We start from the raw sequence: 113,442 nt of genomic DNA, 5'->3' as shown, positions 1-113,442 counted from the left end.
TTCCATCCGCGCGCGATTGACCAGCAGCGATAGGTAGTTGGCCGGGCCTTTGACCGCTTCCTTGTTGTTGTACTGGCTGATGGCGCCGCAGATCACCACGCGAGCCTTCATGTTCAGACGGCTGAGCACGGCGTCGAGAATATCCCCGCCGACGTTATCAAAATACACGTCTACCCCATTCGGGCATTCGCGCTTGAGGCCGGCAACCACGTCTTCGTGCTTGTAGTCGATAGCACCGTCGAAGCCCAGTTCGTCAATCAGGAACCTGCATTTGTCCGCGCCACCGGCGATGCCCACCACGCGGCAGCCTTTGATCTTGGCAATCTGCCCGGCAATGCTGCCCACTGCGCCGGCAGCGCCCGACAGCACCACGGTATCCCCGGCTTTTGGAGCGCCAACGTCGAGCAGCGCGAAGTAAGCGGTCATGCCGGTCATGCCCAGTGCTGACAAATAGACTGGCAATGGTGCCAATTTCGGATCGACCTTGTAGAAACCTCGTGGCTCACCGAGGAAATAATCCTGCACACCCAGCGCACCGTTGACGTAGTCACCCACGGCAAAGCCCGGGTTGTTCGAGGCAATCACCTTGCCTACGCCGAGTGCGCGCATGACTTCGCCAATGCCTACGGGCGGGATGTAGGACTTGCCCTCGTTCATCCAGCCACGCATGGCCGGGTCCAGCGACAGGTACTCGTTCTTGACCAGGATCTGGCCCGCCGCCGGCTCGCCGACAGGGACTTGCTGATAGGTGAAGGTCTCGCGGGTCGCAGCTCCCACCGGGCGTTTGGCGAGCAGGAATTGACGGTTGGTCTGGGCAGTCATGGCGGGCACTCAAGGTTGAATGAAGTCTGATTGATAGACCCTCATGGCCGTTGTCGCAAGGTTTGCTGACGCAGCGAATACGGCTCGATCCAGTGGAGTGATAGTTGGACAGGGATATCCATCACTGCAACTCATAAGCAATCAACCGGCCCTCTGATAGTGCTGCCGCGCGACGGGGCTGGGTGGCTAGACTGCGAAAACGCGATCACCCACATTTTTCGAGGACAAAACAATGAGCATGACGTTTTCCGGCCAGGTAGCGTTGGTGACAGGGGCAGCCGCCGGTATTGGCCGCGCGACCGCCCAGGCGTTTGCTGCCGAAGGGTTGAAAGTGGTGGTCGCGGACCTTGATGTGGCAGGCGGCGAAGGTACCGTCGAACTGATTCGGGCGGCCGGTGGCGAAGCGGTTTTCGTGTCGTGCAACGTGACTCTGGAGAGCGATGTACAGAATCTGATGGCGAAGGCGGTGAGCACTTATGGCCGCGTCGACTACGCCTTCAATAATGCCGGGATCGAAATCGAAAAGGGCAAGCTCGCCGAAGGCACACTCGATGAGTTCGACGCGATCATGGGCGTCAACGTCAAAGGCGTCTGGTTGTGCATGAAATACCAACTGCCGCTGATGCTGGCGCAAGGTGGCGGCGCCATCGTCAATACCGCTTCGGTGGCCGGGCTTGGCGCGGCGCCGAAGATGAGCATCTACGCGGCGTCCAAGCACGCGGTCATCGGCCTGACGAAATCGGCAGCCATCGAATATGCGAAGAAGAAAATCCGCGTGAATGCAGTCTGTCCGGCGGTTATCGACACCGACATGTTCCGCCGTGCCTATGAAGCCGATCCGAAGAAAGCCGATTTTGCCGCCGCCATGCACCCGGTTGGACGAATCGGCAAGGTCGAGGAAATTGCCAGTGCGGTGCTGTACCTGTGCAGCGATGGTGCTGCGTTCACGACCGGTCACTCGCTGGCAGTGGATGGCGGGGTGACGGCGTTCTGATGGTTGGCCTGCGGCGTATCGCCGGACATTGTGTTTCAAAGGGTTAGAGGAGGGTGTTTTAGCGGCGTTGTCGCACAGCTTCATGAGAGCGCCTGTGCTTAACTGGCTCCAGAAAAACAGTTGGAGTTGGTCTCTCATGGAATTGAGAATCGATCGACAGGCACTGGTGCCCGTCGTGCAGCAAATTGTTGACGCCCTCGCTGGCTGGATTCGCCAAAGTGCCGTTGAGCCTGGAACGCGTTTGCCGTCCATTCGCCGGCTGGCGCGGGATAACCTGCTCAGTCAGGCCAATGTCATTGAAGCGTATGAGCGCATGGTCGCCCAAGGTGTGCTGGCGTCGCGTCATGGCTCGGGGTTTTTCGTTGCCGGGCCTTTGGGCGCGACACATCGTTGCGCTGACCCGTCAGGCTCCACGGCGGCCGACGCAAAGAGTGTCGGGTTGGTCGATGACCCGCTGGGCATGTTGCCGCTGGGGCGTGGTGGCATGCCCGAAAGCTGGCGCGAAAGCGACGACCTCAGTTATGCCATTCGCCAGGTTTCGCGTACAGACATGGCCGGATTGTTCAACTACAGCCCCACATACGGGTTGCCGGTCTTACGCCAACAGATCCTCAAGCGCCTGCAACAGATGAATATTACCGTCGATGAAAGTCAGGTTCTCACCACGGCGGGGGCCACCCAAGGGCTTGATCTGATCGTACGGGCACTGCTCAAGCCGGGTGATTGCGTGGTGGTCGAAAGTCCGGGGTATTCGAATCTGTTCAAGCTGCTCAGGTTGCACGGCGTCAGATTGCTGGAAGTACCACGAACCTCTCGCGGCCCGGACATTGAAGTACTTGAGGCCTTGTTGATCGCGAACAAGCCCCGTGCGTTGTTCATCAATAGCCTGTTCCACAATCCGACCGGCAGTAGCCTGGCACCCGCTGTTGCGCAACGGATTCTTCAATTGGCCAAGCGTCATGAGTTAATCATCGTCGAAGATGACGTCTACGCTGACTTTTAGGGCAGTGCCGGTGCTCGTCTGGTGGCCATGGACGCGGGTCAGAACGTGGTCTATGTCGGCAGCTTTTCGAAAACCCTCAGCAGTTCGCTGCGGGTCGGTTATGTCGTGGCCAGTGCCGCAATCATTGCGCACCTGGCAGACATGAAGATGATTACGAGCCTTGGGGCTTCGCGGTTTTGCGAGTCGGTGCTGAGCAGTCTGTTGGCCAATGGCGCCTATCGCAAACTGGTCCAGCGCCAGCGTCAGCGTTTGAAGCGAGATATGGCGGCGACGTTGCTGGTGCTTGAAGACGCCGATTGGGAGGTGTTCGGCAAGCCCGCGGGCGGGTTGTACATTTGGGCCCGACCACGAGAGCACGAACCGGCGCGGGTGCGCGCGCTGGCTCACACATTCGGTATCGTGCTGTCCTCCAGGACGGCCTTCAGCCCCAGTGGCGAGATCAGCGACTGGCTGCGCATCAATGTGGCTTATGCCAGCGATCCTCGGGCGCAGGCGTTTTTTCAGGCCTGCGCATTACCGGATCGACTTCGACCGTTCTGAAAACGACTCACGCGTAGCTTTTTGCCATTATTGCGGCGCCAAAGACTTGTGCTTGGGTGCACCCCATTGCGAATCTGCAACAACAGAAAATGGTCGTGTTGCCATTGAGTATGGGAAGGGGGTTACGAGCAATGATTTCGGCCGTGCAAGGACGTTTTGCCAACCTCGGTATGGCAAAAAAACTGGGTGTCGGTTTTGTTCTGGTTCTGATGTTGACGGCCGTGGTGGCCGCTATCGGCGTCTGGTCCTTGCAAACCATCAGTCAGCGCTTCGACGGGCTCAAGCAGATGTCGTCGCTTAACAGTGGTTTGCTCAAGGTGCGTTTGCTTGAGCAGGAATACGCCTTGCACAGTGATCCGAAAACCGTCGATGCCTTGCACAAGGGGGTTGACGCACTGGTCGCCCTCGCAACGCAACTCAAGGCCCAGTCGGCGGCTAACGTTCCGGTGATGAATGATGTCGAGCAGTCACTGGGGGCTTACCGCAAAGCCTTCGATGAGTTCGTCGAACTGACCCAGTCCAAGGAGCTGGCGCTGGAAATGGCCAGTTGGTCGGTGTCCAGCGTGGCCAATAACCTCGATGTGCTACAGGCGGGTCTTGCCGACGATGGCGCTTATGCGCTCAAGGATACGCAAGGCAAGGAGGGCGCGGAGTTTATCGAGCAGGCCAATCAGGTCAGTCAGGTATCGAGGCTGATGTTGCAGGCAATGAATGAGGCGCGAGTGCGTCTGGATCAAAGCCGCAAGGCCAGCGACGAAAGTGCCGGGCAAGGCAAGATTGAACAGGCCGACCAGGCATTGACCCAGGCTGAGGCATTGAAGAGCACGGTCAAGGACGCGGGCTACCAGACTGTGCTCAACGAAGTGGCCGGGCATATCGCCAGTTTCAGCGAAAAACTTGCCGAGTACACGGGGCTGCTGACTCAGGAGAAAAAGGTCTATCAGCAGTTGCATGAGCGCGCCGCCGAAGTGGTGCAGCGGGTCGATCAGGCTTACTCGGCCGAGGACCGGTCGATGCAGGCAGAGCTGAAGAAGAATTCGGCGCTGATCATTGCTTCCTCGGCGCTCGCGCTGCTGGTTGGGCTGATTGCCGCGTGGGTAATTACCCGCTTAATCGTTGCGCCATTGCGCAGTGTGATTCTCGTCGCCCAGAAAATTGCTGCGGGCGATCTGAGCGCGACCGTGCAGGTGACGCGGCGTGATGAAATTGGCCAGTTGATGCAGGCCATGCAGCAAATGGGCGCGGGGTTGAGCAGTATTGTCAGCGGCTTGCAGGCGGGTATCGAGCAGCTTGCGAATTCCGCGCAATCGCTCTCGGCGGTGACCGAGCAGACCAACCTGGAAGTCAGTAGCCAGAAGGAAGAAACCGAGCAAGTTGCCACCGCGATGAATCAGATGACCGCGACCGTGCATGATGTTGCGCGCAACGCCGAGGAAGCGGCATTGGCGGCGCAGACGGCGGACGGCAAGGTCGAAACCGGCCAGCAGGTCGTGCGTCAGAGCATGCAACGCATCGAGCAACTGGCTGACTCGGCGACGTCCGCCAGTTCCAGCATCGAAAGCCTCAGTGCAGAAATCCAGAACATTGGCACTGTCCTCAGCGTGATCAAGAGTGTTGCCGAGCAAACCAACCTGCTGGCACTTAATGCGGCCATCGAGGCAGCGCGAGCGGGTGAGCAGGGCAGGGGCTTTGCCGTGGTTGCCGATGAAGTCCGGGCCTTGGCCAAGCGTACCCAGCAATCCACAGAGGAAATCGAGCGTCTGGTGAGTGCCTTGCGTTCAGCCGCGCAGGCTTCGGTGCAGCAAATCCAGAGCAGCGGTGAGCTGGTCAAACTCGCTGTCAGTGATGCGTTACAGACCGAGAGTGCGCTGGGCAGTATCGCTGCGGCGGTCTCGCTGATTCAGCAGATGAACCAGCAGATTGCTGCAGCGGCCGAACAACAGAGTTCGGTTGCCGAAGAGATCAATCGCAGCGTGACCAGCATCCGTGCCAGTGCCGATCAATCCTCGGTAGCCATGCAAGGCAATGCCATGTCGAGTATTGAACTGGCGCAATTGGGGGTTGAGCTGAAGGGGATGGTGGGGCATTTCAGGTTGTAAGCGTGTGTGGCGAGGGAGCTTGCTCCCGTCAACGCGGTCCGCGCACGGGAGCAGCAGTTGTAGAGCGGTACTCGCGGTCTGACTGAACTGAGCGAAGGGGGAGGGTCGCTTCGCGACCCAGCGGGAGCAAGCTCCCTCGCCACGGGTGTTGTGCGGCTTTGCACATCACCAGGATCAGTCGTAGATAGCTTTCTTCTTCCAGTCTGCGTCGGCTTCTACTTCCTTGAGGCCTTCGGTCAACTCGTTAACTTCGCCTTCTACCGGTGCAATGTTGGTCAGCACCATGGAGTTGGCGCGCGCCAGTAGTTTTTCCAGGTACTGCAACTGTTCGCTGTAAACCTGCGGGTCCTGCTGTTTGCGCAAGTACTGCACGCCACGCTCGAATGCCAGGCGGGCTTGCCCGGGTTGTTCCTGTTGCAGCGCATGTTGACCGAGGTTGTTGAAGAACTCGATGTGCAGCAAGACCAGGATGTGGCGAACTTCACGAATCCAGCGCTTGGCTTCGTTGGCTGGCAGGAAACCGTCCTGTGCCGCGCGAGTGATCTGGCCATGCAAGGCTTCAAGCAAGAAGCGCACGTCCTTGGCCTTGGCTTCGGTCTGGATCGGTGCCGGCGGGTTGTTGACCGGAATCGATTCGCCTTGCGCGACCAGCGCACTCAGTTCCTCGATGCGGGCTTTGGCCGCCGAATTGTTTTTATCCAGATTGAGCAGGCGTTGGCAGACGTTGAGTTCCAGTCGCGTCAGCAGCAGCTTGAGCGCCGGTGTCATCAGTTGGCCAGGGAAGGTTTCGGTGATTTCGCCACAGCGGCGCAGTCGATCATTGAGTTCGACCTTGGTGCGGGCCTTTTCCAGTTTATTGTTTTCCACCACATGGTTCATGTAGCCAATGGCGATCAATATTGCGATCCCGACTATTACTAGCAGGGTGATCATGAGTGGTGTCACCGTGAAGACCTCTTTATAGGGTTTGCGTGCGAGTGTAGTGGCTAAGCCTGGGAGCGCATAGGGTGGCGCGACGAGTTGAATCGAGCCTTTACGCTGTCTATATAGGCAATGTGTGGATGGGTGCACATTGCCATCATCTGCTGGAGAGGACTATAGCGTCTTGGCGAGTGACAGAATATAGGCGTCAAACCCCGGTCGGACGAAAACCCGGAATTGCCCCTCAAAGGGGGGCGAAGTCATTGATTTAAATAAATTTATAGTTGGGGGTTGACGACCCCTCAATCCATCCATAGAATGCGCGCCACTTACAGCGGAAAGCACACAGCGAAACGCGGTAGGGAGTGAATGTTGTACGTGTGTCCCCTTCGTCTAGTGGCCTAGGACACCGCCCTTTCACGGCGGTAACAGGGGTTCGAGTCCCCTAGGGGACGCCAATGCGGGAATAGCTCAGTTGGTAGAGCACGACCTTGCCAAGGTCGGGGTCGCGAGTTCGAGTCTCGTTTCCCGCTCCATATTATGATCTACAGAGTTCCATGGAGTTCTGTAAGTCTTTGAAATCAGGACCTTCGGGTCCTTTTTTCGTTCCAGCGAGTTCCACTGGAAACCACCGACAGCCACGACTTTTAAGTCCATTTTTAAGTCCATCAATACGGGTGTCACGGTTTCCGGATTGTTGCTGGAGGGGCGAGGCTTACGCGACAAGTATCTAGTCCTGACCAAGAGTTCAGGAGCTAGAGCATGGCACTCTCAGATCTGGCTGTCCGGCAAGCGAAAGCGACCGGAAAGGCCTATACCCTCGGCGACCTTGATGGGCTATCCCTGGCGGTGGCACCTGAAGGCGGCAAGTCGTGGCACTACCGCTACTACTGGGCCGGTAAGCAGAAACGCATGTCGCTGGGCACTTACCCCGAGGTCAGTCTCCGGGAGGCTCGTTCTTTGCGCGACGAAGCCCGGGCTCTTTTGGCCAAGGGCATCAACCCCCGAGCACACCGTAAGCAGAAGCGGCAGTCCGTCCGCCTCGCGGACGAAAACACATTCAAGGCCGTGTTCGACAAGTGGGTCGAGCATCGTAGCCTCGTCCTTAAGGAAGGGCGGCAAAGCACGCTTTCACAGATCCAGCGTATCTTTGCCAAAGACGTCCTTCCTGCTCTTGGGAAGCGCTCAATCTACGAAATCCAGCGGTCCGACCTGCTGGAGGTCGTGGCGAGGATCGAGCGCAGAAAGGCGTTCACTACGGCCGAGAAGGTTCGCACCTGGTTCCGGCAAATGTTCCGTTACGCATTGATCATCGCTCCCGGGTTACCGCTGAATCCGGCGTTCGATCTGGATGTCGTCGCGCTGCCTCAGTCGCCTGTACGCCACAATCCATTCCTGCGCATGCCCGAGCTCCCCGCCATGCTCCAAACACTACGCAAGTACCCCGGCAAGTTGCAGACCCAGCTTGGCCTTCGGTTGCTATTTTTGACGGGAGTGCGTACGGGGGAGCTGCGGCTGGCGACGCCGGATCAGTTTCACCTCGATAAGGGCCTCTGGATCATCCCCCCTGAAGTGGTAAAACAGCTGCAGCTTGAACTGCGCAAGGAGGGCAAGCGCCCCGGTGATATCCCGCCCTACATCGTGCCCCTTTCTGTGCAGGCTATAGAGGTCGTTCGCCACCTGCTGGATCAAGTGAAGCCGGCCCAGCGGTACCTGTTTGCCCACTACAGTGACTTGAAAAAGCGCATCAGCGAAAACACGCTTAATGCCGCGTTAAAACGGATCGGGTACAAGGATCAACTGACGGGCCACGGCATCAGGGGGACCATTTCCACCGCCCTCAACGAGATCGGCTACCCGAAAGTCTGGGTCGATGCACAACTCTCGCACTCTGATCCTGATAAAGTGAGCTCGGCGTACAATCATGCCGAATACGTGGAGCAGCGGCGGCGCATGATGCAGGACTGGGCCGACCGGCTGGACCTGTTCGAGCAAAACCAGATCGAGTCAGCCAGCATGCACCTCACGGTTCATCTAGAAGGTATTTCGCAGTTGACGGGTGACGTAGTCAAAGCGATCCCCGCGACGATGACGCCTGCACCCATCCTACTGGTGACGAAGCCAGGGAATACGATGCCAACTCTGACAGCGGCTGTTCAGCGTATATCGGCTGTTTCGGGGCCTGCGCCCGAGCTTTCGGATATTCAGCGTGAGCGGATGGAAGTGCTGGAGATGTACAATGCCCCGCATAACCTGCCGGCTGCGGTGTTCGCTGAGATGGCCGGCAAATCGCGCCGGTGGATCAGCTACGGGATTCAGGCCAGAAGAGTGCTTGCGTTGAACCTAGGTAACCAGGGGCAGCGCGTTCCGGATTGGCACCTAGATCCCCTGAAACATAAGCTGGTGCAGGCTGTTCTGAAGCATTCACAGGACGCTGATTCCTGGGAGATCTTCCGAGCATTACTGTATCCTCACCGAATGCTGGAAGGCCGCGCGCCGATCAAGGCCGTTACGTCAGCGAATTTCCATGAGGCCGTTATGGCAGCATGCTTTACGCTGAATAGCCGTGGAGTCTCGCACCTTCAAAGGGCATGAATGTCGGCGCCGACGCTGAATTGACTCAGTTACCGAGATGCCACTGACCCAGTCTGATTCCTCGCGAACCATTTCCTGTGCTGGATTTCTGCCGATAGGAGTTGGGTCAGTCTTGCGTCGGCACGTGGTCAATTCGGCGTCGGCGCCAACAACGCCGGCTCATGCTCTACTTGAAACGATATCGCCACAGTCGCTGAAGGAAGCTTCGGCTGCCATATTGGCTGCCTTGATCCGAATGAAATAGCACGTTCTGGGGCCGGCCACGCTGCTAAGGCCATATCCAAGGCCTTGATCACCAGGTCGGCATCAGGCTTCGATGAGAACGCCCAACCTACCACGCGGCGCGCGAAAAGATCGATCACAGCAGCCAAATAATGCCAGCGACCTTGAGCCCAGATGTAGGTGATGTCGCCGCACCACACCTGGTTGGGTGCCGGAACATCGAACTCCCGATCCAACACGTTCGGGATGTCCGGCGGCTCCACCGTCGCCTTTTTGTAGGCATGTGAGCCGGGTTGCTTGCTGATCAATTTCATCTCGCTCATCAGCTTGCGCACCTTGAATCGCCCAATCTCTATGCCGTCCTCTCGCATCATGAACATGATGCTTCGGCTGCCCGCCGCACTGCGGCTTTGGGTGAACAGCTCGTTCACGCGGCTGCGTAAAACCAGCCGCTCAACGTCCGGAGATCGGCGCTTGCGGCAGTGCGCTTAATAGCAAGATCGGGTGATTTCAAATACCGAGCACAACAGATCAACAGGCTCTTCAGTATGAAGTTGATCGATTAACGCAAACGCTCGTGTTCCTCGGCCATCAAGAGCGCGATGGCCTTTTTTAGGATGGATTTTTCCCGTTCCAGCCGATTAATCCGGGCTTCCAGCTCCTGGATTTTTTGCTGCTCAGGCGTCAGCGCTTTGCTGGTCGGAGTGACTCCATTTCACTCTTCCTGAAGCTGGTTTACCCATCGACGCCGGGCCGACTCAACCAGCCCAAGCGAGCGGGCAGCTTCGATGAGGCTGTAGCCTTGATCGAGCACCAGGCTGGCCGCTTCGCGCTTGAACTCGGAGGGTAAAGGGACGACGTTGTTTGGTCATTAGACACCTCTCTGTGGCGAGCATTCTCGCCTAAATGGGTGTCCGGGATTAGTTGACCACTACACTTAAGGCGGCCAGTCGCCTGGCAATCCACCGCAACACTATCAACCAACGCATCCAGCGCATCGAGCAGCAGAGCGGACAATCGCTGGACGATCCCCTTTTTCGAATGAGTGCATCGGTCGCGCTGCTGGTATGGCGCATGACCGAGGTCCACAGCAAGGAGTAAACATGAATATCATCAACGCGCGCCTGCGCGGTAAAACCGGCCTGTATCGTATCGAACTCAATGGCGCAAAGATTGCGGCCATCGTCGCTCAAACGGAGGTGGCTCAAGCGACCAGCGAGACGGATCTGAACGCCGGACAGAACCTGGTCACCGCGCCTTTCGTCGAGCCACACATTCATCTGGACGCCACGCTCACCGCTGGCGAGCCGAACTGGAACATGAGCGGCACGCTGTTTGAAGGCATCGAACGCTGGGCCGAGCGCAAGGCGCTGGTCACCCACGAAGATACCAAGGTTCGTGCGCGCAAGACTATCGACATGCTGGTCGATAACGGTATCCAGCACGTGCGTACTCACGTCGATATCACCGACCCAACCCTAGCGGCTCTCAAGTCCATGTTGGAGGTTCGCGAAGAAACCCGTCACCTGATCGACTTGCAGATCGTCGCTTTCCCCAAGAGGGAATCGAATCGTTCAAGAACGGCCGCGCCTTGATGACCGAAGCTGTGGCCATGGGCGCTGACGTAGTGGGCGGCATCCCGCACTTCGAGAACACCCGCGAGCAGGGCGATTCCTCTGTTAAATTTCTGATGGACCTTGCCGAACGCACCGGATGCCTGGTGGACGTGCATTGCGATGAAACCGATGATCCTCAGTCGCGCTTTCTCGAAGTGCTGGCGGAAGAGGCGCGGGTGCGTGACATGGGCGAACGAGTGACTGCCAGCCACACCGTGGCCATGGGCTCTTATGACAACGCCTATTGCTACAAGCTGTTCCGCCTGCTCAAACGGTCGCGGATCAATTTCATCTCCTGTCCGACCGAAAGCATCCACTTGCAAGGTCGCTTCGACGGCTATCCCAAGCGCCGCGGCCTGACGCGAGTCGCCGAGATCGACCGGGCGGGGATGAAAATCTGCTTCGGTCAGGACTCCATCGTCGACCCCTGGTATCCACTGGGTAATGGCAACATCCTGCGCATACTGGAGGCCGGTCTGCATATTTGTCACATGCTCGGCTACGAAGACCTCAAGCGTTCCCTGGACCTTATCACTGACAACAGCGCCCGAACCTTGCACTTGGGCGAACGCTACGGTCTGGAAGTCGGGCGTCCAGCCAACCTGTTGATTCTGTCCGCCCCGGACGACTACGAGATGATTCGTAGCCAAGGCCAGGTATTGATGTCGATCCGTAATGGCAAGGTGCTTATGCAGCGCAGCCCGGCACGTGTGGAGCGGTTCGCCAGTTAAGCCAACGCACTACTTGGTCGGTCAGCACTTTGAGGGGCAATGTTGCCCAATTTTTTGTCAGTTCGGTTGTTGTCAGCCCCCCTGCAAAAGTCACCAGCCGGCGATTTTCAACGTTGAATGCTTCGGGTCAGGTCTCTAATTAGAATTGATGCTGTTTTTGGTAATAAATATTACCGAGATACAAATTATCAGAATTAATTATCGCGATTAGACTCGAGCACATCGCAGCGTTGTTCACGCTACGGAAGAGAAGGGAGTTACGTCTTGCAGATTGATAAAGCATCCAGGCACAACACAGGTTTACGTCGGGTCGTGGTGACCGGGATGGGCATTGTTTCCTGTCTGGGCAATACCCCAGCGGACGTCTTGCAGGCGTTGCGTGAAGGGCGCTCCGGGATCGGATTCAACCACGCGTATGCAGAATCGGGACTACGCAGCCATGTCAGCGGCCTGTTGGACGTGGATCTGGAGCAGATAGATCGTCGCCAGCGCCGTTTCATGGGTGACGCCGCCGCTTACGCCTATTTGGCGATGCGTGATGCGATTGCCGATGCGGGTCTTAAATCCTCGCACGTCTCGAACCCGCGGACCGGTTGTGTGATGGGTTCGGGAGGCGGTTCCAGCGAGGACATCGTCGAAGCCAACCAATTGCTTGGCCAAGGAATCCGCAAAGTCGGCCCGTACCGGGTGCCTCGCACCATGACCAGCACGGTGTCGGCGTGCATGGCCAGTTTCTTTGCGATCAAGGGACTCAACTATTCCATCGCTTCTGCTTGTGCCACCAGTGCCCATTGCATCGGGCATGCGTTCGAACAGATCCAGTTTGGCAAGCAGGATGTGGTGTTCGCGGGCGGGGCGGAGGCTGAGCATGTCAGCCAGAGCTGCATGTTCGACGCCATGGGGGCTTTTTCCACGAGCTATAACGATGTGCCGACACAAGCCAGTCGTCCATACGACGTGACGCGTGATGGTTTCGTCATCAGCGGTGGCGGTGGCGTGCTGGTTCTCGAAGAGCTTGGACATGCGCTTGCACGTGGTGCGAGGATCTACGCCGAAGTGATCGGCTATGGCACTGCATCCGATGGTCAGGACATGGTTTCTCCAAGCGGCGACGGCGCGCTTCGGGCAATGCAGGCGGCGCTGAGTACCTGCGCGGAATCGGTTGACTACCTCAATACCCACGGGACCAGTACCCAGGCTGGCGACCTGGTCGAGCTGCGCGCCGCCGCGCAGGCTTTCGATGGTAGCTTGCCGGCGTTCAGCTCGACCAAATCGTTGACCGGTCATGCGTTGGGCGCAGCGGGTGTGCATGAAGCCATTTACTCGCTGCTGATGATGCAGCACGGCTTTCTTGCGGCTTCTCACAACATTGAGCAACTGGACCCAGAAGTCGAGGCATTGCCCATCATCCGTCATACGCGCTTTGACCAGCCGGTGAACTGTGTAATGAGTAACAGCTTTGGTTTTGGCGGGGCAAACGCCAGTCTGATTTTCAGCAAGCGCGCTCTCGACGGGGCAGCGCTTTAGCCGTATCGACCTAGTCCAGATCAGGGTCTGTGCGAAAAGTGGAGAACACCCACTTTTCGTCATGGTCCGAAGGCATTCACGGTCCGCGAGAGGCCGAACATGTCCATCCGCTTTTGATTTTGTTTGCAACTGCTCATCGCTTGTTTAGACAACTGACAGAGAGGTGGATATGACAACTAATACACGTATACCGCAGCACCCGGTGGCAATGAGGAAAGTGGTGTGGGCGGCGTCCATTGGTAACTTTGTCGAATGGTTTGATTTCGCTATCTATGGCTTTCTCGCGACTACAATCGCGCAAGTCTTTTTTCCCAGCTGCGACAGTACCACGGCGTTGCTCAAGACCTTTGCTGTGTTTGCTGTGGCTTTCGCCTTCCGCCCTCTGGGCGGTCTGGTGTTCGGGATTTTGGGAGACAGGCTGGGACGGCGGCGAGTATTGTCATTGACGATCTTGTTGATGGCCGGCGCTACCACCCTGATCGGTCTTTTGCCCACGTACGCAAGCATTGGTCTGATGGCCCCGGTGCTGTTGACCTTGATCCGCTGCGTACAGGGTTTTTCCGCCGGGGGAGAGTACGCCGGCGCATGCATCTACCTAATCGAGCACGCACCTGCAAACAAGCGCGCCAGATACGGCAGCGCTGCGCTGGTGTCGACCTTTGCCTCCTTCGCCGCGGCAGCCATCGTCACCTATGCCCTCAACACCTTTCTGAGCGCCGAAGAAATGGCCAGTTACGGCTGGCGACTGCCTTTTCTGATTGCGGCACCGCTTGGCCTGGTGGGGTTGTACCTACGCTGGCAGTTGGAAGAAACCCCAGCGTTTAAGGCCATCGCGGCAACTGAGCGCGACGCCCATGTGCCGTTGAAGGAAACCCTGCGTCAGCAAGCGGGCACCATGGGTTGTCTCGGGGCGTTTATCTCTCTGACGGCGCTGTCGTTTTATATCTGCACCACTTACTTCGTCACTTATTTGCAACTTCAAGGTGGCCTGGAGCGCCCGAAAGCGCTGCTTGTCTCAGTAATCACGCTGATATTTGCAGCAGCGTTTTGTCCGTTCGCCGGCGCCTACTCCGATCGTGTTGGCCGCCGCTATACCATGTTGACCGCCGCCGTATGGCTGCTGGTGACGATCTATCCGGCGTTTCTGCTCGCAGGTTCCGGGCTGTTTGTGTCAGCTTTGGCTGGCGCGCTGCTTCTGGCAGTAGGGGCGGTTCTTTGTGGGGTGGTCACCGCCGTGCTGCTGTCAGAAGTGTTTCCTACCCGAACCCGTTACACGGCCTCGGCCATTACATACAACATGGCCTACACGATCTTTGGCGGGACAGCACCGTTCATGGCGACCTGGTTGATCGAGCAATCCGGTAACCCCATGGCACCTGCTTTCTACCTGGCTGTTATTGCGATCTTCGCCTTGGCCGGCGGTCTATCCCTGCCGGAAACCTCAGGTTTTTCATTGGATGTGAACACCCCCGCAGCAACAGCCCCGATTCAAGCCATTGACCTGAACTGCAAATGATCGAAGAACTTGCGAAATATAACTCAGGAGGCGCTGAACTGTTCACCGGTTCGTGCCCATGCAGCATTTTCAAACCAATATCATCAACCTATCGGCCTTATTTTGCTTTTCCCAACCCGGTTCAGCCTCTCTAAGAACAACCGCACCGTGTACTTTTCCGGTCCGCGGTACCGAATTTGGCGATGATTGAAATGCATCTTGAGCATCTGAAAAGGATGCTCCAACTTAGAACGAGCTAGTGTGCTGTTTTCGAAATAACTTGCTCTTCCATCTGCGTTTCCATCGCTTCACGTGCCCGCCGGATCTTGCTCAAAATTTCCTCGCCTTTCGCGTTCCAGACGTACCGGGTCGGTCGTGCGTTCCGTAATGCCAGGAAGGTGGTAATCGAGCTTTCCAACTCACGTACGGAGCCGAAGCTGCCGTCGCGTAAGAACACGGTAATGTCCCTGAAAAAGCGCTCGACCATGTTCATCCAAGAGCTGGAGGTCGGTGTGAAATGCACGTGGAAGCGCGGATGTTTCGCCAGCCAAGTCTTCACCTTGGCATGCTTGTGTGTCGCATAGTTATCCACGATCAGATGCAGTTGGAGGTGCTTAGGGAAACTCTGAAAAAGACTTCCAACTCTGGTGAAATACCCCCTCACACGAATCGACCGGTTGAGCCCCGATGAAACAGATGTCCTTCGCCGATGCCGAGTATGCCGGCAAACGTAAGCAAACCCGCCGTGAGCGCTTCCTGATCGAGATGGATCAAGTCGTGCCCTGGAAGGGGTTGATTGCCTTGATCGAACCGCATTATCCAAAGGGTGAAGGCGGTCGTCCGGCGTATCCGTTGCTGGCCATGTTGCGGGTTCATCTGATGCAGAACTGGTTCGGCTACAGCGATCCGGCGATGGAGGAATCGCTGTATGAAACGATGATCCTGCGTCAGTTTGCAGGGCTGCATCTGGATCGAATTCCTGACGAAACCACGATCCTCAACTTCCGCCGCTTGCTGGAGAAGCATGACCTGGCGGGCGGGATTTTGCAGGTTATCAACGGTTATCTGGGTGAGCGTGGATTGATGTTGCGCCACGGAACGATAGTGGATGCGACGATCATTCATGCCCCCAGCTCAACCAAGAATAAAGACAAGAAACGCGATCCCGAGATGCATCAGACCAAGAAAGGAAATCAGTACTATTTTGGAATGAAATCCCACATTGGCGTCGATGCGGATTCGGGCTTGGTTCATAGCGTGGTCGGTACTCCTGCCAACGTGGCGGACGTGACACAAGTGGATCAACTGCTTCATGGGGAAGAGGTTCACGTCTGTGGCGATGCCGGTTACACCGGGGTGCAGAAGCGCCCGGAACATCAGGATCGCAAGATGATCTGGTCGATTTCTGCACGGCCCAGTTCGTACAAAGAGCATGGCAAAGACACGGTGATCGGCAGTGCGCTACGCGGAATTGAGTATGCGAAAGCGCAAGTCAGAGCCAAGGTTGAGCACCCATTTCGAGTGATCAAGCGCCAGTTTGGCTATACGAAAGTGCGCTTTCGTGGTCTGACGAAAAACATCGCTCAACAGACGACGTTGTTCGCCTTGTCGAACTTGTGGATGGTGCGAAAACGATTGTTGAATGCAGGAGAGGTGCGCCTGTAATGCGGGCTAATCGCCCTGAAACAGCGCGATTAGAGGAAAAATCATGAATTAAAGAGTGGAAAGGTCTGCTTTTCGACCAAATCAGCGTTTTTTGAACCTCACGCAGAGAAGGCATCAAAAATCGGTGGGTACTTCAGAACTTCCCTAGGGGTTTCCTTGTCGATTTTCTTGAGGAAAGCCAACCACTCCTGATGGCGGTGCTGGCGCTCGATGCTACTGATCAGTTTGCCCTGGAGATAATCCAGCGCTGCAAACAGCGTGACCGTGCCGTGGCGAGTGTAATCATGGGATTTGGTTTGGATATGACCGATCCCCAGAGGTAGCCCAGGTTGTGTGCGCTCCAAGGCTTGCACCTGACTTTTCTCGTCGCAGCAGAGTACCAACGCCTTGTCTGGAGGGGCCAGGTACAGGCCGATGACATCCCAGAATTTCTCCTCGAACTGCGGGGCGTTGGACAGTTTGAAGGTGCGCGTCAGATGAGGCTTCAAGTCATTGGCCGCCCACAGTTTATGCACGGTGGTCGCTGATATGCCGGCAGCACGGGCCATGCTTCGGCAGCTCCAGCGGGGCTCGCCGATATGAGGTTGAGTGACCTGTTCGAGCACGCGGCGGATCGTGTCGGCGGGCAGAGGGGATTTGCGTCCACGGCCAGGCTTGTCGAGCAGGCCTTCCAATCTGAGTGCCTGAAAACGCTGGCACCAGTCGGTGACCGTAGGGCGAGAGAAACCTGTCAATCGTACGATTTCTTCTCGCGTTGATCCTTGTGCTGCCAGCAAGATGACGCGGGCTCGACGGCCATCGCGCTGACTGATGGTGGCGGAACGTACGCGACGGCTCAGTTCGGCAAATTCTTCGGGGCTAAGCGTAATGTCCAGAGCGCTCACCAGGAACTCTCCAAGGTAGGAATGACACCTGAAGTGTAGTGCAAGCATGGAGAAATTTATTTCGCGAACAGCACACTAGGCGTGGCTTATACGATCCTGTGTTTGACTTGGTATGGAACGCTGCTTTTGCCGTGATGCCGGTAACTGCTCGGCCACGCTGCAATCGACTAGATGATTTCTCGATCAGCATGCCCCACTTGTTTGGCCGCACTGATGTAACCGCATCGCCTGGGACGTACGTCTCTCCAATGTGTAACGCGACCCGGGTGACATGAGTCATGTTGGCCGCATACCCGACTAGGCGAAGTACCAATCCGGCGCTGCGTCCACGCCAATATGGGCCTTGATGCCGACGTGCTACTAATTACCTTTTTAAGCCTGAATCCATGCCTGGTTTGCATTGCGCCGATTTGGTCCTCAGAGATGTCCCTGAGGGGCAAGTTCACGCAAGAGCTTCTTGAACAGGCGCGCTGTCGGATTTTCATAATCCTGGCTCCACGCTGCTATGGTTTCGATCGTGGCGTCTTTACTATTCAAGGGGACGATTGCCACGCCTTCGCGCTTTATCTTGAAGGCGCATTCTGAATAGATCGACACCCCCATGTTGGCGGCGACCAGTCCAAAGATGCCGATACTGGTGGTCGCTTCCTGAATGATATTCGGACTGAAGCCGTTCGCATGGCAGAGGTGGAATGTTTGCTCGCGAAACAGGCTCCAGCCACTTTCCGCGCCGAAAATAAAGCGTTCCTCTTTAAGCTGCTCGACTTTGATGTGTTTGTGTTTGGCCAGAGGGTGTCGTGCTGGAAGAATGACGACCATTTTCTCCAATGCAATCCGATGACTTTCAATTCCGGGAATAGCCAATGGGCCCAGCATGAAACCAATGTCGATCAGGCTGTCCTTGATGGCTTTGTATTGTTCCTGTGACGGCATATAAACCAATTCGACCGTGACGTCCGGGTGCAACTCCTTGAACTGTTCAAGAATCGAGGGCAGCACGCCATTGATAGCAAAGTCGTTGTAAGCCACCGCGATGTGGCCGATGTCACCGGCAGCTGCGCTCCTGGCCAGATAAACCGCGCGGTCGATATGACGCAACGCTTGGCGACACTCCTGCAGAAATAAACGCCCTGACTCTGTCAGGGCGACTTGCCGAGTGGTACGCACCAATAATTCTGCTCCCAGTTCTTCCTCCAGCCCCTTGATTAATCGGCTTAACGCTGGTTGGGTGATGAAAAGCGAGTCCGCTGCACGCTTGAAATGCAGTGACTCGGCAACCGCCATAAAGGCTTTCATCTGCTTCAGATCAAATCGTGCATTGTTGCTCATAATGGTATCAAATATCCTAAAATATGAATTAGAAATTATTAATTATGGAGATTATCGTGAGTTCAAGGTTAACGCAAACCCCGCGAACGACCTCGGTACCCTGAACTCACCTGGAGATACTTACTATGTCGCAAGACCTGATGGAGATGCTCAACCGCGCCTTTGAAGAATCGACCAAGCTCTATAAGGAGCGTGGCTTTCAACGGCGCATCGGTTTTGGCAAACGGCCTGCATTGATCAACGTCGACCTGGCTAACGCCTGGACTCGTCCGGGTAATCCTTTCACCTGCGAAAAGATTGATGATGAGATCATTCCCGGGGTGCAGCGCCTGATGAAGGAGTTTCGCGCCAACAAATTTCCGATAGTGCACGTAACCACCTGCTACCAGAACACTGATCGAAATGATCCCAACACCGACATGGGCCAATGGCACAACAAAATCCCGGTGGATGTTGTGAGTCAGAGCGATGAGAATCTCTGGGCTATCGACTCGCGAATTGCCCCTATCGATGGCGAATTCGTACTAGTCAAGAAGCGCGCCAGTTCGTTCAGCGGCACGTCGCTGGCCGGCTACCTGCGATCTGCTGGCGTGGATACTATCCTGGTCACTGGCGTGACTGCATCGGCGTGCGTGCGCACCACGCTGTGCGATGGTTTGGCTGAAGGCTTCCGTACCATCGCAGTGAAGGAGTGCATCGGTGACCGGGTACCTGGTGCGGTGGCCTGGAACCTGTTCGACATCGACGCCAAATTTGCCGATGTGGAAACTGTCGACACGTGCCTGGATTACCTGGCGACTGTCGGCCTGAAATAAAACGACAGAAGTTACTCAAGTTCGTATGAGTGACGCACCACCCCAACCATGCCAAAGGTTGACTTTGGCATGGTTTTTTTGTACCTGGAAAATGCCAGGCAGCCGTGCACCGCGTCCTTCATGTACTTAATTTTGCGTCTGTTGTTTTACAGGGTGACTGACGACCGGTGTCCGATCGCTGGCCAGCCGAGCACCTGCACCTGCACCTTCGATAGAAGCGCGTTGTTAAACGATTGAAATCACGCGGTTTATTTCTTGTCTGGCGAAGCTTGTACGGGCAGGCGTGGGTTATGCGCAGGGGGGTGCACTGAAATGGAAGTCTGACGCCCTGAAACAGTACGGGTGAGTTGCACCACGGTTTGGCAAAAATATAAGAATAGCGTTAATGCGGTGCATAAACTAATGCAGGGAAATGCACGAATACACATGGAAAATGAATTAGAAGCCCACCCAAGATTGTTTTATTGTTTTCTCAGGGGCGGCATTGTATGGGTAAAAATATAATCGTGCTGTCAGCTTTTTTGAGGTGGCACCCGTTTTGCTGGATCTTGGCATTTTGATAGCTGAATCGTTATTTGAGCAAGTTTGAACAGTCAATGTTCGAGAATGCGGGAAAACTACTTAAATAACAGGGCAGAAAGCTGGGCGCACATTGACGGGGCGGGCTCATTAACTTTGCGCAGGTTCGGCTATTCAACTGTCTAGCGCCTGATATTTCAAGCGGTTTGACCGACGTCACAACAACCCACCATGAGCAAAATGTCCTCACGGTCAAACCGCTGCTTGAGGCGGCTTTACGACCGATTACCTAATAACAGTAAACAGTGGAGTGGCCATGCAACAGATTAAATCGCAAGTGACCGAACGGGACGGTTTGGTCGAGCTTGAAGCCGGAAGCGACGTCCTTGACAGTCCTCGTTACAATGACGACATAGCCCCGACCAAGGTCCACCAGCGCACTTGGAACCAGTGGCACATTGCTGCACTCTGGGTCGGTATGTCGATCTGCGTGCCGACCTATACGCTGGGAGGCGTACTCACTGGCTACTTTGGCCTTTCGGTGGGGGAGGCGCTCCTGGTGATTCTGCTGGCAAACATCATTGTGCTGATACCGCTGACCCTTAATGCTTTCGCCGGTACCAAGTACGGCATTCCATTCCCGGTGTTGCTGCGTTCTTCGTTCGGCATACTCGGCTCCAACCTGCCATGCCTGATCAGGGCCGTTGTAGCGTGCGGATGGTTCGGCATTCAGACGATGTTCGGCGGACAGGCCATTAACTTGTTTCTGGGCTCAATGTCCGACGGCTGGAAAAGTCTAGGCGGAACGGGCGAAGTCATCGGTTTCATGATTTTCTGGGCCCTGAACTTGTGGGTGGTGCTACGCGGTGCCGAGTCGATCAAGCGGCTGGAAACCCTGTCGGCACCGCTATTGGTGCTGGTCGGTGCCGGGTTGCTGGTCTGGGCTATGCCGAACGTGTCGATTAGCGAACTGCTGTCCCAGCCACCGAAGCGCCCCGAAGGCGCCGGGCTGGCGAGTTACTTCTTCGCCGGCCTCACCGCGATGGTAGGCTTCTGGGCGGCGTTGTCGCTGAACATCCCGGATTTCAGTCGTTACGCTAAAAGCCAGAAAGACCAGATCGTCGGGCAGATCATCGGCCTGCCTTTGACCATGTTTATGTTCGCCTCGCTGGGCGTAGTGTTGACCGCTGCGTCTGCCTCACTGGTTGGCGAAACCGTCTCCGACCCGGTGAACCTGATCGGGCACATACAGAGCCCGGTCTGGGTGGCACTGGCCATGGCGATGATCATCATCGCCACGTTGTCGACCAATACCGCAGCCAATATTGTTTCACCAACCAATGATTTCCAGAACATCGCCCCGAAACTGATCGGCCGGACTCACGCGGTGATGATAACCGGTGTGGTTGGCTTGGGAATGATGGCACACGAGCTGTTGAAAAAGCTGGGCCTGATTGTCTCGGACATCAGCCTCGATACGGTCTACTCGAACTGGCTGTTAGGGTATTCCAGTCTACTTGGGCCGATTGCGGGGATCATGATCGTTGACTACTTCCTGATCAAAAAGCAGAAGCTGGACCTGGCAGGGCTCTATCGTGATGATGTCTACCCGGCGTGGAACTCTGCGGGTTTCATTGCCTTCGCCGTGCCGGTGGTACTGACCCTACTGTCATTGAGCAGCCCGGCCTTCAGCTGGTTCTACGATTATGGCTGGTTCACAGGTTCGATTCTGGGCGCTTTGGTTTACTACGGACTGTGCACCTTTCGCGGTAGCCAAGCGACGCTGCCTGTCAAATCGCCTTCTAACTGAAACCGCGCGATACAGCCGTCGCTGACTATCTTCGTTGCTGAACTGCGCGCCGTGACATGGAAGTAGAGCGCCCCGAGATAGAGCGGGTGAGCCGCACTATCATCAGGCGTCGGCTGAAAAGGGCGTTAATTTAGTGCAAAAAACTGATGCGGATTAATGTACGAATGCGGGTGAAAAATGTATTAGAAGTGTATCAACGATTGCTCTATTGTTTTTCTCAGGATCTGAAGTGTCGTGAGATAGAAACATAATTATGCGGTCAGGCCCGGAACGGCAGCTGTTTTGCACGGCCTTGGTAAATGGCTTTTCGTGGGGTGAGCAAGCATTGTGATCTCATCGAGCAGCTGTCGAAGTTGAGAGTCGTCAAATATCAAGCTGTTGTTCGGGTATAAAAATTACAAATATAGATAATTAACTTGTGAGCAGGCTCGGGTGTTCAATTCGAGTTATCTCGCTTTAGCGCAGGAGAGTCACGAGATGGCACGCATTGGCGTAGACGTCGGTGGTACAAACACAGACTTGATTCTGGAAACCACAGAACAAGACTCAATCGGCAGGCATGTTTTTTCGCACAAGGTCCCTACGACGATTGAGGATCAATCGATCGCGGTCATGCGAGGGATTCTTGAGTTATGCGCCAAGGCCGGGATCAGCACCGATGAAGTTCAACTCATCGTGCACGGCACCACTGTAGCCACCAACATTTCGATTGAACATAACGGTGCCGACGTGGGCATGCTCACCACCAAGGGCTTTCGCGACATTCTGCACATTGGCCGACACAAGCGCCCCCACAACTTCTCCCTGCATTTCGATGTGCCTTGGCAAAGTGCTCCGCTGGTACGCCGGCGTAACCGCATTGCCATCAATGAGCGAGTACTCCCACCGCACGGCCAGGTCGAAACCGTACTGGATGAGGCAGAGGTTCGTCAGGCCGCGCTGACACTGAAGTCGCGGGGTATCGAGGCTGTCATCATCGGCTTCATGTATTCGTTCCTCAATCGCGAACATGAACTGCGCGCCAAGGCGATCGTCAAGGAGGTCATGCCTGAGGCATATGTATGCTGTTCATGCGAAGTGGTCGACGTGATGCGTGAATACGAGCGCTTCTCTACCACGGCGATGAACGCCTATGTGGGCCCTCGTACCTCACACTATCTGACGCATCTCTCGACTCAACTGCGTGATAACGGCATCAATGCGGAACTGCGCATCATGCAATCGAACGGCGGGGTGGCCACTGTCGAAAGCTGCTGCGAACGACCGGTCAGTATCCTCATGTCCGGCCCTGCGGGAGGGGTCATGGGAGGCCACTATTTCGCCGAACTCGATGGCGAGCGCAACATCATTACCGTCGATATCGGCGGCACTTCAGCCGATATTTCGACGCTGGTCGATGGCCAGATCAAGATCATGAATCCTCGTGATTCCTATGTCTCCGGTCACCCGGTGCTGGTGCCGATGATTGACTTGATCACTATCGGGGCCGGTGGCGGGTCAGTGGCCTTCATCGATGCGGCCGGCGGCTTTCAAGTCGGTCCGCGTTCGGCGGGGTCGACCCCGGGGCCAGCCTGTTACAACCGTGGAGGCCAGGAGCCGACCGTAACGGACGCCAATATCGTTTTGGGTCGTCTTGACCCCGATCAGATGCTGGGTGGCGACCTTAAGATCGATCCGCAGCTCTCTTTCAAGGCCATCGAGGACAATATTGCTAAACCATTGGGCATGAGTGTGCACCAAGCCGCGCTGGGTATTTTGAAAATCGTGAATAACAACATGGCGCTGGCGATCCGATCTAACTCGGTGGCCCGCGGCATTGATCCCCGTGATTTTGTGCTGATGCCTTTCGGCGGCGCTGGCCCGGTGCATGGCCCAGCACTGGCCGATGAGGTCAATGCCAAGTCAGTGTTGATTCCACCCGCACCGGGTATCACCGCAGCGGCAGGTTTGCTGACCACCGATTTGCAATACGAAGCGTTGCGTTCGCTGCTTTTCAACCTTAACCAGGCCAACGACGCCAACATGCTGCGCCTTGAGCAGGCGTTGCTCGGCATGGAGGAGGAAATTCGCCAACAGCTGCGCAATGACGGCGTCAGCGAAGACAACATGCGGGTGAGCAAAATTGCCGAATGTCGTTACGACGGCCAAGGTTTCGAGTTGCGTGCACAAGTGCCCGAAGGGCCCATCAACCGCGATGTCATTGAGCAGATCATGGCGGACTTCCATCGCGCCCATGAAAAGGACTATGGCTACTGTTTCGGCGATGCTGCCGTGGAGGTTGTCAGCCTGCGGGTTATCGGAAATTCGAAGTCGGAAAAGTTGGCCTGGCAGCCATTGCAAGCCGCTCAGGATGGCGACAGCCAGAAAGCCTTCCTTTACGAGCGCCCAACTTATTTCGATAACGGCGAGATGTTACCGACGCCGCGTTATGACCGCAGCAAACTGCGTGCAGGGCAATACGTCGAAGGCCCGGCGATGCTGATGCAGCATGACTCAACTTCCTTGGTGCCGCCGGGGTGGGTAGGTCGAGTGACGCAGTACGGCAACTTGATTATTTCCCGCATTTAACCCGGAGGTTGATCACATGAATCAGCAAAAGGTCGATCCGATAACCCTGCAAGTTATCAACGGCGCCTTGAAGACCATTGCCGAAGAGATGGGACACGTGCTCTATAGAATGTCCTTTTCCTCGATCATCCGTGAGTCTCAGGACATGGGGGCCGGCTTGTTCGATACGCGCTTCCAGACGATCTGCGAGTCCGAATCCACGCCGATGCACATCGGCTCGATTCCGGCTTACTTGCGTGGTATCGAGAACACACTGCAAGGTGGTGCGTGGCATGAGGGAGACGTGGTCATCCACAACCACCCATACCATGGCTCAAGCCATAGCCCGGATCTGGCGATCATCATCCCTATTTTCTATGAAGGCGAACTGGTCGGCTTCTCCGGCAATACCGCGCACCACATCGATATCGGTGCCGCCACCCCCGGTCTGATCATCGATGTCGGTGACGTGTATGCCGAGGGGATGCTGATGGCCGGCCTGAAGTTCTATGAGAAGGGAGTGCGTAATGAAGCGCTCGTACAAATGTTCAAGTACAACAGCCGCGCGTCAACACAGCTGGTACGCGATATCGAAGCCCAGGTCGCTTCGGCACAGCTGGGGGTAAAACGCTTCAAGGAACTGTTGGAGCGTTACGGTAAAGACTTCTGCTTCAGCGCGGTCAATCAGTTGATCGATTACTCCGAAGCCATCATGCGCCAGAAGATTTCGGAGATTCCCGATGGCGAATACCGGGCCGAAGGTTACCTTGACGATGATGGTCGCAATCGTGATGAGCGCTTGCCAATAGTCGTGACGGTCAAGGTGCAGGGCGACTCGCTGATTGTCGACCTCACCGGTTCGGCCCCCCAGACGCCAACGGCCTACAACGTCCCTTTTGAAGGGTCATGCAAGGTGGCTGCCTATGCAGCTTTTCGCAAGATTCTGCTCGATGCCTATACGATGGAAAGTCCGGTGCCGTCGAACGAAGGGTCGTTCCGACCGATCAGTGTGGTTGCACCCGAAGGCTCGATCTTCAATCCGATCTTTCCGGCAGCGGCCGAGGCGCGCTTTACTCAATGCAATCGGATGATCGATCTGATCATCAAGGCATTGTCACCGGTTTTGCCAGAGCGAATCATCGCTGGCAGCTCGGCGTCGATTTCCTTCGCAGCCTACTCCGGGATAAAGCCTGATGGCGATTACTGGGTCTTTCTCGAGGTCAATGAAGGGGCGTATGGCGGTCGGCCAAAATCTGACGGTCCCGATGCGATCGATAACCTCATGGCCAACACTCGCAACAACCCCATTGAGGACCTGGGCATGCATTTGCCCATGATCTGCGATCGCTATGAGTTGCGCGATGACGTCATGCCCGGCGCCGGTAAATACCGTGGTGGCATTGGCGTGGTCAAGGCACAGCGGGTGTTGACGCCAGGTTTCATAACCCACGAAAGCGAACGCCATTACGATGTGCCATGGGGGATTTTCGGTGGTACTGACGGCGTTGTCGGCAAGACCGAAATCTACAATGCTGCGCGCCCTGGAGAGATCGTGCAGATGCCCTCCAAATTCTCAGGACATGCTTCACGCGCAGGCGACGTCATGGCGTATTACTCGCCCTGCGGCGGCGGCTATGGCAACCCGTTGGAGCGCAGTGCCGAACAGGTTCGCGAGGATGTGCTGGATGACTTCTGCACGATTGAACATGCACGTGACGTCTATGGGGTCATCCTCAATGAGCGCGTACAGCTAGACGTCCAGGCCACGATCGAGCGGCGTGCTCAGTTGCTCGCTCATTCAAGCTGACTGCCCGGCTTAAGGGAAGGCCAAGAGGATCGACGCGAGATGACTCTCGCCGATCCTGCGGACGAACAGGCATCTTTCGAAAAGAAGTCGGGGGGCGCGCTGCCAGTGGCGACCCCGGCAACTGTTTCCTGGGCATTTAAGGATTAAGAAGAACGGCTACCCGGTCGAACGATGTCATCCAGATATAACGTGTACTTACACGCTCTCATAATAAAAAAATGCACTGAGTGCCGTCGTCCCAGACCGCCAACTCAGTGATTCAACTTTGCTTTCGTCAGTACTGCCCACTCATCCATATAACAATGTTTGTCCCGGGAGTAGCGATTAATGTCCAAGGCGCTCTTTATAAGCGCGCCTTCGATGTCGCGACTTTGAAGGACAGCACCCTATCGAAGAAGAGCGGCAATGAATAGAGACAATACTGAACTCAACTTAAGCTTACGCCCACGGGATCTACTTATCGTCATGGCCATCGCCGTGCCTGGTTTCGCTTGGGCTGAAACATCAACTGTAGGGCAGGATGCGGACGTATTGAATACGGCGGCACTACAACCGGAAACCCTCGGCGAACCGGTACAACATCAAAGTCTGTCGCGGCTGAATGACGAACAAACTACATCGCAGAGTAGCGATGCCTCATCGGTAGCAGAAATATTCAGCAAGGGCAGTATTAACGGCAACTTTCGCACCATCTACTTCTCCGGGCATAATGCCTTTTTTAACAAAGGGCTGACCCAGGATACATTGAGTTACGGCGGCAAACTGGGTTTCAAAACCGCCGCCTACGACGGCTTCAGCGCGGGTGTCAGTGCTTATGTACAACGCGGAATCGCCCATTCCGATGATCCCGCCGAACGCGACCGAGACCTTGGGCCCAATATCACTGCAATGGGCGAAGCTTATCTTCAATGGGAGCACGACCAATTCAAGATCACCGCTGGCAACCAGGAGATCGATGTGCCCTACGCCTCAATGTATGACTGGCGCATGGCACCCCAACTGTTCCAGGGCGTTTCAGTGCACTACGGCGATGACGCGAACTACCTTTCAGCGATGCGCATGTATCGCTTCAAGTCGTATATTGACAACTCATTCAAGAAACAGACCACCTACAACGCCGGATTTGACGCTTTCTCAGGAATCGACGATGAGGAAACCGACGGATTTTGGGGAATCGGCGGCGCCCGCAGCCTAGACCTAGGTCCGGTACAGCTCAACGCCAAAGCCTGGCAGTTTGACTACGACGACTATGCCAGGATGACCTACCTGGAAGCGCAACTGAGCAAGCGCGAAGGCGATTTCAAGCCCTTTATCGGGACACAGATCGTTCGAGAAAACAATGAAGGTCGTGAATTGCTCAGTGAAGTGCATAGTAGGGTTTATGGTGTGCAATTGGGCGTAAAGCATAATTCTCTGACCACCAGCCTCGGCTACGACCGCATCGAGCCAGACAAAAACTCCTACCTCAATGGCGCGCTAGTAACGCCCTACGCTCATGGCGTCAGTTCAGGTCCGTTATTTGCCCAACCGTTCCTGACCACGACCCAAGACCTGGGGGCGGGGAATGCGTATGCATTCGATATCAATGGTGCCTTACGCGAAGACGTGTTCATTGGCGCACGCTACTCGTTCATGGACCTCAAACCCAGTGAAAGTGCAGCCAGCATCAATCAGTCGGAATACCTTGCGTTCGCCGTTTACAAGTTTGGCGGAAACCTCAAGGGCTGGAGCATCACTGAATTCATTGCCTTGCAAAACCAGCCAGGCCAGGAAAAAAATTACTGGCAAAACCGCCTTGCTATGGAATACGCCTTTTAGCGCCAGCCGTAGCCGACGGCAACTAAAGTTGATGACGCGCTGAGCCATTGATGGGCGGTTGCAGGAGCTGAGTGCAACACGGTTATTGAATTTAAGTAGTAGCCTCATGTTGCAAGCCCATCAGCTGAGTGAATATCGTGCCGAGTGAAGCGCCAAAAGGTGGCTTTTGAAACGGGGTATTTAACTTTTCTAAAGGGCTTGATGCGGATATCCCTATTTTATTTGTTCGCTTTCCACCTTAGTGATTTGCTGACTAAGAGCAGGCACGCCAACTTCATGTTCAAGCGCAGCACGACCGAGATTGCCATGTTCTACAATCTTTACGAAATAGCGAAATTGCCTCAACTCCAAACGATGCTACTTCCCAACAAGTCGTCTTTCTGAAGACTAAACGGTTGCCGAGCAACTCACTCAGCAATTGAGCACAGATTGTGGGAGGTGAATGACAGCGTGCATCTAGTGTTCTGAGCGGCTAGTTCGACTATCCATTTAAACGACGCTAAACTGATGGCCCAACGTCATGGACTGATTGCACAAATGGCCCGTCCCGCTGCTCCCTTTGCTTTAACACCTTCCGACCTCGTCACCCTGCAAAGCTGGTTGCGGATGGGGTCATTGGCGCAGAACCTCGCACAACGCGCCAGAATACTGCTTCTCTTGGCGGATGGGCTCACACCCAATACCGTCGCTAAGCAGATGCAAGTATCGGCCTCCGTGATTTTTAAATGGCGCAAACGCTATCAGGAGGCAGGGCTTGAGGGATTGAACGATTTGCCGCGTAGCGGCCAGCCGCGCAAGCTCAGTGCGGCCAAATTCAACGACATCCTGACGTTAACCACTCAGCGTGTCCCTCATGAGGCAACACACTGGAGTGTTCGCCTGATGGCCAAATATGCGCAGGTCAGCACGTGGCAGGTTCGACAAGTCTGGGCCGCTTCCGACCTCAAGCCGCACCGGCTGAAGACGTTCAAAATCAGTAACGATCCTCTCTTTGCCGACAAGGTGGTCGATGTGGTCGGGCTCTACCTGAACCCACCGGATAACGCGCTGGTGCTGTCGGTTGACGAGAAAACCCAGATCCAGGCACTGGATCGCACACAGCCGATGTTGCCGCTACGTCCGGGGCAGATCGAGCGTCGAACCCACGATTACAAACGCCACGGGACGGCGAGCCTGTACGCGGCTTTTGACATTTTGACGGGCAAGGTGATCGGGCGGATTACCCAGCGTCATCGGCCAAGGAGTTTTCTGGCCTTCCTGCAACAGATCGACCGCAGTACCACCGGGCCGAAATGGATCTGCATGTGATCCTGGACAACAGGCTCGACTCACAAAGACTCCCGCGTGATTCAAGCAGTGGCTTGAGAAAGCATCCACGGCTTCAAGCTGGCAAATCGAGGTGTCAAAACCTGATGTGGACGGTTGCGCCACAGATCAAAACCATCGAGCAGCCAGTTCAGCTCCTGGACTGTCAGCACGATGGCTTCGTCGGTGTGGTCAGGCGATGTTTTGAAGCGTTCGGATTCAAGGCGTTTGAGCCAAAGGCAAAAGCCGTTGCGTTCCCAATACAAAATCTTCACCCGATTGCGGGGTTTGTTGATAAAGACGAAAAGCACCGGATCGAACACCGCCACTTTGATATCCAGCTCCACCAGTGCGGCTAGGCCGTCGATGGATTTTCGAAAGTCTACGGGTTTAGGGTAGAGGTACACTTTTTCAACTTTGGCATCGGGACGCATCATGGCCGCTGGCTTCTGAAAGAGATCGGGAGCACAGCATCAGGCATCAAATCGCGGCTTTGAATGTGGGGTTCGTGGAGCGGTTACAAAACATCGCTCAACAGACAACGTTGTTCGCCTTGTCGAACTCGTGGATGGTGCGAAAGCGATTGTTGAATGCAGGAGAGGTGCGCCTGTAATGCGGGCTAATCGCCCTGAAACAGCGCGATTAGAGGAAAAATCATGAATTAAAGAGTGGAAAGGTCTGCTTTTCGACCGAATCAGCGTTTTTTGAACCTCACGCAGAGAAGGCATCAACAATCGGTGGGTACTTTAGACCTTCCCTACCGCGACCATTCTTATCACGACCGGCAAAAAACATGTTACTTTGAAAATACCAATGCTCTGGAAATCAAAAAATATAACTCGGCGCACGAAGTTACGCCTAGTTTTTGATAGGCGTTTTTCCTATGGGTTTTTATTGTTTCACGCCCGATTTTAAGTGCACCGGAAATATGCCCCGCACTTTTTCCCTGTGCAATTAGTTCGACAACCTGACGTTCCCTTGATGATAAGATACCACCATCGATGATGTTTAATGCAGACTCCCACGGGTTAAGTTGAGGTGAAACACCAAACTCATCTTTATATGACTCATAAAACTTTTTAAAAGAAGCCAAAATGCAAAGCCTAATTTTATTTAAATCGGATACTTCTTTTTTTGAAAAAAGCTTATTGCGTTCTCTATAAAAGCACACTTGAAGCGTGGTTCCTACAGAGATATTTATGGCGATATTAAGCTCAGTAAGGTTGCAAGGCCATCCATTTGTCAAATAGCCAATTTCTTCAACGGAGCTAAGTGAGAGATCATTGTTGTCGAGAGTGGGACGCTTAATAAAATTTGACTTTGCTAAGTCGCGCATCAAATATATTCCGCTTTTCAGGCCGTGTATATGATGCTGATAAATTGGGTTATAATGAAAGGTTTTCAAGTAGTTCTTACAGTCGACACTCCCTTTTTGGGAGGATGCTGGCGATATGTAGGTTGGTGGTTTTTTTCCATCGTACAAGAATATAGAGGATAGTTCGAAAGGCACGATATTGTTTATTGCCTCAATGGCTATTTCTGGAAAGTTTCGCTGACCTATTCCGTCAATAAACCTTGAGGCGACAAAGTCGACCGATCCTTTCATTTTGGCACCTATACCAATTCGTAAATCGTGTAACTTTTTGCCTGTTGCTGAAGTTTTAATCCTGTATATTAAGCTGCAACAGCGACCAGCCTACTGTCCGCAGTTTTTAAAGCAAATGCAATTAGCGTTTGCACCAAAAAACGCAAGACCTCCACTTTTACCAGCGAAGGTCATTTTTGTCAATAAGCGGCTCTTGGCGTTAAGGAAGGTCTGAAGTACCCACCGATTTTTGATGCCCTCACTACTTGAGGCTCAAAAAATCATAAGTCGGTCGAAAATCAGACCTTTCTTGTCCTTAACTCACGGTTCTTTCCTCTAATCGCGCTGTTTCAGGGCCATTGACCCGCATTACAGACGCACCTCGCCCATACCCATCAACCGTTTTCGCACCATCCACAAGTTCGACAAAGCGAACAAGGTTGTTTGCTGCGCGATGTTTTTCGACAAACCACGAAAGCGCACTTTCGTATAACCAAACTGGCGCTTGATTGCGCATTCCACGCCATCCGGCCACTCACTCCACCAACATCCGGCCACCCGTTCCACGCTCATCCGGCCAGGCAGTCGGAGCGCAGCGACGCAGGTTCGCATTGTTAGTTTGAAGTGCCCGTCGTCGTCAATTTCTCCGACCGCCTACGCATCGATTCGCCCTTCAGTTCGATCCGATAAGCGTTGTGCACCAGCCGGTCGAGGATCGCATCGCCCAAGGTCGGATCGCCGATCAGTGCGTGCCATTTGTCCACTGGCATCTGGCTGGTTACCAACGTCGAGCGCTGGCCGTAGCGGTCATCCAACAGCTCCAGCATGTCGCGCCGTTGCGGTTCAGTAAACGGCGCGAGACCCCAGTCATCGAGGATCAGCAGGTCGGTCTTCGCATAACCGGTCATCAGCTTGGCGAAGCGCCCGTCGCCGTGGGCCAGGCCCAGTTCTTCCATCAGACGCGGCAGGCGCAGGTAGCGCACGCTGTAGCCGTCACGGCAAGCCTTGTGCGCCAGCGCGCAGGCGAGCCAGGTTTTGCCCACGCCGGTTGGGCCGCCGATGATCAGGTTCAGGCCATCTCGCAGCCATTGGCCGCTGCCCAGTTGCAGGATCAGGGATTTGTCCAGGCCACGCGGGCTGCGGTAGTCGATGTCCTCCAAGCAGGCGTTGTGGCGCAGTCGGGCTGCCTTGAGGCGGGTGGTCAGGCGCGCGTTTTCACGCTCTGTCAGCTCGCGGTCGACCATCAGGCCCAAGCGCTCATCGAAGCTGAGGTCGTTGATGTCTCAAGCAAAGAGAGCATCAAAAATCGGTGGGTACTTCAGACCTTCCTTAAAGGGCCGAATTTGGCCTAAAAACATGCAAAAGGGGCCTCGTGAAGCGGATAACGAGACTTTTTGTTGGGCTTGGTTGACCGTAGATCACCTTCGGGTGGTCAAGTGGTGCTTTGGGGTCAGCCGGGCGGGTTGGCACCGCATTCTCGGACGGCCTCCTAGGTCACTTCATTCCGAGGCATCCCCCTCAAGGGGGATTTTCTTAATAGGGGGGCGCTGCTACCTTTGGTTTGCCTGCCGCATAAGAAGCTAAAATCTACAACAAACCAGGGTGACTAAAATGCGCAAATTCATGAACGTAATGTTTGGTGTTATGTGTACGACCTCGGCAGCTGTGAATGCTGCCGACTTCAAAGTTGCAGCCAACATGGCAAACCTACCATTTGAGTACGAAGACCAAAATGGTGAGCTGACAGGTTTTGAGGTCGACATCATCAAGGAAGCGGCGCGACGCGTCGGAAAGACAGTTGAGTTTTCTTCTATGCCATTTGCAATGCTTTTTCCAGCGATTCAATCAGGAAGAGCGGACTTAGCAATAGGCTCGGTTACAATCACACCAAAGCGTTTAGAATCAATATCATTTAGCCAAGCTTATTTTGATGCGCAACAGTGTCTGACCGTAGCGACTAAAAGTGGCATAACTGGCTTTCAGGGACTAAGTGAAAAACAGCTGGGTGTGGTTACTGGCACGGTTGGTGAGATCTGGGCAACTGAAAACCAAAAAAATATAACTATAGCGAAATTCGTCGCTACGATACCAATATTGATCCAATGCTCGACCTTGCAACTGGGCGTCTAGCTGGCTTTTTCCATGACTGCCCAATTGACGCTTACTATATTAAAGATAAGCCACAGTACAAAATTGTTGCTCAAGTTGAAACCAACGAACAATTTGGGATGGCCTTTCCAAAAAACAGCAAAATCTTGAGTCAGATCGACGATGAAATTTCAAAAATGAAACAAGAAGGCATGCTAGGTCAATTTTATGAGAAATGGTTTGGCATGAAGGCTCCAGCAGACTCAAGCTCGCAGAAGATCTCTGCCATCCCATAATATTTATCTATCATTGTCAGGCTCGGAGAATATCCAATAAGACCTTTATTGGTTATGTTTGAGCCTGTTCTTGTGAGTTGTGTGCGCCCTATAAATATGGGGAGAAGTTAATTTTTTATTCCGGGTTTTTTATGGAACTTATACAAACATTTTTTAATTGCGAGGTGCTGGTTAAGTCCGCCCTTGCTCTTCTAAAAGGACTAGAGTTAACCATTTTACTAGGATTAACAAGCTTGCTTCTCGCAACCTTATTTGGGCTGATCATAGTATTGCTGAGAATGTATGCCCCTAAGGCAATTCGCTTCATAGCCATATGCTACATCGATTTGTTTAGGGCGATTCCACTGCTTGTTCTTTTGGTACTAATTTATTACGCACTTCCTTTTGTGGGCATAAACCTGACACCGTTCTGGGCTGCAACAAGTGCTTTAACCCTTGTTGCGTCAGCATATACCGCCGAATGTTTTAGGGCAGGGATCGAGTCTGTACAGAAAGGTCAATTTGAGGCGGCGCATGCACTGGGCTTCAAATGGTCGCAAATGATGTGTGATGTTGTTCTTCCCCAAGCATTGCGCCTAGTCATTCCTCCAGCAACAGGCATTGGTGTAAGCCTGATAAAAGATACTGCATTGGCTTCCGTCGTTGCGATGCCTGACCTCCTAAAGCAAGCCACGCAAGCACAAGCATTTTATGCAAATCCATCACCTCTTATCGGGGCGGCGGTTCTGTACTTACTTTTATTGCTGCCATTAGTACGAATTGTTAGCATCATTGAGGAAAGGCAAAAGGAAGGTGGAGGTAAGTGAATATGAGTACGATGGATAGCCCCCCAATCAATACTGCCCCATTGATAAAAATCAAAAATCTACAAAAGCACTATGGGTCTTTTCAAGCGCTGTTTGATATTAATTTAGATGTGCAAAAAGGTCAGGTCATTGCTTTGATTGGCCCATCAGGCTCGGGAAAATCCACGCTGGTTCGCTGCATTAATTTTCTAGAAGAGTATGATTCCGGCACGATAGAAGTTGATGGGGTTCTGGTGAAGCGTGGGAAAAACCTTGCCAAGGTTCGTGCAGAAGTAGGAATGGTATTTCAACAGTTTAATTTATTTCCTCACATGAGCGCCTTGCGAAACGTGGCGATTGCGCCCGTGCGTGTTAGGGGTTTGTCCTGGGAGGCTGCAGAGGCAAAAGCTCAAACTTTGCTCGACCGTGTCGGGCTCGCGCAGCATGCACACAAGCGACCTGGACAACTTTCGGGAGGTCAGCAACAGCGCGTGGCAATTGCAAGAGCCTTGGCGATGGAGCCTGAAGTCCTGCTTTTTGATGAACCAACTTCTGCCCTAGATCCAGAAATGGTAGGTGAAGTTCTTGATGTCATTCGGAAAGTAGCTGAAACCGGAGTTACGATGCTAATCGTTACTCATGAAATGTCATTCGCTCGGCAAGTTTCTGATCGAGTAATTTTCATGGAGCAAGGACGTATTGTTGAGGACGGCTTGCCGAGCGAATTCTTTGATGCGCCAAAAACTGAGCGTGCGCGCATGTTTATCCGCGCAGTGGTAAGAGAAAATAGCGAAGCGTAATTTCGGGGCAGAGCTGCACGTGTTAACTTCCGGAGCGAGAAAGTGAAAAATACTACCAAACTACAAAATCCAGATTTTCCTGTTGTCGCTCGAGCTGGCGTTAAAGCATTATCTAGCTCCATGATTCGAGAAGTAGCAAACCATGCTGCTGGAAAACCAGATGTGTTACCGTTTTGGTTTGGAGAGTCAAATCAATCGACCAATACGATTATTGGAGAAGCAGCTTTATCGTCAATCAAAGCTGGGGAAACATTTTATTCACAAAACTTAGGCCGCCCGTACCTTCGTGCAGCTATTAGTGAGTACCTCTCCGAACTCCATAATGTGAAAATCGACACTGATCGGATCGCCGTCACAGGCTCAGGTGTTTCAGGGTTGATGCTCTGTACTCAACTACTAGTAGAGCCAGGCGACAGGGTAGTCGCCGTAACGCCGATATGGCCAAATCTACTCGAAATTCCAAGAATTCTTGGCGCAGAAGTAATTCGGGTGCCGCTTAGCGTTGTTGATAATCGTTGGACGCTTGACCTAGATAAACTATTGGAATCTTTAACCCAATCAACTCGCGCCCTAATTTTAAACTCCCCCAACAACCCAACGGGCTGGATGATCGATGAGAGAAGTATTGATGTAATATTTAACCATTGCAGAAAGCACGGAATATGGATCATCACTGACGATGTATATGAACGGTTGGTTTATGAGCCAGGCCTGAAGTCTGCGCCTTCTTTCTTAACGCGCTATGAAGATGGTGATCGCATAATTTCTGCCAATAGCTTTTCTAAGGCCTGGACTATGACAGGTTGGCGCATAGGCTGGTTGACAGTCCCGCCTTCTTTAACAAGTGACCTGGCAAAACTAATTGAATTCAATGACTCCTGCGTATTTGAACCAGTACAAAGAGCGGCTCATGCTGCTATTAAGTATGGTGAACCTCTAATTGCAGATCTTCGAACACAACTAGCTAGCTCTCGTAAGCTGTTGGTCGACGCACTTAGTCAAATACCAGGAATTGAAATTCCTGCCGCAGGCGGTGCAATGTATGTTTATTTTCGCGTCTCAGGCGCTGACGATACCTTAACGCTTGCAAAAAGGCTGGTAGACGAGGCAAGTATAGGACTGGCTCCAGGTGGAGCATTTGGCGCAGAAGGTAGCGGTTGGCTTCGTTGGTGTCACGCAGTCGATCCGCAGATTCTCAGTGAAGGTATTTATCGTATCAAACGCTTTTTGTCTACTGGGCTCTAGTTATTATTAAACAACTACGAAGAAATCGACCATCAATTTGACAGTTTTAATATTGCACAAAATCTTGTGATGCATCGATTTTTTGGAAGTCTCCCAGTCTCTTTAGGCAGCCCTTCCAAGCTACATTGCGCAAACAGAGATAGAGAAATAATGAACAATATCGCTCCTACTTGGCGCATCGCATTGATTGGCGAATGCATGATTGAGCTGCAACAACACTCTAATGGTAGTCTCTTACAAAGTTATGGGGGCGATACGCTTAACACCGCAGTCTATCTAGCGCGTGAAATGGGGGGCAACGCAACTGTTGATTATGTGACTGCCTTAGGTGACGATAGTTTTAGCACCGCAATGTGCAAAAGTTGGCAGGAAGAAGGCATAGGCCTGAGTATGACCCAGCGCTTCCCAGGTCGTTTGCCGGGTCTTTACTGTATTCAGACCGATGAGAAGGGCGAACGACGATTTCTGTATTGGCGAAATGAAGCAGCAGTACGAAATTGCTTCGATGAACCTACCTCGGCGCCAATTCTTGCCGCATTATCCGGATACGACGTGTTGTACTTTAGTGGCATTACGCTTGCGGTGCTCGGAGAGTCGGGGCGGAAGAAATTGATAGCAATGCTCAAAGAGGCTCAGCTAAAGGGCGCACTGGTGGCGTTCGATAATAACTACAGATCTCGATTGTGGAGCTCACCTGAGGAGGCTCGAAAAGCCTATCGTGAGACACTACCTTATGTAGGATTAGCCTTACTAACATTCGAGGATGAAAAGGAACTATTCCATCATAGAGACATTGCAGCAGTTTTTGCAGCATGTCAGGAGTTTGGGATCAGTGAAGTCGTGATCAAGCGTGGCGCAGAATCTTGCGTCATTAAATTGAAAGATCAATCTTTCGAAGTTCCGGCTAAAAAAATTGATCGTATTGTAGATACTACTGCCGCAGGGGATTCCTTTAGCGCTGCCTATATTGCATGCCGTCTGAAAGGAGGCGACCCAGCACTGGCAGCCCTGTCGGGACACAGCTTGGCGAGTCAGGTTATTCAAGTACCGGGGGCACTGATTCCAAGAGAGCGAGAAACACAGCCATAATCGTGTGCACTTTACCTGCTATCCTACTGATATAAAATTTTGAGACTAGTGTCCCGTGCGGTTAATTCAAAAATCTATTTTTAATCGCACCCAGCTTTGCTTTATGCACCGAACTGATGATGGACTCAGCCGTTTTGTTCCACTTGAACGGCTTGGCTGAAAACTCATTGTGGGCCTCGATGAATTGACGAGTGCCCGTTTTCAGCTCCGCGACGCTGGTAAAAACACCCCGGTACAGCGCTCGCCGCTCCAGTTGTGCAAACCAGCCTTCCACGGCGTTCAGCCAGGAGGCGCTGGTCGGCGTGAAGTGCAGCTTGAAGCGTGGATGCTTCTCCAGCCACTGCTTGATCACGGGAGTCTTGTGAGTCGAGCTGTTGTCCAGGATCACATGCAGATCCAGTTCGGCCGGTGTACTGCGGTCGATCTGTTGCAGGAAGGCCAGAAACTCCTTGGCCCGATGACGCTGGGTAATCCGTAAGCGCTCCATAAATCCACCTATTCAAAAAAATAGGCGGCGCGCTCAGCGTGTGAGATCCACAAATCGGGGGGGCAATCAAGTCAGGGTGGTGCGGAGGCCATTCGAGGCGGCGTTACTTTATTTTTTGTGGCCTGATATCCACCACCGTCCCGGCCTGTACGTCTTTGATCGGTGAGAGTAAGTGCGGCGAGATATTCCAGCGTTGTCCGTTATCGGTTACCACTGTGACGGTCTTGCGGTTGAACTTCATGACGGTACGAGCAGGGCATCGATGGCGAGCACGCCGTATTGGCGCTATCGACGTACGTGGGGCATGCCAGGGTGAGTGACACCTATTGGTACTTCACCGGTGTGCCGGAACTGATGACGATTGCTGCTGAGCGCTTCCACCGTTATGCACTGGGAGCACCGTAATGATTCCCCCTTGCGGAGTTCCTGCCTCCGTTGCGAACAAGGCTCCCTGATCAACATACCCGGCTCGAAACCGCGGTCGCCCAAATAGCCGTTGATGACCTGCAAAATCCCACCGGCCAGCTCATGTTTTTCCAACAGCCGCCGGAAGTTGAGGATCGTGGTTTCATCCGGAATCCGATCCAAATGCAGCCCGCCAAACTGGCGCAGAATCGTGGTTTCGTAGAGGGACTCTTCCATCGCCGGGTCGCTGTAGCCGAACCAGTTTTGCATCAGATGAACCCGCAGCATGGCCAGCAACGGATACGCCGGACGACCGCCTTCGCCTTTCGGATAATGCGGCTCGATCAAGGCAATCAGGCCCTTCCAGGGCACCACCTGATCCATCTCAATCAGGAAACGTTCGCGGCGGGTCTGCTTACGTTTGCCGGCATACTCGGCATCAGCGAAGGACATCTGTTTCATCGGGGCTCAACCGTTCGATTCGTGTGAGGCGGGTATTTCACCAGATCGGGAAGTCTTTTTCAGAGTTTCCTTAAGTCGGATTTGGCACTAAATTTCCGTATTCCGGGCGCACCCTTGCCGGCAAAGAGAGGATCGTTACTGATTTTGAACGTCTTCAGCCGGTGCGGCTTGAGGTCGGAGCGGCCCAGACTTGTCGAACCTGCCAGGTGCTGACCTGCGCATATTTGGCCATCAGGCGAACACTCCAGTGTGTTGCCTCCTGATAGCGCTTGCGCCATTTAAAGATCACGGAGGCCGATACTTGCATCTGCTCAGCGACGGTATTGGGTGTGAGCCCATCCACCAAGAGAAGCAATATTCTGGCGCGTTGTGCGAGGTTCTGCGCCAATGACCCCATCCGCAACCAGCTTTGCGTTAAAGCAAAGGGAGCAGCGGGACGGGCCATTTGTACAATCAGTCCATGACGTTGGGCCATCACACTTTACCGTCGCCTCGATGGATAGTTGAACTAACCACGCAGGCCACTAGCCAGGGCCTTAAGCGGTGTGTATTGGTAGCAGTAGATCAACTACAATAACTCCTGCTTAAGCGTGAGATAGGGGTTGTTCATAGGGATGTCATTGAACAGTCGCAGAGGGTCATTCAGCAGATAGCCATGTAGCCTGCGTGATTTGCGCGGCCCGGTGACTTCACAGGTCCAGATGTTCAGGCCGTTCTCCTGCTTTCGGTGCAAGTCCAGCTTCTCGAAGCGCTTTTGTACCCACTGCCAGTCTGTCGTCTTTTCTTCTGTTGCAAAGACGGCTGACTGTGGATGTTCCTGTGCGTAACGTTGAAACAGCCCAGGACTCACCAGATACACGGTATCGGCTACGGTATGCACCAGAGCCTTCGCGTCATTGATGATCAGTTTGCGGCTATCGATGTGCTGGCGCAGCCAGGCCATGAAATGCTCGCCTGACGGCAGTGGTCGTGAGCCTCGTTCCTGTGAGGCAGGTGCCGGTGACGTAGCAGTCGCATCGGATTCTTGTTGAACTGGCGCTTGTTTGGGTTCGTTGTTGCCCGGTGGTGAAGGTCGCATGTGGGCGTTATCCGGCGTGGTGAACAACTCCAGTAGATCATCCAGGCCATCCGCAGAGGCCGCGGTTGCGGCCGGTGTGGGCGATGCGAATGTAGGCGTTCCGGTCACAGTCACCGCCGCTGCCTCGCCACTGGCCGATGTGCTGCGGCTGGACGTTGCTGAAGCAGCTTCTTCCTGCGCCGCCTCTTCCTGTACCACCTCTACAGTGCCACTGAATGGAGGTGGGCGCTCTGCGCTTTCCCAGATCAAGGCTGGGGCCAATCGCAGCAAGGTGAATGTGTGCGACCATCCACCCTCGCTCGTGATGACTGCCTTCCAGATTGCCTTGTCATCGACTGTTGGCTGAAGCATGCCGTGATCTTGCAGAACGTTGAACACTGCGGTGTTACTCGACGGGATCCCTTCGATGCCTTGCGAAAGCAGGTGCGCGCGCAACTTGTCTGAGACTGTCTTGCTGACGAGCCATAAGGCGTCCTGTGTCAGCCAGCCGTCCGAGGCCTGTGGCTGGTTCAGCCTCAGCTCCTCCTTGAGCAGGAACCGCAGGCCCTCAAGCAGTTTGCGTTGGAGTGCATGTTTCGGCGCAGCCATCGCCCTGGCCGGATCGCCCCCCAACTCCTGAGCGACCGACGCACGGTCGGCCTGGGTTACGAGCTCACCGAGCACGCCGGCATGTTCATATTGGCCTGCCAGCACATACAGTAACGACGACCACAGAGCGGGATAGTCGCTGAGCCAGTCCAGGATGTGACCATCAAGCAGGCGGTTGTAGAGTAGCCCAGTCGCAGCACTGTGCAGCCGGTACTCACGCTCCTTGCGATAGCGGAAGCGGTACGGATGCGACAATGGTCCGTGCCAGGGGTGCCAGGTGTTGCCGTCGGCATATTCCACATGAAGGTCGACTGCGATCTTGCCAATATCGTGCAGGAGCGCTGCGTAGGCAATGGCGGCTGTCCAGGCTTCGGCTTGTGCTACTTGGTCCTCTGGTGTTGTGCCTGCTGGAAGAAGGTGCGATTGCCGCAGCTTGAGCGCGTAGGCGACGATTTCCAGCCCGTGGTCGAGCATACCGCCTGGATAGGCATGGTGATGGCTTTCCGACGCGGGGAATTGCTGGACCAACTCGGCGTAGCGTTCCAGTGGTGCGAGATACAGGGACCTGAACTGCTTGCGTGAGAGCGAAGTACGTTGCCAGATGTGTTCCAGCAGCTTCTGCCGGCGTGGGGTGGCCAGCAGCGATGCGGCCGACTCCGGCCGCATCGGTCCTTTTCCATTTGCGGCAACCTCTGACGGAGCGGTCGCCACCACTGGAGGGCGTTTGCGTTGGAATAGCTTGAACATGGATGCACCGTAGTCGCGGCTGGCAGGGGAGCCTTTACCTTTTCCGTATAGGCCCATTCCCCTTGAGCCCATTCCCTTGCTACTTGCTGACCTTTAACCCTTCCGGAAACCTTTTGATTGAATTCCTTTTGGGCCAGTGTCGGCGAGCAAGAATGGGGTATGGCGGACTCCCCTTTGTCGTCGCATCGGTGTCATTTGAGTCGACGTTCAAGCTTGTAGAGAACCGGACGAAGAGGCTCTATCTCGCTGGAATGATCTTTCAGTTGCTTGGGCAAATCGCCTTGTCCAATCCTTGTCGTGCGTTGCACATCGGCGCCGGATGTGAGAACCCGAACTCGATACCCGCGGGTCGCGTTATGGCGATCCGTAGGGTAGACGCATGCATCTGGCCGGTCTGGTATCAGCCGGTTTCTCACCCCTATGGGTCGTCGCCATCTCCTGGATTTCGCTCCTAATGCCGGGATGAAAGAGCCACGGAGGGATGGCATGGACAGTCCAGACAACGCTTGTGCGACTTCATCGCGCGGCGCTCGATGCCACGATAGAGGATGGGTAGTGGACTTTGCTCTCTCGTCCAAGAACAAGAGTAACGTTGCTGCTGGCTCAGTATCGACTGTCGGACGTTAGCCTTGGCCCAGGCCAGTCTCGAGTGCGTTAGCCTGAGATGCAAAATCATCGGGGCGACGCTTGCGGAAGGTTTCCAGGTTGCTGAGCTTCCAGCGTAGGGCCGGCAGTTCTGTCGCGTGCTGGCATTGCAGCAGTGACCAGTCGGGCTGCGCGTGCGCCAGACCGGTCAGAAACTGTTTGTGCGCTGTGTTCAGTCTTCTTGGTAGCTCTCGTCGAAGCCGCGTACGGGCATCGAGTAAAGTGTCCAGAGGGCAAGCCACTTCGGTCATTCCCACGAAGGCTCGTTCGTACTCGGTGGCAATGTCCTTGTCATTGCCGAACAGGACTTCGTGGATTGGCCGATTGTGTCCGGCCAGATAGACCACGAAGCACTCCACCATACCGTCCGTGATGCCGCCGGATTCATAGAGCTGCCATACGTCGAACAGATCCCTCGGATGCTGTCGGTCCATGGCTGCGACCAGCTTGCCGGCATAGACTTCGTCGGGCGCAAGGATTGGCACGTCGAACTCGACGCCAAACAGATTGCTCGTTTTGGCACTCAACGGCCTCGGCTCGGCGGTCAACACTGTGCCGCGGAACACGACATTGACTTCAATCTTGACCTGGTTGGACTCGTTCTCGACGATGAGCTTGGTATCCCCCAGGTCCTTGCTTCGGATAAGGCGGGACTGTACCCCGAGGGGCGCTACGCGTTCCCCGATGGCAGCCAGTTCCAGGTTGATTGCGCGCAATGCCTCGTCGCGCGGAACCTGCCACGGGAGATACACCACGTCGATGTCGACGGACAAACGTGGCATGTCTCGCACGAACAGATTGATCGCCGTTCCGCCCTTCATGGCGAAGATGTCGTTGGCGAACACGTCAGGCGCGACGGCAAGCAGCAGGCGAACGGTGTCGGCGTAGCTCTTATCCATAGGGCTTCAAGCTCAGTAACGTGCCGTCGTCAAGTCGGCTCATCCAACGTTTGGCGCTTCCCATGCGAACCGGGTGCTGTGCCAGCAGGGTATCGACGTCCACGATGTTGGTTTCTCTTGCCCAGGTCAGGAACAGCCTGACGGCCTTCACGCTGGTACAGCAGGAAAGCAATTGCCCAAGGAGCTCTTTGCGCGGTGAGCGCAGTCCGTCGAAAAGATTGCGGGCTTCTTCGAGGCTCTGCTTTACGCCGGTCTCGTACAGCAACTCCAGGGAAGCACGTTCGGGGACGGACACTCGCAGTCCATCGGGCAGGCTTGGCGGTGTGGTCAGTGTTTTCTCGGCCAGACCCGCATCTGGCCAGTCGAAGAGGCGAGCGTTGACATAGCGGGCCGGAAATCGTCCAGTGAACCACGCTGGTAGCGAGAAACGGGCGTTACCCCACAGAACCAGCGTTTCCCTGCCCCCCAGGTTGTGGCGTACCCCCTGCATGGCTAGGGCGCTTTTTCCGCCAACGTGCAGGCCAGGTACGCGGCTCTGGAGGAACAGAACCGCCTTGTGAACACCGAATTCATCGTTCGGAAAGGCATAGATACCCTGTGCAAGTCGCACGAGCCAGCCGCCCTCGGCGTAGTGCGCAGCAAGTTGCGGCGACACGCCGAACTGGTCGAGGATGGAGAGGTCGAAGGGTGCACCACGTGGTAACTCAGCCTGAAGGCGTTTGATTACCTGGTGTCGAGAATTTTTATCCATGTCATAAAAATAGCACACGATCCAATCGTCGAAAAGAGTAGGGCAGATATCTGGCGTGAAAAATAGTCTCATGTTATATTTTCTTAACATAATCTAATCGGACTGCGTCAAGCAGTCGATTTCTCTTTGGAACGAACGGGGCAGGAGACCTCTGCCCCCGCCGCGGTCTATGCTAAGGGCGACGCTCGACACACGTACAAGAGACTGAAGTGCGAGGTGTGGCTATGGTTATGCATACACACAACGAACGATGGACCTACCGGTTCGGCCAGGGCATGGGGCGGGTGTGGCGTGCTTATGTACGTCGCGAGCGCCAAGCTGTCGGTTGGCTGAATGCGCACGGCGTTCCTGTCAGTATTGCTAAAATGCTGCTGTGGTTGGTCAAACTGGTGCTTTTCGGCCTTCTTCTGTACGTTGCGTTCTGGTTGACCTTGATTCTGCTATTTTCTATTGCAGCGGCTTGGGCGTCAGGACACAACTCACCAAATGAAGAGGATGAGTGGCCTTTCATGGATCAAGACGAACTTAGGAAAAGCATGTTCTACGACCCCGTCTCCAACAACGACACATCACATGAAATGTACGAGGATGATCAGTCGGGAAGGTGATCAATTATTTCAATTTTCCCGAAATGACGCCCGGCCCCTTCCCGCCAGCCTGACCAGCACCCTTGGTGCCTTCGGACAGCCCTTGTAATACGTTGCCAGCTCGAACTCCAGCCCACGTAAGCGACGCTACCCAAAATCCTGGCAGCACGATGAACATCGTCGCCGTGACAAAGTTGAGCAGCATGTCACCAAACGTGTTGTTCAACCCCATCAGCGGATCGAAGTTGGTATGCGGGCGGTTTGCACCGAATCCCCATCCATAGAGCGCATCGAGGATCGTGCTGTCGATCCAGCGGGCGAGCTGGAACCAGAAGTCCACGAAGAACAACGCGAACTCGACACAGCTCACCGTCACCACCGCTTTCAGATCGTATGTGCCCACCAGCAGCACCAGCGGAATGCAGATGACAAGCGCCATCTTCAACAACGACAGAACCATCGGCAACGCCTGGCGCACCACGTCCATGGCCGGAAAGAAGCCCAGCGAACCCACTGCTAGGCCGACATCGCCCGCGCCGCGGGTCACGATGTTCGGCACCGTCATGCCAACCTGTCCACCGTAGTCGGCATAGACCTGGCCCTGATTCATCTTCTGCTGCTGGGGCGAAGCGATCGCCCGAACCACCGAATCATCGACCTCGCTCTGTGCCAGAAATCCGGCCCAACGGGCGACACGCGAGAGCAAGTCTGGATCGACCTGTGCCAGTAACCGGCTACGCAGTCCTTCGCCGCCATCCGTCCACCATTGCTGGCACGTCGGGTAGCCGCCACCGCTGTCGACCTGTGCCAACCCCGCGTCGCGGTTTGCGTCGTAGGGCCAGGCAGTGCGCGGTGTGCTGGAATGATAGGTGTCGTAGAAACCGGCTGTGTTCAGGAAGTAGCTTGACCCGATCCAGGTCACGTCGTTCATCTGTTCGTCGGACAGCGTCGGCCGGTTCATGAACAGCTTGGCCCGCGCGGGTCCGTAGCAGTCGTGGGTGAAGTCGGCGATCTCCTGTGCCAACACCGGGTCATTGATGCGGGTGGAGTCAATGTCCATGCGCATTTGCCTTAGATCCGTACCGCAGGGGATCGCAGCAACAGCCGCGCCCGTGACAGCCTTGGACAGTGCGTGCATGAAAAACCACCACACGGGCACCAAGGCACTTTGATTATTGAGTGCGGTGTATGAGTTGGACCAGCCGGTATCCGCCGGCTGTGGCACATTGACCTGACACTGTGCGGAGCGGGTGGTGTCGAACTTGATTGTGCTGAAGTCAACCGGGATGAACGGAATGCCGGCGAACATGATGACCACGATCGCTACCCACACCCGGTTCTCGATCCGCATCGATGACAGCACGCCTTTGTTGCCCTCATCGGCGCCTTCGGCGCGCGCCCTGAGCCACTCGTGGATGACGATCGCCAAGAACGGCAGCGCGAACACACCGCTGGCGACCAGGATGTTCCAGATGCCATTGTTGACGATCCAGCCCACCAGCGTCAGGTAGTACTCCAGGTAATCCGTCGTGTAGAGCGTCATGCCAGTCTCTCCGTCTTAACCCTGCCGAAGCCATGCGCTGCCTTCCAGTAGCACGATGGCGATCACGGCTGCGATCTCGGTGCGCAACAAGCGTTGCTGGGTTTCAGCAGCCGGCTCGCGCAGTCGCAACCTCCCGCGCATCCACCACCAACCGACAGCCGTCACCGCATACAGGCAAACCCGCCAAAAGAAGAAATAACTGGCGTGCGCTTGCAGCCAATGCTCCCAACCGTGGATGTCGCCGACCACATGGATGCCGGCAATGTTCACGGCCACCGCCGCTCCCACCACCAGGCAGATCCACAACAGCGCCGCACCTACCCTGCGATTGAAAAGCCACGGCAAGCGCAGCCAGGTCGGCAAGGTCATGGCGTCCCGCTCCTGGGCCGCTGAATCTGATCAAGTCGGTCGCGCGTGGTGTCTCCCTCATAGATGCCGCGCGAGCCGGCAGCACGGGTGCTGTGACGCTGGATGATCGTCATCGCCGAGTTGCCGGCCAGCTCGCGCCGTAGTTCCAGCTCGGTCTTGAGGTTGTTGATGTCCTGTTCGAGCGCACTGTTCTCCTGATCAACCGCCTGCACAGCCAGCTCGTTGGCGGCGACGTTCGGTTCTTTCTTACCCGTGAGCAGTGTGCGCTGAAGCAGCAGTGCCTTCTCCAGCACGCTGGAGAGCGCCGCTTCCGAGGCGAGCCGATTGCCCAGCACGTCCTGGTCGGGTTCGTCGCGCAACGCTTCGACCACGCCCCGGGTGATCGGCAGCGAATTGCTGCCGGCTGCGGCGAGGTTGGCTGCGGTCGTGGGTTTGGCACCGGTGATGAGGTCTTGCAGCGCCTGCAGCTTCGTTTCGAACTCTTCCTGAATCAGCGGCGTGAGACCCACGCCGGGCGTGGTCTGTGTTTTGGTGCAGCTTTCGCAGGTACGCTGCTCGCGCTCACCCAGCACACGAGTCGCCCAGTCGGCAGCTACCTGCGGCGATGACCAGGTCTGACACGTCAGACGGTTGCCGCAGGAATTGCGGTCAATCGAAGAGGTGTCGACGGCGCCGCGACCATTGAGCAGGTTGTAACCTGCACGGGTTACATCGCTGACCACCTTGATTGATCCCTGGCCGGCACCGCCTGCGTTGTTGCCGCCGACCCAGGGAACGCCGTAGTTGCCTTTGCTGGATTCGGCCTGCTCGATCGCGGAGACGGCGTCGGTGCTGCCCACCGCGCTTTTGAGCGCCATGCCCTCGGCAAGTTGATCCCAACCCGCCTGGCCGCCCGCCATATCCGCCATCCTGTTGGCGATCGTGCGGCAGGTCATTTTCGATCGATCAAAGTCCAGGCGGGCCTGCAGAATGCCGTTGGTCAGCAGGTTGTAGAGCCCAGGGTCCGCGCGCTGAATGATCAGCGCTGGCAGCGAAGCCACGGCGCTGGTGGCGTTCTGGATCACATTGCTCATGATCGATTGGAAGCCATTGCTGACGCCATTGAGCTGGTTCTGCAGCGTGGTCGTGAGGCTCAGGTCGCCGCAGATGAGGTTGCTGTTCCAACCCCCGCCGACGCCGAGGCTCTGCATGCTTCCGGCTCCGCCCATGGACACGGCCCGCCCGCCGCCAATGCTGTAGAGCACATCGTCGCCGATGACGCTCCCACTGACGTTGGCGCCGTTGCTGTCGATACGGGTCTGGGCCCCGGCGGATCCGGCGAGAAGGGTCATGCTGGCGGCGAGGAAGGCCGCTGGAAGGTACCGTCTCGAACGGCGGCTGGGAGGGGAAAAGTGCGCGCTCATCGTCAGACCCTCACCTGAAATCCACGCTGCCGAGAAAGACTTGCCCCCGGCGCTGGCAGCAGGCATACGGCCGCCACAGCGCCCAGGCATAGTCTCCCTGCATGGCCTGCACCTGGGCGTTGTTGTTGGGGAAGACCGCGCAACGGGTCGAGAACGTCGGCGTGAGCTCCTGCCACTTGCCGGTGGAGGCCTCATTTTCCACCAGCTCACCGGCAGGCCAGTAGCCCTCGCGCGCGTTGGCCAACAGGGGCTGATACACGTGGATCTGGCCCCGGCGGGTCACGATGTCGCCTGCGCGCTGTGCGACAACCGCGCTGCTCTTGTAGTCGTCGACCTGATGAAGGAATCCTCCGCGGGGGTACACGTTTCCCCACAGGTTCATCGACGCGCGCCCACCGATTTCCCGCCTGCCCGGAATCAGCGCTTCGGGATAAACCGCTTCCGGTACGTTGTAGCGCCAGGCCAGCGTGTCCAGCGTGCTCAGCAGATACGGCATAAAAGCCGTTCCCGCGCCTTCGCAGGTGTAGCCAGACTGACTGGCGAAGCGACTGAAAACAGCGCCGCCAGGATGGCCGACGACGTCGGCATTCTTGAACTTGGCGAGGTTGTTCTCATTGTCGTGATTGCTCGTGCCGTCGCCGCCGGCCCGGGCTGTGGGGTTGGGTACGCTCATCAGCGCCACTTCCGCCCAGGGGTTCTCCCCGGTGTTCGAGTAGCTCGACACCACCGCATCAGGGATGTAGTGCCGTACCTTGACCGATGTCCGCACCGTGCAGCCGCCCAGCGAGCAGTACAGCCAGTAGCAAACCCCGACGACCCGGTATTCAAGGCAATCTGGCGACAACACCGACGAGACGATGGTCGCCGTGTTCAGGGCGAAAGCCGACGTTGCCCCGCCCAGTAGCAGGGCGGCCGCAGCAAGCCGAAGGCGTCGTGAAGACGCGAAGAACCTGCGGTTCATGGCCGGGTACTCCGGTAGGCGTCAATGCGTGCGACGGCTCGGGCTACGTCGGACTCGCCGTAGACCACGTACCGCCGATCCACCACGATGGCTGGAATCTTGGCAACGCCCAGTCCCCAGGCGTCAGTTATGCCCTGGTAGGCCTGGCCGATGCGTTGCTGCAGCGCGCTACCGCCATCGCGTAACCGCTGCTGCAACAGCGCCACCGCGGCATCGGGAGCGGCCGGCAGATTTTGGGTCAGCTCCGCCTCGATGCGGGCAGGCTGGTCGAGCTGGATGACCCGCGTTCCTGCGGGGCTCTGCACCGGATGCAGGGTGTCGGTGATGACGAGCACGTCAGCGGCAGCAGCCGGACTGAACAGCACGATGATGTACAGGACGCTGGCCAGCGCGGCGACAGTGGGCAACTGGATCAGCATAACGGGCCTCCACGAAATCAAACCATGGCGTAGTCGACCCCAAAAGAAGGAACGGGAACGACAAAGAAACCGCATTCGGCGCGCCCCGTTTTCCGGGGCGAGCCGATACGTGACCTTAGCTGAACATCGGCACTCACCTGGACAGGTCGTCGACGGCGTCGGCGGGCATCTCTGCAGTTTCGGCATCGCTGCTTAGCAGGTCGATCGCGGACATCAAGGCGTCGCCCTCCACGGGGCCGTGCAGCAGCAGCGTCTTGCCTGAATGACTGTCGCGCAGACGCAGCGTTGGTGTGGCCGCGATTCCGCTCTGCGCTGCTTCGGCGGCCTGCGCGCGGATTGCCACATCCGGGCGGTCACTGTCGAGGCAGCTTTGAGCGGCCAGAGTGGTTTCTGGAAAGTGCACGTCTTCCGGCAGACCCTGACCAACGCCCCGGGAGTGCGAGTAGATCCAGGCCACCGCCTGCCAGAACCCATCATGTCCACCCACCTCACCTGCGCATTCGGCCCAGCGGGCCTCGGCAGTCGCGGCCGGCTCGTGGATCGACAGCGGCAGGTGGTGCCACTGCAAGTTCACCTCGGGGTTATCGTCGATCCACTGCTTGAGTACGGGAAAGTACGCACGGCAGTACGGGCACTCCAGATCGGCATATTCGATCACCGTGAAGCGAGCGCCGGCCTGGCCGTAGACCCAGGGCGGGCCTGACGGCATCGGCGCGTTCGCGACAACCGATGCTGTGGAAGTCGCATCCTTAGATGGCCTTGGCGTCGAAAGGAGTGTCCAGCCAGCGATGACGAGCACCGCAATGGTCAGCAAGCCGACGATACGGCGTGAATGGGATCGAGCGAACATAGCCAGGCGCATTGTATTCCTCCAGCTAAGCCAGCGCGTCCAACGACAGCGGTTCGATGCCCCGCGCGCGGTCAATTGTTTCGGCCATCAGTAAAGCGGCGTCGAGTTCACTGATACCGTGCTGCTGCATCAGCTGGAAACGCTGCGCTTTTTCTTCCGGCTCCGTCATTGCCATGGCGAGATAGAGGCTCGGCGGCACAGCCCGGAACAGCACCTCCATCGATTTCGAGAGAATCACGCCCTCGCTGAACTTGCCGGCTTCCTTGCGTGCCGACAGCATCAACGCTTTCTGCGAAGGGTTCAGTTCGCGAAACCGCGCGATCTTCTCCACTTCGTCGGGTGGCATGGACAGGCAGATCCACCATTCGATCATTGAGAGCATGGGTTCAGCGGCCTTCGGCAGGTCGTCCAGGTTCTGCGTAGCCAGCCAAAACCATGCGCCTAATTTCCGCCACATCTTGGTCACCTTCACCACATAGGGCGCGAGCAGCGGGTTCTTGGTGATGATATGGCCTTCGTCGGTGACGTTGATGATGGGCCGCCCGAGGAACTGGTCGCGCTCGGCGATATTGTTAACCGTGTTGATGAGCGAGATGTAGGCAATTGAGAGCTGGGCGTTGTAGCCTTCGCGCGCGAATGTCGCGAGATCCACGATGGTGATGTCCGCTTCGGGCCACGGTGTGCCTGGCCTGTCGAACATCTCGCCATCGACGCCCTGGCAGAACATGTCCATCGCATCAGCCATCTCCAGCAGCCGCGTGCGCCGGGTCTCAGGCAGCGTGGCATCGCGGCCGCGCTCGCGCAGCGCATCGCACACGTCGCGGGTCAACACCGTGCGCTTGGCTGCCACACAGCGTTGCGCCGCATCGAGAATGCACTGCCGGATCAGGCTGCGGTCGGCGCGCGTCATGCGGGCCTCTTCCTTGTCTTCGCCGCCGGTAATCATCAGCCGCGCGGTGATTTCCAGTTCGCCAAGGACGTCGCGCTGCTCGTCACCTTCGGCTGTCGACTCCACATCGCTTTGATCGTCGTCAAGCGCATCCGCGTCAAGCGTTTGTACCTGGCTCGGCGTATTCACCAGGCGCCAGGCGTCGGCGAATGGCGCGAGGCTGACGCCCGCGCCCGGTGCGAGTTTCACCCGATGCACCGTGAGTCCCAGGCGCGCGGCAAAGTCGCCGAAAAGACCAAATGAGTTGCCGGCTTCGACAATGAACAGCCGCGGCCGGTAGATCGCGGTCACCTGATTGAGGATGTTGTTGAGGGTTGCACTCTTGCCCGATCCCGTGGGGCCGAAGAGGAACAGGTGCGCATTCATTTGCCGGTCGAGCCGGTTCAGAGGGTCGAAGGTGATCGTGCCTCCGCCTCGATTGAAGAATGTGATGCCGGGATGCCCGGTGCCCTGGCTGCGCCCCCATAGCGGTGCGAGATTGGCCGCGTGCTGCGCAAACATGAGTTGCGTGTACCACTGGCGCTTGTCGGTGGCCGGGTCGAATACGCATGGCAACCACCGCAGGTAGCTGTTGAGGGGCGCGACCTCATCCTCCTCGCGAACTGGCTGCAGTCCTGCATTGAGCATCACGTTGACCAGTTGCAGCCCACGGGCGTCGAGTTGGGCCTGATCGCGGCCGCGCAGATAGAACGCCAGTGCTCCGCGATAGAGCTTGTGGGCACTGCCGATAAGGCTACGCGCCTGTTGCACATCCTGGCGAGTCTGCTCGGACGCCAGCGTTTCACCCACGGACTTCTTGCTGAGGTGGTTGAGGTGCGCTTCCAGCACGTCCTGCGGCGTGGCGACCAGCGTCAGGCACATCACCGTGTCTTCCGGCATCTGATCGAACAGTGCGTTGACGGCATCGCCGCCCTTGCGGGTTTCGCCCGTCAGGTGCCCGGTCATGGGCGGCGTGCGCAGGCGATCGGTCACGATCACCCGATGAGGCATGCCATCGAAGAACCACGTACCGGTTGTGACGTCGGAGCGGGGCTGCCCGAAGAACAGGCGCTGACTGAAATCCGTGCCGCTGGCCAGTTCGATGTCACCCTCCGTCATTTCCTCCGGATAACGGGTCAGCGCATAGAAGCGCTCCCGGTCCTCGGCGGCCTCCCCCAGCAGGGTCGGAGCCGGATTGAACCAGCGTAATAGCCAGTCATGGATGTCCGCAGCGCCCAGACGCCGTGATTTCACGCCGGCATTGGACAGGCCACCGATGAGCCGGTCGCAGATGGTGGTCAGCGCCTGATCGGGTGACTGTCCACGGCGCGAAGAGGCGGCCGTGGGCGTGCGACGGTAGACCACCATGCGCACGCGCCTGACCTGGCCGCGCCATGGCAGACGTGTGACCGTCGTGTCCTCGAATAGCCCGCCTGGCTTGGCGATGGCGCGCAGGTGATGAGCGAAGAACCGCAGGTAGAAATCGCTGAAGGCGCTGCCTTGGGCTCGTGGTTGAAGATAGGTGACCAGCGATTGCAGGTAGCTGTCCCAGTTGGGCTCGTCCTGGGCATAGAGCTGGACTACCCAGGGGTTGTCATCGAGTTCATCGAACGAATCTTGCAGCGCGTTTTCCAGTGCATCGCGTGCTTGCCACAGCCACGTCATCTCACGGCCTTCCGTCCCAATCGGCATGAGCTCGAAGAAGCCTGCCACGGACTGGCCGTCCTCCAGCAGCATGCAGTGGGTGTCCGTCAGGTACTCGACCCAGGGCAGCAGATCCGCAAACGATGGCGCCACGTCATAGAGGGCCTCGGCATCGGCCTGGGTGGCCGACTTGCGCTTGCCATGGCCGAGCGCGCCACCGGGTTCGGCAATGCCATGGGCCGCCAGCGTCGAGACGTGCCGTTCCCAGGCATCGTCAGGCGCGATACGGGCGTGCGCGGTGAATGTCGAGGGAGCGGGGGCCTTGTGCGACCACGGCAGCGACCAACCCATATCAGTAGTCCTCCAGCCGTTCGCCCGGCATGGCGTACTGCACACGCTGGTACAACGGGAACACGGTGCTGTAGCCCGGCACGGGTACCGGGTCGGTGCCCGCCAGATGCGCAAACACGTACATCACGAGGTCTGGGTTCGGTAGGCGATGAAACTGTCGATAGATTTCGTTGCTCGCGGTGCGGGTGTAGGCCGCGTTGATGGTGGGTGTTGCCTGCACATCGGCATCGGCCAAGGGCCGGCGCAGTGCCTGACGGGCATCGAGCAATTGCCGGGCGGCCTGGCCACCACCCGCGCCGCCGCCGGTTTCCTGGTTCCAGATGTCGAGCATGGTGTTATCACCATGCGACAGCATCTTTTCCTTGCTGGTCGCGCAGCCGCCCAGCAAGACGGCTGCGAGCAGCATGAAGATGGTTTCAATCCAGATCCGGCGCATGAGTCTCTCCGAGGCGGTGATTGACCTGGCGCCCCTTGGCGTCGTAGTCGATATTCAGGGGATGCTCCAGATGCACGGCGACTTTTGCGCCGGGCTGCACGTAAATGGCGGCGAATGCCTGGCCGTAGAGCTTGTTGACCCACTGCGACATCTCTTGCACACCACCGGCGAGGATGCGGCCCATGGCGTCATTGCCGGAAATACCGACCGTACCGAGTGAGCCATTGCCGTTGCTGAGGTAGGAGACGTTGCCGCTGTCGGACTTGATCAGCGAGGCCACGCCTGCACCCGCCGCCGTGATGAGGGCCTGCGAGCCGAGGTACTGCTGGGCGTTGCTGCGCCGTTCACCGGTCACGCAGGGGATTCCGTAGGGATCGCTGATCCAGCCCAGACCGCCCTGAATCGTCGAGCCGTTGTTGTTCTGGGTAGTGTTGTGGGTTTCGCCGTTGGCGTTACCGCTGTCCTCCGGTACCGTGCGAATGGTGCCGTCCTGGAACACGAACGTGACCGAGCGGATTTGTCCCCGGACGCACGAGAGCGTCCAGTCGCCTGAGGCGGTACCGCTGACCACCGCACCGGCCACGTCGGGGATATCGATGCCGTTCGCCGTGAGATTGTCTGGACCGATCAAGACCTTGAACGGATAGGGGTCGTTGACCGTACCGTCAATGGGCACGCGGCCGATCAGTGCGGTCATCGCGATCGAACCCATGAGCGTGGAGTTGGAGGGCAGGGTGTAGGCCGGCTTCGTCGAGTTACCCACAGCGCGGCTACCGGCGTCGGCCACTGAATTCACAGCCGTCGAGAGGGTCTTCTGCGCAGGTCCGAAGCTGGTTGGGAAGCCAGGCCCCTGACTCGCGCCGACGTTCTTTGCGTCGGTCTTAGCATCGTCGGGCTCGATCCATTGTGTGCCGCTGGATCCGCCGAAGTTCTTGCCGTCGCCGTCCTCCAGCCCCAGACCGACAGGCAAATCAGCGTGGCTGCCCTTGCCTGCGAGGCCGTCCAGACGCCGCTGCAGATCCTGCAACAGACCTTGCGTCTGCTGCCTGTCGCTGCTTACCTGGTCGCGTTCCTGCTGCAAGCGGGTGCGTTCCCCATCCAGCGCACCCTGGATGCGCTGATCGATTGCGCTTTCGCGCGCGCGCAGGCGCTCGTTATCGGCCCTCTGGTTCTTGTTGTCGCCCTGTGTCGTCTGGAGTTCGTTGCGCAACTGCTTGACTTGCGCGACCAGGGTGGCGACGGTATCGCGGGGCGTGTCACCCTCGATACCCAAGGCTTTCATCTCCTCGGGCGTGAGCTGGCTGGCCGCGCCCTCTGGCGCCGGATGGCCGCCGTGATCCCCGGAGAAGAGCCTGATGCCGACGAACACCAGCAGCAGCGCCATCGGGATCATCAACCATTTGAGCAGGCCATTACTTTTCATCGCGCGCTCCTGCGGTCGACCCGGCCGCCGGCAGGTTCACGGCGGCGTCGATGGGATTCACTGCAGGCAGCAGCGACTCACTTAACCCATGGCCGCGCGTGACTAGGTAGAGCACGGTGGTGTCGGTTGCCTGGCCCGACGGTCCCAGGTCGGCATGCTGGAAGGTTGCGGCCATGAAGTTGCCCTGCAGAGCGCGGGGATCCAGATCGAGCCAGCGAGCCGAGGTATTGGTGAGCCGAACGGCCGTGACCCACTGGTCCTCCAAACGCCAGGCCGCCAGTACCCGGGCACGCACCGGCAATGTTGGCAGCAAGGTGTCAAGGGTCGGTTCGCGGCGAAGGTTTGCCCGTGCGATGCCCGGCACCGGTTCAACCGTCCGTAGGGGGGCATACAGGTTCTGTGCCGCATAGCGCGTCAGTACCACTGGAATCGGCGTTTCGCGCCGGGTCGCCGGCTTGTTTTCCGTATCTCCGGGTTCGTCGCTAACGCTGTTTGAGGCGTTGCCGCCGTAGCGCTTGGCGGGGACCTCCGCCTCCACGATACGGATGGGCTCCAGCGGCGGTAGGCCGTCCTTCGGCGGCTCAGCGATGATATCGAGCAGGAGCAGCGCACCGGACTCCACGTCCTGCAGTTGTAACCGTGTAGGCGTAATCGGGTCGTTCGCCCGCAGATAAATGGCACCCCCGGCACTTTGCACGCGCAGGTGGTCACGCACGCTGGCTGGAACGCCGACCCGTACATTGCGGTCGACGAAGATCACACGTTCCTGGCCGACGACCAAGGGAACAGCCAGGGGCAGGCGTTCCCAGCGCAGGATCTCCACCGCGTGACTGGCGGGGACCAGGCCAAAGCTCAGCATGACGCTGGCGAAGGCCAACATAGCAAGTCGCTTCATGGGGTACCTTCCTGCAGTTGCCTCGGGGTATTGGCTCCCGATCCGGTTGGAGAGGGCGGTGGCGCCTCAATACGCTGGGGCGCGCTGGCATAGCAGTCCAACGCGAGGCCGAATGGGTTAAGTTCGGGATTGACGTCCATGCGCACGACCTTCAGCGGATAACGCACCAGGGCCCGCTTGACCTGTTCGGAGCCGTAGTACTCGTCGGCGCTGAGGTCGAGCGTGACGATCCAGTCGTGGTCGGAAACCACCTTGACCCGGGCCGTGGGATCGTCGCCGTACCCACGCCCAGGAATCTCGTACACGCCACGCACGCGCTGACGCAGCTCACCGTTGCTGCGCCGGTATTCAAAGTCCTGTTGCAGAAAAGCCTTGCAGCTCGGGGTCAGGTAAGCCGACAGCGCACGCAGGTTGCGTGGATAGTCGTCTTCGCCGTTCGTGGGCCAGCGCTGAACCTGTTGCCAGATGTAGAACGAAAAGGCATACACGCTCTCCGGCGGCACTTCCCACCATTTGCGCGTGCTGCCTGAACGAAGATCAGGCGGCACATGGATCGTGAGGTTCTTAGGTGCGCTCCACCAACCGATGCCGAGCAACAGCGCTGCTACGAGCAGTGCGCCGACGCCGAGGCGGAGCGTCTTCACATGGGCCTGCAGATGGGCGACCTCGTTCTTGAAACGGCTCATGCACGACCTCGATCGACGTGGTGCTGTTTATTGCGCCGCGTGGCCCAGTAGCCCGATCGAGTAATCAGGCCGCGGCCCCCGAAGTGCGGGGCAAGTGCCGGATGGCGCAGAGCCAGCCGCCATTGAAGCTGCCGGTATAGCCAGGTGTCAGGCCGGCCGCGCTTCTGCCGGCGCAAGAATCCGCCGCCCACGAAGACGCCGAGGGCGATGCTCGCGACGATCAAGGTGGGGATCATGGCGATACTGCGGGTAATCCACGCCAGTGGCAGACCGAGCGCCAGCCCGAGCGCGGCCGATAGTGCGGCACAGATCCACAACTCGTCGGCGGTCAGCCCGCGCACAACCACCGGCTGACGGTTCAGACGATGGGGCAGGAAAGTCACCAGTGCGTCTTGAAGGATCTCCGAGGGGGCAGCCATCGTTGCTCCTTACAGCACGCCGGTGGCTTTGGTCAGCAACCAGATGCCAACAACCAGCAGGATTGCGCCCACCGCGACGGACAGACCAAACTGGCCCCAGGTCGCGCGGCCGGTGTGGATCTCCGAATAGCGCGTGTAGGCGTGGTAGCAGACACCGACGAACATTGAAGCGACGACGAGCAGCGCGATCAACATCACGATGTCGTAGCCATAGTTCTGTAGCGTCTGCAGGATGCCACTGCCGGCGCCACGTGATGGGTCTTCCATGGTCGGCAGGCCGGCCGGAAACGCCGACAGCGGCGTACTGGCAATCACGGGCGCAATGAACGGCGCAACGATGCGGGACGAAATACGATGGGAGCTGGATGACATGTTCATAGCGATGCTGCCTTTCGTGACAGTCAGGACAGGAGGAAAAAGGTCAGCACCAGGTACATCGCGACGAATCGCACGATGACTGCGAGGAACTGACGTTGAGTGATGCGCTGCTCGGACCAGCCGACGAAGGCGGTCCGCATGGCCCAGACGCCCCACAGGAGCAGCGCGGCGAATACGAGTCCGAGCACCACGGTGGAAACCGCCGAGGGTGAGAAACCTCCGCCCGCCTGGAAGGCGGCGATCTGATCGGCAGACGGTGTCATGGCGACAGTTCCTCGCCGGAGTCGGCGCGGTCGCTGCGGACGTAGTCGCTGGTGAAGGAAACGGGATCGCGCGGTTGGGCGCGCTGTGGCACGAGATAGTCCTGGATGCCAGCGCGAACGCGCCTCAGGTCCTCGCGCAGCCGGACGTAGTCGAAATGGTAGCGGGCGCGGTCCTGCGGAGAGATTTCGGCCGCTCGCTCGGCCAGGCGATCGACGAGGTTGACTTGGCGCGCGAGCGCGGTGAGTTGCTCACGCTCGACAGCGTTGTCGGAGGCGGCAGCAGGCTGAAGCACCGAGCTCAGCACGGCCATCATCATGACGATCGGATATCGCCATGTGGATGCGTGGCTGTTGATCTGATCCATCGAGCCATCCCCAGTGAATGCGAATGGCTCGATGTTGCGGCGCAGACGCAGCCTGCGCCACAATCAATCGGTACTGGCTAGTCACCGCTTTCTCAGACGGCTGCTCGCCCTATCCATGAGATGTACATGAGGGGGCGTTTGAACGGGTGAAACGTACTAGCAGGGAGCTGGACCAGCACAGGGCGTCGTCGGGGAAGAGGAGGGCGGTACGGCCTGTGCAAAGATCGAGTGGGCGGAAAACTGTTCAAGTGGTGAAATCGTGGCCATAGTAGCAATGCTTGCGCGCGAGCCGATAGATTATTTAGGAACCAGTCGACGAACTGGGTGTAGCGGTAGGTCGGCTGGTCGGGATGAGCGGCGGTGTATTCCTCCCACAGCAGTTGTAGCGTCACGCCCTTGCGACGGAGTTCGCGGTGCAGGGTGATCACGTCGGGCAACCGCGGTCGCCGAGGGTGTGGACGATCTTGGCGGCGGGCACCAGCGTGGCCCACTCGATACCGGTGTCGCGCACGGCCTTGATGTACTTGCTGACGACGCCCTTGGAGAGTTGCAAGGCGCGGGCGATCTTCTCGTGGGACAGGTCGGCCTCGAACTTGAGGCGCAGGCATTCTTTGATATTACGCATGGTCACTCGCTGCGCCGCCATCCTTCGATTCCCCGAAATGGGACTGAGGGTGGCGACGCGTTAGCGAAATGGTCGGTCCCGATGTACCGAAACGGGCGGTTACGGTGGGCCGAAATACGCAGTCAGCCAAACGGGCGCGTAAAACCACGCTTGAGGCATTCTTTTATGCTCATAACGGGCGTCGCGCCACATTGATCGAGGCGCGTTTGGCGTCGATCCGTGCGGCATCTGCGCTCACTGAAGATGCCGGCATTATCGAGCCTTGCCGCTTGCACGTCCTCGCATTGGTCGAGCAGCTGCGCACCGTCCTTATGGTAATCGACCGCTTTGATAAGGAAGTCGAGCGGGTCGCTTCTGCGCTACCGGATTACTCTTTGTTTCGGAGCTTGCTGGGCGCAGGCCCGCATCTAGCACCACGCTTACTCGCAGCTTTCGGAGAGCAACGTGAGCGTTTCCATGATGCGGACGAACTGCAAAAGTATTCCGGCATAGCGCCGGTGACGGAGCGGTGTGGTAAGAAAAGCTGGGTGCATTGGCTCTGGCAATGTCCGACGTTTCTCCGTCAGACCTTCGTGGAATGGGCAGGGCAGACTATTAACAAATCCTTTCCTGATTACGCATAAACCTCAGCCAGCCTGAGCAGTCGATAAGGCATGGGTGGTGTCCGCAGGGCGACATAGCTGAAACGCTCTATCATCGAGCCGAGATCGAAGCGGCGATTGAAGCGATATTCGAACTCAGTCAGATAGCGCGGGGCGTGCTTGAGGTGAAAAGCATGGAAAGTGCCGGCCAGCGAGTTCTTGACCCAACAAGGTGTTGACCCACTTGAAGGACGGATGCTGAACGCTGGCACGGCCACCTCCCATGACGGAGGCAATGTGCTGACAACCCCTGGCATCGAAGGCCTTAAAGCAGGCTAAACCGTCGCTGAATATTTTACTTCTGGGTGCAACCGAGCGTTGCGCATAATGCGCGATCTCCTTGCTCGTGAACGCGCGGACACGGCGTAGTTGCAGATACTGCGGATGCCCTTGCGCACTGGTCTGCACCGCCGCGATAAAGGGAACTTTATGTTCCGCACCCCGCCCGCGTTTTCCAGGTCGTTCACCGCCCAGATAGGCGTCATCAATTTCAATTCGGCCGCTGAGCACCCGGCTTTGTGCACGCCCGAACATCACCTGCATAATCTTGTGCTTGAGCTTCCAGGCTGTGTTGTAGCTCACTCCCAGTTCGCGCGCGAGCTGTAGGGCCGACAGACTGTTCTTACGCTGGGTCAGCAGATAGATCGCCAGGAACCAGGTCGTCAGAGGGAGTTTGGTGCTATCAAAAATGGTTCTTGCCGTCAGTGAGGCTTGATGATGACAGCGGTTGCACTGATACAGCTGTCGCTCTAGCCAACAGGCACCACGGTGAGCGCACTCAGGACAGCTGAAACCTTCAGGCCAGCGCAGTTTGAACAGCGCGGTGTGGCACTGCTCTACTGTGCCGTACTGCTGCAAAAAGTCAGGCAGTGAAAGACCAGGCTGAAACTGGATTCGATTGCGTGGCATGTGGGCACCTCCACTGATTATCCATACAGAAACCATAGCAGCGGATCTGTGAGGTGGCTGACCTTGGTGGGTAATCAAGAATCCTTTTGGGCGGGAGCTTACTACCGGCAGCAACGCGCCAAAGGGAGTACCTACCAGGCGGCTGTACCCGCAATAGCGTTTAAGTGGATTCGGGTTCTGTACCGGTGCTGGCAGACCAGGACGCCTTACGATGAAACCACCTATTTAAATGCTTTGAGGAAGCGTGGGTCGCCGCTTCTCAAGAGCCTTGATTTAGGTTGACTGACTTCCTCAGGGCGTGAAGCAGCCATTTGTGTTCGGCGTTACCGACACAATGCTGGGTAAGCGTCCGAACTACACCGCCTTGCAACTCAAACCTTAATCCGTTTAAACCACTGATTCACGCGCTCGCATTCAAATGCAGCAGGATCAAAAGCATCGCCATGCCATTCAACCATGTCGTCATGCTCTGGATGATCCGGGTTGGCCATCGCCTCCAAAAAGTCCTCATAGCCAGGCCCGCCACCCACGTCTTCCGGTGGGCAAGCATTGGCGCCATCGATGCAGTACGGCACCTGAGGACACGCAACCGCCGGTAACGTCTTTTCGACCTTGATACTGTGATGCCAACTGTCACCAAAGTCGTAGAGATAATTAAATGTCCGCTTTCCGCTCAGCGCCTTGATCAGCGTTTTACGGGCTTCAGGGTTTACCGTCGGCCCCCAACCATCAGGGTCGGGCATGCCGTAATTCTCACCGTCAATTTCAAACTCATGCAGATGGCTATCACTCCACCCCATCACGACCTGGATGACATGGTGCAGTTTGCCCAAGGTAATGTTTTCAGGCACCGCGAACCGACGCCAAATCGTCGGAGTGATCCACTTCAGCTCAATGTGCAGCAGCAACAGATCGGGGGCGGGTTTGGGTAAACGGACAGTTTTAACCATGGATCAGGCGGCCTCGCAGTGTTCAGTTTGGGTCAAAGAAATGTTCCAGGGCAGCAACTCGCTTACCCGATTGATCGGGTGCTCGGCAATGTGCTCAAGCACGTAGGTCAGATACGCCTGTGGGTTCAATCCGTTTAGCTTGGCAGTACCCACCAGGCTGTAAATCGCAGCCGCTCGTTCTCCGCCGGCATCGGAACCGGCAAACAGGTAGTTTTTTCGGCCCAGCGCGACGGCGCGCAGCGCCCGTTCGGCGGCGTTGTTGTGTACGCCCTGACAAGGCGTATGAGTTCAGTGGGTGCGAATCCCAACCGGGCTACTGTCGCTCCGCCGGAAGCACAGTTCTGTGGAGCAGTTCAGGAGGCAACGATGGGCTGAAGTATGCTGAAGAAAAAGGCTTCTTTAGGGAGTCAAGTGACTGTGCAGGCCGTAGGCGCGTAGCGAACACCGAGCAGCCCGAAAAATGCTTGCGGTAGCCGACCCGCCGTAATAACCCGGGGAAGGTTGATAGTGCTAAGGGATCGAGCGTCAGAACGAACTTGGCACTGCCGGCCGGGGTAGTGGTGATGGCATGTACAGAAGAGAAAACTCATACGAAACAGGGGGAAGCCCTGCCAGGGTGAAGTGCCGTTATAGACACGGCCATACAAACAGAGCGCCCGTGAGGGATGGCTCTGGCTGGACAGGTGGCGGATGGGCTCGTAGTACCGTTGAGGGCCGGGTAACTGCTCGGAGTAGGAAAGGAGCCCTGGTTCAAGAGAGGAGTACAAAGTGGTAAGGGAACGATGGGATTGCTCCAAGCCTACTAAGCCCGAGGTGAGAAATCCGGCGTTCGAAAATACAGGCGTTGCCCTGTATGTGAAGCTAAGACAGAGGCCAGACTTTCGCTCTACAGCGGCCTGTGGGACAAGGTCTACCGAATCGATGTTTTGGTCATTGCCTACCAACGTTGCCGCGCAAACCGAGGCAGCCACGGTGTGGATGGTCAGCGATTCGAAGACATTGAAAGCATAGGGTCTATGGAGTGGCTGGCTCAGCTACGCGAGGAGCTGAAGTCGGGTGGATATCGACCTCAGCCCCTGCGGCGGGTATGGATTCCCGAACGGGAAACTTCGTTCCTTGGGAGTTCCCTGCATTCGAGACCGCGTTGTTCAAATGGCCGTCAATCTCACACTCCAAGCGATTTTCGAAGCGGACATGCAGCCATCGCAGTATGGCTTCAGACCTCGTCGAGATGCCAAGGAAGCCGTGAGGCAGGTGCATTATTACACTGCAAGGGTTGGGTTGAGAGACGTTGTCGATACGGATCTTCGTGACTATTTCAATACCATTCCACACGGGCCTTTGATGAAATGTCTGGCCCGGCGTATCTCGGATGGTAGGGTATTGCGGCTGATCAAGCAGTGGCTTGAGGTGGCCGTTATCGAACTCATTGACGGAAAGCCTCGACGCACCAACGAAGCCAAGCACACGCACCGTGGCAGCGCTCAGGGATCGGTGATTTCGCCGCTGCTAGCCAATGTGTATTTCAGGCGCTTCATTCTGGCCTGGGAAAAGTTTGGCTACGCCAGACGTCTGCATGCAAGGATTGTGAATTACGCGGACGACATGGTGATCTGCTGCCGCCCCGGCAGTGGAGAGCAGGCAATGGTGCTGATGAGTGGTTTGATGGCGCGGGCTGGGGCTGACGGTCAATGAAGAGAAAACGGCGCTGGTGAAACTCCCGGAACAGTCACTCGACTTTCTGGGGTACAACCTGGGCAGGCAATACGATCGTCATGGGAAAACCTATATAGGCACTCAACCTTCGAAAGGAGCGATGAAGTCGATTATTGGAAAAATCCATGACGAAACAGCGATCAGCATGACGTGGGATGCGGTAGAGCACCGGATAGCTGAACTCAACTCGATCCTTCGAGGCTGGGCTGGCTACTTCGATCAAGGGCCTGTGCTCAAGCACTATCGAATCCTGCAACGTTACACTGAGCGCCGTATCCGACGCTGGTTGGTCAAGAAGCATAAGCGGCGAGGCCGCTCTGGGTACCGTCTATACCCGGATGCATTTCTATATGGAAAGCTAAGCCTGCATCAGTTGCCTGTGCGAATGGCCGATGTGTCGAGTGCGAAGGCATATCGATCTCGGACGAAAGCCGGATGCGTTAGTAGCGCACGTCCGGTTGACGAGCGGGGTGTGGAAACGGAGCGCAAGCCACCGCGCCACATCCCGACTCTCCGATGGGCACGGCCCCATCTTCCAGGTAGCGCGTCAGCGCTACCCAGCGTTTAAGACTGTAATCCAAGGCTTTAGCTGTTGCTGAGCCGTTGGGCGCAAGGTCGCGCTGGGCCAACATCCAGTTGTGCAACGCATCGAGGATAGGGACAGCTTTTTCCTGCCGTATTCGCCAGCGATCCTCATCGCTCATGTCCCGTGCTTGCCGTTCGACTTCATACAAACCGCCAATCGAGTGCAGGGCCTGTTCGGCCAACTGGCTTTTATTCGCCACGTGCAGATCGAAAAACTTGCGCCGAGCGTGGGCCATGCAGCCAATTTCGGTAATGCCTTTCTCCCAGCCGGCTTTGTAGCCAGCAAAATCGTCGCACACCAGCTTGCCATTCCACGTGCCGAGGAAGTTGCGCGCATGCTCGCCCGCCCGGCTTGGGCTGAAGTCGTAAGCCACCGCTTTGAGTGCCGAGAAGGGCGTGGTGCTGTAGGCCCAGACGTAAGCGCGGTGAGTTTTTTTCTCGCCTGGCGCGAGCATTTGATCCGGGGTCTCATCGGCGTGGATCACGCCCTGGGCCAGCACCGCTTCGCGCAGCGCATCGACCAAGGGCTGGAGTTGCACGCCGCTTTGCCCGACCCACTGCGCCAGTGTCGAGCGAGCGATCATCAGCCCGGCGCGGCCAAAGATCTTCTCTTGCCGGTACAGCGGCAAGTGATCAGCAAATTTCGCCACCATCACGTGAGCCAGCAGGCCTGCGGTCGGGATGCCCTTGTCGATTACCTGGGCCGGTACGGGTGCCTGGATCAGTGTTTCATGGAAATCCTGACGTTAAGGGCTATCGCGTCCGCTTAAAAATACGCGGACACCATCGCCCTTAATGCTGGAGTTCGGAAGGTGTGTTGGCTGGACGCTTACGAAGCACAAGTTCTGCCAGCAATCTGAACTCTTGCAGCAGACTGCGGACATAAACAATCTGGTTGATTGCCCAACGCTCCTCCTCGGCCATCATCTGCTCCAGCGTAAAACCTTCGGGCAGTGAGGTTTGACTCATCTCTCGGTAAGGAATAAAGGGGTCTTCGTCCTCGTCCACTTGACGGAATGCGGGGGCGATATAGTGGTTTTCCTGCTCCAGGATAAAGGCGATGACCTGGGGCCCATCCTCTCCGAGCATCAACAGCTCGAACAACATGCGGGCATTGGGCAAGTCATCCTCGGCACTGCCCTGTAACACGCCATAGTGACCAACTCCATTTTCCTCGGGAACGACTCGCACACCTTTCATGTGCACTTGCCGGATATGCGCAGCCAAGGATTTCAGTGCCGTTAACGGTTGTTCGGCGGCATTGATCATATTGCCGAAATCGAACAGCGCGTGCAGGCGCGGATGATTGATGCGCTCGAGCAGCGTGACAATCTCGCTACTTTTCAGCTCTTCATGCTGTTCAAAGTCAATGTAAAGGTCATACCGTTCAGCTTGTTTGGCAAGGTAGTGCAAGTCCGATTCGATGGTGTCTAAAACCTCGGAAAGCCGTCCACCATAGCGCGAGTAGACGCGGATGTTCTGCACCCCCATAACCTTCGCCACCTTAACCACCCGATCCACGTCCGCCTTTTGGGTACTACTGATTTCCAGGTGGATGTCCAACCCCAGCGCCTCGGCCCTTTGGCTGACAATGTGCAGTTGATCGTCGCTCATCTGCTGAAGACTGCGCTCTTCGCCATCCAGTAGATGAATGCTGATGCCGTCGAGTGCATGACGATAGGCGAAATCCAGCAGGTCAATCGGCCGGTATGTACCATAGGTCAGCTTCATTAGCTGGGGGTAAGCATGAGCGAACAAGCGCATGCTATCGAGTCGTTCAAGCAGCTTGATCGCCAGCGCCGGGGTTAGCTGAGGTACCGGCAGGCCCGCTGCTTTGTGGCGCAATAATGCATCGAAACGCGACTGGATTAACGACATTCCGCCCCCTGGGCCTGACCCGTATCGCTGTGCTCATGTTGCGCCAACTGCCAGTCATACTGTCGCCATTGATGCTGGTCGGATACCTGTTTTAGCGCTGGTGCGGGGTTGACGACACACGCATGCTGGACCGCGTGCAATAGCGGCAAATCATTCACCGAGTCACTGTAGCCATAGCTGCCCTGCAAGCTGTTGCCATGGTCCTGCATCCACGCCTGCAAGCGCTCCACCTTGCCTTCCCGAAAACTGAGCACCCCTTTAGTCGCGCCGGTGAAGTTGCCTGCTACCTGTTCAAGCTCAATGGCGATCACCTCGCTCACGCCCAGCATGGCCGCGATACGGCGGACGATAAAGTCAGCCGTAGCCGAGATGATTAATAGCTTGTTTCCCTGTTGGCGATGCCACTCAATTTGACGACGCGCGGCTGGAAATATGCGCGTGGAAATCATGCTGGAGACAAAGTCATCAGCCCATCGCTCTACTTCGCTGACGGCCACCCCAGACAACGGTTGGAGCGTAAAGTCCATGTACTGCGCCATGGACAGTTCACCCAGATGATAGGCTTGCATCATCGCCTGCTCGGTGACCAGCATGTCGGCTGCTGCCACACCGCGCTCCACCAGATAGCGCAGCCAGAGACTGGAGCTATCGCAATCGATAATGGTGTCGTCCATGTCAAAAATAGCCAAAATCGTCATGCAACCTCCTGCAGTTCTTCACGATTGAACAGCAGGTCGAGCCGTGCGCCTGCCGGCAGCAAGGAATCTGAACTGCGATTGAGCATATCGACCATCAACGAGCAGCCTTGCGCATCGACGTGGTAACGAATCACGTTGCCGAGCAGTTGATGGTGACGTACCGTGGCGCGGCACGGCGCGCCCAGATGTGGGCCATAGCTGCGGCCGGCTTGCGCCACATGGATCGCTTCCGGCCGGATTGCCAGTTGTCCTTGTATGCGCAGACCAAGCAGTTGTTCCGCCTGGCTGGCATCCAGCAGGTTGTAGCTGCCCATGAAGCGCGCTACAAAACCATTGGCTGGACGAGTGTAGATTGTCTCCGCGCTGCCTTCCTGCACGATACGACCGCCATCCATGACAATGATGCGGTCGGACAGCATCAGCGCTTCTTCCTGATCGTGGGTCACGAAAATGGTCGTCAGTTTCAGCTGCGACTGGATCCGTCTGATCTCTTCCTGCAGGTTCTTGCGGATGCGTGCATCCAGTGCCGACAGCGGTTCATCCAGCAACAGGATGCGTGGCCGCACCACCAATGCCCGCGCCAGGGCGACGCGCTGACGCTGGCCGCCGGAGAGCTGACTCACGAATTTGTTCTCGTGCCCCTGCAATTCAACCAGACGTACCGCTTCAGTCACCCGTTGGAAGGTTTCATCGACAGAGACACCCTGCATTTTCAGGCCGAAGGCAATATTGCCCATTACTGTCAGATTCGGAAACAACGCATAACTCTGGAATACCATGCCGATGCCGCGTTTTTGCGGAGCAAAATGGGTAATGTCATTTCCCGCCACATGAATTTGGCCGCTATCGACTTCAGTTAAACCGGCGATACAGCGCAACAAGGTCGACTTGCCGCAGCCACTGGGACCAAGCAGGGTTACCAGTTCGCCTTCCTTGATATTGAAATGGATGTCGTCAAACACGCGGGTCTTGCCCGAGCCTTTGCCGAAGTATTTCGACAAGTTGGATACTTCAAGATAATTCATCGCACAGTCCTATCGACTCAAGCGGGTGGAAATCCAGGTCACGACCAGCGTAAATATGAAATAACTCATCACCACGGCACTCACAAAATGACCGCTGGTGGAGCGTACGGAATAGAGATAGACGTTCAAGGTTTCGTAACGGCTGCCAACCAATATGTTGGCGAACACGAACTCGCCCAGTAGGAAGGAGAATGAGAGAAACAAGGCTGCCATCAATCCCTTGCGGATATTTGGCAAGACCACCCGTAAAAAAGCAGCGGGAGTACTTGCCCCTAGCAGCTGCGCCGCATCCATCAGGTCGCGCACGTTCAGCCCTTGTAGACCGTTGGCGAGCGCCCGGTACATGAACGGCAGAACAATCGTGAAATAACACCCGATCAGCACCCACGGCGTGCCGATCAGCGGTAGCGGGCCGTCAGCATAAATCTGCAACAAGCCCACCGACGACACCACGGGTGGCACCGCGAACTGGATCAATATCAGGATGTTCATCCAACGATCCAGGTGCGGAAAATAATAAAACACGACAAATGTGGCAGGCACGATGACCACTGTACTGAAGGCCAATGTGCCCAGTGCAATCAACAGGGAGTGGCTGAAGGCGGACAAGAAGCGCGGCTCATGCCACAACTTGAGATACCAGTCGAATGTCAGTCCGTCGGGTAGTACCGTTGCTCCCCAGTGTTGGGAGAATGAATAAACCAGGGTCGCCAGAACAGGGATACTGAGTAGTCCCATCAATCCATACAGCACGAACTGGTGATAACGGTTAGTGTGCATGGTGGCTTCTCCTCATCAAGAACTGGTTGAACGTCGCCACGGACACCAGCAACGCGACCAGAAGCACTGACAGTGCCGCCGCCAGATTGGGTTCCAGAGAAATGTCTCCCGCCACCAGGCTGGAAATGCGGATGGTGACCAGGTTGTAGTTCGACGTCATCAGTGCATACGCACTGGCATAGGCCCCCATTGCATTGGCCAACAGCAAAATGAAGGTGCCGAATACCGCTGGCATCAGCACCGGCAACGCAACCAGGCGCCAGTAACTGGCACGGCTGGCACCCAGCAAGGAGGCGGCCTCCTGCCAATCATCCTGCAGCGCATCGAAGGCCGGATAGAGCAACAGTACCGCTAGCGGTATCTGGAAATAGCTGTAAATCAGCGTCAGTCCAGTTTGCGTGTAGAGATCAAAATCAGCCAAAAGCCCCCATCGCCGCAAGAGCAATGTCATGGCGCCATTTGTTCCCATCACGATAATGAAGGCGAATGCCAAGGAAACCCCACTCAGGTTGCCGGTCATATTGGTGAATGCCACCGTTATATCGCGAACAGTGCAATCCACCCGTTTCAACGAAGCGGCGGCCACCAGCGCAATGGCCAGCCCAATCAGGCTTGAGCAGACGGAAACCCAGAGGCTGTTGCCGAAGGCCTGCCGGTAAAAAGGGGAACTCAGGATTTCGCTGAAGTTCGCCAGCGACCATGCGCCATCGACCTGCACGCTGTTGATAAGCAGCCATGCTGTCGGTGCCAGCGAAAACAGCGCCAATACGCATAGCAATGGAAGCAGGAACAGCGCCGCCCGCCAGTGGCGAAAGCGTGAATAAGTGGGGGTTTCAATAGTCACTGGGGTTGCCAGCGGGTTCGATGCAGTTGTCATACGGCTAGTAATTCCGTGTTCGCTGGTTTTTGATAAGTGATAGCGGGGCACCGCTGCAGTAAAGCTTTAGTGCGGCCAATGCCCCGAACACTATTCTCATGGTCACCTCTAAAAACCGTAGTGAACGACCCAAGTTCGTGCAGTGGTTTGTAGAGGTGGCCTAACGCTGCTGGAATTACTTGTTATAAATCATGACTTGCTCTTGCCACTGCCGCGGTATGGCCTTGGTAGTCGCCTCCCAGGCCACGAAGTCCTGGATTGGTTTGGCGTTGCTATATTGCTCAGCAGACAACATCTTGTCCTTTACATCCTGTGGCAGGACGACGTTGCTACGAATCGGACGTGCGAATCCGCGCGCCAGGTTAATCTGGCCGGCATCGCTGAAGATGTATTCACGCACCAGCTTGGCGGCGTTCGGATGCTGCGCGTATTTGTTGATCAGTGTTGAATAGCCGGCACTCACGCTACCATCTTCGGGAATAGATACCGTGAACAGGGATGGATCGATCTTGTCGCGGTAGCCCAATGAGGTGAAGTCCCATAACAGTGCGACTTCCACTTCACCTTTTTCCATGTTGGCGATACTCGCATCGGTCATGGAAAGCCGGCCTTGTTTAGCCAGTTCGGCAAATAACTTGTACGCAGGTTGCAGGTTCTTTTCGTTGCCGCCATTGGCAATCGCCGCTGCCAGCAGTGCACTGTTGGCCTGCGCCGAAACACCCACTTCGCCAACGGTCACTTTATAGTTGCCTTTGAGCAAATCGCCCCATGTCTTTGGCGGATTCTTGACCAGCTTGTTGTTGCTGATGAATGAAATGGTCCCGCTGTAAGCCACTACCCAATGGCCGTTTTCGTCTTTGGCCCAAGCCGGAATATCATCCCAGTTGGTCGGCTTGTAGGCTTGGGTTACACCCTTCTTGACGGCAATCGGGCCGAAAGACTGGCCAACGTCACCGATGTCACCCGATGCATTGGATTTTTCAGCTTCGAATTTGGCGATTTCCTGCCCAGAACTCATGTCGGTGTCCAGGTGCACCAGGCCATATTTTTGCGTGATCTCGGCCCAGGTATCTTTCCAGTTCGCCCAGTTATCCGGCATCCCCAGGCTATTGACCGCGCCTTCTTTTTTGGCTGCGGAGATCAAAGCATCCAGGTCCGGCTGCGCGTACGCACCAGGAACTGCAATCGACAAGGCACTTGAAAGCAAACTCGTAATCAGCATTTTTTTCATGATTTAGCCGTGTGGTATAGACCAGATTTGGGCGGAAACTGGATGCTACCCACAAGAAATGACCGTAATGTGACACTTTGGGACGCGTCAATTTTCGCGGCTTACGCTCAACACTGTGATCCCGAAGACGCCACCGTCATGAATTTTCGGCGCAAATTGCGTCAGTTGAGTGCATCGTAAAGGAAATGAAATCCTGAACTGGGATAATATCGGCGCTCAAAAATCAACCAGACCATCACCGTGACAAAAAAAACCACCACCCAGGCTGCCAGCATCCATCACGCGTTGGCCGCGCAAATCCTCAATGGCACGCTGGCGTCTGGAAGCAAACTCCCTTCCGAGCGAATACTGAGTGAGATGTTTTCCACAACGCGCGTCACGCTCAGGGAAGCACTGCAAAGAATGGAGGCAGAAGGATCGATCTATCGGGAAAGCAGACGCGGTTGGTTTGTGACCCCTCCGCGACTTGAGTACAACCCTTTCACAAGTTCACTGTTCCACCAGATGGTCGAAAGTCAGGGTCGCAAGGCTGCCACACAGGTGATTTCGACCAGTACGGAATCGGCGACCCCGGAGTTATGCCTGAAGATGGCGCTGCAGCCGTCAAGCATGCTGCACTGCATACGACGCCTACGTTATGTCGATGGGCGCGTCGTCATGTTTGTAGAACATTATCTGAAACCGGAATTTGTCCCAGACATATTGAAGCTGGATCTGACACAGTCGCTGACATCGATTTATCGAGAGCAATATGACATCCAATGCGGCCGGGCCACTTTTGATATATACCCGACCGCGGCGCATGCCAGCGTGGCACGTCATCTCAATCTGCCAGAAGGCAGTCCACTGCTAATGATCATTCGCATCAACTATGACCAACATGGACGGATTCTCGATTGCGATCGCGAGTTCTGGCGTCATGACGCAGTCCGTATTTCTCTGGATAACCAGATACCCAAACGGCATTACGATCATCTATGTAGCTGACTCAGGTAATTCGCGCTTCTGCCCGCTGATTCCACAGGCAACCCTCGCGACTCACCGGTTTTGACGTATTTCGCGCGTTTTCACACAGCCTGGGTCGGATAGCGACGGTCTAGCATCGACCGTCGCGAAGGATGGTCAAACTTCCGTCTGTTCCGCCATTTCCAGGGCATCATCGAATGGATACTCCCATTGGGAACCCTGAAGCAGGTACGGGCAATTCACCCCATTGCCGCTGAGATGGTGATGTTAAAGGCTCCTCGAAACGCCTTGCCTATGGGCGTGTGGGAGTGGAATGGATGACGATTTCTTTCGTCATGTCGTTCTTGTTGGGTAGAAGTTCGGCCTGCCGAGGCACCTCAGAACGTCTACGATACCGCGAAGAAAAGGTTTATATAGCCCCTTCGTTTTGAGTCCTTTCCAGGTGGTTTACGAGTAACCACCATAGATGTTCAGAGGCGGGGTGTAGTCGGCGATCTGAGCTGCGCAGAATATGACACTGTGATTCCCTCGCGATCGGGTGATCAAGTGGTATAGCTAAAAGCTTTGAATTCCCACCTTGTTGCCCAAGTGATTGAGCTGTCATGAAACCTACCCCAAGGCCGGCTTGGCATAAGGCTATCGCGACTGACTGCTGGTTACAGCGATATGCAGGGGTGAAAGCCACGTTTTCGGACTCGAACATCTTATTGATATAGCGTTGTATGCCGTACGTATTTGTCAGCGCTATGAGCCTATGGTGTGCCAGCTCTTTTATGGGAATGCTGGTGAAGTCTTTCAATGGATGATCATCGGTGTTGCCGCTGACCGAAAACTGACCCAGTAAAGGCTGTTCTGCCGACTGAAAACTGACCCAGGTGTTCAACTGCTTCTGCTCGCTTTCCGAGCAGGAGAACACAGGGTGATCAGCATGGAAATGTTGGGAAAAATCCGGCGGATGTACTTCCGCGACAAGCTCTCGCTGCACCAGATAGCCAAGCGTACCGGGCTGTCGAGAAACACCATCCGAAAATGGGTCAGAGCACCCGAAGCCACCCAGCCGGCGTACCAACGGTGCGCAACCTTCAACAAACTCAGTCCATTTCACGAGACGCTGGAGCAGGCGCTCAAGGCCGATTCGTTTCGGGCAAAGCACAATCGCAGAAGTGCCAAAGCACTCTTCGAACAGATCAAGGCCGAGGGGTACGACGGCGGCTACAGCCAGCTCACCGCCTTCATACGCTCGTGGCGCGGCGAGCAAGGCAAGTCTTTACGGGCCTTTGTGCCGCTGACCTTTGCACTCGGGGAGGCCTTTCAATTCGACTGGAGCGAAGAAGGTCTGCTGATCGGCGGCCTGTTCCGACGCATCCAGGTCTCCCATATGAAGCTGTGCGCCAGTCGCGCATTTTGGTTGGTTGCGTATCCCAGCCAAGGCCACGAGATGTTGTTCGATGCCCATACCCGCTCGTTTGGCGCGTTAGGTGGGGTGCCGCGTCGCGGCATCTACGACAACATGAAGACCGCTGTCGACAAGGTCAACAAGGGTAAGGGGCGCACGGTCAATGCCCGGTTTGCCGTGATGTGCGCGCACTACCTGTTCGACCCGGACTTCTGCAACGTGGCCTCCGGCTGGGAAAAAGGCATCGTTGAAAAGAACGTCCAAGACAGCCGACGGCGCATCTGGCTCGATGCTCAAAACTGCATGTTCCACACCTTCGAGGAATTGAATGCCTGGCTCGGCCAACGCTGCCGTGCGCTCTGGGACGAACTGGTGCACCCGCAGTACAACGGGCTGACCGTGGCGGACGTCCTGGAACTGGAACGGGTGGAAATGATGCCCATGCCGACTGCCTTTGATGGCTACGTCGAGCGCACCGTTCGGGTCTCCAGCACCTGTCTGATCAGCGTGGCGCGAAATCGCTATTCGGTGCCGTGTGAGCGGGTCGGCCAATGGGTCAGCAGCCGTCTGTATCCTTCTCGGGTGGTTGTCATCGCCGATGAAACGACGATTGCCAGTCACGAGCGCCTGTTTGATCGAGATCAGGTCAGTTTCGACTGGCAGCATTACATCCCGCTTATCGAGCGCAAGCCCGGAGCGCTGCGCAATGGCGCTCCGTTTGCTGATCTGCCGAAGCCTTTGCAACTGCTAAAACGCGGTCTGAGGCGTCACACCAATGGTGATCGAATCATGACGCAGGTACTGGCGGCTGTCCCCATCGCCGGGCTCGATGCCGTGTTGGTGGCTGTGGAGTTGGTACTTGAATCAGGCAGCTTGAGTGCTGACCACATCCTGAATGTCCTGGCTCGACTGACATCGACAGCAGCCCCTCCGTCCGCCGAAACCAGCCTGCAACTCAAGATAGCGCCTGTCGCCAATACGGCACGCTACGACCGGCTCCGTACCACCGATGAGGAGACTCGCAATGCGTGATCTTATGGCGGAACTCAAAGAACTGCGTCTGCATGGCATGGCCAGCGCCTGGGAAGAACTGGCCTCGCAAGGCGAAGCCTCAACGACCTCGTCGAAATGGCTACTTGAGCATCTTCTCCAACAAGAACATGCGGATCGAGCGGTGCGCTCAGTGAACCACCAGATGAACATGGCCAAACTCCCCATGCATCGTGATTTGGCCGGCTTCGACTTTAGCGCTTCCAGCGCAGACGCTCGCTTGGTCAGGGATCTGTCCAACCTGGAGTTCACCGATACCGCGCAGAATGTCGTATTCATCGGCGGGCCTGGAACAGGCAAAACACACCTCGCCACCGCCTTGGCCGTGTCCGGGATCACGACACATCACAAACGCGTGCGCTTCTACTCCACGGTGGATCTGGTCAATCTGCTGGAGCGCGAAAAGTACGACGGCAAGACGGGCCGCATCGCTCAAGGGCTGTTACGCACAGACCTGGTGATACTCGATGAACTGGGGTATTTGCCTTTCAGTCAGAGCGGTGGTGCCCTGTTATTTCACTTGCTGTCCAAGCTGTACGAGCACACCAGCGTGGTGATCACCACCAACCTCAGCTTCTCGGAATGGTCGAGTGTGTTTGGTGACGCCAAGATGACCACGGCGTTGCTGGATCGGCTGACACACCACTGCCACATCGTCGAAACGGGCAACGAGTCCTACCGCCTGCAACACAGCAGCTTGGTCGCCCAGACGAAGATCAAATCACGTGAACGAAAGCGCAAAGACGAGGATGGTGCCGAGGACGATGAGTTGTTTTGATCCGCACCGAAAATACCCTGCCGCATGCCCACATGCGGTGGGGCTTAATGCCTTTTCCACCGGGACACGACTGCTAAGCTTATCCACAATTGCTGATGCCAAATCAGCAATCCGCCCTGGGTCAATTTCAATCGGCAGGGTGGGTCAGTTTTCAATCAGCGCCGACATCATCGGGAACGATGGCGCAAATGGGGCCTCTGATAAAGCTGCGTCGTTGAAGAGAAACGTTATCGATAGGGCCGAAGGATAAAGCCATATCTACTTCCCCACGTACGAGCATCATCAGCGTAGCGCTCATGTCGCCTGAACTGATGTCTACAAAAACGTCCGGGTAGACTTTGGAGAACTCACGTAACTCGTTGGCCACAAAGTTTGCAACCATACCCGGCCCGATACGAAGGTTTACCGTTCCGCCCCGCATATATCGAAGGTCATTCAAGTGCTTGGTTAGCGCCTCTCGGCGTTCTTGAGTTTCCGAGAAATGATCTGAAAGGAGCTTCCCGGCCTCCGTCAGCACCACGTTTCGTCCACGACGTTCAAGTAGCGGTAGGTGCAAGCTGCGTTCGAGGAGCGCAACCTGACGGCTGATCACGGAGGGATTGACGTTAAGTACGTCGGCTGCCTTGCGAATACCTCCTTGAAGCCCAACCTCGTGGAGATAGCCCAGACGTTTTTCCTGGAGTTCGTTGTCCATTTCTAAGCCCTACGGTGGCAGCCAACTGTTGACCTGAGGGCAACAATTTAGTGGCGCGCTTCGTATTTTTCAAGCCATGGAGGCATTCCATACTCAGGCTTCATTAGCGCATGACAGGCCAAAAACATGAGTATCGTGCAAGAGTACCTCCACCGGCATTCCGACAGTCTTCTCGCCGATCTAAGGCTACTTGTCAGTGCGGAGTCACCCTCTACAGATAAACGGGCGGTTGATGCCTGCGGTGAAGTGCTTCAGGAAATCATGGTGCGGCGTATCGGCGCTACCGCAGAGATTGTTCCGCGTGACGAGTACGGTGACCATCTCGTTTTCACGGTCGGTCAAGGTTCAAGGCGCACGGCTATCCTCGGGCACTTTGACACTGTCTGGGATATTGGGCGTCTGCCAATAAAGGTGGAGGACGGCAAGTTATACGGCCCAGGCGTTTTGGACATGAAGGCCGGGCTTGTTCAGGCCATTTGGGCGACCAAGGCCCTCATTGATCTAGACTTGCTCAAGGACCGGGAGATCCGCTTTTTATGCTCGAGCGATGAAGAACTCGGCAGTCCGAGTTCTCGGGAGTGGATCGAAAGTGAAGCGATATTGTGTGAGCAGGTACTTGTTGTCGAACCGGCTACCTCACATACCCATGCGCTCAAGACCGAGCGCAAAGGAACAGGACGTTTCGACATCAAGATCAAGGGTCGTGCAGCCCACGCCGGCAACAATCCGGAGGACGGGGTAAGTGCAGTGCATGAGATGGCCGAGCAGATCCTGTTTCTCCATGGCCTGAATGCCCCTGAGTTGGGAACAACACTGAATGTGGGGATCGCGAAGGGTGGCCAGCGGACGAATGTTGTTGCAGACAGCGCCGAGTTGAACGTCGATTTGCGCGTCAGCAGTGTGTCAGAGGCTCGGCGTATCGAATCGTTGGTTAAAGAAATGAAGCCATGCCTGGTCGGTGCGCAGATTTCTGTAACTGGCGGCCTGATTCGGCCACCACTTGAATATACGCCTGCAAACCAGGCGCTTTTTTCTGTTGCCCAAGAGGCAGCAAACGCACTCGGTATTCAAATTGAAGGTGCCTCGGTGGGCGGGGGAAGTGATGGCAACTTTACCTCCGCAGTTGGCGTACCCACGCTAGATGGACTTGGAGCCACCGGTGTCGGGCCACATGCAATTTATGAACACATCATTATCTCGGACTTGCCAGTACGGGCTGCACTTCTTGCGGAGCTGATCCAGAGATTTTGAATCTACCAGGATAATTTGAGGAAAAGGCTATGATAAATACAAAAACGGCCCTTGAGGAAACAAGCAGCGCCTCCAAATGCACAAAGCAAGAAACCAAGAGTCCCTATGTTTTTCTGTTCATCATCTTGGTGGTTGCCGCTATTGCAACCTGGGTAATTCCGGCGGGAGTTTTTGATCGTGAAATGCGCGGTGGTATTTCATTTGTCATCTCGGGAAGTCTTCATCCGGTTGCCCAAAATGGCGTTCATCCACTAGGGATTTTCACCGCGATAGCCACAGGCTTGCAAAACTCGGCACCGATCATTTTCCTGATCCTGTTTACGGGCGGCGCTTTGGCTGTACTTGAGAGCACCGGAGCTATTCATCAAGCGTTAAATGGAATAGCAAACAGTACAAAACTTAATGATTTTTTGATCGTTATTATATTTGGCTTGATCTTTGGGGCGCTCGGGACAACGGGAGTTGTGGTCAATGCGGTTGTTGCTTTCGTCCCGATTGGTCTGCTGGTGGCTAAATCCCTGGGTTTGAATCCCATCTTCGGGGTGTCACTGGTTTACCTGACGTGTGCCTCTGGTTTCAATGTGGCGCTTACCAACCCAGTGACAACCGGGCTTACTCAGAGACTGGCACAACTGCCGCTGTTTTCTGGCTTTGGGTTGCGCGGGATTACTTCAGCTCTTTTTATCCTGGCATGTATTGTTTTTTTGACGGTTTATATGCGGACTTGTCGAAAAAGCGGAGAAAAGCGCCCTGAAGTTATCGAGGCATCGGGGCAGGATTCGAAAGCGACAACCCGACACTGGATTATTCTGGCTTTCGCATCGCTTTCCTTGGTCACTTTCATCTATGGTGCCATGACCCTGAAATGGGGCGAAGTTGAAATGACAGCCATGTTTGTATTCATGGCTATTGTTGCGGGAATGATCGGCAAGCTCTCGGCGTCTGAAATTGCCAACAGCTTTCTTGGCGGTTGTTCCCGGATTGTATCTGGGGCACTTATTGTCGGCATGGCACGTGCGATATCGATCGTCCTGGATAACGGCAAAATTCTTGACCCCATTGTCGGATGCCTGGCGGATTTATTAGCCCCACTACATCCTGCGATGGCAGCGGTAGGCATGTATTTTAGTGCGGCTTTGATGCATTTCGCGATTTCCTCAGGCTCTGGTGAGTCGGCGTTGCTTATACCTATCTATGTCCCTATCGGCGACATGATTGGGCTGACGCGGCAAGTAGTTGTGCATGCGGTCTTGTTTGGTGAAGGTATCGTTAACTGTATAAATCCGACATCCGGAGTTCTGATGGGGGTTCTTGCTGTGGCAGGAATACCATTCGGAAAGTGGGTGAGATTTGTCGCGCCACTGATTGCTGTCTGGATGGCGATCTGCGTGGTCGTGCTGATCATCGCCGTGGAAATAAAATGGGGGCCGTTTTAAGTAATTCCAGCGGCCATCTATTTGCCCCTTAGTGAATGGATGGGCTTTTGTGTTTGTTGATCTAATTAAAATAAGAAAAGCAGGAGTGCTGTAAATGACAGTAAAAGCAATTGCTACAATTTTTGTGCTGAGCAGTATTACGTTAAGTACCCAGGCTTATGCCGATTTCCTGAGTGACGGAAAAGCCACACTGGGAATGAAAAACTTCTACTTCAATAATGACAATCGCGATGGAACTGCCACGCCTTCGAAAACCGAAGAGTGGGCGCAAGGCTTCATGCTGGATTACAAGTCGGGATACACCGATGGCACAATCGGTTTTGGTGTCGATGCCTTGGGATTGTTGGGGGTTACCCTGGACAGCAGCAAGGCACGGCATGTCGGCAGCACCATGATTCCTTCGGACAGTGACAACAGCGCCGTCAACGAGTGGAGCCGGCTGGGGCTGACCGGCAAAGTCAAAATGTCTAAGACTGAACTGCGCTATGGCACGTTGATTCCGAAACTTCCGATTCTGGTGGCCAACGATGGACGTCTGCTTCCACAAACCTTCGAAGGCGGCCAGATCACCTCTAGGGAAACTCTGAAAAAGACTTCCAACTCTGGTGAAATACCCCCTCACACGAATCGACCGGTTGAGCCCCGATGAAACAGATGTCCTTCGCCGATGCCGAGTATGCCGGCAAACGTAAGCAAACCCGCCGTGAGCGCTTCCTGATCGAGATGGATCAAGTCGTGCCCTGGAAGGGGTTGATTGCCTTGATCGAACCGCATTATCCAAAGGGTGAAGGCGGTCGTCCGGCGTATCCGTTGCTGGCCATGTTGCGGGTTCATCTGATGCAGAACTGGTTCGGCTACAGCGATCCGGCGATGGAGGAATCGCTGTATGAAACGATGATCCTGCGTCAGTTTGCAGGGCTGCATCTGGATCGAATTCCTGACGAAACCACGATCCTCAACTTCCGCCGCTTGCTGGAGAAGCATGACCTGGCGGGCGGGATTTTGCAGGTTATCAACGGTTATCTGGGTGAGCGTGGATTGATGTTGCGCCACGGAACGATAGTGGATGCGACGATCATTCATGCCCCCAGCTCAACCAAGAATAAAGACAAGAAACGCGATCCCGAGATGCATCAGACCAAGAAAGGAAATCAGTACTATTTTGGAATGAAATCCCACATTGGCGTCGATGCGGATTCGGGCTTGGTTCATAGCGTGGTCGGTACTCCTGCCAACGTGGCGGACGTGACACAAGTGGATCAACTGCTTCATGGGGAAGAGGTTCACGTCTGTGGCGATGCCGGTTACACCGGGGTGCAGAAGCGCCCGGAACATCAGGATCGCAAGATGATCTGGTCGATTTCTGCACGGCCCAGTTCGTACAAAGAGCATGGCAAAGACACGGTGATCGGCAGTGCGCTACGCGGAATTGAGTATGCGAAAGCGCAAGTCAGAGCCAAGGTTGAGCACCCATTTCGAGTGATCAAGCGCCAGTTTGGCTATACGAAAGTGCGCTTTCGTGGTCTGACGAAAAACATCGCTCAACAGACGACGTTGTTCGCCTTGTCGAACTTGTGGATGGTGCGAAAACGATTGTTGAATGCAGGAGAGGTGCGCCTGTAATGCGGGCTAATCGCCCTGAAACAGCGCGATTAGAGGAAAAATCATGAATTAAAGAGTGGAAAGGTCTGCTTTTCGACCAAATCAGCGTTTTTTGAACCTCACGCAGAGAAGGCATCAAAAATCGGTGGGTACTTCAGAACTTCCCTAGCGAGTTCCAGAACCTGACGCTTACCGGGGGCAGGATCGAACATGCAACAGGCCGCGGCTCAACGGATCGGACGGGACTTGCCGCTGTTGGCGGTACCCGAGAAAGCAATCAGTTCAACTTCGCCGGCGGTGACTGGAAGCTCGGCAAAGACCTGACCGCCCAGTACTACTACGCCAACCTCGATAACTATTACACCCAGCAGTTTTTCGGACTGATGCACACGCTGGCGATCTCGGACAATCAATCGCTGAAAACCGACCTGCGCTACTTCAAGACTGACTCGTCAGGCGAAAACAGCTCCGGTACTTCGGGCTACAGAATCAGTGGCTACACCAAAAACGGAAATGGTGAGATCGACAACCGAACCTGGAGTGCGGCATTGATTTACAGCCTTGGCGGCCATACGGTCACCGCAGGCTATCAAAGCGTGTCGGACGGCAGCAACTTCACTCAACTCAACCAGGGTAGCCTGGTTGACAAGGGGGCCGGTGGGGCAAGCCTTTACCTGTATACCGATCGCCTGATCCAAAGCTTCACCCGTGCAGGCGAACGCACGGCTTTCGGGCAGTACGCTTATGATTTCGCTCCCTTGGGTATCCCTGGCCTGAAAGCCTCGGTCATCTACCTGTCCGGGGACAATATCAAGACGACTTCCGGCGTCACCCAGAAAGAATGGGAGAGGGATTTCAGCCTGGATTACGTCCTTCAGTCGGGAGCACTAAAAGGTGTCGGATTCGGCTGGCGTAATGGTAAATCCAACAGCGAGGCCGCTCGTGATCAAGATCAGAACCGGGTGTTTGTAAGCTACAGCCTTCCGCTTCTATAAAAATTCAACATATGCGCTACTTGAAACTCTTGTCGCGCAAGTTGAAGTTAGTGTATTTCGTTCGGATATGCCCAGCGCTTAGGCTCGACGCCCAGTTAGCAGCCTTCACAAATCCAGGCATCCGGTGCGATCGCTGGGACCCTTGCGTGGAACTGCTCAGCTTCGGGCCCGAGCCAGCCGGGCTTCCAGAACAGTGTTTCCAGGTGCACCAGGGGCAGGCTCAGGCGCTTGCCGAGGGGGCGGGCGGGTGTAGATTTGCCGCTACCGGCATTTCCCAGAATTACAATCCGTTGGGAGACTTTCTATCGCGAAAAAGCCGGCAATTGTGCAGGTTTTGGGTGTCCCGTCAAAGACTGATGGGAGGGTCGACCGCACCACGGGAATGATTGATGTGTTGCTACTGCGCATCCTCAAGATGAGAGCGAGATGTCTCATCACAGATTCCATTATAAGGATACGTGTAGTGGTCAGTATGAGCCGGGCACCCAGGTGAAGGGCGGGGGGTTATTTCCTGAGCCTATAAGGACGGGGCAAAAGGTTATTAGACGTGCAGAAGCTGCTTTGTTAAAAAAATAGTGCATAGCACGCTGTCTGTGTGCCAATGCATCTCCATTTGGCTAAATGGAAATCGCCCAACATTGAGCTGGGCAACGATCAATGAGTCTGATTGCCGATACAGGGAAAAGTAGCTGCGACTTTGGCCAACTGCTCGCGCACCAGTGCGTTGGGCTCATTGATCCCTCTTCTCTTCGACCGCTTGACCCTCTCACTCAAAAACCTTCTCGCCGGCTCGTGGTGGCCGACAGACACATCCGATGTACGACTCCTTGCCGATTGGCGCGCCAGTGGTTGCGGGTCAATACTTCTTACCTGTCCTTGGAGCGCCCCTATGAACCGGCAAGAAGAGTTTTTGGCGACAGCGTTAGAGGTTCATCATGAATATGAAGAGGCTACGGTCGCCGTTCACAAGATGATGCGTGAGAACAGGGCCGTAGGCTCGGAATGGGATGCGGCTGTAGCACGGCAGATCGCATCTCTTGATGCCTGGATGGAACTGCCCAACGAGTTCGGGGACTTCAAGGCGGATGATTGATAGGTTTCGATTCAGTGGGGGTGGGGTCTTCAGCAACCGGGTGTTTTGAACCTCCTCAATATGAGGACATCAAACAACTATAACGTCAGGCACTGGCCTGCCCGGAGATGATCAAATGAAACGCACAACTGCTTTGATTTTTGTGGTGTCGGCAGCGTTGTTACTTGGCGGTTGCTGGCCGTATTGGCATGACCATGACCGTCGCGGACATGATCGTGGGCGTTACTACGGTGACTATCATCAGGCACAAGAGTATCGCCATGCATGAGTTCGATGTAGCGGAGCCAGGATAGATTGATGTCGAGCCCGGCAGTCTCATTGACTGCCGGCTGGAGGGCGTCGTATAGCAAATGGTAGCGGGTAGAGCGATGCCGGCAAAGAAAGGAGTCTCTACGGGGGGGGGGGCGTATTTTCTGGAGATGGGCCTGTAGATAGGGCCAAATCCTTTTGGCTGGTCCCAGTATGCTTGCCAGGTGTGACAAAGGTATGACGGGATCGAAGGGAAAAGCCCGACGCGAGATCGGGCTTAAACGTGCACGTCAACTCAACCCTTTAATCGTGTTTATATTTATTCTTGTATTTATGATGGTGTTTACCGTTGTAACCTCTGCCCTCTGAGCCACGATGGCGATTATCGTCGGACAGGTTATTGCCGAGTGCGCCGCCCGCGGCACCGCCGAGGCCTGCGCCAATGGTGGAGCCGGTTGAGCCCCCCAACTGATGACCAACGACCGAGCCCCCCGCCGACCCGAGCCCGCCGCCGATCGCTGCGTTGGTTTTGTTGCCCCTCGGCGCAGCGACAGCGCTGCCTGCAGCGCCCCCTACACCCGCGCCGATCGCTGCACCGGTGCTTCCGCCCATTTTCTGACCGACTATGTTGCCCAGCGCGCCGCCAAGGCCCCCGCCAACGGCTGCGTCGCCATCTCCAGCGGCCATTGCTCCTTGTGTGATCAGGGCACCTAGAGCAAGGGTAAGCAGTGTGATTCGCATGCTGTGCACCTCAATAAGTAGTTTTTGTGTTCAGACTGCTATTTTGACTATTGAGCATTTTGAAACGTGCGTTGTTGTTTCCGGTTGCCAAGCTGCTCTCGTCAGTGCATTGACGATAGAGAGAGCACTAGAACTGTAGAGGGCGCGGCGAAGCCAAAGTTCGAACTGCGATAGTGGCACGCTGTCGAGAGTTTACACAGGAGCAAAAAAAGCCCGTACGCGGTGGGCTCTTTAGTGCGGGTTACTCGACGATCAACCAACAGAGGGATGCAGCAATGACTGAGCGCCATATGATCCACTCGGAAACGCTTTCGAACGGACGCAAGATCGAGGTGAAAGCCAAGATTCTGAGGGACGGCTCGTTGCAGATGTTCATCGGTGTTTACCAGCCCGACGGCACGGTCCTCTTTGAGGACCATGACCCAAAACCGCATCTGCTGGACATGGAAGATGCTCTGGACTGGGGGATCGAAATCGCGAGACGCACCGGTAACGCCCCTGCAATCGGTCAGGCTTGATGATCGCGGAATCTGATTTTTGGAGGTGCCATCGCTCACTAATGAATCATTGATCTGCTTGATGGTCGTAACTATGGTTGAGCGCTCTCCAGACTAAACTTGCGGGTAGCGACAATCCTTCTCCGTAGCACTGACCCTTGCTTTTAGGATGTTCATATGAAGCGCACAGCGATAATGATCCTGGCCATTTCAAGCTCTCTCCTGCTGGGAGGCTGCTGGCCTTACTGGGAAGATGGAGACGGGTACGGTCGAGATCATGACCGAGGCCGTGATCATGGTCGTGAGTATCACCGTAGTTATGATCGCCATGATGGCCGTGGATACGAGCGTCGTGACAATGATCAGGGCGAAGGTCGTTACCACAATCGTGATCATGACAACAGAGACGACTGACGCTTGAAGCCTGGTCGGGACGAGGAAAGGTCATGCGGATTCTGACAGCAAGGATGGCTCGGCCTGTCAGCCAATGGCTGATGGCGGCGGGTATTGGTCTGATCGCGATGGTGGCCAATGCGCAGGCTCAAACCTCACCTCAAGCCGCTCAAGAAATAAAGAGCCTGCTGGATTTTGTCGAGCACAGTGAGTGCCGGTTCGTGCGTAACGCAAGCGAATATCCGGGTCCCCAGGCTCGGGCGCATCTGGAGAAAAAGCTGAACTACCTCGAAGGCAAGAACATGATCGGCAGTGCAGAAGACTTCATCGATCTGGCGGCCACTAAAAGCAGCATGAGTGGCAGTCTCTATGAAGTGCGATGCCCAGCAGGTGTACAACCCGCAAGCCTCTGGCTGAAGACCGAGCTACAAAGGCAGCGTCAGCTTCATTGAGTCAGTCTGAAGTCGAATAAGCCCAGTATGATGCTGGGCTTTTTCGTTTGTGCGCCAGGCATGGCGCGTTGCGCGTAAGCGCAACCAGCTTGGCTGTGGTGGCCACGCTGGTGACTTGGAGGTGAAAGTCCTCTACACACCCGGCAAGGGGAAGTGTTAGCCAGAGGCAAGGGTGTCGCGGGTGACTGCGAATCTGAAGGAAGCCCGAGGCAAAATGCTGGCCTGACGAACAGGAAGCGGATAGAGGCGGCGCAGCGGGGTAAGGGGGCAAACTTCCTCAAAGCCCAATACTTGCACGGGACGCTGCGACGTAGATCCGACAGGCATAAGCAGGAAGGTCGCGCGAATTACCCTGGGAGATCTGCACGTTTGCCACTGTGCTACCGAGCGTCGCGAGATGACGGGATGAGCGTGCAGAAGTCAGCCGAGGCCGAAGTAAGTGGCGAATAACCGTGTCACCAAGGGCCGAACAGGTTATGCCGCCAGTAGGCGTCAGAGTCTCGTTGAATACCGAAATGCAGAAATTTCTCCCAGAGAAGACTGTTACTCCGAGTCCCGGACAGTATCCGAGGACGACGGCTGACAGCGCAGAGGTATTGGCGGCGTCTGTGACGTGGACGAACGCGGAGCCGGACACGTTGATGGAGCGGGTGCTTGCACCGGCTAACCTCAAGCGTGCGTATCAACGCGTAGTTAGCAACAAGGGCGCACCGGGTGCCGATGGCATGACGGTCGACGACTTGGCGGGCTACGTGAAACAGTATTGGCCGATCCTCAAGGTTCGGTTGCTGGCCGGTGAGTACCATCCGCAAGGTGTACGCGCCGTCGAAATCCCAAAACCCAAAGGCGGAATCCGTCAGTTGGGTATCCCCAATGTGATGGATCGCCTGATCCAGCAAGCTCTACTGCAACAGCTCACACCGATCTTCGATCCTCTGTTCTCGGACTACAGCTACGGTTTTCGTCCGGGCAGAAGCGCCCACCAAGCCATCGAAACAGCCCGTGCCCATGTGGCCGCAGGCTACCGTTGGTGTGTAGAACTCGATCTGGAGAAATTCTTTGATCGGGTCAACCACGATGTGTTGATGGCCTATGTGGCGCGCCAAATCGCAGACAAACGCGTGCTCACGCTCATACGTCGTTATCTCGAAGCGGGGGTCCATGTCAGGTGGGCTCGTCAGCCGACGGCAGGAAGGGACGCCGCAAGGCGGCCCGCTCTCGCCGTTGCTGTCGAACATCCTGCTCAACGAACTCGACCGCGAGCTGGAACGGCGGGGCCATCGTTTCGTGCGCTATGCCGACGACGCAAACATTTACGTGCGCAGTCGTCGTGCGGGTGAACGAGTGATGGCCGGTGTCGAGTGCTTCTTGAATCAGCGCCTGAAACTGACGCTGAACCGGGAAAAGAGTCGCGTGGCACGGACTTGGGTCTGTGACTATTTGGGTTACGGGATGAGCTGGCATCAGCCTCCGAGACTGAGAGTGGCAACCATGAGTCTGGATCGCTTGCGCGACCGACTCAGAGAGCTACTGCGCGGAGCGCGGGGGTGCAAGATGGCAACCGTCATTGAGCGAATAAATCCTGTGCTGCGCGGTTGGGCTGGCTACTTCAAGTTGACTCAGGGCAAGCGAGCACTGGAGAAGCTTGATGGCTGGGTGCGTCGTAAGCTGCGCTGCGCCGTATGGCGTCAATGGAAACGGCCCTCAACAAGGGCTCGCCACCTGATGCGTCTGGGGCTCAGCAGGCACCGCGCCTGCATTTCGGCGTTCAATGGCCGGGGCCCATGGTGGAGTTCCGGTGCTGCGCATCTGAATCACGCGCTACCGAAGAAACTGTGGGATCGGCTTGGACTGGTCTCAATACTGGATACGATGACTCGGCTTAATCGCATAACTTGAACCGCCGTATACGGATCCGTACGTACAGTGGTGTGAGAGGACGGCGGCTGTGAAGCCGCCTCCTACTCGATCCGGGCGTCGTAGCGATGGATTGGATCGACCGCTCAGTCACTTCGAAGCTATCCTGTGATTTCAAGCCGAGGGCGCAGTGACGTATGGGGACGACTAGAGTGAATAAATCCTGACTTTCGACATAGAAACAGTATTACGCGTTGCTCCGTTGATAGTCCCCTTCCTGGTCTGAAGGTTTTTATGACGCTTCACACGCAGCCAGGGATGGTGGACCGTGGTGGCATTGGAAAAGTGGCGATTATGGACACGAAAGTCAGACTGGCGAGCGGCGAAGAGGCAGAAGACTTTTTCGTGCAAACACTGGAGCAGGCTGTCGATGCCGTGGTGGTCATTGATGACCAGAATAACGTAGTGTTTTTCAATGCGGCTGCCGAACAGTTTTGGGGTTGTCCTCGTGAAGAAATACTGGGGAGCAACGTCAATAGATTGGTTCCTCACGTCATACGTCCCCACCATGACGGTTATGTCGGCGCGAACCGGGAGACCGGGGTCAACAAGATCGTGGGCGTCAGCCGGGAAGTCCATATCGCGCGCAAGGATGGCGAGGAGCGCTGGGGCGCGATGTCGATCTCGAAAATTACCTTGCGGGGCCGAATCCTATATGCAGCCTTCCTCAAGGATGTGACACAGACGCGCCTGAAAGATATCGAACACCGGTTGCTGTCGATGTCGGTCAACATCACCAGTTCTGCCACCTGTATCGTCGACGCTGATGCGCGTCTCATCTATGTCAATGACGGGCTCGTTCGATTGCTCGGGTATTCCCGTGAGGAGGTCATCGGGCGGTCGCCTCTGATGTTCTTTGTCTCCGATATTCAGGCCGAATCGCGTGCGCAAGCGGTGCTCGAAAAAGTCCTGCGTGGTGAGCCCTGTGAAGCCAGCGCACTGATCAGCAAGCGTAATGGTCAAAGGCTTTGGGTGCATATTTCGTCGACCCCCGTGTTCGATGCTCAAGGGAAGGTCGACAACATCGTCATTGTGCTGACTGACATCACCCGGTCAAAGCTGCATGAGGTGTTGCAGGACAAGGTGATAGGGGCTCTTTTGAAAGAGCAGTCGTTGGAAAGCGTATTGACCCTGATGTGTCAGGAGATCGAACGCATCGCGCCAGAAGTCATCGTTTCGATCCTGAGCGTGGACCCGGAGGGATTTCTGCACCCGCTGGCCAGTCCTGGTTTGCCGACTGATTACTCCAGAGCTATCGAGGGATTACCGATAGGTCCAGTTGTCGGGTCTTGCGGGACGGCGGCCTACAGGGGCGAACCGGTTCTGGTGACGGATATCAATCACGATCCGCTCTGGGCGGATTACAAGTCTCTGGCCGAGAAGTCGGGTTTGCGAGCGTGCTGGTCTATTCCCGTGCGCAACGGCGCTGGCCGGATTGCTGCCACCTTTGCACTCTATTTCAGGGAATGTCGCGGTCCCGATGCCTTGCATGCTCACCTGGTGACGGCGGGAACGCACTTGTGCATGTTGGCGCTCGAGCGGGAAGAGGCACGTGAATCGATTCGAAGAATGGCGTTTTATGATGCGTTGACCGGCTTGCCCAATCGCAGTTTTTTGCTGGCACAAGCGGACCGCGCCATTGCCGAAGTTGCTCAGGAGCAGGCTGAGTTGGCGGTACTGTTTGTCGACCTGGACCGCTTCAAGCAGGTCAATGATGCGCTGGGGCATGCTTCGGGCGACGAGTTGCTGCAAGTCGTAGCGCAACGGCTACGCAGTGTGCTCCGGGAGTCGGACATTGTCGGGCGGTTATCCGGAGATGAGTTCGTTCTGGTGCTTCCAAGGATGAATGCCACGCAGGTCACGACCTTTCTCGAACGGCTGAAGATGATCCTGAGTACTCCGGCTAATATAGCCGGCACCTCCGTGGGCCTGTCGGCCAGCATCGGTATCAGCATGTTTCCAGATGACGGGCAGTATATGGAAAACCTGCTGCATTGCGCCGATATTGCGATGTACCAGGCCAAACGTACCGAACGCGGCGGCTTCAGTTTTTTTCTCGAAGAAATGAACAAGATCGCTCAGCAACGTTTGATACTTGAGACAGCGTTGCGTGCGACCCTGGCTGAGAATGGTCTTCACCTGGATTATCAGCCGCAAGTCGATTTGAGGAGCGGGCGTCTCGTCGGCGTAGAGGCGCTGGCACGCTGGGAACACCCAGCACTGGGCAGTATCTCGCCAGCGCGATTCATACCTTTGGCCGAGGAGTGCGGGTTAATCAATAAGCTGAGCCAATGGGTGCTGCAAGAGGCCTGCGGGCAATTGGCGCAGTGGCGCCGGCAAGGATTCGTGGTCCCGTCCATGTCGATCAATCTGTCACCGATCAACTTTCACAATCTGAATCTGGTGGGGCAGATCGCCGAGCAATTGCGCCGATGTAAATTGCAGCCCGCCGATTTGTGCGTGGAGGTGACGGAAGGCGTATTGCTTTGCAACAGCCCTGGTTCAGAGAAAACCATCCAGGATCTGCATGCCTTGGGTGTGCGTCTGGCGATTGATGACTTTGGCACAGGTTATTCCAGCTTGGGGTACTTGCGACGGTTGCCGATCAGTGAGCTGAAACTGGACAAGAGTTTTGTTGATGACCTGGAGCACGATGCTTCCTGCCGCGCATTAAGCGAGTCCGTTATCGGTATTGGTAAGGGGCTTTCCTTGCATGTTGTCGCTGAAGGCATTGAGCACGCGGCCCAGCGTGACATTCTCAGGGCGCAAGGTTATGAGGTCGGGCAGGGATATTTCTTCTCTGTCCCATTGTCTTCCGGGGCGTTCATGCAATGGATGCTGAGCGGCCCGAGCAGGCGATAAACGGCGTAGAAATAATCCTGGCCAGCCACGGCAGTCGATCAGGTCCTCATCCCTGACATCTATACTCTTTCTCATGCATTCAGCCATGGGATCCCGATCCCGGGACCTGTTCTGTTCACTCGCTGGTGATAAAGCCTTGGCATAGATTTACGGGGGCTCAACATGCGAATTTTCATAGGGGTTGCAGCCTTTTTATTCATTTCAGGGTGCATGACTTCTCCAGTTCCAGCAGAAAAGGCCGCTCAGGTTCCAGGAGATCGGGTTTTTGCATTTCAGCAACCCACCGAGGGAGACAGCGGAACGATTTTTGTGACGCGTGATGGCGGTTTGCTGGGTTCGGCCTGCTATATCGGTGTTTATGTGAACGGTGATTTTGTTGCGCGAGTGGGACCTGGTGAAGGAGCGAGATTTTTCACTAAGCCCGGGGAAGTCTTTGTCGGCGCAGGCGAAGACCTGAAGGGTAACGGCCTGTGTTCGTTAGGCATTTCCTTACGCGAGGTGGTAACGACCATGGATGCCGGAGAGGTCAGGCATTTTCGAATTTACGGTGATGCGAGCGAGGGCATTTCAATAGCGCCAAGCTCTCGCTGAAGTAGCGGCATATGAGCTGCGACCTTTAAAAAAGTGTGGTTATTTAAGGACTTAGGTGATTTTTTGTGTAAAAAAAAGATGTAAATATATTGTTACATCTCAAGTGGTGAGCTATTATCGCGGTCGTGTTCACCTACCACGGTTTACGCATTTTTAAGCCCCAAGCGTCCATCAGCTGCTTGGGCTTTTTTTTTGCCTGAAATTTGTTGCTGGCGGCTACTGGTTTTGAACATGGGGCGTTTCTAAACTTCTAATACGCATCGACCGCAGGGCGTACGAGAGGTGAGCCATGAAGACCGATCCGCAAGCACCACGTACTAAAAAACCAGCTGAGCCGAGCCGTTCGGGTGACGCACGGCAGGACCGTGACGAGCTCCAGCCAGATAATCCGAAAAAGTGGAAGGATGTTCAAAGCGCGGTCGAGAGCGAGCTGGAAACACTGCACGATAAAGCCAGACCCCTCTAAGCGGCGCTCGCCAGCGAGTACAAGCGATGCATCTGACCGTCGGGTGAGATGCATCGTGCGAATCAGGCAATCAGATCTACTTTACCGCTGGCCAGGCGATAGATGCCCCCGACGATTTTCAACGTGCCTTTGCTCAGCGCTTCAGTCAGTACGGGCGAGGTTTTCTTGAGGTTGTTTACCGTGTCTTTGACGTTTTGCACGGTCGCGTTCTCGAGAAGATTTCCCGGATTCTTGAGTACCTTCTCGATAGAGGGCCTGAGTGCGTCAGTCAGTTTCTGGATTTGACCGGGGAAAACTGCATTGTCCTTTGTTGCCTTGATGCCTGCATTGAGTGCGCCGCAGTCTTCATGCCCCAGCACCAGAATCAGTGGTGCGCCGAGCACCAGGACCGAATATTCCAGGCTTGCCAAGCCTTCCTCTGTGACGAAGTTGCCCGCGACACGCACCGCGAAAAGATCGCCGCGGGCCGTGTCAAACGCGTACTCGGGGGCGATGCGCGAATCAGCACAACTCAAAACTGCCACGAACGGGTTCTGACCAGAGACCAGGGCTTCACGCTCGGACTTGAAATCATGTGTCTTGGAGGTGCCGTTGATGTACCGCTTATTGCCCGCGATCAGTCGTTGAAGGGCCGCATCCGGGTTGATCGAGTTTTGTGGTTTTGGAGGAGGGGCCTTTTTCTCTGCGGCCCGGGCGATGCTGTCAGGCAGCGCACCGGCAAGCAGCAGGGCGCCGGCCCCTAGTCCTGCAAGCCGGAGAAAACGACGACGGCCATCCGTGTCCGGCGTGGGGGTTGAATCACAGGATTCACACATGGTTTGTGTACTCAGGGTTTGGGGGGAGTGGCTCGCTATAAAGGGCTAATACTTCCAGGAACCTTCAGCACTTCTTCGTTGGAGTCTAGATGGCTTGCCGAAGCCCGTTTCAGGCAACGCGCAATTACAAAGTGAGAAATACCTAGTACTTTGAGCTTAATCCGTTCGCTTTTGCGGGGGGGCAGCTAACCTGTAATGACCAGGCAACACTCCCGTACACAATCCACCCACGGACGGAATGCCATGTTTCCTCTTCTTCAGCTTTGCCAGATTGTGGAGTCCGGTTTCTATCCCCTCTCGTGCACCTGCACGGTGAATCCCGACGGATCGTTGAGGGTCACGATTATCGATCCCGAATCCGGGCGCGTTAAACTACTGATCACTGGCGTGTCGACGGCGACGCTGACCAGCGTCCGGGAGACCGCCAACTTTATCGGTGAACTGCGTACTGAATTGAAAGCCGGGCGCAGAGCGTTCGCAGGCTGATCCAACGATCAAGTCAGGTCGCAGGCCGACGATTGGGCGTCTGGCGAACGATCTGGCGGCAGGCTTGATTCGCCGCGCAAGCGAGGTACTCACTCTGGGAGTTGCATCACGTGCACAAGAGAGTTATCAAGTCTTTTGCAGTGGAAATGATTTTCAGAGCGTCGCATCGAGTGATGCCGTGACGCGGAGGGAATTGCCATGTTACTCAACAAACCCGAACACGAACTGCGCAGCGATTTCCAGAACCTTGCATCTGATTTGCGATGGTCGGCGGTGGAACTCAAAGCCATTGCCGAGCGACTGAGACAGGCCGGTAACGAGATCGATGCCGAGGCACTGCTCAAGACGTGTCAGGTGTTGGAGACCGCCGAAGAACGGCTGGCCATCTACGCGAGTGAAGTGAAGGCTCATCGAATACACCTTGAATAAGCATGGTTCGCCATTGCAGCTCGCTCAGGGCTGTCAGGTTGGCTTTGCGGCATCATTGCAGGTTATTCGGAACGATGGAGATTTCCAGGCATCTCACATAAAGTTGCCGCAATAGAGTAGGGAGATATACCCAGTTGAAGGAAAGGTTATCAAGTCTTGCAGTCGTCACGTTAATGGCACTTGGCGGCATTTCGTTGCTGTTTGTCATTAAATACTGCATTGAGTACTTCATAGGATCCATTGCTGAGTCATGGATCGATCTCGCGCTCGTTCTTTCGGCCTATGTATTGTTCTTTCTTCTTGAGCCCATTCGCAAATCGGTGAGTAAAAAATGGAGTAAAGGGGCGAGGCGAAAAAGACACGGCGGGGGAGTGTGAGGGCCGTTGACAAGGTGCTGGCGTCCTTGGGGGGCTGTGATCTTTCCGTAACCATGACAACCCTTTCACGAAGTCTTCACCCTGACCGGCCTAGATTGACCTGACTCCTTTGAGATATCCCCTTCAAGCCCGCCCGCATGCGGGCTTTTTTTTGTTCTTCACGCAATCCCGGGAAACACGGAAACAAGAACGCCGACACGATCTGTGGCAAACGCAGGGAGGCCGTCAGTTGGCTGGATCGCTATGTTCGCATGACGCTCCGCTTGGCCGATGCCGTCATTCAAGCCTGCTGCCGAAGGCGCAACCACGATGCCTGATCATGGACGAGTTAGCGTTGTTCAAAGGTCATCGTTACGCCAGCGTCGAGCTGGACGCCGACACGCGAGGGGGGGTTGTGATTGGCGAGGGCCGCAGCGCTGCCCGAAAGTGCTTTCACACATTCAAACCGAGCCGGCCAAATGTCCATCGGATGGTCAAATACCTGTCAGGCACTGCCACTCTGTGAAGCGAACATTACTCGGGCACGGCATGAATGCTCAGGGTACGATATTCAACGAGATGTTCCCGGTGTTCCGTAACAGCACCCGGAACCTCAATGACCCGGACCTGGCGTCCATGGCGACTTTCCTGCTCGGCGACCCGCCATCGCATGCGCGAGTGTCGAGCCAAGCGCCGTTGGACAAAATGATCGAAAGCGCCCAGCGCGTGAAGGCAGATGCTCCCGTTGAGCATAAGGCACACTGATATGCAGCATCTTGATCTGCAAGTGGTTCGGCGAGCGTTGGCCTGGTCCAGCGCTGGTCAGCGTGTATGGCTCTGCAGCGTGCTCGGCACCTACGGCTCGGCGCCTCGTGCGCCGGGCTCGATGTTGGCGGTCAACGACAGCGGGCAATGGATTGGTTCGTTGTCGGGCGGCTGCGTCGAGGACGATTTTCTGGCGCGCATGGCCGAAGGGGCGTTTCTCGACGCTGTTTCGGTGGTGCGTTATGGCGAAGGCGATGATCCGCGCTCCACGATAAAACTGCCCTGCGGCGGGTTACTCGACGTGCTGGTGGAAAAGCTTGAACCTGAGTGCGAGGTCCAGGCTCATCTGCGCGAACTGGAATCCGCGTTGCTGGGGCAGCGTCGTTTGATTCGTGAAGTGAATCTGGCCAGCGGCGCACGCAGTGTGCTGGTTGACCGTGAACATGGGCCGCGTATCGAACGGGAAATCGACCGGGTGCGTTTGCGCGTCGGTGCGGCCCAACGCTTGTTGCTCGCCGGTTATTCCAGCGTGGCCCAGGCGTGTGCCGAGTTTGCGGTGGGGCTGGGTTTCGAAGTGATTCTGTGCGACCCGCGCGATGAGGTCCTCGAAGGGGTGGTCCTTGAGAGCGTGGAGATTCGCCGCGAGTTGCCGTCGATATTCATCGCCGAGGGTGGCTGTCACAGCGATACCGCCGTGGTGGCGCTGACACACGATCCGCGCATCGACGACCTGGCCATGATGGAAGCGGTGCGCACCGAGGCGTTTTACATTGGTGTGATGGGGTCGATGCAAACCTCGCAAAGGCGCTTTGAGCGTTTACGGCGTATCGGTGGTTTGGGAGAGGCTGAACTGGCACGAATTCACGCACCGATCGGACTTAATCTGGGCAGCAAGACACCCGCGGAAATCGCCTTGGCGGTGCTTGCCGATATTCTGCGTATTCGCAGCGGTATAGCTCGGGATCAGCTCTGAAGAATAACGTATCGGTGTGCTGCCGATCCTCGGCGAGTCCCGACTTCAGCGTATGAGCCGGGACTTGCTCAGCGGAATCGAGGCAGTGGCCGGTCGACAGGTTTGAGTGACGTCAGCGCGTTCTGAATCAGCGGGGCATCTTTCTCGATGTCTTGCAGACGGTCGCGAATTTTCATCGCGGTGGGGTGGCCGCCATGGATGTCGACCCAGTCGGCGATTTCCTTGCAGGCAGCCGCCAAGCGCGCTTGACGCGAGTTGAGCAGGGTCAGCAATGTAGTGATGGACTCTTTTTCGGACATGAGAAACACCTCCGTATCAGAGAAGCTTTTGATCGAGCAACAAAACGCTCGCCGGGCGCGAGCGTTTGCCGATGGGGTCGCCGATCCTTCAGCTGAAATCAGTATAGACCCGCAAAGCCAATGGCAGCGCAGCCGCGTGCGCCCTGCGTTTCAGACTTTACGCGGGCTCCGCGAGCTGGCGGCATTGAGTCGTCGGCACTCACGCATGGCATCTTCCATATGCTCATAACCGTCGCCGATAAAACCGCCGCCGGTACGCGTATCGGCGATCCGGTACCAGACCGCCGCAATCGGCTGCTGATGAGACACTTCACCCGCACGGCGACCCTGAACGACGGTCTTGTTGCAACGTTTTACAACGAATATGTCTTCCATGGCGTCACCAACGCTCCAAACGTGTACACATCAACTATAGAAGCAAGTTGAAAAGGTGCAAAAGCAGCCTGTGCTTTTTATCGCCTTACGCGAGGACCGCCACCGCCTTGATTTGCGCCCACAGTTGCTGGCCGGGGTGCAGTTGCAAGTGATCGCGGGAATAGCGGGTGATGCGCGCCAGCAACGGTGTTCCGGCAGCGTCCAGGCGCACCAGCACGTGGGCGGCGTTGTCTGCGGAAATTTCGCTGGTCACCGTCACCGGCAGGCGATTGAGGATGCTGCTGAGTTCACCGTCCTGAAGACTCAGGCTGACATCGCGAGCCTGGACTTTGACGCGCAACAACTTGCCCACGGTCAAAGGTGAATGCGCGACCCGTACGTTCAATTGGCTGCGGGGCAGCTGTAGGGTCAGCAGTTGGTAATGGGCGTCGTAGTCCGTCACCTGGCCCTCTATGACCACGCCGGCGTCGTCGCCCAAGGCCAACGGCAGGTCGAGCCGCGCCAGCGTTTCGCCGACAGCCCCGCTGGCCAGGGCTTTGCCGTAGCTGAGCAGGACAATGTGGTCGGCCAGTCGCGCAACCTCATCCTGCGAGTGACTGACGTACAGCACCGGGATTTCCAGTTCGTCGTGCAGCCGTTCGAGGTATGGCAGGATTTCGCTTTTGCGCTGTGAATCCAGCGCTGCCAGTGGCTCGTCCATCAACAGCAGTTTCGGGCTGGTGAGCAGCGCCCGGGCGATGCCGACCCGTTGGCGTTCGCCGCCCGAGAGGTGTTGTGGATGACGGTCGAGCAAGTGACCGATTCCCAGCAGTTCGGTAGCGTGGACCATGTCGACCCGGCGTTGCTGGCGCGGAATGCGCCGCAGGCCAAACTCCAGGTTGGCCAGCACCGACAGATGAGCAAACAGGCTGGCCTCCTGAAACACGTAGCCCAGCGCCCGTTTGTGCGGGGCGACAAAGAGTTTTTTGCTGCTGTCCTGCCAGATTTCGTCATTGATCTGGATAAAGCCTTGCTCGGCCTTTTCCAGGCCGGCGATGCAGCGCAGGCAGGTGGTTTTGCCCGAGCCGGAATGACCGTACAGTGCCGTCACACCGCGACCGGGCAGGTGCAGGTCGACGTCCAGGGAAAAATCCGGGTAGCTCAGTTTCAGCCGAGCGTGAATCGTTGCGGCCATCGATCAGCTCCAGCCGGTTTTGGTTGTGCGGCTGGAGTACAGCGCCAGCAACACCAGGAATGAGAACACCAGCATCGCCCCGGCCAGCCAGTGGGCCTGAGCGTACTCCATGGCTTCGACATGATCGTAGATCTGCACTGACACCACGCGGGTTTTGTCCGGGATATTGCCACCGATCATCAGCACCACGCCGAACTCGCCCACGGTGTGGGCGAAGCCGAGAATGGCGGCGGTGATAAAACCTGGCCTGGCCAACGGCAAGATCACGTTGAAAAAAGTGTCCCAAGGGTTGGCGCGCAAGGTCGCGGCCACTTCCAGTGGACGCGGACCAATCGCCGAGAAGGCGTTCTGCAGTGGCTGGACGACAAAAGGCATTGAGTAGATGACCGAACCGATCACCAGCCCTGCAAAGCTGAACGTCAGCGTGCCCAGCCCCAGTGCTTGGGTGAACTGGCCGATGACCCCGTTAGGGCCGAGGGTCAGCAGCAAATAGAAGCCGATCACCGTCGGCGGCAGCACCAGGGGCAGGGCGACGATGGCGCCGACGGGCCCGCGCAACCAGGAGCGGGTGCGCGACAGCCACAGCGCAATCGGAGTGCCTATGACCAGCAGGATGGCCGTCGTCAGGGATGCCAGCTTGAGGGTCAGCCAGATGGCGGAATAGTCGGCACTCGATAGCGTCATTTAGAGTTGATAACCGTAGGACTTGATGACGGCAGCGGCTTTAGGCCCTTTGAGGTAAGCAACCAGTGCCTTGGCGGCCGGGTTGTCTTTGCCTTTGTTGAGGATCACTGCGTCTTGTTTGATCGGGTCGTGCATGTCGGCTGGAACGATCCAGGCCGAACCGCTGGTGACTTTGCCGTCTTTATAGATCTGCGACAAGGCGACGAAGCCTATTTGCGCATTGCCGGTGGAGACGAACTGGTAGGCCTGGGTGATGTTCTGGCCTTCGACGATCTTGCCCTTGACCTTGTCGGTCAGCCCCAGTTTAGCCAATACCTGGGTGGCCGCGAGGCCGTAAGGGGCGGCTTTCGGGTTGGCGATGGACAGGTGCTGATATTTGTTATCGCTGAGTACTTTGCCTTTGGCGTCAACGTAACCGTCCTTGGCCGACCACAGCGCCAGGGTGCCGATGGCGTAGGTGAAACGCGAACCTTTGACCGTGTCGCCTTCGCTCTCGAGTTTTTGCGGGGTGCTGTCGTCAGCCGACAGGAGCACGTCGAACGGCGCACCGTTTTTGATCTGGGTGTAGAACTGACCCGTGGCGCCATAAGCGGCGACCAGTTTGTGCCCGGTGTCTTTTTCGAAGTCGGCGGCGATGGCCTGGATTGGCGCAGTGAAATTGGCTGCGACCGCAACCTGGACTTCATCGGCCTGGGCTGAGCCAAGTGCGAACACGGCGAGCAAGGATGCCAGGCAAGTAGGGGCAAAACGTGAGACACGGATAGTCATGAAGCGGCTCCGGGGTAGGCAGGTGCAGTGGGCAATTTTTATTGGGGGTGGACTGCACCGGTGCGAGAGGGTGAAACGCTATATAGATGAATATATAGCGAATTGCCAACAAACGGAACGTATCAAATACCTCTCAATGAGCTGCCTCGCGGGCTCGGCAACTGCTACGGGGTTTTACGCTCCTGCGTGGGAATGCAGCCAGTGACGCTCCGCGTCACCTGCCGAAGCAGACGCAGAGCGTCCGTTGAGGCGTTACCACGCAGAGCATGGGAACGAGCAAATGGTGTTTAGCGACGCGCCATCAAGGCCAGTGCCTCGTCAGCCAGGCGCCGGGTCAACTCAGCGGTCGGTAATTCAATCCCAAGCCGCAGCGCTTGTCCGGCCCAGAGATTGCTGAAATCCGCTTCATCCTTGGCACGCAGTGGCATCAGCGCGCCGCCGGCCAGCGGGAAGGCCGGGGCTTGCGGGCTGATCGGGCCGAGTTCGCGCATGACCCGATTGAGAATGCCTCGCGCTGCACGCCCGGTGAAAATATTGGTCAGCGCCGTCTCGCTTTCCTTGGCGCTGCGCAAGGCCCGGTGATGGGAGGCGCTGACCTTGGCTTGCGGAGTAAACAGGTAGGCGGTGCCCATTTGCACTGCCGAGGCACCCAAGGCGAAGGCGGCGACAATCCCGCGCGCATCGCCGATCCCGCCTGCGGCGATCACCGGTACGCTGACGGCATCGACGATTTGCGGCACCAGCGCAAAGGTGCCGACCTGACTGTTCAGGTCATCGCTGAGAAACATCCCGCGATGGCCTCCGGCCTCGTAACCCATGGCGATAATCGCGTCGCAGCCATGCTGTTCCAGCCAGATCGCCTCATCGACGGTAGTCGCCGAAGACAGAACCTTCGCGCCGGTGGCTTTGACCCGATCGAGCAGGGACTTTTCCGGTAGGCCGAAGTGAAAACTCACTACCTGCGGACGGAACTCTTCGACCACCGCGCAGGCGGCGGCATCGAACGGCGCACGATTGGAAACCGGGGTCGGTGCATCGAAGTCAGCGCCCAATTCGCGGTAATACGGCTCCAGCAGATCTTTCCATTGCTGAGCGCGTTGTTCGTCGGCCACGGGTGGTTGATGGCAGAAGAAGTTCACGTTGAACGGGCGCTGGCTGTGTTGCCGGATGACCTTCAGCTCTTCGCGTAACTGTTCGACACTGAGCATCGCGGCGGGCATTGAGCCCAGTGCGCCGGCATTACTGGCTGCGATGACCATGGCCGATCCGGTGGCTCCGGCCATGGGAGCCTGGATGATCGGCAATTCGATGCCGAGCAGATCAAGAATACGGGTGTCAGGCCACTGGCTCATTGGATGTCCTCTTCATGACAAGAGCGGCTTTTGTAGCAGTAGTCACCCCCTGAAGGCCAGTGGCCTTTATGCGCAGATGCCAAGGGCATCGTCCGCGGTTGTAAATTCGCTCACGGCTTTTCAGTGCAGTGATTGACTCGCTCGGCAGCCCACCTTGGCCGCGCTTGTGTCAGCGCTTGGGCCAATGGCATTGTGGCTGCTTGTGGTGGATGTGAGTCGTTAACGACGGAGGAACTGTTCGATGGATTTGAAGCAACTTGAGATTTCGCCATTCCGTGTATCGGGATTGCGTGTACGTACGTTCAACAGCGCCGAGCAGCAGGCAACTACCGCCAGGATAGGCCCGATGTGGCAGCGATTTTTTGTCGAAGGGCTGTTTGACAAGATTGCCAATAAGCAACCGGACTCAGCGGCCTACGGGGTGTATTCCCACTATGAGTCCGATGCCTCGGGATCTTTCGATGTGATGGCCGGGGTGGCGGTCAATGAAGCCGCTCCCGGTTATGAAACCATTGAGGTGCAGGGCGGCCAGTACCTGGTATTCGAGGCGAAGGGGGCGATGCCCGGCAGTGTGATCGAGGCGTGGGGCAGGGTCTGGGCGTACTTCGAGGCCAATCCGCAGGTAAAGCGCCGATTTGCCACCGACTTTGAGGCCTATACCGGCCCAGAGTCAGTGGCCGTGCATATCGGCATTTCCTGCGATCGGGTTTCACGCGCAAGCAGTTGACGCTTGCGCTCCACCCCCCAGCGGTAGCCCGAGAGACCGCCATCGCTGCGCACTACCCGATGGCAGGGAATGGCCACCGCGAGGTTGTTGGCACCGCAAGCCTGGGCTACGGCACGGCAGGCTTTCGGCGCGCCGATACGTTGGGCAATGTCGGCGTAGCTGGCGGTGCTGCCCGCCGGAATATCTCGCAACGCCATCCACACCCGCTCCTGAAACGCTGTGCCGCGCACGTCCAGTGGCAGGTCCAGGCCAAGCGCCGGGGCTTCGATGAAGCCCACCACCCTGGCAATCAACTGCTCGAACTCATGGTCGGCGCCAATCAGGTTGGCCTGGCGGAACCGGTCTTGCAGGTCGCAGACCAGCGCGTGGGGATCGTCCCCCAAGAGGATCGCGCACACCCCGCGTTGACTTTGCGCCACCACAATCGCCCCCAACGAGCATTGGCCAACGGCAAAGCGGATGTCGGTATTCTGGCCCGCAGCACGGTAGTCGCTGGGCTTCATGCCGAGCAGGTGGTCGGAGGACTCGTAGAAACGGCTGTTGGAATTGAAACCTGCGTCATACAGCGCGTCAGTCACCGAACCGGCGACTTCCAGGCGTTCACGAACCCTGCGTGAACGTTGTGCAATGGCGTAGCCCTTGGGCGTCAGGCCGGTGACGGCCTTGAACACCCGGTGAAAGTGGAAGGCGCTCATGCGTGCGGTTTCTGCCAGTTCGTTCAAGCTGGGCGATGTTTCGGCAGCCTCGATCTGCCGGCAGGCTGCGGCGACCAGTGTGGCGTGTTGCGCGGCGAGATGGGTCTGGTCCGGTGCTGCGCGTTTGCTCGGGCGATAACCGGCAGCTTGAGCCTGTTGTTCGGTGTCGAAGAACTCGACGTTTTCCGGTTTCGGCAATCGCGCCAGGCTGCTGGGGCGGCAATAGATCCCGGTGGTTTTCACCGCGTAGACAAACTGGCCGTCAGCGCCCGGGTCGCGAGCCAGCACTGCGGACCAACGGGGATCTTGCTCTGTGGTGGGTTTGGCAGTGTTCATGGGGCGTTACCGGTAAAAGGTTCAGTTCAGCCTAGAGAGTGTGGGCGCTGAGGACACTCCGGTGCTTGCGGTCAAATTCCGGGTTTCATCCCGCCGTACGGAACGTGAAGTTGATCCGCTGTCCGCCCAGTTGCGGGTGATGGCCCTCCTTGAGCGGCAGCACGCCGTGATAACGCAAGCGATCCACGCCGCCCCAGACCACGATGTCACCGTGAAACAGCGGCACTCGCAGGCTCGTGTCGCTGCGCTTGAAGCCGCCGAACAGGAACATCGCCGGCAGACCGAGGGACACCGAAACAATCGGCGGATCGTAGGACCGTTCATCCTTGTCCTGATGCAACGACATTTTGGCGCCCGGCAGGTATCGGTTGATCAGGCAGGCATCGGGTTCAAAGTGATGGAAACCGGCTGCTCGTGCGGCGGCCTGTGCCATTTCCCGAAAGACCTTGGGCATTGCCGGCCAAGGCTGGCCGCTGAAAGGATCGATGCGGGTGTAGCGATAGCCACTGCGATCGGTGGTCCAGCCCAGCGTGCCACAGCTGCTCAAGCCGACAGACATGGTGAAACCGCCGGGGGTGACCATCTGCCGAAATGGTGCGGCCAGTAAAATCTTCTCCAGCGCCGGCAGCAATTGCTCCACCCAGGGCAGGGCGAAACCTCGGAGAACGCAAGACTGTTCGCCGAGTTGCTCGGTCCTGGCCGGTTGCCGGTCTTCATCGGCAAACAGCTCGAAGGTGGTGGAGGGCATCGCTTTACTGCGCATCGTGAAAGATCACTCCTAGGGTATGCCGTTTGCCGCTGTGCAGGCGACTGACACCGTGGCGCAGGTTCACCCGGTAATCGCCGCGAACACCTTTGACCGGGCGCTGATGCACGGCAAAGATCGGCGCATCGCCTTTTGCAAGGCGCATCACCATGGGCCGTGACTGCATCCGTGGGCGCTGCTCGGTGAGCACGAATTCGCCACCGGTAAAGTCTTCGCCGGGAGCGGACAGCAGAATCGCCACTTGCAGTGGGAACACAGGCTCGCCGTACAGATCCTGATGTAAACAGTTGTAGTCCTGCGGACCATATTGCAGCAACAGCGGCGTAGGGCGCTCCTGTCCCGCGTCATGACAACGTTGCAGGAAGGCTGCGTGCTCCGAGGGAAAGCGGCCGGGCAAGCCCATCCGTTCATTCCAGCGATTGGCCAGCGGGACAAGCCTTGAGTAGAGCGTGCCGCGCAGGCAAGCAACGATATCCGGCAGCGGGTATCTGAAATATTTGTACTCGCCGCGCCCGAAACCATGTCGGGCCATTATCACTTGCGAACGGAAAAGCGCAGGCTGAGCGTAGAGCGCGCTAAGGTCTGCACATTGCTCGGGGCTGAGCAGTTCTTTGATTGTCGCGCAACCGTCCCGGTCGAGGTCTTGCTCCAGGGAAGGCCAATCCAGTGCATTGATACGCGAGATCAGAGGCTGTTCGCCCATTGCACGGACACCGTCGATATAACGCGCTACTGAGGTGTTGTGCGGCAAAGAAATGGACATGTCCGGCTCCTGAACTCAAGGTTGAGGTGTGCCAGTCTAGGGAGTGCGACGGTGGGCGACACTCCGGTGCTTGCGGTCGAACTCCGGAGTGGTTGTGCCAGGGGTTACAGCGCTTTGCTGACCTTTATATCGCTGATCCCGGACAAGTCGCCGTGAATCGCTTCAAGTGCCGCTCTGGCTTCTTCTTCGGTGCCGGTTTCAAGCTGGGCGAACTCGAAGCGGCGTTCTTCGTTGAGCTTGTATTTGATGACGTATTTAGTCGTTTGGGCCACGGTCGTACCTGTATGTCACTGTGCGGGTCAAGGTATCAGCTGAGTTTCGAACTGGACCGGCGGATGATTTTGATCGAGTGGGTCAGGGTCGGCTTGCGGGTCACGCTGATCGGCCGGCGGTTGACCGTGTCGATGGTAATGTTCCAGAAACCGGTGCTTGGCGCGGTGATTTTCGCAGGGAAGGTGTCGAACGCGCCGCCGTGGTAGGTGTGGCGGCCGCCATTCTTGAAGCTGCGAAAATTGGCGTCGTTCATCAGGCGGATGTTGCACATTTGGGAGCATTGAATGACGACGATGTCATCTTCATTGAGGTGCTCGCGCTGGTGGATAAATTTCAAGGGGCGCCTCCAGAAGGGCTTTTTCTACAAAATCAAAACGATAGCATGGGCGATGGCGCAGTTTATCAGCCCGAACGGTTTATTATCGGGCTACCGCGAGGCGCTTTGACAATTAAAAACAGCTATTCGGGTTTTTATGCGTGATAAAGCAGCGGTCTCCGGAGAAAAACAGTATTTGTGCTGTCGGAGGGTCTTTAAGGGAGGATTCGTATGAAGCGGGGCGTTTTGGTACTGGTGTTGGCGATGAGTGGTTGTGCGACAGTCTCGGACATTAGTCAGACGTTGCCGACCATGAATGTGATCTCGGGGAAAAAGCCCCAGGAGTACGCCAACTGCGTGGCCGGTAAGCTGGCCAAGACCCGCGGGGCGTTGCAGATGGAGTCACACAAGAATGGCGTGCGGGTGATTGTTCCCGGGAAGTTGTCAGCGGACCCGGCTGCGGTGTTTGACATCGAAGAGCGATCCGGCGGTAGCAGCATCAAGCTCCACGAGAGTATGTCCAATGTGCCGTTTCGGCCTGGAGATGTGCAGGATGCGGCCAACAACTGCATTTCTGGCTCATAGTTTTTTGGCGATTACCCCCTCGCTCGCTGAATTTGAAATTGGCTGATTGACCGTATCGTCCGATAAACTGTGGTTAATCAGCGGGAATGCCGTCCAGCCTCGGGCTTGGGCGGCATTGTCATTTATGGAGTGGTCAATGAAGCGAGAGCAAGTAAGAGAGCGGCATGCAGAGGGGCATATCTCTGCGACGCATGTGATTCAAAACCCGGCAAACTCCGGGGAATGGATTGTGTTCTTCAAGAAAAGTGCAGGGCGCAGCTATTTCCTGGTGGATGAAAACGACGAGGTCGAATCATTCGCTCGGCTGGACGAATTGATCGAGACAGTACGTGGCCTCGGGATCAAATTCGCCGAAATTCACATGTAACGACCATAGCGTCTTGCCAGTTACTTGCACACCACAACGACACTGCGGCTCTTGTAGTTGCCAACGTCGACGCCCAGGGTCTTGTCGCTTTCCTTGGTGGCTGGCGTGCCATCGGTACCGATGATCCGATAGCCGGTTCCAGCGCAGGAAGCGTCAGCCATTTCATAGCATTTGGCCCAGGAATTGGCTTCACCCGAGCAGTCGATCGACAGGCCTTGCTCGCCGTTATGCAGATAGGTTTTGGATGCGGTAGCGCAACCGCTCAAGGCCAACACCGCGATCAGAGCCAGATATTTTTTCATGTGAGGGTCGTCATCGAGTGAACAGTATGTAAAGGCGCGAGTCGCCCTGAAGCGAGATGCTATAGCGAACAACCATTTCGGTACAGACAAACGCAAAAAAGCCCTGCGCGTAGGCAAGGCTCTTTCGAGCAGCGGTGTTACTCAGGCTTGGCGCCGCGCCGCTTGGGTGCAGGCGGGGTGTCTTGCAGCACCGAGGCCACTTCAATCGCCAATGCTTGCGTGGGGAAAGGCCCGGCGATGTTTTCGCCACTGGCGCTGTCGACCCACCACTGGCCATCTTTGGCTTGATTGATCAGGTAACCGTTTACGCTTTTTGCTGCCGACATCTATCTGCCTCGTTGGCTGGTTCAATCGCGCAATGATAACTGGAAACGTGCCTGGGCGCGCTCACTGGTCTAAAGTGAAGCCTTTGCGTCGTTCCGTACGCCTTGGCCTTGAGACTAATGTGCGTCGCTGCGGAACTATCCGCCGGAATATTTCTCTATGATGGCATCGGTTAGCCAGTGCGGGGCATTGTAAGGTGCTCGCCGCCTGATTAGACTGCGCCGAAACTCGTACACACAGCCCTTTTAAGGACTTTTATGATCAAGAAATGCTTGTTCCCAGCAGCCGGTTACGGTACTCGCTTCCTGCCAGCGACTAAAGCCATGCCTAAAGAAATGCTGCCGGTGGTGAACAAGCCACTGATCCAGTACGGCGTTGAAGAAGCGCTGGACGCTGGTTTGACAGAAATCTCCATCGTGACCGGCCGTGGCAAACGCGCCCTGGAAGACCACTTCGACATCAGCTACGAGCTGGAAAACCAGATCAAAGGTACCGACAAAGAGAAGTATCTGGTCGGTATCCGCAAGCTGCTCGACGAGTGCTCGTTCTCCTACACCCGTCAAACCGAAATGAAAGGCCTGGGTCACGCAATTCTGACCGGCCGTCCATTGATCGGTGACGAACCGTTCGCGGTCGTGCTGGCGGACGACTTGTGCGTCAACCTGGACGGCGACGGCGTACTGACCCAGATGGTCAAACTGTACAAACAGTACCGTTGCACCATCGTCGCGATCCAGGAAGTCGACCCGCAGGAAACCCACAAATACGGCGTGATCGCTGGCGACTTGATCGGTGACGACCTGTACCGCGTCCGTAACATGGTCGAGAAGCCAAAGCCGGAAGATGCTCCATCCAACCTGGCAATCATCGGTCGTTACATCCTGACCCCGGACATCTTCAAGCTGATCGAAGAAACCGAGCCAGGCAAAGGCGGCGAGATCCAGATCACCGACGCCCTGATGAAGCAGGCGCAAGACGGTTGCGTGATTGCCTACAAGTTCAAAGGCACACGTTTCGACTGCGGTGGCGCTGAAGGCTACATCGAAGCGACCAACTTCTGCTTCGAACACTTCTACAAGACGGGCAAGGCTTACTAAAAGCGCTTCACTGTTTTGTACTGAAAAGCCACCTTCGCAGACTGTGTGAAAACACACTGAAGGCCAGCCCAACAAACGCCCCGACTTGTTCGGGGCGTTTGTTTTTGTGCGAACGACAGACGAAAAAAGGCCTTTAGCCCATTAGCGCCCAACTGGCGGGCTCCGAGCACGCTAATTGCGCGTTTTAGGTTGTAGGCGTTCACGGCCAAGGCCATTTCCGCTCTCGCCCCCTCCAGTTGACGCAGCAGGAAGCGAGCATTGCCAAACACCCATTGCTTCAGGTTGCCGAAGGGGTGCTCAACGATGGATCTTCGACTGACCATCATCTGTGGATGGGCCAGCATTCGTTGCTCCATTCGCTCAAAGGCTTCCTCATGGGCATGGCGTGAGACATAGCGGCGCTGGGCGCCAGTGCATTGGGATTTGAGCGGGCAGGCAGCGCAGTCGCTGACATCTGCCTGATAGATCCGATCGCCCTTGTTGCGCTGTTTGAGGGTTAACCACTTGCCCGCCGGGCACTGATAACGATCGCGTTCGGCTTCGTAGGTAAATCTTTGCGCCCAAAGAGTTCCTCGCCGCCTGGGTTGAGCGAACGGTTGGGCGGCACATAAACGGTAATCGCGGCCTCCTCGCAGGCCTGAAACTGCTGGCCGTTGGAGTGCCGGCATCGGCAATCACGGTCAGGGCATCTTGTTCCAGCTGTTCTTTGGCGGCTTTAGCCATGGGTTCGAGTTGCTTGCGGTCGTCGCCATCCTGGGTGACCTCATGATGCAAAATCAGGCAATGCTCGGCATCCACGGCGCTCTGCACGTTATAGGACACACGCGGCCCCTTGGGCGTGCGCATCATGCGGGCATCGCTTTCGTGGGTGTTGAACTGCTCCAGGCCCATCGCGTTGATCAGCGCTTGGCAGCTCTGATTGTCCTGCTGGCGAACTTCAAGCTGTGCCAGCGCTGTTTTGATCGCGCCGCGATCAATCACCTCGGTGCTTTCGGCCCTGTCGGCCTCATCCAGTTCGGCCAGATACTGAGCGATGCGCTTATCCAGCTTTTCTTCCTGACGCTTGAGTTGCTTGAGGTTCATATGGCGCCGCGAGGAAGCGACCGCCTGAAACTTGCTGCCATCGATGGCCACCAAGTCGCCTGCGATCAGCCCGGCGGTGCGGCAAAACCGGACGAAGGCCCGGCACGTCGCCACAAAGGCCGGGTTGTTGTTTTTGCGAAAGTCGGCAATGGTCTTGAAGTCGGGCTTGAGCCGGTTGATCAACCACATGACTTCGATGTTGCGCAGGCACTCGGCTTCGAGACGCCGCGATGAGCGAATCCGCTGAAAATAGCCGTAGAGGTAGAGTTTGAGCTGATCGGCAGGATCATAAGAGGGGCGCCCTGTGCTTTTGGGCTGCGCCTTATCAAAGCCCAGTTGCACCAGATCCAGTTTGGCCACGTACAGGTCAATAACCCGAACGAGGTGATCCTCAGGGATCAGTTCTTCCAGCGAGACCGGGAACAGACTGGTCTGGCTGCGGGACTCGCCTTGGATGTAAGCCATAACGAAAAATGCTCCGTATCTTTCGATACGGAGCATTTTCTTTGAGCCCTGCGCAGATTGCTAGGTTTTCACACAGTCTGTTCGGGTGGCTTTTTTGTTTTTCGGCCCCATGTCATTCGCAGCGCTGACCGAGAAAGCTGCAGCGGGTATGCTTGTGGCCTGCCGAGGAGATTGAAAATGGCCTACGATTTTGACCTTTATGTGATTGGCGCCGGTTCCGGCGGTGTACGAGCAGCACGCTTCGCTGCAGGTTTCGGTGCGAAAGTGGCAGTGGCCGAGAGCCGCTATCTGGGCGGGACCTGCGTTAACGTTGGCTGCGTGCCGAAGAAGTTGTTGGTTTACGGGGCACATTTTGCCGAAGACTTCGAGCAGTCGCAGGGCTTTGGCTGGTCGCTGGGCGAGGCGAATTTCGATTGGGCAACGCTGATCGCCAACAAGGATCGCGAGATCAATCGGTTGAACGGTATCTACCGCAATCTGTTGGTGGGCAGCGGTGTAACCTTGCATGAAGGTCACGCCAAAATTGTTGGCTCGCATGAGGTCGAGATCAACGGCGAGCGGCATACCGCCAAGCATATTCTGATTGCCACCGGCGGCTGGCCGCAGATCCCCGAGATTCCGGGGCATGAGCACGCCATCAGCTCCAACCAGGCGTTTTTCCTCAAAGAGCTGCCCAAGCGCGTTCTGGTGGTCGGTGGCGGCTATATCGCCGTAGAGTTCGCCGGGATTTTCCATGGGCTGGGCGCCGAAACCACCTTGCTGTATCGCGGTGAGCTGTTCCTGCGTGGCTTCGACGGTTCGGTGCGCAAGCATTTGCAGGAAGAACTGACCAAGCGCGGGATGAACCTGCAGTTCAATGCCGACATCGAGCGCATCGAGAAGCAGGCCGACGGCAGTTTGAACGTGACCCTCAAGGATGGTCGCGAGTTGCAGGCGGACTGCGTGTTCTACGCGACGGGGCGTCGTCCAATGGTCGACAACCTGGGGTTGGAGAACACCAGGGTCACGCTCGACCAGAAAGGCTTTGTCGAAGTCGACGAGCAGTATCAAACCGCTGAACCATCCATTCTGGCGATTGGCGATGTGATCGGTCGCGTGCAACTCACACCGGTAGCCCTGGCTGAAGGCATGGCAGTGGCGCGCCGGCTGTTCAAGCCCGAGCAGTATCGTCTGGTCGACTACAAGATGATTCCCACGGCCGTATTCAGCTTGCCGAACATCGGCACCGTTGGCCTGAGTGAAGAGCAGGCGAGGGACGAGGGTTATGAGGTGCAGATTTTCGAAAGCCGTTTCCGGCCGATGAAACTGACCATGACCGAGTGCCAGGAGCGCACGTTGATGAAGCTGGTGGTGGACGCCAAGACCGACAAGGTTTTGGGTTGCCACATGGTCGGCCCGGAGGCGGGTGAGATCGTTCAGGGCCTGGCGATTGCCCTGAAGGCTGGCGCCACCAAACGCGATTTCGACGAAACCATCGGCGTGCATCCCACCGCTGCCGAAGAGTTCGTCACCATGCGCACACCGGTAGCGGGCTAATCGTCCTTCCGTGCCTCTGAAGCTGCGTCTGGCTACACATTCGTATGGGGTATACGGAATTTTGAGCACCCGAGACCAAATGTGGGAGCAGCCGGGCGGCGTTCCGTCTGCTCGCGATGAGGCCAGCAGATTCAACTTCAAGGTTGAGTGTGAAACCCTATCGCGAGCAGGCTCGCTCCCACAGTGCGACTTGGGCTCATCGCAGTGGGCGGGATGTGAAGTCTGCCATGCACTATGTTGAAGCCAGCCCGTTTCTCGGGATGGCCCGATCGCTGAAAACGCTGTTGGTGGATAGATATGGTTTTCTTCTATTAATAGTGCTGGCTAATAGCGAAAACCAATTAGCAGCATCAGCTTTGCCAATGAGTCATCCGTCGGTCGAGTGGGTAGGATTCACTCCATCAACTTCTCAACCCCTGACGGAGAGTCAACGATGCCTATCATCAACAGCCACGTAAAACCGTTCAAAGCTACCGCATTCAAAAACGGCGCATTCGTCGACGTGTCGGACGCCGATCTGAAAGGCAAATGGTCCGTCGTGTTCTTCTACCCGGCTGACTTCACCTTCGTTTGCCCAACCGAGCTGGAAGACCTGGCTGACAACTACGACGCATTCCAGAAGCTCGGCGTAGAAATCTACAGCGTGTCGACCGACACCCACTTTGCCCACGCCGCATGGCACAACACTTCGCCTGCGATCGAAAAAATCAAGTACACCATGATTGGCGATCCGACCCACGTGATCTCCCGCAACTTCGACGTGCTGATTGAAGAAGTCGGTCTGGCAGACCGTGGCACCTTCGTGATCAACCCTGAAGGTCAGATCAAAATCGTCGAACTGAACGATGGCGGCGTTGGCCGTGACGCTTCCGAGCTGCTGCGCAAAATCAAGGCTGCCCAGTACGTTGCCGCTCACCCGGGTGAAGTCTGCCCAGCCAAGTGGAAAGAAGGCGAGGCCACCCTGGCTCCGTCCCTGGACCTGGTCGGCAAGATCTGAGTCTGTGAGTCGATTGAGGGCGATGAGCTCTTAAGCACGTAAACCGCATCGCCCCAAAAAACGCCTGGGCGAATCTGCCCGGGCGTTGTTTTTTCTACCGTGTACAAAATGGAAATCGCCCGTATGTTGGACGCCAATCTTAAAGCTCAGTTGAAGTCATACCTGGAACGGGTCACCCAGCCGATCGAGATCGTCGCCTCCCTCGACGACGGTGCGAAATCCCGGGAAATGCTCGCGTTACTGAAAGACGTTGCCAGTCTTTCCCAGCAAATTACCTTGCTCGACAACGGTATCGATGCGCGCAAGCCATCGTTCTCGTTGAACCGCCCGGGAAGCGATATCAACCTGCGTTTCGCCGGTATCCCCATGGGCCACGAATTCACTTCGCTGGTGCTGGCCTTGCTGCAAGTCGGCGGTCACCCTTCGAAGGCCAGCAGTGACGTGATCGAACAGATCCGCTCGCTCAAAGGCGAGTTCAACTTCGAAACCTACTTCTCGCTGTCGTGCCAGAACTGCCCGGACGTGGTCCAGGCGCTGAACCTGATGGCGGTGCTGAACCCGAATATCCGTCACGTCGCCATCGACGGCGCGCTGTTCCAGGACGAAGTCACCGAACGGCAGATCATGGCCGTGCCCAGCATTTACCTGAACGGCGTGAATTTCGGTCAGGGCCGCATGGGCCTGGAAGAAATTATTGCCAAGATCGACACCAGCGCCATCGAGCGTCAGGCCGAGAAGATCAGCGCCAAAGACGCCTTTGACGTACTGGTCGTCGGTGGTGGGCCAGCCGGTGCTTCGGCAGCAATCTACGCCGCCCGTAAAGGCATTCGTACCGGCGTTGTAGCCGAGCGTTTTGGTGGTCAGGTGCTGGACACCATGGCCATCGAAAACTTCATCTCGGTACAGGAGACGCAAGGGCCGAAGCTCGCCGTTGCGCTGGAAGAGCACGTCAAGCAATACGACGTCGACATCATGAACCTGCAACGCGCCGACAAGCTGCTGCCGGGCAAGAATGGCGAGCTGCACCAGATCAAATTCGCCAGCGGTGCTTCACTGAAAACCCGGACCGTAATCCTTGCGACCGGTGCTCGCTGGCGTGAAATGAACGTCCCGGGCGAGCAGCAATATCGCAACAAAGGCGTGGCGTACTGCCCGCACTGCGACGGCCCGCTGTTCAAAGGCAAGCGCGTCGCGGTGATTGGTGGTGGTAATTCGGGTGTCGAAGCGGCTATCGACCTGGCCGGTATCGTTGCTCATGTCACGCTGCTGGAGTTCGACGTGCAGTTGCGTGCCGATGCGGTGTTGCAGCGCAAGTTGTACAGCCTGCCGAACGTGACCGTGATTACCAGCGCGCAAACCACTGAAGTGACCGGCGATGGCCAGAAGGTCAACGGTTTGCGTTACAAGGATCGTCAGTCAGGCGAAGAGCTGAGCGTCGAGCTGGAAGGGATCTTCGTGCAGATCGGCTTGTTGCCGAACACCGATTGGCTCAAGGGCACCGTCGAGCTGTCGCCGCGCGGCGAGATCATCGTCGATAACCGTGGCGAGACCTCGATACCAGGTGTGTTCGCTGCCGGTGACGTCACGACCGTGCCCTACAAGCAGATCGTGATTGCGGTAGGCGAGGGTGCCAAGGCATCGCTGAGCGCCTTTGATCACCTGATCCGAACGTCTGCGCCTGCGTAAACGTCAGTGTCGGCGATCTTTTTACAGCGGGGCCGGCTGAATGATTTCAACCCAGTACGCGTCCGGGTCCTTGATGAACGCCAGGCTCTTCATGCGGCCATCGTTCAGGCGTTTCTGGAAATCGCAGCCCAGGGCTTCGAAGCGCTCGCATGCGGCACGAATGTCCGGCACCGAAATGCAGATATGGCCGAAACCGCGAGGGTCGGTGTTGCCATTGTGATAGGCAAAGTCCGCATCGTTCTCGGTGCCGTGGTTGTGAGTCAGCTCAAGAATGCCGGGAATCGATTTCATCCACTGGGTACGCGCAGCGGCGTCGGCCGGGATCTGGTTCTTGTCGACCAGCGCGAGGAAATACAGGCTGAACTCGGCTTCCGGGAAATCGCGCTTTTCCACCAGCGTAAAGCCGAGGATGCGTGTGTAGAAATCCAGGGATTTGGTGATGTCCTTGACCCGCAACATGGTGTGGTTGAAGACAAAGTGTTGCGTGGCGGTGTCAGGTTGGGCGGTAACGCCGGGGAAGGTATTCAGTTCGTGCAGGCTCATGGGCCCTCCGGAAAATAAGTGGGGCAAACGGCGCTCAAGACAAGAGCTGTCCCTTGGCTTGCAGTTGTTGGGGCTTGCTTGCAGTGCGCCAATAATACGCAAGGGGGTGCATTGCACCAAAGCAAAACCTTCAGCTATTGCCTGGTGGCGTGGCGGGGCTCAGACTTTAACGCTCGTCCCGCCCATGTTGAGCACAATGATTCGACCGTATCGCTACCTGCTTGTTTTGACCTGCCTGTTTTCGGCTGTTGCCGGCGCCGAGACTGTGCTTCCCGACATTACCTGGCCCAGCGGCTGGGCAGTGCAAGTGTTGCCACAAGAGGAGGCGCCAGTTCAAACACCCCCGAGGGTTTCAAGGCAGCGGGCGGTGAAAAACGATGTAAACGGTGATCCGGTCCTGGTCATGGAGTTGACCATGAGTCAGGTTGAGCCAGGGCATGAAGTCAATTTGCAAGGTGTGCTGCTGGAAATGCGCAAGTCCGTGCAAAAGGATTTTTTTCAGGGCGGCTATCAAAGTGTTTGCAACAAAATTCATCCCGCTACATTGGGCAGGCTGCAAGCGCTGGAAACCACCTGTACGGTCACTCAAAATGGACGACATGTGTTGTCGCAAACATTAGTCGCGGCGCTAGATGCCGATAAGGCCTATGTTTTTTCCTACGCAGGCCAAGCCCAAGCTTATGCCGCAAGTCAGGATGAAATACGCGATGCGAGAAACAGCTTGAGACTTAAGTAATGCGCGACGTCTGCACGCTTTCAGTGCCGAGAGTTATTGTTTAATACCCAAAGGGATTAAGCAGAAAGTTGTACCGGGTGCCTACGGTATTTGGCGGGCGTTTCCAACTGGATCGACGACCATCGTTGCATTAAGTATAGATGAGCATAAAAAAGCCCTGCGCAGGCAGGGCTTTTGGAGGGGCGCAGGAAAGCTTAAGCGCGCAGCCAGGAGTCAACGGTGCTGGCACCATATTGTTCCTTCCAGGCTTTCAGGCCGCGGTGATTGCCGCCCTTGGTTTCAATCAGTTCACCAGTGTGCGGGTTTTGATAAACCTTGACCACACGGGCACGGCGGGTTTTCGGTGCGGCGGCCTGATGCAGGCTGGATTTTGGATTCGGGTCGAGAATGGCGATGATGTCGCGCAGGCTCTTGCCGTAGGTTTTCATCAGCCCCTGGAGCTTTTCTTCAAATTCGATTTCTTTCTTGAGCCCGGCGTCGTTCTTCAGCGATTCCAGCTGCGCGAGCTGTTCTTGAAGGGCCTTTTCAGCGGCACGAAATTCAGCGAGTCTGGACAATATCTTTACTCCAATAGTGTGTTTGGCTGATACCAACCGCAAACAAAGCTATAAGCCAAGAGCCTTGTAGCGACTCGGTGTTAATGGCTCACCTGTCAATCTTGCGCAGGCAATAAAAATTGTAGTAGTTAATTTGCCGAGAGTAAATCACGTCTTTTTCATGATGTAACGCACGTGGCTGTTTGATGCAGTTTGCTACGCAGATTTTTGCGTTGATGATGCCCATGGAGCGCGCAAAGTGGCTAATTAATGGCTGTTCAACGCAATAATGAAATCGGTACCCGGCATCGGTCGTCCAAATAGGTAGCCTTGCAGAAAGTTCACCCCATGACGGGCAAGATAATCACTCTGCTCGACGGTTTCGACACCTTCGGCAACGATACCAAGGTCCAGCTTGGCCGAGAGTTCGATGATGCTGTCGAGTATATGGCGGGACAAGGCATCGACACCGATCATCGCCACAAGGCTTTGATCGATCTTCAGAAAGTCCACATTGAACTGGCGCAAATACCCCAGGCTTGAATGCCCGGTGCCGAAGTCATCGATCGCAATCATCACCCCCAGCGCATGTAACTGTTCAAACAATTGAAGGGTGATGGCGTTGGGTTCGATCAGCTCGCGCTCGGTCAGCTCCAGAACCAGCGCAATCTTGCCTGGCGGGAAGGCGGCGAGAAACTCGCGGCAATCTTCTACCAGTGCAAGGTCACGGCAGTGGCTGGCGGTGATGTTGATGCCGATATGAAAGCGCTCATGGAACGCATGCGCGTGCGGGGCGAGCAATGTTGCAGTCTGGCGCATCAACGAGCGGGTCATCGGCACGATCAAGCCGGAATGCTCAGCGAATGGAATGAAGAGGTCCGGACGCACCAGGCCTTCTTTTGGGTGTTGCCAGCGCATCAAGACTTCGATGCCGGCCCACTCTTTGCTGTCACCGTGAACCACAGGTTGGAAGTAAGGAATGAACTCATTGGCTTCCAGTGCCCGCTGCAGTTCGTGAGTCTGTGATGACGAGCGTTTCTGCAGCCAATGACCAATGGCCCCGGCGATGACCCCAAAGAAAATCAGCAGACTGAACAGCGGCGGGTATTCAGTCTTCATGTAGCGCCAGACTTCACCCACGGGAAAGCCGGCCTCGACTTCAAAGGCATAGCGTGAAGATTCAAGATTGCTTCGGGCTACCGGTAATTCTGGCAGGGCACCCTCATGCACCTTGCCATCGGCCGACAACCAGTGAGACCCGACTTGCAGTAACAGCAGGGTCTTGCGGCCAATCAGCCGCAGGACGTTGCTCAGGTGATAGCCGTCAAGGGAGGTCAGGGCGCCTTGTCTGCCATTGCTCAGGCGATACACCAGCAATGAGCTATTGGGTGTGACGGGGTTACCGTCCATCAACCACAGCGTGCCCTGGGTGTATTCGCCAGGATCAACCTCCGCCTGATAGTCACCAAACAGCGAGCTGCAATACAGGTTGTTGTCCCACACCAGATTGGTTGAGCGGACAAAGGGCCGACGCGTGACTTGCTCACGCAGGGCCAGTTTTACATCGACGCAAGGTTGTCCGGCCAGAGGCAGCAGTTCTTTTGCCGCCTGTGCGGTGTTGTCGAGCATCAATTCGACCTGGCGCACCGCTTCTTCGGCCGTTTGGCGGGTGCTGCGCTCCAGCACCCGTTCGGCCTGCATGTGCAGAATGACGAAGCCCAGCACCACCGGCACCAAGCCGATCAACAGCGTGAAGAGGTTGCGAGTCCGTGGTGTGCGGCGGGCTTTGATGGTCAAGGGCATGTGTGGAACCTGCGGCGACGGAGTAGGGCTCTCAGATAGAGTAGGGCTCTCAAATGCAGGCAGGGCACAGACTTGCCTCTCAAAAAGAGTACGGACAAGGGCCATGATAGATGGCGCACAGGCTTTGTGTTTTTCAATGGTAGTCGAGCCTTGTGGCCAACTTGATAAACGCCAGGGTGGCCGGCGATGACTGGCGCTGGTCGAGCACTGCCAGGCCGACCTGACGTTTGACCGGCGGTGAAAGCGGCTTTTTCAGGTAGCGCGCGTGTTGCGCATTTGGCAGCGATAGTTCGGCGACCAGCGTCAAGGCGTCGCCACGGCTGACGGTTTCCAGGGTGCTGAGCAGTTGCGAGCTGCGATAGCGAATGTCCGGGGACAGCCGGGCAGCGCTGAACAGGTGCGAAACCAGCTCCGAAGAGCCTGCTTCAGTGAGAATGAACGGGTCGTGACACAGATCACTCAAGGTCAGGCTGTCGCGTCGGGCGAGTTCATGAGTGGTCGGTATCAGCGCGACCATCTGGTCTTCCACCAGCGCGAAGGTATCGAAACGCTCCTCGGGCAACACCACAAAACCGATGTCGATACGCCGCTCTTCAAGCCATTGCAGCACTTGCCGATCTGGACCTTCGTCAACATGGATCTCGATTTCCGGATACGCCGCGCGGTAGTGCTGCAAAATCTTCGGCAGCAGTTTGATCGATGAGGTCGGTCCGAATGAGCCGATACGCAACGTGCCACGCTTCATTCCGCGA

Annotated in this window: 97 protein-coding genes, 2 tRNA genes and 28 pseudogenes (2 of these 127 running past the window's edge); 59 read left to right on the top strand and 68 right to left on the bottom strand. The window is 56.4% G+C overall.

From position 1 onward, the window contains the following. Positions 1-822 carry the 5' portion of an NADP-dependent oxidoreductase gene (locus HK44_RS18835; protein WP_019692287.1) on the bottom strand. It extends 183 nt beyond the left edge of the window, so the window shows 822 of its 1,005 coding nt (coding positions 1-822); its start codon is at positions 820-822; its stop codon lies off the left edge, out of view. 232 nt (positions 823-1,054) lie between these two features. Between HK44_RS18835 and HK44_RS18830 the strand changes: the two genes are divergently transcribed. Then, complete coding sequence (locus HK44_RS18830) at positions 1,055-1,816, top strand: SDR family oxidoreductase (RefSeq protein ID WP_019692286.1); 762 nt, start codon at positions 1,055-1,057, stop codon at positions 1,814-1,816. Between the two features lie 136 nt (positions 1,817-1,952). Beyond that, positions 1,953-3,359 (top strand): annotated as a pseudogene (locus tag HK44_RS18825) (PLP-dependent aminotransferase family protein). On the opposite strand, the gene HK44_RS30635 reads toward HK44_RS18825, so the two are convergent. Continuing rightward, the gene (locus HK44_RS30635; protein ID WP_371922497.1) at positions 3,320-3,421 is read right to left on the bottom strand and encodes a hypothetical protein; all 102 of its coding nucleotides are present in this window, start codon (positions 3,419-3,421) and stop codon (positions 3,320-3,322) included. The pseudogene HK44_RS18825 and the gene HK44_RS30635 overlap by 40 nt on opposite strands. A 27-nt stretch (positions 3,422-3,448) precedes the next feature. Here HK44_RS30635 and HK44_RS30630 point away from each other — a divergent pair. Together HK44_RS30630 and HK44_RS30625 are read left to right on the top strand one after the other, a co-directional pair. Next, positions 3,449-4,597 (top strand): annotated as a pseudogene (locus HK44_RS30630) (HAMP domain-containing protein); the annotation flags it as partial. Then, positions 4,577-5,458 carry a methyl-accepting chemotaxis protein gene (locus HK44_RS30625; protein WP_431357340.1) on the top strand — a complete coding sequence of 294 codons (882 nt, stop codon included), beginning with the start codon at positions 4,577-4,579 and terminating at the stop codon, positions 5,456-5,458. The pseudogene HK44_RS30630 and the gene HK44_RS30625, both read left to right, overlap by 21 nt. Before the next feature lie 174 nt (positions 5,459-5,632). On the opposite strand, the gene HK44_RS18815 is transcribed toward HK44_RS30625, so the two are convergent. Next, positions 5,633-6,391, bottom strand: a complete 759-nt coding sequence (locus HK44_RS18815) for a hypothetical protein (protein WP_019692284.1) — start codon at positions 6,389-6,391, stop codon at positions 5,633-5,635. 370 nt (positions 6,392-6,761) lie between these two features. On the opposite strand from HK44_RS18815, the gene HK44_RS18810 reads away from it, so the two are divergent. The 3 genes from HK44_RS18810 (at position 6,762) to HK44_RS18800 (ending at position 8,974) form a co-directional block, all read left to right on the top strand. Further along, positions 6,762-6,837: transfer RNA gene (locus tag HK44_RS18810), tRNA-Glu, on the top strand. A gap of 2 nt (positions 6,838-6,839) precedes the next feature. Further along, positions 6,840-6,915: transfer RNA gene (locus HK44_RS18805), tRNA-Gly, on the top strand. Positions 6,916-7,141: 226 nt separating this feature from the next. Then, positions 7,142-8,974, top strand: coding sequence for a tyrosine-type recombinase/integrase (locus HK44_RS18800; RefSeq protein ID WP_019692283.1), 1,833 nt, complete (start codon positions 7,142-7,144; stop codon positions 8,972-8,974). A 169-nt stretch (positions 8,975-9,143) separates the two neighbouring features. Here HK44_RS18800 and HK44_RS18795 read toward each other — a convergent pair. Beyond that, a pseudogene (locus HK44_RS18795) lies at positions 9,144-10,068 on the bottom strand (IS3 family transposase); the annotation flags it as partial. 61 nt (positions 10,069-10,129) lie between these two features. Here HK44_RS18795 and HK44_RS18790 point away from each other — a divergent pair. From HK44_RS18790 to HK44_RS18775, 4 genes and pseudogenes are all read left to right on the top strand, one after another. Then, positions 10,130-10,297: pseudogene (locus tag HK44_RS18790) on the top strand (helix-turn-helix domain-containing protein); the annotation flags it as partial. A 2-nt stretch (positions 10,298-10,299) separates the two neighbouring features. Further along, a pseudogene (codA, locus tag HK44_RS18785) lies at positions 10,300-11,543 on the top strand (cytosine deaminase). A gap of 264 nt (positions 11,544-11,807) precedes the next feature. Next, positions 11,808-13,070: a beta-ketoacyl synthase N-terminal-like domain-containing protein gene (locus tag HK44_RS18780; protein ID WP_019692282.1), complete on the top strand. Its 1,263-nt coding sequence runs from the start codon at positions 11,808-11,810 to the stop codon at positions 13,068-13,070. A 169-nt stretch (positions 13,071-13,239) separates the two neighbouring features. Next, positions 13,240-14,586 carry an MFS transporter gene (locus tag HK44_RS18775; protein ID WP_024265075.1) on the top strand — a complete coding sequence of 449 codons (1,347 nt, stop codon included), beginning with the start codon at positions 13,240-13,242 and terminating at the stop codon, positions 14,584-14,586. A 235-nt stretch (positions 14,587-14,821) separates the two neighbouring features. Here HK44_RS18775 and HK44_RS18770 read toward each other — a convergent pair. Further along, a pseudogene (locus tag HK44_RS18770) lies at positions 14,822-15,187 on the bottom strand (IS630 family transposase); the annotation flags it as partial. Between the two features lie 65 nt (positions 15,188-15,252). Here HK44_RS18770 and HK44_RS18765 point away from each other — a divergent pair. Then, positions 15,253-16,230, top strand: coding sequence for an IS5 family transposase (locus HK44_RS18765; protein ID WP_024264756.1), 978 nt, complete (start codon positions 15,253-15,255; stop codon positions 16,228-16,230). Between the two features lie 137 nt (positions 16,231-16,367). On the opposite strand, the pseudogene HK44_RS18760 reads toward HK44_RS18765, so the two are convergent. From HK44_RS18760 to HK44_RS18755, 3 genes and pseudogenes are all read right to left on the bottom strand, one after another. Then, positions 16,368-17,114, bottom strand: a pseudogene (locus HK44_RS18760) (IS630 family transposase); the annotation flags it as partial. A 92-nt stretch (positions 17,115-17,206) separates the two neighbouring features. Continuing rightward, a pseudogene (locus tag HK44_RS30620) lies at positions 17,207-17,471 on the bottom strand (IS5/IS1182 family transposase); the annotation flags it as partial. A gap of 60 nt (positions 17,472-17,531) precedes the next feature. Next, on the bottom strand, positions 17,532-18,443 hold the full coding sequence (locus HK44_RS18755; protein WP_019692278.1) for a LysR family transcriptional regulator: 912 nt from the start codon (positions 18,441-18,443) through the stop codon (positions 17,532-17,534). A gap of 125 nt (positions 18,444-18,568) precedes the next feature. On the opposite strand from HK44_RS18755, the gene HK44_RS18750 reads away from it, so the two are divergent. The 5 genes from HK44_RS18750 (at position 18,569) to HK44_RS18730 (ending at position 27,759) form a co-directional block, all read left to right on the top strand. Continuing rightward, the gene (locus HK44_RS18750; protein WP_019692277.1) at positions 18,569-19,258 is read left to right on the top strand and encodes an isochorismatase family protein; all 690 of its coding nucleotides are present in this window, start codon (positions 18,569-18,571) and stop codon (positions 19,256-19,258) included. Between the two features lie 835 nt (positions 19,259-20,093). Then, positions 20,094-21,587 carry an NCS1 family nucleobase:cation symporter-1 gene (locus tag HK44_RS18745; RefSeq protein WP_019692275.1) on the top strand — a complete coding sequence of 498 codons (1,494 nt, stop codon included), beginning with the start codon at positions 20,094-20,096 and terminating at the stop codon, positions 21,585-21,587. Positions 21,588-22,064: 477 nt separating this feature from the next. Further along, entirely contained in the window at positions 22,065-24,155 is a 2,091-nt protein-coding gene (locus HK44_RS18740) for a hydantoinase/oxoprolinase family protein (protein ID WP_019692274.1), read from the top strand. Positions 24,156-24,171: 16 nt separating this feature from the next. After that, a complete protein-coding gene (locus HK44_RS18735; RefSeq protein ID WP_019692273.1) occupies positions 24,172-25,941 on the top strand; it encodes a hydantoinase B/oxoprolinase family protein in 1,770 nt (589 codons plus the stop codon). Between the two features lie 405 nt (positions 25,942-26,346). Then, positions 26,347-27,759, top strand: coding sequence for an OprD family outer membrane porin (locus HK44_RS18730; protein ID WP_198424423.1), 1,413 nt, complete (start codon positions 26,347-26,349; stop codon positions 27,757-27,759). A gap of 225 nt (positions 27,760-27,984) precedes the next feature. On the opposite strand, the pseudogene HK44_RS18725 reads toward HK44_RS18730, so the two are convergent. Then, a pseudogene (locus HK44_RS18725) lies at positions 27,985-28,110 on the bottom strand (LysR family transcriptional regulator); the annotation flags it as partial. A 186-nt stretch (positions 28,111-28,296) separates the two neighbouring features. Here HK44_RS18725 and HK44_RS18720 point away from each other — a divergent pair. Then, a pseudogene (locus tag HK44_RS18720) lies at positions 28,297-29,149 on the top strand (IS630 family transposase); the annotation flags it as partial. A gap of 88 nt (positions 29,150-29,237) precedes the next feature. Here the strand turns inward: HK44_RS18720 and tnpB are convergent. The 4 genes and pseudogenes from tnpB to istB (HK44_RS18700) all read right to left on the bottom strand — a co-directional run. Further along, a pseudogene (gene tnpB, locus HK44_RS18715) lies at positions 29,238-29,498 on the bottom strand (IS66 family insertion sequence element accessory protein TnpB); the annotation flags it as partial. Positions 29,499-29,860: 362 nt separating this feature from the next. Next, positions 29,861-30,670: a response regulator transcription factor gene (locus tag HK44_RS18710; RefSeq protein WP_080690650.1), complete on the bottom strand. Its 810-nt coding sequence runs from the start codon at positions 30,668-30,670 to the stop codon at positions 29,861-29,863. Between the two features lie 348 nt (positions 30,671-31,018). Beyond that, positions 31,019-31,159 (bottom strand): annotated as a pseudogene (locus HK44_RS18705) (IS5/IS1182 family transposase); the annotation flags it as partial. Positions 31,160-31,263: 104 nt separating this feature from the next. Then, positions 31,264-31,932 (bottom strand): annotated as a pseudogene (gene istB / locus HK44_RS18700) (IS21-like element helper ATPase IstB); the annotation flags it as partial. A gap of 328 nt (positions 31,933-32,260) precedes the next feature. Between istB (HK44_RS18700) and HK44_RS18695 the strand changes: the two are divergent. From HK44_RS18695 to HK44_RS18675, 6 genes are all read left to right on the top strand, one after another. Then, entirely contained in the window at positions 32,261-32,779 is a 519-nt protein-coding gene (locus HK44_RS18695) for an ABC transporter substrate-binding protein (protein WP_198424422.1), read from the top strand. Further along, complete coding sequence (locus HK44_RS29450) at positions 32,752-33,033, top strand: transporter substrate-binding domain-containing protein (RefSeq protein WP_198424421.1); 282 nt, start codon at positions 32,752-32,754, stop codon at positions 33,031-33,033. Before HK44_RS18695 ends, HK44_RS29450 begins: the two co-directional genes overlap by 28 nt. Before the next feature lie 131 nt (positions 33,034-33,164). Continuing rightward, entirely contained in the window at positions 33,165-33,839 is a 675-nt protein-coding gene (locus HK44_RS18690) for an amino acid ABC transporter permease (RefSeq protein WP_019689106.1), read from the top strand. Between the two features lie 11 nt (positions 33,840-33,850). Then, the gene (locus HK44_RS18685; RefSeq protein ID WP_033865552.1) at positions 33,851-34,618 is read left to right on the top strand and encodes an ATP-binding cassette domain-containing protein; all 768 of its coding nucleotides are present in this window, start codon (positions 33,851-33,853) and stop codon (positions 34,616-34,618) included. 42 nt (positions 34,619-34,660) lie between these two features. Next, positions 34,661-35,863: a pyridoxal phosphate-dependent aminotransferase gene (locus HK44_RS18680; protein WP_242031568.1), complete on the top strand. Its 1,203-nt coding sequence runs from the start codon at positions 34,661-34,663 to the stop codon at positions 35,861-35,863. Between the two features lie 150 nt (positions 35,864-36,013). After that, entirely contained in the window at positions 36,014-36,952 is a 939-nt protein-coding gene (locus HK44_RS18675; protein WP_019689108.1) for a sugar kinase, read from the top strand. Between the two features lie 61 nt (positions 36,953-37,013). Here HK44_RS18675 and HK44_RS18670 read toward each other — a convergent pair. The 6 genes and pseudogenes from HK44_RS18670 to HK44_RS18645 form a co-directional block, all read right to left on the bottom strand. Then, a pseudogene (locus tag HK44_RS18670) lies at positions 37,014-37,427 on the bottom strand (IS630 family transposase); the annotation flags it as partial. 486 nt (positions 37,428-37,913) lie between these two features. Beyond that, a pseudogene (locus tag HK44_RS18665) lies at positions 37,914-38,306 on the bottom strand (IS5/IS1182 family transposase); the annotation flags it as partial. A 113-nt stretch (positions 38,307-38,419) separates the two neighbouring features. Then, positions 38,420-38,751 (bottom strand): annotated as a pseudogene (locus HK44_RS18660) (helix-turn-helix domain-containing protein); the annotation flags it as partial. 123 nt (positions 38,752-38,874) lie between these two features. Continuing rightward, positions 38,875-40,719, bottom strand: a complete 1,845-nt coding sequence (gene mobH, locus HK44_RS18655) for a MobH family relaxase (protein ID WP_024265069.1) — start codon at positions 40,717-40,719, stop codon at positions 38,875-38,877. A 623-nt stretch (positions 40,720-41,342) separates the two neighbouring features. Continuing rightward, complete coding sequence (locus HK44_RS18650; RefSeq protein WP_019689111.1) at positions 41,343-42,263, bottom strand: nucleotidyl transferase AbiEii/AbiGii toxin family protein; 921 nt, start codon at positions 42,261-42,263, stop codon at positions 41,343-41,345. Next, entirely contained in the window at positions 42,256-43,014 is a 759-nt protein-coding gene (locus HK44_RS18645) for a type IV toxin-antitoxin system AbiEi family antitoxin domain-containing protein (protein ID WP_024265068.1), read from the bottom strand. Before HK44_RS18645 ends, HK44_RS18650 begins: the two co-directional genes overlap by 8 nt. Before the next feature lie 230 nt (positions 43,015-43,244). On the opposite strand from HK44_RS18645, the gene HK44_RS18640 reads away from it, so the two are divergent. Further along, the gene (locus tag HK44_RS18640) at positions 43,245-43,622 is read left to right on the top strand and encodes a DUF3742 family protein (protein ID WP_024265067.1); all 378 of its coding nucleotides are present in this window, start codon (positions 43,245-43,247) and stop codon (positions 43,620-43,622) included. A gap of 4 nt (positions 43,623-43,626) precedes the next feature. Here the strand turns inward: HK44_RS18640 and HK44_RS18635 are convergent, their stop codons facing one another. From HK44_RS18635 to HK44_RS18560, 16 genes and pseudogenes are all read right to left on the bottom strand, one after another. Continuing rightward, complete coding sequence (locus tag HK44_RS18635) at positions 43,627-45,144, bottom strand: conjugal transfer protein TraG N-terminal domain-containing protein (RefSeq protein WP_019689114.1); 1,518 nt, start codon at positions 45,142-45,144, stop codon at positions 43,627-43,629. A 15-nt stretch (positions 45,145-45,159) separates the two neighbouring features. Then, positions 45,160-45,513, bottom strand: a complete 354-nt coding sequence (locus HK44_RS18630; RefSeq protein WP_019689115.1) for a hypothetical protein — start codon at positions 45,511-45,513, stop codon at positions 45,160-45,162. Further along, positions 45,510-46,844 carry an integrating conjugative element protein gene (locus HK44_RS18625; protein WP_019689116.1) on the bottom strand — a complete coding sequence of 445 codons (1,335 nt, stop codon included), beginning with the start codon at positions 46,842-46,844 and terminating at the stop codon, positions 45,510-45,512. The genes HK44_RS18630 and HK44_RS18625 overlap by 4 nt, the downstream gene beginning before the upstream one ends. Before the next feature lie 82 nt (positions 46,845-46,926). Further along, a complete protein-coding gene (locus HK44_RS18620) occupies positions 46,927-47,877 on the bottom strand; it encodes a TIGR03756 family integrating conjugative element protein (protein ID WP_019689117.1) in 951 nt (316 codons plus the stop codon). Continuing rightward, a complete protein-coding gene (locus HK44_RS18615) occupies positions 47,874-48,296 on the bottom strand; it encodes a TIGR03757 family integrating conjugative element protein (protein ID WP_019689118.1) in 423 nt (140 codons plus the stop codon). Before HK44_RS18615 ends, HK44_RS18620 begins: the two co-directional genes overlap by 4 nt. 133 nt (positions 48,297-48,429) lie before the next feature. Next, positions 48,430-49,158: a thioredoxin domain-containing protein gene (locus tag HK44_RS18610; RefSeq protein WP_019689119.1), complete on the bottom strand. Its 729-nt coding sequence runs from the start codon at positions 49,156-49,158 to the stop codon at positions 48,430-48,432. A 13-nt stretch (positions 49,159-49,171) separates the two neighbouring features. Further along, the gene (locus HK44_RS18605) at positions 49,172-52,069 is read right to left on the bottom strand and encodes a conjugative transfer ATPase (RefSeq protein ID WP_019689120.1); all 2,898 of its coding nucleotides are present in this window, start codon (positions 52,067-52,069) and stop codon (positions 49,172-49,174) included. A 1-nt stretch (position 52,070) separates the two neighbouring features. After that, complete coding sequence (locus HK44_RS18600; RefSeq protein WP_019689121.1) at positions 52,071-52,505, bottom strand: TIGR03751 family conjugal transfer lipoprotein; 435 nt, start codon at positions 52,503-52,505, stop codon at positions 52,071-52,073. After that, positions 52,486-53,928 (bottom strand): TIGR03752 family integrating conjugative element protein, encoded by a 1,443-nt coding sequence (locus HK44_RS18595; protein WP_019689122.1) that lies wholly within the window; start codon positions 53,926-53,928, stop codon positions 52,486-52,488. The genes HK44_RS18600 and HK44_RS18595 overlap by 20 nt, the downstream gene beginning before the upstream one ends. Beyond that, positions 53,918-54,808, bottom strand: a complete 891-nt coding sequence (locus HK44_RS18590) for a TIGR03749 family integrating conjugative element protein (RefSeq protein WP_431357339.1) — start codon at positions 54,806-54,808, stop codon at positions 53,918-53,920. Before HK44_RS18590 ends, HK44_RS18595 begins: the two co-directional genes overlap by 11 nt. Positions 54,809-54,819: 11 nt before the next feature. Further along, entirely contained in the window at positions 54,820-55,509 is a 690-nt protein-coding gene (locus tag HK44_RS18585; protein WP_019689124.1) for a PFL_4703 family integrating conjugative element protein, read from the bottom strand. Then, positions 55,506-55,928 (bottom strand): TIGR03750 family conjugal transfer protein, encoded by a 423-nt coding sequence (locus HK44_RS18580; RefSeq protein WP_019689125.1) that lies wholly within the window; start codon positions 55,926-55,928, stop codon positions 55,506-55,508. The genes HK44_RS18585 and HK44_RS18580 overlap by 4 nt, the downstream gene beginning before the upstream one ends. A 9-nt stretch (positions 55,929-55,937) precedes the next feature. Beyond that, positions 55,938-56,306 (bottom strand): TIGR03745 family integrating conjugative element membrane protein, encoded by a 369-nt coding sequence (locus HK44_RS18575; RefSeq protein WP_019689126.1) that lies wholly within the window; start codon positions 56,304-56,306, stop codon positions 55,938-55,940. 23 nt (positions 56,307-56,329) lie between these two features. Continuing rightward, positions 56,330-56,569, bottom strand: a complete 240-nt coding sequence (locus HK44_RS18570; protein ID WP_019689127.1) for a TIGR03758 family integrating conjugative element protein — start codon at positions 56,567-56,569, stop codon at positions 56,330-56,332. Further along, positions 56,566-56,934: an RAQPRD family integrative conjugative element protein gene (locus HK44_RS18565; protein WP_019689128.1), complete on the bottom strand. Its 369-nt coding sequence runs from the start codon at positions 56,932-56,934 to the stop codon at positions 56,566-56,568. Before HK44_RS18565 ends, HK44_RS18570 begins: the two co-directional genes overlap by 4 nt. 305 nt (positions 56,935-57,239) lie before the next feature. Next, positions 57,240-57,580: pseudogene (locus tag HK44_RS18560) on the bottom strand (IS21 family transposase); the annotation flags it as partial. 47 nt (positions 57,581-57,627) lie between these two features. Between HK44_RS18560 and HK44_RS18555 the strand changes: the two are divergent. After that, a complete protein-coding gene (locus tag HK44_RS18555) occupies positions 57,628-58,182 on the top strand; it encodes a transposase (protein WP_019689130.1) in 555 nt (184 codons plus the stop codon). On the opposite strand, the pseudogene HK44_RS18550 reads toward HK44_RS18555, so the two are convergent. Then, positions 58,173-59,109 (bottom strand): annotated as a pseudogene (locus HK44_RS18550) (IS1595 family transposase). The gene HK44_RS18555 and the pseudogene HK44_RS18550 sit on opposite strands and share 10 nt — an antisense overlap. 78 nt (positions 59,110-59,187) lie before the next feature. Here HK44_RS18550 and HK44_RS29880 point away from each other — a divergent pair. Continuing rightward, a pseudogene (locus HK44_RS29880) lies at positions 59,188-59,391 on the top strand (IS110 family transposase); the annotation flags it as partial. 89 nt (positions 59,392-59,480) lie between these two features. Here HK44_RS29880 and HK44_RS18545 read toward each other — a convergent pair. Together HK44_RS18545 and HK44_RS18540 are read right to left on the bottom strand one after the other, a co-directional pair. Next, positions 59,481-60,059 (bottom strand): plasmid pRiA4b ORF-3 family protein, encoded by a 579-nt coding sequence (locus HK44_RS18545; protein ID WP_019689131.1) that lies wholly within the window; start codon positions 60,057-60,059, stop codon positions 59,481-59,483. Between the two features lie 3 nt (positions 60,060-60,062). Further along, positions 60,063-60,320, bottom strand: a pseudogene (locus HK44_RS18540) (transposase domain-containing protein); the annotation flags it as partial. Positions 60,321-61,115: 795 nt separating this feature from the next. Here HK44_RS18540 and HK44_RS29445 point away from each other — a divergent pair. Further along, entirely contained in the window at positions 61,116-61,754 is a 639-nt protein-coding gene (locus tag HK44_RS29445) for a reverse transcriptase domain-containing protein (protein ID WP_198424408.1), read from the top strand. A 121-nt stretch (positions 61,755-61,875) separates the two neighbouring features. Continuing rightward, entirely contained in the window at positions 61,876-62,343 is a 468-nt protein-coding gene (locus tag HK44_RS30615) for a group II intron maturase-specific domain-containing protein (protein ID WP_431357338.1), read from the top strand. Here HK44_RS30615 and tnpC read toward each other — a convergent pair. The 7 genes and pseudogenes from tnpC to HK44_RS18500 all read right to left on the bottom strand — a co-directional run. Beyond that, positions 62,291-63,091, bottom strand: a pseudogene (tnpC, locus tag HK44_RS18530) (IS66 family transposase); the annotation flags it as partial. The gene HK44_RS30615 and the pseudogene tnpC sit on opposite strands and share 53 nt — an antisense overlap. Before the next feature lie 61 nt (positions 63,092-63,152). Continuing rightward, complete coding sequence (locus tag HK44_RS18525; RefSeq protein WP_019689991.1) at positions 63,153-64,238, bottom strand: sugar phosphate isomerase/epimerase family protein; 1,086 nt, start codon at positions 64,236-64,238, stop codon at positions 63,153-63,155. After that, a complete protein-coding gene (locus HK44_RS18520; protein ID WP_019689992.1) occupies positions 64,229-64,936 on the bottom strand; it encodes an HAD family hydrolase in 708 nt (235 codons plus the stop codon). Before HK44_RS18520 ends, HK44_RS18525 begins: the two co-directional genes overlap by 10 nt. Continuing rightward, positions 64,933-65,961 (bottom strand): ABC transporter ATP-binding protein, encoded by a 1,029-nt coding sequence (locus HK44_RS18515; RefSeq protein ID WP_019689993.1) that lies wholly within the window; start codon positions 65,959-65,961, stop codon positions 64,933-64,935. Before HK44_RS18515 ends, HK44_RS18520 begins: the two co-directional genes overlap by 4 nt. A gap of 9 nt (positions 65,962-65,970) precedes the next feature. Continuing rightward, positions 65,971-66,741 (bottom strand): ABC transporter permease, encoded by a 771-nt coding sequence (locus HK44_RS18510; RefSeq protein WP_019689994.1) that lies wholly within the window; start codon positions 66,739-66,741, stop codon positions 65,971-65,973. Further along, positions 66,731-67,618, bottom strand: coding sequence for an ABC transporter permease (locus HK44_RS18505; RefSeq protein ID WP_019689995.1), 888 nt, complete (start codon positions 67,616-67,618; stop codon positions 66,731-66,733). The genes HK44_RS18510 and HK44_RS18505 overlap by 11 nt, the downstream gene beginning before the upstream one ends. A 175-nt stretch (positions 67,619-67,793) precedes the next feature. Next, complete coding sequence (locus HK44_RS18500; protein ID WP_019689996.1) at positions 67,794-68,849, bottom strand: ABC transporter substrate-binding protein; 1,056 nt, start codon at positions 68,847-68,849, stop codon at positions 67,794-67,796. A gap of 240 nt (positions 68,850-69,089) precedes the next feature. Between HK44_RS18500 and HK44_RS18495 the strand changes: the two genes are divergently transcribed. Then, positions 69,090-69,836 (top strand): UTRA domain-containing protein, encoded by a 747-nt coding sequence (locus HK44_RS18495; RefSeq protein WP_019689997.1) that lies wholly within the window; start codon positions 69,090-69,092, stop codon positions 69,834-69,836. A 388-nt stretch (positions 69,837-70,224) separates the two neighbouring features. Here HK44_RS18495 and HK44_RS18490 read toward each other — a convergent pair whose 3' ends face one another. Beyond that, on the bottom strand, positions 70,225-70,731 hold the full coding sequence (locus HK44_RS18490) for a LysR substrate-binding domain-containing protein (RefSeq protein ID WP_024265060.1): 507 nt from the start codon (positions 70,729-70,731) through the stop codon (positions 70,225-70,227). 12 nt (positions 70,732-70,743) lie between these two features. Here HK44_RS18490 and istA point away from each other — a divergent pair, with 12 nt between their 5' ends. Then, entirely contained in the window at positions 70,744-72,243 is a 1,500-nt protein-coding gene (gene istA, locus HK44_RS18485) for an IS21-like element ISPpu27 family transposase (RefSeq protein ID WP_141651662.1), read from the top strand. Next, positions 72,236-73,039 carry an IS21-like element helper ATPase IstB gene (gene istB, locus HK44_RS18480; protein ID WP_024264730.1) on the top strand — a complete coding sequence of 268 codons (804 nt, stop codon included), beginning with the start codon at positions 72,236-72,238 and terminating at the stop codon, positions 73,037-73,039. The genes istA and istB (HK44_RS18480) overlap by 8 nt, the downstream gene beginning before the upstream one ends. Positions 73,040-73,190: 151 nt before the next feature. On the opposite strand, the gene HK44_RS18475 is transcribed toward istB (HK44_RS18480), so the two are convergent. Beyond that, positions 73,191-73,733, bottom strand: coding sequence for a LysR family transcriptional regulator (locus HK44_RS18475; protein WP_024265059.1), 543 nt, complete (start codon positions 73,731-73,733; stop codon positions 73,191-73,193). 126 nt (positions 73,734-73,859) lie between these two features. Here HK44_RS18475 and HK44_RS18470 point away from each other — a divergent pair, with 126 nt between their 5' ends. The 5 genes and pseudogenes from HK44_RS18470 to HK44_RS18450 form a co-directional block, all read left to right on the top strand. Further along, entirely contained in the window at positions 73,860-74,984 is a 1,125-nt protein-coding gene (locus HK44_RS18470; RefSeq protein WP_019689999.1) for a M20 family metallopeptidase, read from the top strand. A gap of 29 nt (positions 74,985-75,013) precedes the next feature. Next, on the top strand, positions 75,014-76,420 hold the full coding sequence (locus tag HK44_RS18465) for a YfcC family protein (protein WP_019690000.1): 1,407 nt from the start codon (positions 75,014-75,016) through the stop codon (positions 76,418-76,420). A 94-nt stretch (positions 76,421-76,514) separates the two neighbouring features. Then, a pseudogene (locus HK44_RS18460) lies at positions 76,515-77,051 on the top strand (OprD family outer membrane porin); the annotation flags it as partial. A gap of 14 nt (positions 77,052-77,065) precedes the next feature. Next, positions 77,066-78,043: an IS5 family transposase gene (locus tag HK44_RS18455; protein WP_024264756.1), complete on the top strand. Its 978-nt coding sequence runs from the start codon at positions 77,066-77,068 to the stop codon at positions 78,041-78,043. A 146-nt stretch (positions 78,044-78,189) separates the two neighbouring features. Then, a pseudogene (locus HK44_RS18450) lies at positions 78,190-79,017 on the top strand (OprD family outer membrane porin); the annotation flags it as partial. Between the two features lie 101 nt (positions 79,018-79,118). Here the strand turns inward: HK44_RS18450 and HK44_RS29875 are convergent. Beyond that, positions 79,119-79,304: pseudogene (locus HK44_RS29875) on the bottom strand (AAA family ATPase); the annotation flags it as partial. A gap of 602 nt (positions 79,305-79,906) precedes the next feature. On the opposite strand from HK44_RS29875, the gene HK44_RS18445 reads away from it, so the two are divergent. Beyond that, the gene (locus tag HK44_RS18445) at positions 79,907-80,110 is read left to right on the top strand and encodes a hypothetical protein (RefSeq protein ID WP_019690003.1); all 204 of its coding nucleotides are present in this window, start codon (positions 79,907-79,909) and stop codon (positions 80,108-80,110) included. 115 nt (positions 80,111-80,225) lie between these two features. Further along, the gene (locus HK44_RS18440) at positions 80,226-80,378 is read left to right on the top strand and encodes a hypothetical protein (protein ID WP_158002036.1); all 153 of its coding nucleotides are present in this window, start codon (positions 80,226-80,228) and stop codon (positions 80,376-80,378) included. 284 nt (positions 80,379-80,662) lie between these two features. Here the strand turns inward: HK44_RS18440 and HK44_RS18435 are convergent, their stop codons facing one another. Continuing rightward, positions 80,663-81,100, bottom strand: a complete 438-nt coding sequence (locus HK44_RS18435) for a glycine zipper domain-containing protein (RefSeq protein WP_019690005.1) — start codon at positions 81,098-81,100, stop codon at positions 80,663-80,665. A gap of 275 nt (positions 81,101-81,375) precedes the next feature. Between HK44_RS18435 and HK44_RS18430 the strand changes: the two genes are divergently transcribed. The 6 genes and pseudogenes from HK44_RS18430 to HK44_RS18405 all read left to right on the top strand — a co-directional run bounded on the left by HK44_RS18430 (position 81,376) and on the right by HK44_RS18405 (position 88,278). Then, entirely contained in the window at positions 81,376-81,618 is a 243-nt protein-coding gene (locus tag HK44_RS18430; RefSeq protein WP_024265055.1) for a hypothetical protein, read from the top strand. Positions 81,619-82,043: 425 nt separating this feature from the next. After that, positions 82,044-82,442 carry a DUF5329 domain-containing protein gene (locus tag HK44_RS18425; RefSeq protein WP_024265054.1) on the top strand — a complete coding sequence of 133 codons (399 nt, stop codon included), beginning with the start codon at positions 82,044-82,046 and terminating at the stop codon, positions 82,440-82,442. Between the two features lie 476 nt (positions 82,443-82,918). After that, a pseudogene (ltrA, locus tag HK44_RS18420) lies at positions 82,919-84,341 on the top strand (group II intron reverse transcriptase/maturase). Positions 84,342-84,593: 252 nt separating this feature from the next. Beyond that, complete coding sequence (locus HK44_RS18415) at positions 84,594-87,221, top strand: EAL domain-containing protein (protein WP_242031567.1); 2,628 nt, start codon at positions 84,594-84,596, stop codon at positions 87,219-87,221. A 162-nt stretch (positions 87,222-87,383) separates the two neighbouring features. Further along, a complete protein-coding gene (locus HK44_RS18410; protein WP_019690010.1) occupies positions 87,384-87,812 on the top strand; it encodes a hypothetical protein in 429 nt (142 codons plus the stop codon). A 289-nt stretch (positions 87,813-88,101) separates the two neighbouring features. Beyond that, complete coding sequence (locus tag HK44_RS18405) at positions 88,102-88,278, top strand: hypothetical protein (protein WP_020723511.1); 177 nt, start codon at positions 88,102-88,104, stop codon at positions 88,276-88,278. 62 nt (positions 88,279-88,340) lie between these two features. Here the strand turns inward: HK44_RS18405 and HK44_RS18400 are convergent, their stop codons facing one another. Beyond that, positions 88,341-89,093 carry a carbonic anhydrase gene (locus HK44_RS18400; RefSeq protein ID WP_019690011.1) on the bottom strand — a complete coding sequence of 251 codons (753 nt, stop codon included), beginning with the start codon at positions 89,091-89,093 and terminating at the stop codon, positions 88,341-88,343. A 243-nt stretch (positions 89,094-89,336) separates the two neighbouring features. Between HK44_RS18400 and HK44_RS18395 the strand changes: the two genes are divergently transcribed. From HK44_RS18395 to HK44_RS18380, 5 genes and pseudogenes are all read left to right on the top strand, one after another. Continuing rightward, positions 89,337-89,579, top strand: a complete 243-nt coding sequence (locus tag HK44_RS18395; RefSeq protein WP_019690012.1) for a DUF1652 domain-containing protein — start codon at positions 89,337-89,339, stop codon at positions 89,577-89,579. Between the two features lie 198 nt (positions 89,580-89,777). Beyond that, complete coding sequence (locus tag HK44_RS18390) at positions 89,778-90,008, top strand: hypothetical protein (protein ID WP_019690013.1); 231 nt, start codon at positions 89,778-89,780, stop codon at positions 90,006-90,008. A gap of 580 nt (positions 90,009-90,588) precedes the next feature. Further along, positions 90,589-90,806, top strand: a pseudogene (locus tag HK44_RS30610) (ISL3 family transposase); the annotation flags it as partial. Between the two features lie 89 nt (positions 90,807-90,895). Next, positions 90,896-91,090 (top strand): annotated as a pseudogene (locus HK44_RS18385) (cytochrome c); the annotation flags it as partial. A gap of 40 nt (positions 91,091-91,130) precedes the next feature. Beyond that, positions 91,131-92,102, top strand: a complete 972-nt coding sequence (locus HK44_RS18380; protein WP_019690017.1) for an XdhC family protein — start codon at positions 91,131-91,133, stop codon at positions 92,100-92,102. A gap of 68 nt (positions 92,103-92,170) precedes the next feature. Here the strand turns inward: HK44_RS18380 and HK44_RS18375 are convergent, their stop codons facing one another. The 6 genes from HK44_RS18375 to HK44_RS18350 form a co-directional block, all read right to left on the bottom strand. Next, positions 92,171-92,401, bottom strand: coding sequence for a hypothetical protein (locus HK44_RS18375; RefSeq protein WP_019690018.1), 231 nt, complete (start codon positions 92,399-92,401; stop codon positions 92,171-92,173). 150 nt (positions 92,402-92,551) lie between these two features. Next, on the bottom strand, positions 92,552-92,776 hold the full coding sequence (locus HK44_RS18370) for a hypothetical protein (RefSeq protein WP_019690019.1): 225 nt from the start codon (positions 92,774-92,776) through the stop codon (positions 92,552-92,554). Between the two features lie 85 nt (positions 92,777-92,861). Further along, complete coding sequence (modC, locus tag HK44_RS18365; protein WP_019690020.1) at positions 92,862-93,950, bottom strand: molybdenum ABC transporter ATP-binding protein; 1,089 nt, start codon at positions 93,948-93,950, stop codon at positions 92,862-92,864. A 3-nt stretch (positions 93,951-93,953) separates the two neighbouring features. Further along, positions 93,954-94,634 carry a molybdate ABC transporter permease subunit gene (gene modB, locus HK44_RS18360; RefSeq protein WP_019690021.1) on the bottom strand — a complete coding sequence of 227 codons (681 nt, stop codon included), beginning with the start codon at positions 94,632-94,634 and terminating at the stop codon, positions 93,954-93,956. Next, positions 94,635-95,402, bottom strand: coding sequence for a molybdate ABC transporter substrate-binding protein (gene modA, locus HK44_RS18355; RefSeq protein ID WP_019690022.1), 768 nt, complete (start codon positions 95,400-95,402; stop codon positions 94,635-94,637). 287 nt (positions 95,403-95,689) lie between these two features. Then, on the bottom strand, positions 95,690-96,754 hold the full coding sequence (locus tag HK44_RS18350) for an NAD(P)H-dependent flavin oxidoreductase (protein ID WP_019690023.1): 1,065 nt from the start codon (positions 96,752-96,754) through the stop codon (positions 95,690-95,692). A gap of 241 nt (positions 96,755-96,995) precedes the next feature. On the opposite strand from HK44_RS18350, the gene HK44_RS18345 reads away from it, so the two are divergent. Then, on the top strand, positions 96,996-97,481 hold the full coding sequence (locus HK44_RS18345; protein WP_019690024.1) for a GyrI-like domain-containing protein: 486 nt from the start codon (positions 96,996-96,998) through the stop codon (positions 97,479-97,481). On the opposite strand, the gene ada is transcribed toward HK44_RS18345, so the two are convergent. The 5 genes from ada to HK44_RS18320 form a co-directional block, all read right to left on the bottom strand. Continuing rightward, the gene (gene ada / locus HK44_RS18340) at positions 97,409-98,512 is read right to left on the bottom strand and encodes a bifunctional DNA-binding transcriptional regulator/O6-methylguanine-DNA methyltransferase Ada (protein WP_019690025.1); all 1,104 of its coding nucleotides are present in this window, start codon (positions 98,510-98,512) and stop codon (positions 97,409-97,411) included. The two genes, HK44_RS18345 and ada, sit on opposite strands and share 73 nt — an antisense overlap. Before the next feature lie 85 nt (positions 98,513-98,597). Continuing rightward, positions 98,598-99,275 carry a DNA oxidative demethylase AlkB gene (gene alkB, locus HK44_RS18335; RefSeq protein WP_019690026.1) on the bottom strand — a complete coding sequence of 226 codons (678 nt, stop codon included), beginning with the start codon at positions 99,273-99,275 and terminating at the stop codon, positions 98,598-98,600. Next, positions 99,265-99,981 (bottom strand): 2OG-Fe(II) oxygenase, encoded by a 717-nt coding sequence (locus HK44_RS18330; RefSeq protein WP_024265051.1) that lies wholly within the window; start codon positions 99,979-99,981, stop codon positions 99,265-99,267. Before HK44_RS18330 ends, alkB begins: the two co-directional genes overlap by 11 nt. A gap of 164 nt (positions 99,982-100,145) precedes the next feature. Then, complete coding sequence (locus HK44_RS18325) at positions 100,146-100,313, bottom strand: hypothetical protein (RefSeq protein WP_019690028.1); 168 nt, start codon at positions 100,311-100,313, stop codon at positions 100,146-100,148. A 35-nt stretch (positions 100,314-100,348) separates the two neighbouring features. After that, on the bottom strand, positions 100,349-100,651 hold the full coding sequence (locus HK44_RS18320; protein ID WP_019690029.1) for a DUF1883 domain-containing protein: 303 nt from the start codon (positions 100,649-100,651) through the stop codon (positions 100,349-100,351). Between HK44_RS18320 and HK44_RS18315 the strand changes: the two genes are divergently transcribed. The 3 genes from HK44_RS18315 (at position 100,637) to HK44_RS18305 (ending at position 101,582) form a co-directional block, all read left to right on the top strand. After that, positions 100,637-100,795 carry a hypothetical protein gene (locus HK44_RS18315; protein ID WP_187682498.1) on the top strand — a complete coding sequence of 53 codons (159 nt, stop codon included), beginning with the start codon at positions 100,637-100,639 and terminating at the stop codon, positions 100,793-100,795. The two genes, HK44_RS18320 and HK44_RS18315, sit on opposite strands and share 15 nt — an antisense overlap. Positions 100,796-100,861: 66 nt before the next feature. Beyond that, positions 100,862-101,215 (top strand): hypothetical protein, encoded by a 354-nt coding sequence (locus HK44_RS18310; RefSeq protein ID WP_019690030.1) that lies wholly within the window; start codon positions 100,862-100,864, stop codon positions 101,213-101,215. 136 nt (positions 101,216-101,351) lie between these two features. Beyond that, entirely contained in the window at positions 101,352-101,582 is a 231-nt protein-coding gene (locus tag HK44_RS18305; protein WP_019690031.1) for a hypothetical protein, read from the top strand. Between the two features lie 20 nt (positions 101,583-101,602). On the opposite strand, the gene HK44_RS18300 is transcribed toward HK44_RS18305, so the two are convergent. Both HK44_RS18300 and HK44_RS18295 read right to left on the bottom strand, forming a co-directional pair. Then, positions 101,603-101,884: a hypothetical protein gene (locus tag HK44_RS18300; RefSeq protein WP_019690032.1), complete on the bottom strand. Its 282-nt coding sequence runs from the start codon at positions 101,882-101,884 to the stop codon at positions 101,603-101,605. A 137-nt stretch (positions 101,885-102,021) separates the two neighbouring features. Beyond that, positions 102,022-102,210: a hypothetical protein gene (locus HK44_RS18295; protein WP_019690033.1), complete on the bottom strand. Its 189-nt coding sequence runs from the start codon at positions 102,208-102,210 to the stop codon at positions 102,022-102,024. Between the two features lie 255 nt (positions 102,211-102,465). Between HK44_RS18295 and galU the strand changes: the two genes are divergently transcribed. After that, positions 102,466-103,305, top strand: coding sequence for a UTP--glucose-1-phosphate uridylyltransferase GalU (galU, locus tag HK44_RS18290; RefSeq protein ID WP_019690034.1), 840 nt, complete (start codon positions 102,466-102,468; stop codon positions 103,303-103,305). Positions 103,306-103,448: 143 nt separating this feature from the next. Here galU and HK44_RS18285 read toward each other — a convergent pair. Further along, positions 103,449-104,853, bottom strand: a pseudogene (locus HK44_RS18285) (IS1182 family transposase); the annotation flags it as partial. A 177-nt stretch (positions 104,854-105,030) separates the two neighbouring features. Between HK44_RS18285 and gorA the strand changes: the two are divergent. The 3 genes from gorA to ahpF all read left to right on the top strand — a co-directional run bounded on the left by gorA (position 105,031) and on the right by ahpF (position 109,072). Then, positions 105,031-106,389 (top strand): glutathione-disulfide reductase, encoded by a 1,359-nt coding sequence (gene gorA, locus HK44_RS18280; protein WP_019690035.1) that lies wholly within the window; start codon positions 105,031-105,033, stop codon positions 106,387-106,389. Positions 106,390-106,822: 433 nt separating this feature from the next. After that, entirely contained in the window at positions 106,823-107,386 is a 564-nt protein-coding gene (gene ahpC / locus HK44_RS18275) for an alkyl hydroperoxide reductase subunit C (RefSeq protein ID WP_019690036.1), read from the top strand. Positions 107,387-107,509: 123 nt separating this feature from the next. After that, complete coding sequence (gene ahpF / locus HK44_RS18270) at positions 107,510-109,072, top strand: alkyl hydroperoxide reductase subunit F (RefSeq protein ID WP_019690037.1); 1,563 nt, start codon at positions 107,510-107,512, stop codon at positions 109,070-109,072. Positions 109,073-109,093: 21 nt separating this feature from the next. Here ahpF and gloA read toward each other — a convergent pair whose 3' ends face one another. Then, entirely contained in the window at positions 109,094-109,615 is a 522-nt protein-coding gene (gene gloA, locus HK44_RS18265) for a lactoylglutathione lyase (RefSeq protein ID WP_019690038.1), read from the bottom strand. 196 nt (positions 109,616-109,811) lie between these two features. On the opposite strand from gloA, the gene HK44_RS18260 reads away from it, so the two are divergent. Further along, positions 109,812-110,351, top strand: a complete 540-nt coding sequence (locus tag HK44_RS18260) for a DUF4946 domain-containing protein (RefSeq protein ID WP_019690039.1) — start codon at positions 109,812-109,814, stop codon at positions 110,349-110,351. Between the two features lie 194 nt (positions 110,352-110,545). Here HK44_RS18260 and HK44_RS18255 read toward each other — a convergent pair whose 3' ends face one another. From HK44_RS18255 to HK44_RS18245, 3 genes are all read right to left on the bottom strand, one after another. After that, entirely contained in the window at positions 110,546-110,908 is a 363-nt protein-coding gene (locus tag HK44_RS18255; protein WP_019690040.1) for a histone-like nucleoid-structuring protein, MvaT/MvaU family, read from the bottom strand. Positions 110,909-111,154: 246 nt separating this feature from the next. Continuing rightward, on the bottom strand, positions 111,155-112,690 hold the full coding sequence (locus HK44_RS18250; protein WP_019690042.1) for an EAL domain-containing protein: 1,536 nt from the start codon (positions 112,688-112,690) through the stop codon (positions 111,155-111,157). A gap of 133 nt (positions 112,691-112,823) precedes the next feature. Further along, positions 112,824-113,442, bottom strand: the 3' portion of a protein-coding gene (locus tag HK44_RS18245) for a LysR family transcriptional regulator (RefSeq protein WP_019690043.1). The gene runs 254 nt beyond the window's last position; 619 of the gene's 873 nt are visible here — the last part of the coding sequence; the start codon falls outside the window, past its right edge; it ends in the stop codon at positions 112,824-112,826.

This window comes from Pseudomonas fluorescens HK44, assembly GCF_000217955.3.
Lineage (GTDB): Bacteria > Pseudomonadota > Gammaproteobacteria > Pseudomonadales > Pseudomonadaceae > Aquipseudomonas > Aquipseudomonas fluorescens_AQ.
The sequence above is the reverse complement of the archived record's forward strand: the minus strand, read 5'-3'. Positions and strand labels throughout refer to the sequence as shown.

Excerpts from the sequence above, each read along its gene's own strand:
- HK44_RS18830 (WP_019692286.1), top strand. The coding sequence starts at position 1,055 with ATGAGCATGACGTTTTCCGGCCAGGTAGCGTTGGTGACAGGGGCAGCC.
- HK44_RS30625 (WP_431357340.1), top strand. The coding sequence starts at position 4,577 with ATGCAGGCCATGCAGCAAATGGGCGCGGGGTTGAGCAGTATTGTCAGC.
- HK44_RS18815 (WP_019692284.1), bottom strand. The coding sequence starts at position 6,391 with ATGATCACCCTGCTAGTAATAGTCGGGATCGCAATATTGATCGCCATT.
- HK44_RS18800 (WP_019692283.1), top strand. The coding sequence starts at position 7,142 with ATGGCACTCTCAGATCTGGCTGTCCGGCAAGCGAAAGCGACCGGAAAG.
- HK44_RS18775 (WP_024265075.1), top strand. The coding sequence starts at position 13,240 with ATGACAACTAATACACGTATACCGCAGCACCCGGTGGCAATGAGGAAA.
- HK44_RS18765 (WP_024264756.1), top strand. The coding sequence starts at position 15,253 with ATGAAACAGATGTCCTTCGCCGATGCCGAGTATGCCGGCAAACGTAAG.
- HK44_RS18755 (WP_019692278.1), bottom strand. The coding sequence starts at position 18,443 with ATGAGCAACAATGCACGATTTGATCTGAAGCAGATGAAAGCCTTTATG.
- HK44_RS18750 (WP_019692277.1), top strand. The coding sequence starts at position 18,569 with ATGTCGCAAGACCTGATGGAGATGCTCAACCGCGCCTTTGAAGAATCG.
- HK44_RS18745 (WP_019692275.1), top strand. The coding sequence starts at position 20,094 with ATGCAACAGATTAAATCGCAAGTGACCGAACGGGACGGTTTGGTCGAG.
- HK44_RS18740 (WP_019692274.1), top strand. The coding sequence starts at position 22,065 with ATGGCACGCATTGGCGTAGACGTCGGTGGTACAAACACAGACTTGATT.
- HK44_RS18735 (WP_019692273.1), top strand. The coding sequence starts at position 24,172 with ATGAATCAGCAAAAGGTCGATCCGATAACCCTGCAAGTTATCAACGGC.
- HK44_RS18730 (WP_198424423.1), top strand. The coding sequence starts at position 26,347 with ATGAATAGAGACAATACTGAACTCAACTTAAGCTTACGCCCACGGGAT.
- HK44_RS18710 (WP_080690650.1), bottom strand. The coding sequence starts at position 30,670 with ATGAAAGGATCGGTCGACTTTGTCGCCTCAAGGTTTATTGACGGAATA.
- HK44_RS18695 (WP_198424422.1), top strand. The coding sequence starts at position 32,261 with ATGCGCAAATTCATGAACGTAATGTTTGGTGTTATGTGTACGACCTCG.
- HK44_RS29450 (WP_198424421.1), top strand. The coding sequence starts at position 32,752 with ATGCTCGACCTTGCAACTGGGCGTCTAGCTGGCTTTTTCCATGACTGC.
- HK44_RS18690 (WP_019689106.1), top strand. The coding sequence starts at position 33,165 with ATGGAACTTATACAAACATTTTTTAATTGCGAGGTGCTGGTTAAGTCC.
- HK44_RS18685 (WP_033865552.1), top strand. The coding sequence starts at position 33,851 with ATGGATAGCCCCCCAATCAATACTGCCCCATTGATAAAAATCAAAAAT.
- HK44_RS18675 (WP_019689108.1), top strand. The coding sequence starts at position 36,014 with ATGAACAATATCGCTCCTACTTGGCGCATCGCATTGATTGGCGAATGC.
- mobH (WP_024265069.1), bottom strand. The coding sequence starts at position 40,719 with ATGTTCAAGCTATTCCAACGCAAACGCCCTCCAGTGGTGGCGACCGCT.
- HK44_RS18650 (WP_019689111.1), bottom strand. The coding sequence starts at position 42,263 with ATGGATAAGAGCTACGCCGACACCGTTCGCCTGCTGCTTGCCGTCGCG.
- HK44_RS18645 (WP_024265068.1), bottom strand. The coding sequence starts at position 43,014 with ATGGATAAAAATTCTCGACACCAGGTAATCAAACGCCTTCAGGCTGAG.
- HK44_RS18640 (WP_024265067.1), top strand. The coding sequence starts at position 43,245 with ATGCATACACACAACGAACGATGGACCTACCGGTTCGGCCAGGGCATG.
- HK44_RS18635 (WP_019689114.1), bottom strand. The coding sequence starts at position 45,144 with ATGACGCTCTACACGACGGATTACCTGGAGTACTACCTGACGCTGGTG.
- HK44_RS18630 (WP_019689115.1), bottom strand. The coding sequence starts at position 45,513 with ATGACCTTGCCGACCTGGCTGCGCTTGCCGTGGCTTTTCAATCGCAGG.
- HK44_RS18625 (WP_019689116.1), bottom strand. The coding sequence starts at position 46,844 with ATGACCCTTCTCGCCGGATCCGCCGGGGCCCAGACCCGTATCGACAGC.
- HK44_RS18620 (WP_019689117.1), bottom strand. The coding sequence starts at position 47,877 with ATGAACCGCAGGTTCTTCGCGTCTTCACGACGCCTTCGGCTTGCTGCG.
- HK44_RS18615 (WP_019689118.1), bottom strand. The coding sequence starts at position 48,296 with ATGCTGATCCAGTTGCCCACTGTCGCCGCGCTGGCCAGCGTCCTGTAC.
- HK44_RS18610 (WP_019689119.1), bottom strand. The coding sequence starts at position 49,158 with ATGCGCCTGGCTATGTTCGCTCGATCCCATTCACGCCGTATCGTCGGC.
- HK44_RS18605 (WP_019689120.1), bottom strand. The coding sequence starts at position 52,069 with ATGGGTTGGTCGCTGCCGTGGTCGCACAAGGCCCCCGCTCCCTCGACA.
- HK44_RS18600 (WP_019689121.1), bottom strand. The coding sequence starts at position 52,505 with ATGCGCCGGATCTGGATTGAAACCATCTTCATGCTGCTCGCAGCCGTC.
- HK44_RS18595 (WP_019689122.1), bottom strand. The coding sequence starts at position 53,928 with ATGAAAAGTAATGGCCTGCTCAAATGGTTGATGATCCCGATGGCGCTG.
- HK44_RS18590 (WP_431357339.1), bottom strand. The coding sequence starts at position 54,808 with ATGTTGGCCTTCGCCAGCGTCATGCTGAGCTTTGGCCTGGTCCCCGCC.
- HK44_RS18585 (WP_019689124.1), bottom strand. The coding sequence starts at position 55,509 with ATGAGCCGTTTCAAGAACGAGGTCGCCCATCTGCAGGCCCATGTGAAG.
- HK44_RS18580 (WP_019689125.1), bottom strand. The coding sequence starts at position 55,928 with ATGGCTGCCCCCTCGGAGATCCTTCAAGACGCACTGGTGACTTTCCTG.
- HK44_RS18575 (WP_019689126.1), bottom strand. The coding sequence starts at position 56,306 with ATGAACATGTCATCCAGCTCCCATCGTATTTCGTCCCGCATCGTTGCG.
- HK44_RS18570 (WP_019689127.1), bottom strand. The coding sequence starts at position 56,569 with ATGACACCGTCTGCCGATCAGATCGCCGCCTTCCAGGCGGGCGGAGGT.
- HK44_RS18565 (WP_019689128.1), bottom strand. The coding sequence starts at position 56,934 with ATGGATCAGATCAACAGCCACGCATCCACATGGCGATATCCGATCGTC.
- HK44_RS18555 (WP_019689130.1), top strand. The coding sequence starts at position 57,628 with ATGGTCGGTCCCGATGTACCGAAACGGGCGGTTACGGTGGGCCGAAAT.
- HK44_RS18545 (WP_019689131.1), bottom strand. The coding sequence starts at position 60,059 with ATGGTTAAAACTGTCCGTTTACCCAAACCCGCCCCCGATCTGTTGCTG.
- HK44_RS30615 (WP_431357338.1), top strand. The coding sequence starts at position 61,876 with ATGAAGTCGATTATTGGAAAAATCCATGACGAAACAGCGATCAGCATG.
- HK44_RS18525 (WP_019689991.1), bottom strand. The coding sequence starts at position 64,238 with ATGTCGTTAATCCAGTCGCGTTTCGATGCATTATTGCGCCACAAAGCA.
- HK44_RS18520 (WP_019689992.1), bottom strand. The coding sequence starts at position 64,936 with ATGACGATTTTGGCTATTTTTGACATGGACGACACCATTATCGATTGC.
- HK44_RS18515 (WP_019689993.1), bottom strand. The coding sequence starts at position 65,961 with ATGAATTATCTTGAAGTATCCAACTTGTCGAAATACTTCGGCAAAGGC.
- HK44_RS18510 (WP_019689994.1), bottom strand. The coding sequence starts at position 66,741 with ATGCACACTAACCGTTATCACCAGTTCGTGCTGTATGGATTGATGGGA.
- HK44_RS18505 (WP_019689995.1), bottom strand. The coding sequence starts at position 67,618 with ATGACAACTGCATCGAACCCGCTGGCAACCCCAGTGACTATTGAAACC.
- HK44_RS18500 (WP_019689996.1), bottom strand. The coding sequence starts at position 68,849 with ATGAAAAAAATGCTGATTACGAGTTTGCTTTCAAGTGCCTTGTCGATT.
- istA (WP_141651662.1), top strand. The coding sequence starts at position 70,744 with ATGGAAATGTTGGGAAAAATCCGGCGGATGTACTTCCGCGACAAGCTC.
- istB (WP_024264730.1), top strand. The coding sequence starts at position 72,236 with ATGCGTGATCTTATGGCGGAACTCAAAGAACTGCGTCTGCATGGCATG.
- HK44_RS18475 (WP_024265059.1), bottom strand. The coding sequence starts at position 73,733 with ATGGACAACGAACTCCAGGAAAAACGTCTGGGCTATCTCCACGAGGTT.
- HK44_RS18470 (WP_019689999.1), top strand. The coding sequence starts at position 73,860 with ATGAGTATCGTGCAAGAGTACCTCCACCGGCATTCCGACAGTCTTCTC.
- HK44_RS18465 (WP_019690000.1), top strand. The coding sequence starts at position 75,014 with ATGATAAATACAAAAACGGCCCTTGAGGAAACAAGCAGCGCCTCCAAA.
- HK44_RS18455 (WP_024264756.1), top strand. The coding sequence starts at position 77,066 with ATGAAACAGATGTCCTTCGCCGATGCCGAGTATGCCGGCAAACGTAAG.
- HK44_RS18445 (WP_019690003.1), top strand. The coding sequence starts at position 79,907 with ATGAACCGGCAAGAAGAGTTTTTGGCGACAGCGTTAGAGGTTCATCAT.
- HK44_RS18440 (WP_158002036.1), top strand. The coding sequence starts at position 80,226 with ATGAAACGCACAACTGCTTTGATTTTTGTGGTGTCGGCAGCGTTGTTA.
- HK44_RS18435 (WP_019690005.1), bottom strand. The coding sequence starts at position 81,100 with ATGCGAATCACACTGCTTACCCTTGCTCTAGGTGCCCTGATCACACAA.
- HK44_RS18430 (WP_024265055.1), top strand. The coding sequence starts at position 81,376 with ATGACTGAGCGCCATATGATCCACTCGGAAACGCTTTCGAACGGACGC.
- HK44_RS18425 (WP_024265054.1), top strand. The coding sequence starts at position 82,044 with ATGCGGATTCTGACAGCAAGGATGGCTCGGCCTGTCAGCCAATGGCTG.
- HK44_RS18415 (WP_242031567.1), top strand. The coding sequence starts at position 84,594 with ATGACGCTTCACACGCAGCCAGGGATGGTGGACCGTGGTGGCATTGGA.
- HK44_RS18410 (WP_019690010.1), top strand. The coding sequence starts at position 87,384 with ATGCGAATTTTCATAGGGGTTGCAGCCTTTTTATTCATTTCAGGGTGC.
- HK44_RS18405 (WP_020723511.1), top strand. The coding sequence starts at position 88,102 with ATGAAGACCGATCCGCAAGCACCACGTACTAAAAAACCAGCTGAGCCG.
- HK44_RS18400 (WP_019690011.1), bottom strand. The coding sequence starts at position 89,093 with ATGTGTGAATCCTGTGATTCAACCCCCACGCCGGACACGGATGGCCGT.
- HK44_RS18395 (WP_019690012.1), top strand. The coding sequence starts at position 89,337 with ATGTTTCCTCTTCTTCAGCTTTGCCAGATTGTGGAGTCCGGTTTCTAT.
- HK44_RS18390 (WP_019690013.1), top strand. The coding sequence starts at position 89,778 with ATGTTACTCAACAAACCCGAACACGAACTGCGCAGCGATTTCCAGAAC.
- HK44_RS18380 (WP_019690017.1), top strand. The coding sequence starts at position 91,131 with ATGCAGCATCTTGATCTGCAAGTGGTTCGGCGAGCGTTGGCCTGGTCC.
- HK44_RS18375 (WP_019690018.1), bottom strand. The coding sequence starts at position 92,401 with ATGTCCGAAAAAGAGTCCATCACTACATTGCTGACCCTGCTCAACTCG.
- HK44_RS18370 (WP_019690019.1), bottom strand. The coding sequence starts at position 92,776 with ATGGAAGACATATTCGTTGTAAAACGTTGCAACAAGACCGTCGTTCAG.
- modC (WP_019690020.1), bottom strand. The coding sequence starts at position 93,950 with ATGGCCGCAACGATTCACGCTCGGCTGAAACTGAGCTACCCGGATTTT.
- modB (WP_019690021.1), bottom strand. The coding sequence starts at position 94,634 with ATGACGCTATCGAGTGCCGACTATTCCGCCATCTGGCTGACCCTCAAG.
- modA (WP_019690022.1), bottom strand. The coding sequence starts at position 95,402 with ATGACTATCCGTGTCTCACGTTTTGCCCCTACTTGCCTGGCATCCTTG.
- HK44_RS18350 (WP_019690023.1), bottom strand. The coding sequence starts at position 96,754 with ATGAGCCAGTGGCCTGACACCCGTATTCTTGATCTGCTCGGCATCGAA.
- HK44_RS18345 (WP_019690024.1), top strand. The coding sequence starts at position 96,996 with ATGGATTTGAAGCAACTTGAGATTTCGCCATTCCGTGTATCGGGATTG.
- ada (WP_019690025.1), bottom strand. The coding sequence starts at position 98,512 with ATGAACACTGCCAAACCCACCACAGAGCAAGATCCCCGTTGGTCCGCA.
- alkB (WP_019690026.1), bottom strand. The coding sequence starts at position 99,275 with ATGCGCAGTAAAGCGATGCCCTCCACCACCTTCGAGCTGTTTGCCGAT.
- HK44_RS18330 (WP_024265051.1), bottom strand. The coding sequence starts at position 99,981 with ATGGGCGAACAGCCTCTGATCTCGCGTATCAATGCACTGGATTGGCCT.
- HK44_RS18310 (WP_019690030.1), top strand. The coding sequence starts at position 100,862 with ATGAAGCGGGGCGTTTTGGTACTGGTGTTGGCGATGAGTGGTTGTGCG.
- HK44_RS18305 (WP_019690031.1), top strand. The coding sequence starts at position 101,352 with ATGAAGCGAGAGCAAGTAAGAGAGCGGCATGCAGAGGGGCATATCTCT.
- HK44_RS18300 (WP_019690032.1), bottom strand. The coding sequence starts at position 101,884 with ATGAAAAAATATCTGGCTCTGATCGCGGTGTTGGCCTTGAGCGGTTGC.
- HK44_RS18295 (WP_019690033.1), bottom strand. The coding sequence starts at position 102,210 with ATGTCGGCAGCAAAAAGCGTAAACGGTTACCTGATCAATCAAGCCAAA.
- galU (WP_019690034.1), top strand. The coding sequence starts at position 102,466 with ATGATCAAGAAATGCTTGTTCCCAGCAGCCGGTTACGGTACTCGCTTC.
- gorA (WP_019690035.1), top strand. The coding sequence starts at position 105,031 with ATGGCCTACGATTTTGACCTTTATGTGATTGGCGCCGGTTCCGGCGGT.
- ahpC (WP_019690036.1), top strand. The coding sequence starts at position 106,823 with ATGCCTATCATCAACAGCCACGTAAAACCGTTCAAAGCTACCGCATTC.
- ahpF (WP_019690037.1), top strand. The coding sequence starts at position 107,510 with ATGTTGGACGCCAATCTTAAAGCTCAGTTGAAGTCATACCTGGAACGG.
- gloA (WP_019690038.1), bottom strand. The coding sequence starts at position 109,615 with ATGAGCCTGCACGAACTGAATACCTTCCCCGGCGTTACCGCCCAACCT.
- HK44_RS18260 (WP_019690039.1), top strand. The coding sequence starts at position 109,812 with ATGATTCGACCGTATCGCTACCTGCTTGTTTTGACCTGCCTGTTTTCG.
- HK44_RS18250 (WP_019690042.1), bottom strand. The coding sequence starts at position 112,690 with ATGCCCTTGACCATCAAAGCCCGCCGCACACCACGGACTCGCAACCTC.